This is a genomic window from Halobacillus seohaensis, assembly GCF_042663045.1.
GTDB lineage: Bacteria > Bacillota > Bacilli > Bacillales > Halobacillaceae > Halobacillus_A > Halobacillus_A seohaensis.
In genome coordinates this window covers 57,672-152,275 of the sequence record NZ_JBHSZV010000027.1, presented here as the reverse complement: position 1 = coordinate 152,275, position 94,604 = coordinate 57,672, and the positions used below count along the sequence as shown (strand labels likewise).

The window sequence follows — 94,604 nt, the reverse complement described above, 5'->3', positions numbered from 1 at the left end:
GGTCATGCTTTTTCTAACATCCACCTTCAACAACTCCCCATTTTATCTGGTTACTTTTTATATCTGTTTACAAATTGAATTGTTAAGGTAACCTAGCTAGTCATGCAAATAATTTTTATTGGAGTTTCGCTCGTTCATCTATTATGTACCATACAAAAAAACAGTTACATTCTATCTTAATGGATAATAGAATGTAACTGTTTTTCTAAGGAGTTTACGATCTCTTGTAAATCATTTAATTGACGATTCATCACTTCAATTTCTGCTTTCGTGAGATCATGATCTACTCGGTATTCAGCAATTGCTTTCATTTCATAAAGGCTTTCTTCTATTTTACTTAAAATATGATCTTGCTGATGAGTCCACTCTAGCTGTTGCTCTAAGAACTTCTTTTTTTCAAGTTGATCGTTATCCATTTTGTTCCTCCCCAATCTCTTATATATAAGAGTAACAAAAAAGAACAACTAATGGTGCTGTATAAAAAATATTTTCCTTGTACCCTAAGGTCTCTGACCTAAGCGGTGTTTTTCTGACTTGCGTGAGTCTGACTCTTGTTTTGGAACTGGCTACCAAATAGGATTTCCTTTACTTTGTGCAGAGCTGAGAGCGTCAGATGGATGTGGTAGTCTGGACGAGAAGTGGGGTCAGGGCCTTCTGCAATATTGGTGGTCAATGGCTGTTGAGGTAGAGAGACCTGACCCCAGATGTGTTGTTCTTACGGTAGAGGCTTTTGGTAGAGGTTCTGCTTCTTCTCTATGCAAATTCAAAAAACATCACCCAAATAATTAACTACTTTAAAGTGATGAATTTTAGATGAGTGAGGACAGACCAGATCACTAATTATTTAACGATTTAACGCTTTAACGCTCGTTCCTTCAACGGGTAAAGTAAGTGACTTTGAGACATTTGAAATTCACAAAGATTTGGAGCACAAAGCCTCAAGGGATTTGGAATCAGATGTTTTTAGCCTTAATTGCGTACAACCGAAAAAAGAAAAAATCAAAGGGGCGACAAAAGGTCCCTATACCTCCTACCAAAAAGGAACCGGTATATGGAGATGTTGCTTTAGTGAAAAAGACAAAGAAGAAAAAATAAAGGACAATTTTAATATGTAAAAAAAGGGAATGAGTTTGCATTAGCACCTCTTTCCCTTTTTTTATTTTCAGCCAAAAAACAAATGTAATATTTTTCTATAAATAGGATACTTTTACTTACGTGCAAGGCTAGTGGGTCAGACCCCAAGATTCTTGGAAGCCCAGATGATAATTTCTCCATTGAACTTTGTTGTGCGTCGTTTGCTTGCCCCAACTGACGATGTGTGTTAAGTGCCGCAATATAATGATCAATTCTCATTTTAATAATTCCTCCTTGAATATAAGTAATTTCACGTCCTTGTGAAATTCTTTTTACAAAACAATAGCCGGCCGACTTTTGTAATGCGTTACATTACTTATATCGGACGGCTTGTAAAAGTGTTTAATCTTTTTTTGTTTTTTTCAGCAAATTTAGTATGTTTTCCGAGAAGGTTGCCGCTTCGGCATTCTCTTCTTGAATAGCGACATAGACTTCTTGGCGGTGAATATCAACATGCTTAGGTGCATCAATGCCTAACTTTACTTGGCCGCCTTCTAAGGCAACGATTTTAATCTCGATATCGTCACCTATTCGGACAGACTCTCCTTCTTTTCGGTTAAGGACGAGCATGGGCTTCACCGCCTTTGGGTTCAAACAATGGATGCTTTGTGCGATATGTAGGAGAATTTAATATTATCTGTTTTCCTTTGTTCTTTTCTAAGTTCACGATAATAGGTCCTTGTAAGTTTAGCGTTGATTTGCTGAAAGGTTCTTTTACTGTAACGACACCATAGACAGCGACGTCTTCCGGTTTAGCGATATCCAGGTCATTTTGAGATTTTTCGTCTAAATCAAACGCGTAGTCTTTATAGAACAAATAAGGGTTTGTCACGATTAGCGCTACACCTGCTTCATCAACAGACTGTAAGGCTAAGTACAATCCTGCATCGTCAACTGGTAATAAGGCATACTTGTGATAGCTTTCAAATCCAGGAATACCATTTTCAAAGTGGATAAAGTCTTCCTCTTTCACTTCCAGCTCACCAAAATACTTTGTCTCAATCTTCATTTAATAACACCTTTCCTTACACTTTCCAGTCGATTTGTAAATCAGGGTTCTGTTGTATATAAGTGCTCACTTTTCCTCGTTGGAAAGAGATTTCCGGGTCTCGTTTAGTCGTGTTAATGATAGGCTCATTTCGTTGAACTGAAATATCAGCACCGCTTGGTTGAAAACTAATGTCCACTAAATCATAAGCAGGACGGCCACCTGGTTGAATATCAAATTCGAAGCCAGCATTCCTCTTAGCTTGCATAGCTATTGGATTGCCACCATGTTCAATTTTCATCAGTTCATCACCTTCCGACGCAACACGGGCCACGCCTTCCATCCACTTTTGTTCAGCTACCTGTGCTGTTTCTCCTGTACGCACGGAAGCACTTTTCAAATCAATATTGTGCCAGGCTTTGGTTTGATCAATGGTTAGCTTCCCTGGTCGTTGCTCTATCGATAGGTCGGCTTTCGGTTGCTGGATGGATTGCTCGGCCTTTGGTTGACGAATGGTCTGCTGACCACGATTGATATTTAGCCCTATCTTAGCAGGTGTTGATTGAATTTGTATTTGAGGTACAGCCATAACAATCCCCCTAAAAAAACGAGGCTACCTCCTATAGAGACAGCCTTATCTTAGAAAATCCATCAGCGACGGTTGAATGATTCGAGAGCCTACACCCATCGCCGCCCTGTGCACGCTTTCCTGTGTTTTCAAATCTGTAATGACTTTTTCAATATTGGCATCTTCATTATCAGACATCATTTTCGTTGCACTCACTTCTTGAGAACCTAGACGATTTTCAATAAGTTCCACACGGTTCATCCGTGCACCTAAATCAGCACGTTGGCCTACAAAGCTATCCACGTGATCGTCGAACTGACTCAAACTAGCACTCAGTTCATCTTCATTCGCACCACTTTCTAAGTCATTAGCAAATTTGTGAATATCGGCAAATAGATCTTCATTGAAAACCGTACTTGGTGTCACGTTTGCTTGTATTTTCACACCAGATGATACTTCAATCTCAACAGGGCTATCACTTGTATTTACACCAAACGGTTCTTCATCATCGATCAGTTCTTCATCGATTGGTTTCTCTGTCGTGTTTTCTCCGTTAAAAATATACTTACCATTGACTTCTGTATTGGCAACATTAGCTATGTGTTCACCCAATTGGCGGACTTCTTTGGCAATATTCTCACGTTCACCGTCAGAATACGTTCCATTACTAGCCTGAACATTCAGTTCACGAATCCGTTGAAGCGCCTGAGTCCCCTCATCTAACGCCGCATCACTATTATCCATCCAATTGTGAACCTCTCCGATATTACGTTGGAACTGCTCCACTTCGCCAAGCTGGGATCGGTAGTTCATTCCTTTCATAGCAACAACGGGATCTTGAGATGGTCGACTAATTTTCTTCCCCGTAGAAAGCTGTTCTTGAAGGTCTCCCATCTTTCCGTAGCTATTACTCAAATTAGTGAGCATGTTGTTAGTAAGCATTCCTTGAGTTACGCGCATCTGCTATTCACCTACCTTCCTATCGTCCCATTTGATTAATGATACGATCGAGCATTTCATCTACTACTGTAATATTCCGAGCCGAAGCATTATAGGCATGTTGAAACTTGATCATATTGGTCATTTCTTCATCTAGTGATACAGAACTAACAGACTGTCGTTGCTGTTGAACAGAATCCGTTAACGTCCCCGCATTGCTTTTCATCCGCTGCGCTTCCTGAGCTTCAACCGCCATCGAGCCAATCATAGACTCATAATAGCTAACAACTGATGTTTCTGAACCGAATATTTCGGTATTTTGAACTTTTGCTAAGTCGGAGGCATTCCCTCCATCACCAGCTAGTGCTTCATTGGCAGCTGCAATGTGGTCGGTATCATTTTTAATTTCATTAGTAATATCTAAGCTTCCTGCTAAACCTTCAATGACATCATCATCATTTATAGCTCCATTAACTTCAAAAAAGTTAGGTGCGTTGTCATCATCTGAGATACTATTCAAGGATTCGCCCTCTTGATGTACTTTATTGAAAGTTTCAGCAAATCCTGTAGCCATTTTATCTAAATCAGCTATTACATTTTGATACGTGCCTTCCGCTTCACCATCAGCCTTCAAGTATCCGCCTGAATCCATTAAGGCTTTAAGCTTCCCGCTAGAAGTGAAATTTTCAACATCTATTTCCTTATTGCCAAGCTCCACGGAAGTCGCTAGTGATTCGTCGTTATAATTTACGTTCAGCGCGTTCGCTGTATTATCCGCTCCGTTCACCAAATTCGGCTCCATTGCATCTCCATTCTCATCCAATAGGGTAATATTCGCTTTCCCCATCGCCATAGCATCCGCTGAAGAAGGAGTATCCTCATAACTAACCTCAACATTCACCTGCTCAGACAGCTTATCAACTAAAAGATCACGCTTGTCATATAAGTCGTTAGGTACCATCCCATGAGGTTCAACTTCAGCAATTTGTTCATTTAAGTCATTAATTTGAGTAGCCATCGAATTAATATCCTTCGTTGTTACATCGACTTCCGCGGCAACATCCTTCTGCATATCACTAATCGTATTCGACAAATAATTATAATTCTCAGCTACCGCCTGTCCACGCTGACGCACCACCGAACGCGCGCCTGAATCTTCCGGATTGACTGATAAATCCTGCAAAGAATTCCAGAAACGATCCATCGTTTTTGAAAGTCCGTCTTCAGAAGGTTCGTTCATAACCTCCTCAAGTCGGCCGTAAGAATCCGCTCGTGCCTCGTAATATCCCGTTTTATTATTTTCCCCACGATACTGATCGTCCAAATAGCCATCACGAATACGCTCAATCGCACCCGATTGCACACCACTCCCAATCTGCCCAGCAATCTCCGGACGATTACGAGAAGCCGGTGGAAACGGACTCGTTTGTTCAAAATTAACACGCTGCCTCGTATAGCCTTCCGTGTTCGCATTCGAAATGTTATGCCCCGTTGTATGTAAAGCAGACTGTTGGGCAAACAGTCCGCGCTTGGCGACTTCTAATCCACTAAAAGTTGAAACCATCAGACCTCTCCTCTTCCGTTACGCTTTTGAATCAAAAACCGACCGCTTTTCCTCACTAGGTTTAGAAGACTCCCCGTAGTTTAAATTTTGCAAAGACGGTTGAAGCAATTCTAAAGACATGTTTACAAACTGCAGCGACTGCTTAATGAGCTCACTATTCAATACTTCCTGCTGCTTCAAATCCGCTAATACTAAAATAAACGAATCATACACCTCTTGAAGCTTTTGTCTCTCTGGCCAGTTCGCCCAGTTTAAAATGTCAGAGATCGTAGGCGACTCGATATCATAGTCCGGTTCACTCGCCGCCCACTCTTCAACCGCAGCCATACGCTTTTTTTCCAACGTATTAATCGCCGACACATGTTTACGCTCACGTGTTAAATAAGCTTTTAAAGACTCCGTATCATTCGTCTTTAATGCTTCGGTCTTTTTCTTCGATAACTCAAAAAGGCTTTCATGCAACTGCATCAATCGCTCCAGATGGTCAATAATACGCTTTGCCGTCACAATTATTCTCCTTTATTTATCAGCAAAGAAATCCACTAAATTCTTAGCTGTTCGTTGATGATCAACCTTATATGTGCCATCTTCTACCTGACTTTTAATTTCATTAATATGCTTCTGGCGAGCCTCACTCGTCTTACCAGAATCTTGAAGAGCCTTCCCTTGATCAGAAATTTCGACCTTGTCCTGTTGCTGCTTCGCATTATTTTTTAAATCAGTTGGCTGATTCACCTGTTTTTGATAAGGATTAAAATTTGCATGATTCGGACCATTGATCTTCATTTCCTTCACCTCACTTACACAATCTATCTTTACTCCTTATATCGGCATGTAACTTGAACAGTTTAGCGTTTATCCCGCTTCATCGAATAATAAGTCGCGTTACCTAAGTCTTTTTTCTTATTTCGTTCCTGTATATCATTCAGTTGGTCCTGCTGTTGTATCCCATTCTGAATTTCCTCCGTACAATTGCTACACAAACGCCCTTCCCGAATATCCGCACCACACTTCTCACAACCATAAGATAACGATGGGAACTGTGCAGGATGCAGCCGCTTCGACCTCACAAACTCACGGATCTTATGTTCCTCAACACCTGTTCCCCGAACAATATCCTCCACCGTTGCTGTACGATTCTGACGTTGCCTCACAAACGCATATACCGTCTGAAATTCCTCTTCTTCCCGCTTCACACAATCCTTACACACCGTCGCAGGACCCCTCATAAACAATGCATTACACTTCGGACAATTCGCTAACTCAGCCATCTTTCCAGCCTCCAATAATCTCTTTTTCTATTATATCGGCAAAACTTCAAAAATCCAAAGAGATCTTAACGAAAAAGTGTCAACGAATAAACAGAAGGACACCCCGAATCCCTAAGCAAACGCGCCAACAACCTCACCGTCATCCCCGTCGTATAAATATCATCCACCAACACCACCGGCCGAACAACATTCTCCTCAAGCACAAACGGATTCACCACAGCCATTCGCGCAGAACGCCCACGCTTCGACTGCTTTTCACTATCCTTCCTTTTAAAAAGGTTAAGGTGAGACTCACCCAGCTGTGCTACGATCGCCTCCGATTGATTAAAACCCCGCTCCCATAACCGCTCCTCACTTAACGGAATCGCAACCAAATCCATTTCCATTCCATGAAAGTGCTGGTTATACTTCGTCTGTAAAGCCTCAGTAAACGCCTCAACGAGCGTAAAGTCCCCCCGATACTTCCAGCGAGCGACAAGCTCTCTAGCAAAATCGTTGTACGCAAACACCGAAACATTTTTCGCAAGCACTCCACTGTAACTGTCCGATTGTTCCCAGCGCTTGCAGTCATAACAAATCCCATCACTATCAATGCGACCACAGCTTGTGCAGCCGGGCTCATCAATCACTAGCAACTTATCCAAGCAAGAAGTACAAACTTTCCGTTCCTTTTGTACTTTCCAAAAGTTACCCCAATTCACCTGTGGCAGAATGTCTGAAAAACAAATCACACATCTCATGATTTCTTCGCCAAGCGATTCATTTTACTAATCGCTTCTTGTGCATCAAGCATCGCATTCGTTTTGCCAATATGATAAAACACCACTTCACCGGTAGGATCAGCCGGACTCCTGCCCGCTCGTCCGGCAATTTGCACAAGAGCCGCTTCATCATAAACATGATGACCAGCATCAATGACAAACACGTCAACGGAAGGAAACGTAACCCCTCGTTCTAATATTGTCGTCGTAACGATAATTTGAATTTTTTGATCACGAAACGCTTGAACCTTCTCCGCTCGCTCAGGGTCTTCAGCATGGACGGAGGCAACAGAGTAATCGTCTTTTAGTAACTGTTCAATAATTTGCGCATAGGAAATGGTAGATACGAATAATAGCAACTGCCGCCTACCTTTTTGTTGGATGGCAATCTTCCTGGTGATCGATGAGGGCAATTGATCTTTGGCTAACTGATACCGCAGGGTAGGAGATAATTTTAAATGAGGGATAGGCAATGGATGGCCATGAAAGCGTGCAGGGATAAACACAGCAGGAAGCTGCTTTTTCTTAATCTGCCTTTTAACTTTTTTACGAGGGGTGGCGGTTAAATAAATGTGTGCCGCTTCAAGCTTAGCCGCTCTCTTTGCTGCCGACTGTAAGGATGGATCATTATGATATGGAAATGCATCAATTTCATCAATAATCATTACATCAAAGGCATGCGCAAAACGATATAACTGGTGGGTTGTTGAAACTAAAAGCTGGGCTTGGCCATCTTTTTCTTCACTATCGCCGTATAAACCTTCGATAAGCACTCTAGGAAAAGCCTGTTTTAAACGCGGCAACAGCTCACGGACGACATCTGTTCTTGGTGTAGCAATACAAATACGCAAACCTAGCCGTAAACCGATGGTCAGACCAGGAAACAGCATTTCCGTTTTCCCCGCCCCACAGACTGCCCAGACGAGCAACTCCTCCTTGTTTTGAATCGCAGAAGAAATTCGACTAGCGGCAAGTTGTTGACCAGCCGTTAACTCCCCTTCCCACGTACAAGGATCAGAATGTTTTTCCCACGCTAGCATGGGACTGCCTGCATATAAAGGTTCACATATCGTCACCCTTCCCATCATGATACAGTTTCTACAATAGAGGCAGTCTTGTTTGTGGCAAGTTGCATGAGGAAATCTAGCAAACAAATAAGGCTTTTCGTTGCCACATCGCTGACAGATGTTTTTTCCTTTAGTTGATAGAATAGAGGGGTTTTTGTGAAGAAGAGATTGTTCGATGAGGAGGTCAACTTCCTCTTTATCAAAAGGTAGTTCATCTCTCGTTAATAGTTTTCCTGAGAGAATTTTGTAAGGAGAATCTTCGGGGAATGTATGAAACAATACGATCACCTGCTTTTCTAATAGTAGTGCACCTAATTGAGTCTCACAACCAGGTGCACTACATTAGGAATCACGGTACCAACCTAGTCCCATCGCCCCTTCTCCAAGGTGGGTGCCAATAACCGGTCCAAAGTAACTTACCGTGACTTCAACATTCGTAAATTCTGTTTCGATCGCTGCTTTAATCTGCTCCGCCTCGCTTGAACGATTCGCATGGATTACGCTCGCTTTATAATGTCCTTCTGCCGAAATCGACTCTTCAAATAACGTTAAAATCCGTTTCAACGCTTTTTTGCGTGTGCGAATTTTTTCAAAAGGAACGATCTTTGTATCTTCAAAATGTAAAACGGGCTTCACTTGCAGAAGACTGCCAACAAACGCTTGCGCCCCATTTAACCGGCCACCACGCTGCAGGTGCGAAAGATCATCGGCCATAAAATAGGCTTGCATGGATTGCTTCATTTCGTTAAGGCGCGAGATAATTTGCTCAGGAAACATCCCTTCACCTGCTAACTGAGCAGCCTCTAGTGCATAATATCCTTGCATAAAGCAGCTGACTTCCGAATCAAATACATATACGTCTATATCTTCAACCATGTTTCCGGCGGTGACCATTCCTTGATACGTTCCGCTAATCCCACTTGATAAATGAATGGACACTACCGCATCAAAGTCCTTGGCGAGCTCCGATAATTTTTCTGTCATTAATCCGATCGAAGGCTGAGATGTTTTAGGAAGATCTGCATTTTCCTTCACCATATCGTAAAAGTCGTCCACAGAAATGTCGACTTCTTCTTGGTAAGATTCATGACCAAAGACGACATTAAGCGGAACCATATGTATATCCTTTAGCTGGCGTACATGTTTAGGAATGTAGGCTGTACTATCCGTAATGATTGCTGTTTTCATAGGATATATCTCCTTGTATTCTGTCTTTCTCACTATCTATTATTTTACATGAAGGGGGACGAGTTTGCACATGAAGATTGCAGAAGGGTTCGGATTTTATTTTGACATTTTCTGCAGTTACCATCACCTTTTCCGACAATTCACCCTCAAAAAAGCTCCTGAGCCAATCCATCCGACTCAGGAGCTTCCTTCATTCAATTAATTATATCACTTCTACCCAGCCATTTTTAATTGCCGTTACAACAGCCTGAGTTCGATCATTTACGTTCATCTTTTGCAAAATATTACTCACATGATTTTTTACCGTTTTTTCACTAATAAACAAAGCTTCAGCTACGCCACGGTTACTTTGTCCATCAGCTAATAGCTGTAATACTTCACACTCACGTCGCGTTAGTAAATGAAGAGGTTTGCGATATTCAACCGCACGAAACGCTTCATTTGAACTAGCGTCAGAAAGGCGGCGATATTCCGCTACTAAATTGTGGGTAACTTTAGGGTGTAAATAAGATCCACCGCTCCCTACCACTTTAATAGCTTCAATCAATGATTCGGAATCCATTTCCTTCAATAAATACCCTTGTGCCCCCGTTTTAAGTGCGTGGGTCACATAATTCTCATCGTCGTGAATGGATAGTATGATAATTTTTATATTGGGAAAACGTTGGTTAAGTTCTGCTGTTGCTTCTACACCATTCACACTTGGCATATTAATATCCATTAAAACAACATCGGGATTATGCTTATCAACAAGGTCGATTGCAACTGAACCGTCGTCTCCTTCAGCCACAACTTCAAAGCTAGATTCAAAATCTAGGATCCGTTTAACACCTTCACGAAATAATTTGTGGTCATCAATTAAAACGATTCTGGTCATTTTGAGTCTACCTCCTATTTTTTCACCATTCGATGTTTTTGTCTGTTTTATCGAATGCAACTCTTTCTTATTTACTATTTCTCTAATTTAAGTCGATCGTCCCTAATCCTACTTCCTATTATAAACGATTTCCGCCTTTTTACATAGTTATTCATGAAATTAACAATTTAAAGGCAATTGAATCGTGACAATGGTCCCTTTTCCTGGAGTGGAATTGATATGTAACTCACCGTTCACCATATCAACACGTTCTCGCATGCCCATTAGGCCAAAGGATTTTTCTTTCTTAATAGAAGGATCAAAGCCCTTCCCGTCGTCTTTAATAACAATATTTGTCGTATTTTCACTCAATTCATACTTAACTTCAATGGACTTTGCCTCTGCATGTTTCACTGCATTTTGAACAGCTTCTTGAATGAGTCTAAAAATAGCAACTTCATATTTGCTTTCCATCCTCCGCTCACTACCTAAAGAAGTAAAACGAATGGCGATTCCATTGTAGTCTTCGACAGTAGGTAAGTATTTTTTTAATGTTGGCACTAGGCCCAAGTCATCTAATGCCATCGGGCGGAGGTCGTAAATGATCCGTCTTACATCATATAATGCAGATCGTACTAGCTTTCGCACATTACGAATTTCTTCTAATGCTTCATCAACCCCGCGTTCATTAAAGGTTCGTTCAACGAGATCAGAACGCAGCATCACATTAGCTAACGCTTGTGCTGGACCATCATGAATATCTCGAGAAAGGCGTCTGCGCTCTTCCTCTTGAGCTTCAATGATTTGCAAGCCGAACTCTTGTTTTTCCTTGGCGGATTCTAGCGTTTCCGCTACCTCTTGAAAATCTTCTGTTAAATAATTTAAAACAACAGAGATTTTACCAGCAAGAGCTTCAGCTTTTTCGATCGTCCCATCCAAATTACGCAGCCTTAATTCAATTTCATTACGTCTTTCTCTTAATTGCTTCTCTTTTTCTCGAGTAATCGATAAGTCCATTTGCAAACTGTGAGTATATTCGTAAACTTCACGAATTTGTTTCTCAGAATATTGCTGGAATTGTTTGCTGACTTCAGCCAATCGAATCCGTGACAAACGTACTTTTTTATCTAGTTCGTCTCCTTCATCAATTAAAGTAGTCACTTGTTTTTTTATAGATTCAAGTTCTCTATTTAATTTTTCAAACTCTATTCGGGAGTTTTCACCAATCTGGAATATTTCATCTTTACTATTAGATACAGTGGAAACCATATCATTAATAATGTAATCAAGTTCTTTATTCCCAGACTTCGAATCCGTCATAACAAGTCCCTCCATCAACATTCACAATATCATTCGTTGGACCTAAGTCCATTTATGGGGGTCTTTTACCGTTAATTATATTTATTTAAACTCTTAACAAGTTGCCCCTATCGCACCAACCATTATATAATAAAAGTTCAGGGGGTTAAATCACGATGTTAGAAAGCTATCAAACAGTAAAAGAAGAGGGACACCTTGAAATAACTGTACAAAAATCAAGATTTATTGGTTATATTAAACGGTGTGAAACGGAAGAGGAAGCGAAATCATTTATTCAATCGATTAAAAAGAAACATCAAGACGCAACTCATAATTGTTCTGCCTACATGATTGGAGAACATGACTTAATCCAAAAAGCGAATGATGATGGAGAACCTAGCGGGACAGCTGGGGTTCCTATGCTAGAAGTACTTAAAAAAATGGAACTAAAAGATACAGCCGTTGTTGTAACCAGATACTTTGGTGGTATTAAATTGGGAGCAGGGGGGTTAATCCGTGCTTATTCGAGTACGACATCAGAAGCGATACGTTCCATTGGTGTTGTGAATAGAGAACTTATGCAAACAATGAAAGTTAAGGCTGATTATTCTTTACTTGGGAAATTAGAAAACGAACTAAGAAATTCTAAATACCAAATACAAAGGATTGAGTACCTTGATAATGTGGAAGTATATATATATGTGAATTCTCAGGAAATAGAGGAGTTCTGCACCTGGGTTACCAATCTCACTAATGGAAAATCAATTATTTCTTACGGAGAGCATTCGTACCTAGAAACCCTTGTCGAATGAATAAACTATTAAACACGCCCTTAAAGGAACAATCAGATTCGAATAATATATAAGTTGACTTACGTTTAAAAGGAGCACATTCGAATGAAAAGAAAGAAAACTAAGATTTTTTTGTGGGTTATAGCATCACTTATTTTATTAACAATCGGGGCAACAGTCGGATATGCTGCGTTTTTAACTGATAAAGCTAGGGACGCTGCTAGCGATTCAAATGAATCTCTTGACCGTGGAGACAAATCAGAACTTCGTGAAGATAAAGTCACCCCTAGAATGGATCACACCTCTGTGCTTTTTATGGGAATTGATGATAGTGAAGCACGCGATAGTAGTGACAATGGAGAGGGACCTAGTTTGTCTGATGCTTTAATTTTAGCAACATTCAATAACGATGATCAATCCGTTAAGTTAGTTAGTATTCCACGTGATTCTTACGCTTATATCCCGGAAGTTGGATATAATGATAAAATTACACATGCTCATTCCTTTGGTGGCACCGATGCTACGATTGAAACGGTAGAAAATTTATTGGACGTGCCGGTCGACTATTATGTCCGTCTGAATTTCAATTCATTTGTAGATGTAATTAATTCATTAGGCGGTGTTGAATATGATGTACCTTTTGATCTCGCCGAGCAAAATAGTAAAGACCAAAAAGGTGCCATTGAACTATCAGAAGGACAACAAGTTGTAAATGGTGAAGAAGCATTAGCACTCGTTCGTTCGCGTCAATATGATAGTGATCTAGCACGTGGGGAACGTCAATTATCAATGATTCAGGCCATCATTGATAAAGTAGCGAGCGCGGGCTCGATTACAAACTATGGAAGTGTTATTGATTCCATAGGAAATAATATGAAAACAAATTTATCTTTTAGTGAAATGACTTCTTACAAGGACTATGTAATTAACGAAGAAGGATTACATTTCGATGAAATGCAATTAAAGGGTGAAGGTGGATATATTGATGATGTCTGGTATTTCCATATTGATGATACGAGTTTAGCGAACACGAAAAACTCTCTTAGATCCCATTTGAATTTAGAAGATACCCCTACTAACAATTCTTTTGCTGGCGAGGATTCTCAAGATGATGACGAAGATTATCAATATTAAACGATATTTCCTAGGAAATAACTCCTTAAATAAATAGGTTTGTCGACATTTGTAAGACGCCGTTGTAATAAACGGCGTCTTTTTTGTTGTTATCAATAGATAAGGATGTGTTCCGTTTCGGTGGAGAAACACACGAAATAGCATATAATTTAGTCTCTTGTTTTCCCTTATATATCAATGGTTGTTGGAAACGCCTTAATTACTATGTTAATTGGGATGCTACTTGCGAAGACTTGATTCCGAGGTTGTGCGGCTGTTCCGTCATCGGTAGGAAGAGAAGTGGTACGGAACATCAACGAATCTTAGAAATCGGCACGCAACCATTGATATAACAGCATGTTCATCATCTGTTTTCCCTGCCCTCTCAAACTCCATACGGCAAACGGAGCTTCTTGTTAGTACTTATGCCTTATCGAAGGCTAAATCTTTCATCAATCATATCGGCTTTATCCAGCGCCTAGCGAGACCTTATTGCTTTCTTGAGAAGAACGGAAGCATCCGAAAAGCTACATCACTTGAGCAGAACGCCTTGTGCGTGAGAATCGTATTGGGTGAGGCTTTACTCTATTCTATAACATAGGTAAGACGCATTCTCCTATGCCGTGGGGTCGTTCATCTCCATATCGAATGGGGTGGCTTTGAAACGACGAGACTCCCGCGGGAGAAGGAACTAGGCGAGACCCCACAGGGAGTGTCAACGACCGAGGAGTCTTGCCAGTTCCCCCGCAGGAAAGCGAGTTGTTTCAAAGCCACCCCCCATCCCTTATAGAGGCCACTGAAAAAGTCCGATGAATTTTAAGAAAAGCAAATCCCTGAAAATCCCATCCCCACTTTCGGCTTATAAATTAGGGGGAAATTGGACTTAATACTCCACTTTTACAGGAAAAACAACGTGATTTTGGGATAGTGTTTTTCAAAAAAGTTCATTATTAATAGAAAAAGACTTTTTCAGTGGCCTCTCCCTTATACGGTAACGAACCCCCATGATTTCGGAAATGAGTCTCTAACATACGAGTAATGCTAAGGAAGAGTTATTAATAATGGTTTCAATATTTTCACAGTAATGAACGTACTTTCACCATTCGGAGTCAATAGTTCCAAAAAACAATACCACTTTTAAGATCATATTGATAGGATATAGAGCTACATAAATGGTGTAAGCTATTCTTTCCAACAGAGCGTTTTAACAGTGTACAGAGACTCAAGAACGTTTCAGGCTTGAATTTAATGAAGCGTTTCAAAAAGCCCGTTTCGTTAGTGTTTGTCTTACATAATTCCGACCAAATGTTTCATAAATTCACTTTTTCCGTGGCCACAGTCTTTTCCCATCCCCCATTCTCCGATGAAAAGCAACGGAATCGCCATTCTTTTATTGAATAAGAAGGCTTAAAGCGATATAGAAGAAAGCACCCTCCAGCACAATTCTCATCCAACAGGAATGCTTTTTACTTGGCACCAAATCTGATGCTTCCGTTCTCCTCACGAAAGCAAGAAGGTCCAGGAAATTATGAGACTCCTGTGGGATGAACATGATCGGTGAGATCCCGTAAGGCGTAGCCTGAGGAAGCTCACCACATGCCCACGGAAAGCGAGTGATTTCCCGGACCTTCAAACGCCATCTTTTGTAACGGAAACCACCAGAATGTCTCGAAGCTGAGTACGAATAAATACGGTGCAATTTGTGATAAGTTTAATATTTTTTGATCTTTTACATAATTACTTTCATTTCGTCACATATTTAAACAGAAAGGTTTATACTCCCTCCTATATGGCTACATAATCTAAAGGGTTGTCGAAAGTTGACGAAAAAAATTCGTAATTGAGTTTATATCGATTGTGCATAAACAGAACAAAAAGTAGAATGGTTCTGTTGCAATTATAACTAGGAGGCATTATTCATTTATGGCGAATCTTGAAAGAAGACAATTAAAACGCTCCCTTAAGCCCCACTGGGTATGGGCCATTGCTTTTGGATCAGCAATCGGTTGGGGTGCATTTGTACTACCTACGGATTGGATTGGACAAGCCGGGCCAATTGGTGTAGTTATCGGAATCCTATTAGGCGCCATTCTTATGATGGTGATTGGGGTCAGCTATGGATTCCTCATTGATAAATTTCCAGTAACAGGCGGAGAATTTTCCTATGCTTATATAGGATTTGGAAGAGGATTAGCCTTTATAGCTGGTTGGTTTCTTACGCTCGGATACATGTGTATCGTTGCCTTAAACGCGTCAGCTCTAGCTTTATTAGCCAAATTTTTATTCCCGGACTTCGCTTCGATCGGAACGATGTATTCCGTAGCAGGATATGACGTTTCCATTATTCAAATATTGATAGCGAGTATCGCATTAATATTATTTGCATTTCTAAATATTCGTGGGACCAGTTTTTCTGGCCAGACACAATTTGTCTTTAGTATTATTTTGATTTTAGGGATCTTATTTCTTGCTGCCGGAGCCATTTTCACGGAAGGGCCGAGTTTCTCTAATATAACTCCCGCTTTTGAACCTTCTCAATCAGCAATAGCTTCGATTCTTGCGATCTTGGCGATTGCTCCGTTTGCTTATGTAGGTTTCGACAATATCCCACAAGCCGCTGAGGAGTTCGAGTTTGAACCTAAGCGAGCCTTTAGCCTGATTATATGGTCCTTAGTAGCTGCGGGTCTTGCCTATTCGTTTATGATTATTATTACGGCAAGTACGATGCCTTGGCCAGATCTTCTCACTCAAATTGATCAAGAGAATTCAGTTTGGGGAACCGGAGATGCTATTGAAAGTTACATGGGGCGTACCGGCGTCTTTATTATTGCCGGAGCCATATGTATGGGGATCTTCACGGGATTAAACGGGTTCTTCCTGTCGTCCAGTCGTTTAACTTTTGCCATGGGGCGTGCACGAATTTTGCCAAACGTTTTTCGTTCATTACACAGCAAGTACCATACACCTTATGTAGGAATTTTGTTCACTATGGGGGTTTGTTTAATTGCTCCGTGGTTTGGACGCGAGGCTCTCCTATGGGTTGTTGATATGTCTTCAACAGGTGTGGCCATTGCATACTTCTTCTGTACAGCCACTGCTTATAAAATCTTCAAATGGTCAGACAAGCAGTCCGATTATCACAAAGCAAGCGTTGTCGCACCTGGTAAGAAACTCTTATCGCTACTAGGTATGCTTAGTTCGATCACGTTTCTCCTGCTGTTATTAGTTCCCGCATCACCAGCAGCACTTGGAAACGAATCACTCATTGCGCTCGGTGTCTGGGTATTATTGGGGATCCTATTCTACTTGTTTAATTCTGGACGCTACAACAAATTAACTGAAGAAGAATTAAATTACCTGATCTTAGGTAAAGAAAAATTATAGTAATCAAAAGGTTCGCCTACAAAAGTTTGGAGCGAGTCTTTTGATTAAAATTATTGGATGTCAAGCTTAGCTATTTCTAAATTAGCCATTGAAGTGTCTGATTCAATAAACCATTGCCCATGGTCAAAGAAAATGAGTTGAGCTAATCACTTTGCGTCATTTTCTTTGACTGTTCTTTCAAATTCTTGAACAATGTTTTAACAAGATGACAAAAATTTTAATGAGCCGTCAGGTAAAGTGGATATTCTTAAAAAAGGAAGGGGATCACCAATTTATAATAGGTATCCCCTTCCTTTATTTTGTGAAGGCTTTTTTAGTGGCTTCAAACGTTCCCTTAAGCCCCTTTATCTGTTTCTTGCGAGGGAACCTTGATTCTGTCCTAAATATTTACGATTATACAATAGTAAACTTGGTTAATTGTTCTACCAAGTTAGTAAGAATTCCGGCAAACGCCCTGTACACTTAAAGTCAAGATAAGATTCGATAGTTCTCATGAGCCACAACGGTACGATCATACTCAAAATCAATTTCATCAAGGTTATCCATTACTTTTAAATCAACAATGACAGAGCGTTGGCACTGATTAGGGATAACTTCCCCTTTAAACAATATGTCATCTCGTACAAACTCAACAACATTTCCGGGTTGTGCTACTTTATCGTCTGGATAAAACACTATAAAGCCCCCTTTTACAAAACAAATTAAACTATAAAAATAACAAACTTATAGGAATTAACCATCTGAGCCTGTTATTGTATTTATATTATAATAAAAGAAATTTATTATTACAAATAATTTGAAAACAACTCAATAGTTCCTGTATTGGTTTGATTTAACATATAACTCTCTAATGAATATTTTTATAAGGCTATGTAATTTAACGTAATAAGATAAAGGATTTCCATAAGTTGAAGTAGCTAGCAAGAGGGATATTGTTCAGATAACTGTTAGAGCCTAAGATGAAAAAAAGAACAGAGGCCAAAGCCTCTGTTCTTAACTACCGTAATAATAATAATAATTACTACTCTTTTTCTCACGATCATTCAATACAACACCTAGCAAATTAGCTTTCGATTGTTGTAAAAGTTCCTTTGCACGTTGAGTAGCGGAAATTTCTGTTAAACCGCTTCTTACAACAAGCATAACTCCATCAACTTCATTAGCTAAGACTTGTGAGTCAGAAACAGCTAAAACTGGTGGTGTATCAAAGATAACATGATCATAGGTTTGGCGTGAATCGAGTAATAGTTTATTCATGGCCTTCGAACCTAATAACTCAGAAGGATTAGGAGGTATAGGCCCGCTTGTCAATACATCTAAATTATCAACCATTGTTTCTTGCGCTGCATCTTTTAGAACTTCTTTCCCAACTAAGAAATTACTTAACCCCTTCGTATTGTTTAAACGAAATGAGTGATGTACGGTAGGCTTCCTTAAATCAGCATCAACTAATAGAACGCTTTTTCCTTGTTGTGCGAAAACTGCGGCTATGTTTGCAGCCGTTATGGACTTTCCTTCCGATGGGCCTGGGGAAGTAATAAGCAACGAGTGCAAATCTTCGTCTACAGATGCGAATTGTAAATTTGCTCTGATTGTTCGATATTGCTCTGCAATTGGTGATTTAGGGTTATCATTGGCAATTACTTTCCTTGCCTTCATCATTATTTGTTTCTTTTTTCTTGATTTACGTGCCAACAGACTCACCCCTTACCTTACTTGTACGGTTATGTTGCCTGCTTCTTGATTCCGGTACAAGGTCCTCTTCAGAAACTGTTGAGATAACACCCATTAACGGTAATCCTAATGTTTTTTCCACATCTTGTTCCGTTTTTACTGTATTATCAAGGTATTCTAATAAGAAAGCCAATCCAACACCAACCATAAGACCAACAACTATAGCTATGGCAATATTCAATAAAGGTTGAGGGCTAACGGGAGATGAGTTTGCTCTCTCAACGGCAGGCGATAAAATATTAACGTTATCTACATTCATTAACGTAGGGATGGTTTCTTGAAACGTCTCCACTGTTTCGTTAGCTATATTAGTGGCCATAGAGGAACTTTCATCTGTAACAGTCACATTCAAAACCTGGGATTCCTCTGCACTTGACACTGAAATTTTACTACTCAGTTGTTCTGGTGACATATTAAGGTCCATGGATTCAACCACTTGATCCAATATAGCAGGACTTTTAATAATTACATTATAAGTACTAATCAGTTGGACGTTAGTTCTAATATCATTCACATCATATGGAGTTTCCTGACCCTTGCTTTCTGATTGACTAACAATTAGTTCAGATGAAGCTTCATATGTTGGCGTTAAAATAAAGAAAGTAACTATTGCACTTATCATTGCAGCACCTATTGTTATAGCGAAAATCATCCAAAATCTTTTTTTTAATACTTCAAATATTTCTTTCAAAGAAATAGTTTCCTCCATTAGTGTACCTCCAAATATTGTATAATAGCAATCTTTCAAAAAACACAATATAACTTTTATTATACCACATCACCCTATTTTATAAAGGGTAGATTAATATGAAAATATCCCCAAATCTTTGTAAAATTAATAAATACAGCACTTTTTACATAGAGATTTTGTAAAAAGTACTGTATTTTTATTTTCTAGTTTTATACCCTTTCACCATATTTAAAATGGGGCGATATTCCACACCTACTAATCCAGTGAATTCAACAATAAGCTCAATCATAAGAATTAACAGGCCAAGTACTGCTAATGCACCAAATAAAGTGGCTTGAGAGAAGATCACTGCGCCAATGCTAAATAGGGCGCTGACTGCATAGATAATCAACACCGTTTGTCTATGTGAATACCCGAGATTTAATAAGCAATGATGCAAGTGAGATTTATCGGGTGATGATAAAGATTTATTTTGTAATTTCCTTCTAACAATAGCAAATAACGTATCAGAAATAGGTACACCCAAAATAATAATCGGAATGATAAAAGAAAATAAGGTAACGTTTTTGAAACCAAGTAAGGATAACACGGCAATCATGAAGCCCAAAAACAGAGCACCCGTATCTCCCATAAATATTTTCGCAGGGTGGAAGTTATATAAAAGGAAACCTAATGTACTGCCTAGCATCATTAATCCAACAAGTACGACAAATGTATTCCCCATAGTTAAGGCCATACCAGTGATGGTTAATAAAGCAATTGATGATACTCCAGCTGCTAAACCATCCAACCCATCGATTAGATTAATCGCATTGGTTATTCCTACTATCCATAGAATCGTAATTGGAATACTGAAGTATCCGAATTCTAACTGTCCACCAAATGGTAGATTAATAAATTCGACTTGTACTCCACCAATAATAACAACAGAAGTTGCTAATAACTGACCAAGTATTTTCAGCTTAGGTGAAATATCAAACAGATCATCAGCTAATCCCGTAACAATAATGATGATACCCCCAATTAACACCGGAATCGTATAGGTGCTATTCGGAAAAAAAATAAGCATCCCCAATAAAAAGCTCATAAATATAGCCATACCACCTAAACGAGGCATTACCTTTTTATGTACTTTACGATCATTAGGTTGGTCAGTAGCTCCTATTTTGATGGCAAATCTTTTGACCAATGGTGTGATCAAGATAGTAGCAATTAAGCAAGATATAAAAACCATGTATTCCATATGGTACCTCCTAAGATTCACTAACCTGCGCTATTTGTCCAATCTTCCCAAAACAATATAAGGGATCACTTTTATTATTAGTGTTTTTAAACTTAAATTAGAATTTTATTATCGTCACGTTAATAATATCTTCTACAAGAATACATTATTTTCAAAAAAAATTCTATACTTAATTCTGCTATTTTTCTTATAAATCGACATATCAATAGAGTTTAATGTACAGTTGCATTTATATAAATATGGAATATCAAACACATCCAAAGTCTATAAAATAACTACTGGACATGATAAACTAGAAGAAGTGACTATTAACATCAAGGAGAGTTTAAGACCAATGATAGATTCTATTAAGAAAATCTTTCCCGAAAAAAGTGAGCGTCAATTAAAAAAATATTATAAAACAGTAACTTCTATTAATACAATTGAAACTTCCCTAAGTGAACTTTCGGATGAGCAACTACAGTTAAAGACGGAAGAATTTAAAAATGCTCTAACAAATGGTAAATCTGTTTACGATATACGGAACGAAGCTTTTGCTGTTGTACGTGAAGCTGCTAAGCGTGTTCTTGGCATGCGTCATTTTGATGTTCAACTGATCGGCGGACTCGTTTTAACAGATGGTGACATTTCTGAAATGGCGACAGGTGAAGGAAAAACATTAGTAGCTACACTTGCCAGTTACCTAATTGCCCTTGAAGGTAAAGGCGTACATGTGATCACAGTAAATGAATATTTAGCCAAACGTGATTTTGAAACGATGGGTCCTCTTCACCAATTCCTCGGTTTAGCAGTAGGTTTAAATATCCCTAACATATCAAATGCGCAAAAAAAACAAGCTTACCAAGCGGACATCACCTATGGTATTGGCACTGAATTCGGCTTCGACTTTTTAAGAGATAATATGGTAAGAGATCTTTCTCAAATAGTGCAACGCCCTTATCATTATGCCATTATTGATGAAGTAGATAGCGTCCTAATTGATGAGGCAAAAACACCCTTGATTATCGCAGGAAAGATGATGGCTAGTGCGAATTTACATAAAGTGGGTGCAACGGTTGCTAAATCTTTCAAAGAAGATAGTGATTTTCAGTTTGACCGCGAGTCTAAAACCGTGAGTCTTACGGATGATGGGGTAACGAAAATTGAAAGAGCTTTTGGTATTGATAATTTATTCGATTTAGAACACCAAACTCTCTATCATTACATGATTCAATCCGTTCGGGCTCACGTTTTATTTGAGCGTGACGTTGATTATATTATTGATGAAAACGAGATCAAACTCATTGATATGTTTACAGGTCGATTGATGGAAGGCCGAACAATGTCCGATGGTTTACATCAAGCGATCGAAGCTAAAGAAGGACTAGAGATTACCGAAGAAAATAAATCCCAAGCCTCGGTTACGATCCAAAACTATTTCAGAATGTATCCTAAACTTTCCGGTATGACGGGTACCGCAAAAACCGAAGAGAAGGAATTTCAGTCGGTCTATGGGATGGATGTTATCCAAGTTCCAACGAACAAACCTATTGCACGCGAAGATCGGCCTGATAAAGTATTTATGACGAAAGAAAATAAATATGCCGAAGTTGTGCGTGAAACTAAGGAAACACATGCAACAGGACAACCTGTGCTAATTGGAACAACATCTATTCTTCAATCAGACAAAATCGCGCAGTACCTGGATGAAGCAGGGCTTACCTATGAATTATTAAATGCCAAAAGCGTTGAACAAGAAATCAAACTCATTTCTCTTGCCGGTCAAAAAGACAACATTACAATCGCCACCAATATGGCTGGACGCGGCACTGATATTGTGCTTGGCGAAGGTGTAGCAGAACTTGGCGGGTTACATGTGGTTGGTACGGAGAGACATGAAGCACGACGAATTGACAACCAATTAAAAGGGCGTTCAGGTCGTCAAGGAGATCCAGGCTCTTCACAGTTCATTATTTCTATTGAAGACGATATGATTGATCGATTCGCTAAATCAGAACGAGAACGAAAAATGAAGTCACTCAAAACGAATTCTAGCGGAAAAATATTAAACACTGATATTCATAAATTTATCGATACCGTTCAGAAGATTAGTGAAGGAAGCAATTACAACATTCGGGAATTTACTTTGAAATTAGATGATGTGGTCAATGATCAGCGTCAAGTCGTTTATGAATTACGCGACCTCCTACTGAAGGAGCAAGATGTTATTAGCATTCTTTCTCCGATGATCGATGGCTACTTTGATCAACTCATTGAAAAGCATTGCACTGAAACAATTGTTCCTGAAAATTGGCCACTTGATATCATTCAATCAGAGCTACGCCGCGTTGCCCCTCATATAGAGGTTAATGTAGCAGAGAAGAAATTTGAAACAACCGAAGAATTAAGAACATACGTACAAGCAGTAGCAAAAGCCTATCAAGAAGAACTGAAACATTGGACAAACCACAACCTTTTACAAAAACTGATAACTGAAGGAAGTCTTTCTGTTCTTGATTCCCTATGGATCAAACATTTAGAGGCAATGACGAGACTAAAAGAAGGTGTCGGCATTCGTCAATATCAACAAGAAGACCCTCTAAGACTTTATCAAAATGATGGCTATAGCATTTTTGAACATACATTCTTTCAAATAAAAAAAGAAATGCTCTACCAAATGGCCAAACAGCTTAAGCCATTAATGGATCGAGAACTTGAAAAAGAAAAGCAAGCCGCAGAGGAGAATTCCCATGTTTAATTTCAAGAAAAAAAAGAAGTCACAGACAACTAATGAATATGATAAAAGTGCTATAGATGCTTCTGAATTAATTGATGATAAAACACCATCAGAAGATAAGGCCGTGTATCCAAGTCTATCCCTTCACCCCGATTGGAAACTCGCTGAGGAAGATAAGTATGTTTATAATTTTCTAAATAACGATTTACCTCCCTTGAAATCCAATCAAATAAGTTTACACGGCACGGATTTAGAAAAAGATAAAGAGAGAATTATTGTCAAAGCCTTTGTTCGTAGTTCTTTGTCTAAAAGTATTAAATTAAAAGACACTCCTATCTTATTACTTGATAAACAAGGTACGAAAGTGGCACGAAAAGAATTTAATCTAGATAAAGTCGGGAGCATTCCGCCACTTTCTAGTCGTCCTTGGGTTTTTATATTTGAAAAAGAAGACATGTTGGGAAGCAATGAAGCCATTCCTGCAAATGACTGGAAGTTGGCCTTTGAGTTGAAAAAAACTCAAAAAAAACATGCGTTAGACCTTGCAGAGAGCTGGGAGAAGTCACTGGCTAGCAAGGATCTGTACAAACTTGAAGAATATGTAGAGAATATAAATCCACCTAAACCGGGGGAGGTGAACTTTCTAGGATTAAAAGCACAACAAGTAGAAAACGGCAACCTCCACGTAACCCTCTTAATTAGAAATGGTAGTGATAAGAACGTCACGCTCGAGAATTTACCACTTAGAGTCGAGGATGCAACCGAACAAGTTGTAGCTCAAGGAAGCTTCAAACTCGATAACTTTCAAATAAAGTCGAATACGAGTAAGCCATGGTCTTTTATTTTCCCAGAGTCGATGATTAATTCCAATGAGATCGACTTATCTACGTGGAAAGCATATCCTATACAAAAATAAAAGGAGAGCCACTACCTCAAGTGGCTCTCCTTTTATTTTGAATTATATTGGTTTTCTAGATTTGCTTTTATCAATTCATACACGTTTAAGTCTCGTGAATTAGGAGAACTTTCCGCATGGTTAAGCTGGTGAAGGAAGAACTGTGTAGAAAATGAAACAAGTGCACTCTTACTTATGCCTAACTCTTGAACCCTTTGATCTAACTCATTATTTATACTTTCATCTATCCTAACACTTACTTGTTTTTTCATATGTAATAAAACCTCCCTATCCAAGGATAAAATTTATAGTTTCATTCTAATGGTGTTCCTTAGAATTGGCTAATAATAGACTATCATAATTGGATAACTCATTCCAGTTAAATTTATGTTTTCCATAATTTGATAGATTAATAAAATTATTGTTCATTAGAAGGATTGGTTCAAAAGACTCTTACCCAAAACCCATCTAAATATAATTATATCAACCAGAAGATATTCTTTAAAGTGTAATTGATTTAGATCAGAAGGAAGATGACCCCAGAACTCTGGGGTCATCTTCGACTACCAAAGGATTTTTTAATCGCTTTTTCGGCGTTTTAATTCAATCCCTTAATTTTTGTATTTTACTCTTCGTTTGCTACATCTACGATTCTATCTTCAATCTCAGGATCAACCTCACCTAATTCTGCAACGTAATCACGCAAGTTCTCCCAGTCAGAGGAACCTAAGTCCGTCACGCGACCATCCTCATAAGCTGCAGCGAAAACATCAAATCCATCTCCACCTTTAGCAGTGAAAGCATTAGTAGCAATTGTATATTCTTTGTTTTCTTCGAGAGAAACCAATTGACCATCTTGTTCAAATTCTACGTTCTCAACACGATTACCAGATTCCATAGAGCTATCATAAGTAAAGTTCATTCCAGATACGTGTAAAAATCCACCATTTTCACCTGGAGCCTCACGTACGCTATGTTCAAGAGCTTCTAGAATTTCAGTACCGGATAAGTTCATTGTCGCAAGGGTGTTTCCGAATGGAAGTACCTCTAGAATCTCACCCATAGTGATTATTCCTTCATCAATGGATGTACGAATACCTCCCCCATTTTGGAAAGCAGCGATCACATTGTTATCGTACTCAATTGCTTTATCAAGCATACCATCGGTTATTAAGTTTCCTAGTTTTGTTTCGCTATTTCTAACACTGATCTTGCCGCCATCTCCTGTGCGAGGGTTAGGAAGTTCATCTAAAGCTACTCCTCCACTTTCCTCATTTTTCACTTCTGCTACTTGTTCAGAGTACTTCTTAAGCACCTCGGCGGCTTCTGGATCTTCTTCTTGTTCGGATACGTCAATTAGTTCACCTGCATACCCTACTACCGTTCCCTTCGCATCAAATTCAACATCAAGAGTTCCAAGATCATTTCCGTATTCAGACGCCTGAACGATTATTGTTGGCTCTTTCTCTATCCCGTCTTCAGTTTCCGAAATTTCCGTAGGTTTTTCTAAGGAAGTATGACTGTGAGCACCAACAATTACATCAATACCTTCAACATGTTCAGCTAAAAGAAGGTCATTGTCATAATTAGGGTTATCATTATAACCAATATGTGTTAATGCAATAATTTTATCAATACCCTGTTTTTCAAATGCTGCTACTTGCTCTTGTGCTGATGAGATATAGTCTTCAAATTCGACATCCCCAGGACTAGAAATATCAGCTGTTTCCGCAGTAGTCAGACCAAAAACCCCTACTTTTTCACCTTCTACTTCTTGAACAACACTTTTATAAATCTCTCCATCTTCAGGATTGCTAGACATTTCATCATTAAAAAGTCCTGACATATTTTCATCATTAGAGAAGTCGACATTCGAACTAACATATGGAAATTGGGAAGCAGATACAAATTCTGCTAGCGATTTATGACCATCAGGACTTGAACCTAGGTCAAATTCGTGGTTACCAAATGTCATTAAATCATAGTCCATCATATTCATAAATTCTAGATCAGCTTTGCCTTGAAATTCATTAAAATAAAGTGTCCCAGAGAAAACGTCACCTGCATCAAGAAGCAAAGCATTAGGTTTTTCAGCACGAACGTTCTCAACAGCAGTCACTCGTTTAGCAACATCATCTAAATGAGCATGAGTGTCATTTGTGTGCATAACTGACAACTTAAAATCAGTAGGTTTTGGAAGTTTATCACCAAACTTGTAATCGGTATTAGCTAGTAACCAAGCGAAGTCACCACGCTTCACGTCTTCCTGCGGACCAAAAGTAATAGGTGTTAAACCATTGATTAAACCATTTGCATATAATGTTTCAATTGCAGGTTCATACCAACCACCTTCGCCTAGATCACCGAAAGGAAGTTCAGTTTTTTTTTCAGGGATTTCATAAGCATTAACGATAAGCTGTGCAAATTCTGCACGTGTCATTTCACTGTTAGGTTTAAAGGTTCCATCTCCCATCCCTGAAATATACCCAGCATCATAAAGGGTATTTACATATTCAGCATACCACGCGTCGTTTGGCACATCAGAAAACGGATCATTTGAAGATGATACTGAGTCCATGTCAAGAATTTTTACAATCATCTTAGAAGCTTCTGCCCTAGTCATAGAGGCGTTCATCTTAAATTCGCCATCTTCATAACCATTGGTAACGTTAGCATCTGCTAACTCGTGAATGACATCATAATACTGATGTTCTTCAGAAACATCCGAGAAACTAAAATTCGCTGCTACAGCAGCTGGTACAACAGAAGAAGCGGCCACAGCCATACCTAAAGATGAAATTAAAACTTTACCATTTTTCTTTTTCTGACTCGCCATTAATAAATTTCCTCCCCAAAATTTTTTTGAAACTATGTACTTCTCTAATAGTTTCAATTGCACACAATGTCTTACCCAAAAAAGTCAAATATTCATGCTATTGTTCGAAAAATCTTACAATTCTGATATTACACTAATTAGTCTATTGTTGAAAGAAATAAGACGATTTTCATACAGAAATTTCAGCACATTATTTCATTGATCTATTCTTAATCAGTTAATTTCTTACACAAGAAAGACCAAGCATCTAAGGCTTGGTCCATGAATGGAAACTATTAAATTAGTAAAGAGCTCTATAAACAAATACTGCAAACTCTGTACGGCTTGCATTCTTTTTCGGTGCAAAATTGTTTTCATCATATCCAGTAGTGATAGAATGAGCTACCATAGCTTCAATATTCTCATATGCCCAACTATCTGTGGAAACATCTGTAAAAGTTGCTTCCCCTTTTTCGACACTTAAACCAAATGACCGACTTAGAATAGCAGCAATCTCTTCTCTACTAATACTATCATCAGGACGGAAGCTTCCATTTCCATCTCCTTCAATAATTCCTGCTTCTGCAGCTGCATTAATATATCCTTCTGCCCAGTGAGATGAGGAATCATTAAATGAACTCTTAGTAGATTCTTTTAGTCCTATAGCTTCACCCAACATTTTCGCAGCTTCCGCTCTTGTAACCTTATTATTAGGATTAAAATTTTGAGCATTGTCTCCATTAATAATCCCTGCTTCACTCAACTTTTTAATATGCTTGTGCGCCCAGAAATCACTATTTACATCATGATACTGTCCTGTAGGAAGTTTTTCGTCATTTTGACTGGAAGCAGTAGAAGTTGACTCTTCAACTATTCTTTTAGCTCCAATATATCGATCTCCCCAGTAATAAGGGTCATTAACAGATCTTTCATCAACGCCTTTACTAGAAGTTGCTGAAATAAAGTTTCCGTTACTAGTATAAATACCAACGTGCGAAACTGAACTAGATCCAGGTGAACTACCGAAGAACACTAGATCTCCAGACTTTAGGTTTGATTTAGAAACATAATCCCCTATTCCATATTGACTCGATGATGTACGAGGAAGGTCAATCCCTGCTTGCTTAAAGACATAGGAAGTATATCCAGAGCAATCAAAGCCTGATGGTGTTGTTCCGCCATAATTATAAGGAGTACCAGAGTACTTATTTGCAATCTTTGTAATTTGACTACCCGAAACAGAAGATGCCATTGCCTGTGGTGTAAATACAGAAAGAACTAATAAACCAGTCAAAATTGTAACTAAAAACTTTCTAATCATTATGTAGACCCCCACGTTTTATTAATCTAAGTTCAGGGTATCATATAATGTTAGATTTTTATTTTACAGTTGTATAACAATATCTGAAAATCTGTAACAAATATTTAAAATTCGACATTTAATAGTTAACCAAAAAACATATATTCACTTATTAAACAGACGTCCTTCCTAAAAGATTATCTGGATAAAACCAGGCCCTATTTTCGATCCATTTTAAAAGAAGATTGGAAAAACACCCGAATGGGCTACTACTGAAAATCACCTTTTAAGTTATGAAATTACCATTAGAAAAAATTTGACTATTAAATATGACCTTGTTTCTTTCTATAAAGAGCAACACCTATTCCCTTCTCGTTTAAATTACATATTCTCCTTTTATATCCTGTAATAAATTCCGCTTTTTCAAAACAACTAGACAGAATGCATAATTATTCTTAACTTCTATCAAAACCTAAGGGTCATTTGAGTGTGGGACTGACTAAACTTTATATCTCCTACTTCTTGAAAAAATGCCTTCTATAAAAAGAAAAGTCGGTTATGATTCCCGACTCTTCTTTTAAACTTCTATTTTTTTGTAAACAGCTGTGTCCAATAACGATTTTCATATCCAACACCAATATGCGTAATCCCATCTCTTAAAATATTCTTCTTGTGCCCAGGGCTATTCATCCAACCTTCAACAACTTCTTCTGGAGAAGTATGCCCCTTGGCGATGTTTTCGGCTGCCAACGAGTAATTCACTCCAAACTCGTCCATCATATCAAACGGTGATCCATATGTTGGGGATTGGTGAGAAAAGTAATTATTCACATTCATATCTTCTGATTTGTGCCAGGCAACCTTTGATAACTTAGGATCAATAGAAAGAGTATTCAATCCTCGCTTTTCTCTTTCTTCATTTGTAAGATTTACAACTTCTTCTTCAAATGCTTGGAGTTCATGGTTTTCAGAAGGACTATCTTCACTACTGTCATTATTCAAATCAGGATTTAAAGTCGATGCTAGTACAACAGCAAACTCCGCACGTGTAATAGACTCATTAGGTCTAAATGAGCCATCATGGTATCCTTTAATAATCTGCTGAGATGATAAATCCAGAATGCTATGTAAGGCCCAAGGAACAGAATATGTATCATCAAAACTTAGTGCATCTTCACCACGCTCGATTTCATATGCTGTATCAATTAATACCGCTGTTTCCGCCCTTGTAATCGGGTCCCCTGGTTGAAAAGAACCATCCAAATAACCTTCCATCAACTCTTTTTCAGATGCAACTGTAATAGCATTATAATACGGATTGCTCTGTGGAACATCAGGAAATGCCGAAGATTGAGACGCCTGTTCTTCTGGATAAAGCTCATTAACAAGCATTAAAGAAGCTTGAGAACGAGTTATTTCATCATTCGGTCCAAAAGTACGAGAATCGTAGCCGTTAATAATACCTCGTTCACTTAAATAGTCTATAGAATTGACTGCCCAAGGTACAGAATCCACATCTTGAAAGGACTGGGCCCACAAGGAAGAATGAGGGGCAAGAAAGGTTAAAAATATAGCAAATGCAAAACTCCACACTATTTTTTTCATAGAAAATCTCCTTTTCATATTTTAATAAAGTATATCATATGAAAAAGAGGGTTTAGTGGAGGGCATTTTTATGGAAATAGTTGAATTATTAACAAATATGGTTGAATTAGGAAGTGACCCCTTTTTTTGGCTCTTCACTAAAAAAGAGATTTCACGGTTACTCTTATAAGGTGGAAGCAAAGGAGAGGTATACAAAATATTATCAATATCATTAAGGAGAAACTTTTCAGCAACTAATCACAACTCATATAAAAATCCCTAGTACTAGCTGTTGAACACGCAACATTAGAACTAGGGGGACATAATCCATTGACCTAATAAATCACAGGCGAATAAAAATCATTGGCAATCTTAGTGGTAATATCACCGTATTTATCTTGTTTACTGGCAGGATATGTGATCGTAAAGGTGTTGAACTCGCTGTCATTAAAAAAGAACTTTTTATAAGTAACCGTTCCCTGTTCTTGATAAGACAACACATACCATTGATCAGTCAATTTTTGATAGTGGACTTCGCCGAGATTATCTAAATTTTCTTGATAGTACGTTTCAATTGTTTCATTATCACTTAAAACATTAGTATGTCCTCCATAGGCCACCATTTCAAAATCTTCATGGGTTAAAGTAATCCCATCTCCATTGGTTGGGGGTGGGTTCATCTCTAAAAAAGTGGGATACGAAAAGGAAAAACCAAAACGTTCATTTGAATATGTGGTATAGGCGAGTTCTTCGTCGGTTTCATTTGATGATTGTTGCTCTTTCGGTGGATCCTGATCATCTTCTTGAATTTCTTCTATCACCTGATTTTGAGTTTCTTCCTCTTCTCCTTTGACAAGAGTTTCATTCCATTGATCTTGTAAACTCAGCACTTCCGAATAGAAATGTGATAATTGAGGATTGTTTTCTATATCGCTTTGAAGATGATACAAGCCATTTTGAGCCGAATCTAAGTCTTTTTCTTTTATGTCATCACTTACTTGCTCCATTTTTCCCTCAAACGAATCGATAAGGTCCCTCGCTGATTCCACCTTTTGTTTTAATTGCTTGGCATCAAGCTTGACTGTCTCTAGACCATTTTCTGTATCCAACACGTTTTCTATAGACGTCATCGCAGCTGGATAATTTTTATTTTCATATGCTTGAATGGCTTTTTCCATTTCCATTGTTTGGTTGAAATAGGAAACTGCTTCTGGCTTTTCTTGCTCCTGAAGAGCGTTCTCAAAATATGCAGCCGCGAGATGATAGTCTTTTTCTCCCGAACTTTTAATTCCCTCGTCCATAGCCTTTTGATAATCTTGATTTGAACAAGATACGAGCAACACAATTACCATGGTTATAAGGGTTCCTTTAATCATAAAGTCTTTCATACGCAATACATCTCTCCTGATTTCTTCACTGTAATCATAGTAACAGATAATTAATTGTGAATGGATTGCAATATTTGGTAGTTGTAAGATTGATCAAAAATGATGGAAGCTTTTTCACTAGGTTTACTCTTATGGATTCGGGAACGGATTAGAATATAAACTGTTCCCATGTAGATTTTTGTTTCATAGTGTTTGAACTTGTGAGTTTTCTGTCGCTTTCTACTAGTAACATTTTTTAAGAAACAGGGTAAAACACTCGCTATTTCTTTCCTTTCGTTGATTGTTATCTCTGAGAAGGATTGCAAAGAAATAGCGAGTATTTTCATGGGTTTACTAGATTTCTCAAAAAAATCATGATGAATCCAAATGATGAACTTTACACTCTATCAATTTCATCAATAATTCTACCAACTAAATCGTCCCACTCTTGAGTGCGATGCCTGAAAGGAAATTACATAAAAATGTTTAAAATCTCTAAATAGTCTTGCCATAGGTGTTTATTTCGGTATCCATATATGATTGCCTCTTCAAGGGATCCAGGTGTGTAACGCTCGGGCAATCTATCTGGAAGCTCTATTTCCCCAACTAGCACGGAAATGAAATATGAATTCGTGAGGTGAGCATCAAACAACTTATCAGAAAAGAACTCTTCTGAAACATTTCTTTTGAGTAACAATAGGACCTCTGAAAATTTCCAATCAGCTGTTTTACCAGGAAATTCTGCAAGTAATTCATCCGCCTCATTTAATTTATTCTCCTCTATATACAACCGAAATAAAACAAAACGAACGCCCTGATTATCATTCACATTATATTGGAGTAACTCCTCATATAGAGTGATTGCTTTTTCTTTTTCGCCAATTTCCACAAAATGTTCGGCTAAGGCTTCCTGTGCCCGTAAGAATGGGCGTGCATTTATATTCATCCATAGCTCATCAGACTTCAAATCTAAGGATCGCAAGCCTATATTGATTGCCTTGAGTAACAGGTTTTCCTTTTTTAATGGGGAAGAAACAAACGTTGACTTTACTAATCGGGCGTCGATGCTATTCGGATCTAAAGCTAACGCCTCTTCCGCAAGAGATGCACGTTTCTCAAGGTCGTCTGTTTCATAAGCATCGTATGCTAAAATTTGCGCTTTTTCTTCATCGGTTTCAGGAGTGAATGGTTCATCTTTCATCGCATTCATATATTCATTTAGTTGTTCAAAACTTTCAAAATCTATTTCCCCTGCTTTTTTAGTACTTTCAAACATCAAACGCTCCGTTATAATCTGACTGCTAGAATTAACCGAAAAGGAGTGGTCAAGCATTTCACTATTTTCACTGACTTCATCCACCATTCAAATAGTTGATCTTCCAATTCATACTTGCGTTTTGAAATACTATTTGGACTAACTCCATACTTTTTTGCGACATACTTTTGGGTAACCGGAGGGAGATTTGTCCCAAAGTAAGGTGTCGTTTTGTACATATATTCAAGCGTTGCAGCAAACACAGCGGGCTTACGAATGATCGGTGACTCCTGCTCACAATAGTATATCCAAAAGCCTTTCACTCGGTCATAAAAATACTCATCTTTCACATGAGTCTCAAGCTTCTGATCTAATAACTCTAAAACTGCTTTTTGTTGTGGTTTGCCGTTCCACATATCAATAGGATTACTCATTCCCTCTCGATTGATAAATGCTTGAAATTGCTGGACTAAAGTAGAAGCCAGATATTCTCCTACAGTCTGTTGCCCTCCTGACTCTTTATGCTGTTCCTTAAGATAGTTCAGAAAAGCATAAAAAGGGGCTTCATGCTCTGGAATACCAACCGGCATGAATCGATGGTTTTTCCCCCACTTCATTAAAACGCCAAACGAGTAAGGTGTTTCCTCCAAATTTTCAGCCGCAATCGACGAGCGATCCACCTGGTAGTCCGCTTCGTTGAGTTCATTTTTTAATTGGACCTCTTGCTCAGAAATGATCGTTTTCACTGAAAATAAACCAGCTTACTGAGTTGGGCCACGACTCTAGGGACTCTTTCGTCGCTGGTCGAATCACTGAATCTTTTACGCGATTTACGTATTCTTCCATTATTGTTTTATTTTCTTTATGACTATTAAAAACGGTCTTTTGCAAAATCGAAAAAAATTCATGAAGTTTTTCCGTATCTGATTTTGCTGGAATCGCAGGCATTACGTGAGGATAATGATCAACTATATATTCTTGAAGGCTTCTGAAGTATTGATCTAATTCGTTATTTACAATTTGAGTAGGAAATTCAATAACCTTACTATTCCCACAACACTTTTTATACTTTTTTCCACTGCCACATGGACATGGGTCATTTCTTCCCACTTTCATAATATAGCTTACTCCTTTCCTGGTGTTTATCTTATTATATAGAAGAGTTATACTTATCCTTATAATTATAGATTTTAACAACTATGTATATAGAACATTTGTTATAAATTAGGTTTTACCTATGAACAATTCTAATAATATCACAGAACAACGCAGTCTTTCACACTTTCCCCTAATGGGGTCTAGTACTACTAGCATTTTCTAATATAACGCAACGAAAGCCAGACCTCACTAAGACTTTTCAATTGTGAGTAACATCAACAGGATAAAAAACAAAATCCCCCGATAACTAAGCATTTATCGCTCGGTTATCGGGCTTGTGGTTTACTTAATAATTAAATCCTTTAATTATACAGAATGGATCAGGCCCACTAGCCCAGACGTTACTGCTGAAAGAGATTTTTCTCCATAAGACTTCCTTTTTGCTTGCCGTTTACTTTTACATCACCTATTTTCTTCCACACCAGGGATCATACCTTGATCAAAATCATGATTACTGACATATGCATTGAACTCTTCATCGTCCATACCAAATAGTTCCGCTACCTCAGTTCTAGCTTCACTCTTAAAAATATTTTCTTGCCTAGAACTTAATTCTTCCAATACTATAATATTCTTTTTCATTAACATTTCCTTCAGAGCTTTATTTTCAGATTGCAATTCTAAAAGTGACAACGCTATATTCACCATAATTTGCTGTTCGCTTAGTTCTTTCATTAAATTCCCTCCATTTAGTAAAATGTGCATCAACGAAACAGACGAAAGCGTTACTTTACGGCCATTATTAATTTATCCTATTCTTTCAAATTTAGCCCTATATTGCTAAGTAGCTCTATACCAATATGATTACTAAAATTAGAGTAACCTTGATACCTGAACATCAATAGTTCAGGTATCAAGGTTTTGGAGGTTACTTATTCAAGGTTAAATTTTTATATCGTCCACTTGTCGTTAACAAGGGCAACTACCTTCCACACTTCATTCTCGTCTTGCTCAAATACAACGTATAGACTTCCCCAATTCATATCTGCAGACTCCCCTGAACCAGCTACGTAAAATTCTACTACTCTTGATTGAGGAAAGGCTTCGTCTATATTGTTTTTTGTAGTGCCGCGTTGTTCTAATTGATCCACATTGATTTCATCAGGATTTTGAAAAGGTTTTTCAAATAGAATTTGGTCAAAATATTCGCTCGGTGTAAGTTCAATATCTCTACCGTTGCCGTCCTGTTGTCCCCATACATACGGCTGCTCCTCATCTAATAAGGAGCTTATTTCATTTTTTTGAAAAACGAGTGAATCGTCCTCTACATTTACGTAAGGTGAAAATAAGAGGCCTTTTTCAGGATGAACATGTTGTGCTAATCCTTTCATATTCCCTTGATCAATGGTGTGCAGGATGGTTTGCGCTTGTTGCTCAATCGAAACTTGTTGTTCAAGCTGCGTTGATTCAATTTCGCTAAGGATCCATTTTCCTTCCTGCCATTCTGAGTGAAAGATCATTTCTACATGACCGAGCAATTCATTATCTCGCTCTTGGATGATTTTATAGTGGTCATTGCTCACTTCCTCAATTTGAAAGTCAGTGTCTTCCGCTAACCAGGTCGGGCTATCTTTTGCAACTACATATAAGTTTCCATCTTCCTCGTTCACATAAGAATCAACCATCCATGAGGCTAAATCCTCTGACATCACTTCGGTAAAATGACTTTTCACCTCTTCTTTCGATTCAAAAGTTGTAATTAAACCATCATCATTTCCTGCCTCAACTAGCGTAGCAAAGGATTCTCTGTATTTTTCCATAACTTCCCTAGCGGTTTCCTTGTTAAATTCATCAATCTCTTGTTGTTCGGTTACTTGATCTTGTTGATTCGGATCTGGATTAATTGTCGTTACACCTAAAAACACAAACAGACCAGCAACCGCTACACTTGCTATTCCGACCGTAAACTTTTTCATTTTTTCTCCTCTCCTTTCCTTTTCTTCATGTTTTCCAACGGTCTCCATCAATTGATGATGCATTTCTTTTTTATTTGACTGACTTAGTTTATGGGCTGGTAATTTCTTGAGTTCACGTTCCACATGATTTGAATCTTTGTTATCCATTTAGAATTGATCCCTCCCGCCGTGCCTCTTTCTAAGTGATTGTAAAGCCCGGTAATAATTGGTTCTTACTTTAGACTCTTTCCAGTTCAAAACTTCGGCTGTTTCTGTCACTGAGAATTCTTTGATTCCCCTTAATATAAGAACATCTCGATAGTTCTTTTTTAATGTTTGAATAGCCGTGTATAGTTCCTGGTGTTCTTCATTTTGAAGCAAAGTTTTTTCTGGAGTTTCCTCCCCACCGTGTGGTCCAAGGCTTTCATCAAAAGACAAGGCGTTATTCCATACTTTGTTTTTCTTTTTCCTTGATTCATCAATAGCAGCATTACGGGCGATACTAAATAGCCATGTTTTAGGACTTGCTTTTCCATTATAGGAATGTAGTCCTTTGCTAGCCTTAATAAACGCCTCTTGAACAAGATCTTCAACATCCGTTCTCCCTGTGTAATAGACTAGATAACTATATACATCATCACTATATTGATGAAACCAATCGGAAATAATTGCTTTTTTATTAGACATGAGTAAGTCCTCCGTTTTTGATTTCACTTATTAGACGGTTAGAAATTTCACGTATGACACTTTTTTAAAAAATTCTTGGTTACTTTTATGTACTAGGGTAAATGAAGGTCTTCTTTATTAGTTTGTTTATATGTAGGCTTTTTATCGCAAGTGGCAAAAAAGCCTTGTAGAGATTAACTCCACAAGACTCATTTTGGACAGATTATAAGTTGATTCGGCTTAATTTTATTAACGATGCCTAGACGTTTGGCTGTTCCGTCATCGGTAGGGCGGGGAAATAGATCGCAAAGCCTCCTCAGGGTTCGCCTTTCGTGGTTAAGTTACAAATGGTAAAACTTTTTAAGAATAGCATATTATTCGTAAATATGATTTAACGGCTTCCGCACGATCATAAGTTTTATGAAAGATTATAAGTGTTTAAAACGGCTCTATACAAAATATTCACTCCATTCATTAAAGCCGACTCATTGAACGTCATATTCGGGTGATGCAATCCTGGTTTCAAATCACAGCCTAGGCCGATCATAGTTGCTTTAAGGGAAGGTTTCTCTATCGTATAAAAGTGAAAATCATCCCCTCCAGGTGTGACTAACTCAGGATGTAAGTGTTCTTTTCCGAGAGTTTGCGTAATGGCGTCACTCATTATACTGATCGCTTCATTATTCATTTTTGCTGCAGCTATTCCGTCTATATTTATGATATCTATATCAATGTCATGGAGGTTTTTCATCGCTTTGAATATACTTTGTACTTTTCCCTCCATTTCTTCCATCACTTTGTTCGTCTGAGCTCTTAAATCTAATGAAAAAGAGGCGTTACCTGGAATAATGTTCGCGTTCTTACTACCCGCATTAAATTTTGTCATTTTTGCGGAATGTGGGACTGTTGGGTCGACATGAATGCTATTGAGCAGATGAACCATTTCCGCTCCAACTTCGATAGCATTATGATTGAGATGGGGTCTTGCTCCATGAGCATCTGGCCCTTTGATCTCCGCGTTATACATTTTCACAGCACCATGTCCGATCACTGGGGAAGCATCTCCCATTGCAACTTCCTGATTAGGTCTTAAATGAATTCCAAATAAGTAATCAACGTCGTCTGCGACATGCTCCTCCACCATTTTTAGCGCACCAGAAGCTTTTTCCTCGGCGGGTTGAAATATAAATTTAATCGCCACTTGATGAGCTAAGTCAGGTTCTTGCTCCAGCTTCCACAATAATCCTAATACCATAGACATATGAGCATCATGACCACAGGAATGGTTGGCTTGAAATTCACCATTCACTTCCTGCCATAGGGCATCTATATCTGCACGCACACCTATAACTGGAAGACTTTTTTCAAAATTTCCAAACTCACCAATTACCCCGGTAAAATCCTCAAACGTGCTGACTCTACATCCACTTTCCCGTAACAATCGCTCGATATATTTAGTCGTTTCTTTCTCTTCCCAACTGATTTCAGCGTGGTTATGTAAATAATGAAAAGTTTCAGTTACTCTCTCTTCCATCGTTTCCTTCACCGTCCTATCCGTTTGATATTAAACCTTATTTCGTATCATATCCTTTTATATATACCTATCTTACAAAAGGGGTTTTCATGATGAAAGGAATTCAAAGGAAAAAACTTTTAATTTTCGTAATCATAACAGTCTTCTCCCTTTCTGTATGGTTAATTAGCTATATTAGTTATTTACTTTCACCTGGTCATCAGTCCTATAACGTAGTGGAAGAATTTTATACACATGAACAGGCCGGTGACTTTGCCGATTCATGGGAATTGCTTCATCCTTTAATGAAAGAGAGATGGAGTAAAGGCGTGTATCTGCAAGACCGCCCTCATGTGTTCATTAATCATTTTGGTGCAAATACTTTTACATTCACAATAGAAAAAGACGGTAAGGTGAATGATTGGAGGATGGAAAAGGAGTCTTCAGCTTTTGATGTAACTTACAAGTTTAATGTCACACAATCTTATAATGGTAAGTATGGAAAATTTGGTTTCTTTCAAGAGGTATATGTTGCGAAAGATAAAGGGGAATGGAGGATTCTCTGGGATTATAACTAAAGGTTTTCAGCCTATTTCAGGTTTTGTCTTCAACTAAAGCCCTCGATTATGTCATAACAGGAAGTTCCGTTTGCCGTATGGAGTTTGGGAGGGCACGGAAAATAGTTCGCTTTCCGCGGGCAGATGCCGAGCCTCCTCGAGCTCCGAACGGGGAGAACCCGAATAGGATGCCTTTACAATGCTAATTTAAGCATGTACAAAAATGATTACATAATAATGTACATTTTTGAGACTCAACTTTATTACAACTATACTTGGAATGGCGGGCATGATAGCCTAGATTGACTAACCAGCCCTTGATACGGTTGTAATTGTGTGGTACCTGGTACCACACAATTGGGTAATAAAATTAAATATGTACATCCTTATACGAGCAAAAACAACATACATTATTTAGTGCCTTCCTCCATAATGAAAACAGAGGATCAACATGCTGTTATGTCTATGGCTACGCGATGATTTCTAGATTCTTGATGTTCCGTACCTCTTCTTCATCGCAAGGGGGGCGGGGAAATGACGAGACTCCTGTGGGATGAGAGGAGAGGCCACTGAAAAAGTCCTTTTCTATTAATAATGAACTTTTTGGAAAAACACTATCCCAAAATCACGTTGTTTTTCTAGTAATAGTGGAGTATTAAGTCCAATTTACCCCTAATTTATAAACCGAAAGTGGGGATGGAATTTTTAGGGATTTGCTTTTCTTAAAATTTACCGGAGTTTTTCAGTGGCCTCGATGAGAGGACATGGTGAGACCCCGCAGCGAAGCGAGGAGGCTCACCGTACTCCCACGGAAAGCGAATTATTTCCCCGACCACCTTCTCCTCCTACCGATGACGGAACAGCCACACAATCTCTATATTAATTTTCAACATAAATATTCAGAATATCTTAGAAATCAAGCAAAAATTAATCAACTTCCACTTTATTCGTAAATATTTGTGGGTCAAAATGAATACTTACAACGGCTATTGTTACCTAACAAATTGGTGTGCAAATTACACTACATTTCTAATGATTTTGAAAAACCGAAAACCCTATTATACCAATGAAAAATGACCATCAATTTAGCATACAAATTGATGGTCATTTCTCATTAAATTTTAATGTTTTTGATAGTAAAGGAACCCGCTACACTGTTCAACCCTACTATTAAGATCTAATCAATATTATATTAAAGACTTCACCTGTCTCCAACCGCCAAGAGCTGTAATGTCTTCTGAAACAGTCTCTGCGTAACCTTCGCAAATAAATCCTGGCACCTCAGTTCCGTCCTCCAGCTCTACTTTTCCTATTCCCAAAGGGGCAGGAATGGAGGTCGTGAAAGAACCTAATGATTTTAGAGGCATTTCCCATATTTCTAATTGGATAGCCGCTCCGCCTTGATGTTGTTTGATCATTCCTGGTTTGGCAGGGTTGCTTGGTATTTGTATCAGCTGATACTTTGGTGCAGTAACTGCTTCTTTAATGAATTCAGCTCCACATTCCTGCATTTGCGTTTCTAGTGGATACCCTCTCATATGCAGGCCACAAACAGCTAAGTAGGTTGTGTCTTCTTTGAATTCACCTTGAGATTCAAAGCTTTTCCCAATAAACCAATCAGCTGTTCCAGTAATTAGACCTTCCTGATCAGATAGACTGAATAAGGTGATACCAAACGGTGTATCTGGGGCAGCTTCTCCTGCTGGAATAGCAACTGCGCTCAAATCAAGTAGATTACAGTGGTTAGTGTAACGACCCATATCACTATTTGTTGAGATTGGATTTTCCCGAACCTCTTCTCTCGTCCATGTTCCACCACAAGTTGGCATGACTAGCACTGCGTTTTGCAGTAGGTTTTTCGCTTCCTTTTTTAGTGCTTGTAGTTTATGCATAGCCTTGAACAACGTCGATGCATCATATTTTTCTTCGGATCCTGAACGTAGTACTTTTTCAGTAGCAGGAAAGGCCGTGTCAGGATGGGATTCGATAAACTCACCGAGTGCGGCCCAACGCTCTGCAATCCAGGGTCCTCCATAAAGAATTTCTGCTGCTTCAGAAAATAATGTTGTATCTATATATTCTACTGGTAGATTTAATTGCTTTATTTTTTCTAACGCTGCATCCCATGCCTCTTGGTACTCTTCAGCATATGTCCCATAAAATCCAAGTGGGTCTTTAGGTAGATAGATTTTTTCTGGGGTTTCGTACACTGGAGCAGGTATTTTTTTCGACCATGGATCAGATAGTTCTTCTCCGCGAGCACTTCCATCGACAGTGAGGGCATCGGTCAAGCTGTGAGAAAATACAGTGACACAATCAAGACTTTCACAGGCCGGGATCACCCCTTTTGTCGACCACGCACCTAAGCTCGGCTTATAACCTACAAGGTTGTTCAGTGCAGCAGGAACGCGACCTGACCCTGCGGTATCTGTACCAAGAGAAAAAACAGCTTGTCCTTTGGCCACGGCTACGGCTGAACCAGCACTTGATCCTCCACTTATTAATTCTTCTCGCAAGGCATTGTGTACTTCACCATATGGACTTCGAGTGCCGACGAGTCCTGTAGCAAACTGGTCAAGATTAGCTTTACCTACGGGAATTGCGCCGGCAGATATTAAACGCTCGACGACTATTGCGTGCTCATTCGGTGTATATCCATATTCCACGCATCCTGCTGTTGTTAGTACACCTGCAAGATCGATATTATCTTTGATCGCAAATGGAATCCCCCAAAGCGGGGCATCAGCTGGATTTAATGCCTCCAGCCGATCAATATATGGTTTAATCCATTTCATGTCAGGAGGGGTGACCCATATATTCATATCTTTATTCTTTTGAGCTCGATGAATGATTTCCTCAACAACTTCAAGAGGATTAGTGCTGCCATTTTGATAATTTTCTCGCAGCCAACCCATCGTCAACTTCTCTGGTATTATACTCACGTAACAGACACCACGCTTTCTTCCTTTTCCTTAATGCAGGCATAAAGCTGCCCTGCCTGTACTTCATCTCCAGGAGTTACATTAATAGAAGAGATATATCCGTCACATGGGGATTCTTGAGGAAACTCCATTTTCATACTTTCTTCTATTATAATAGTGTCACCTTTGTTAACGAAATCACCAGGTGAAACGAGTACTTTCCAAACACTACCTGGCATTTGACAACGTGCTGCTGATTCTCCTTCTGGGACTTCTTCTTCAGCTATTGCTTCTCCTGAATCTCCCTCAGATACATGTTCAGCTATTCCGAGTTCCTTCCATCTTTCTCTTTCAGCTTTAAAGGAAGCTTGCTGGTGATCTCGGAATTCCTTCGCACTTTCTTTAATAGATTCCTGGAATTCTAGATAGTCTCCAAGGTTGAAGGTCGTTTCCGTAATATCCGCTTCAAATCTACCGCGTAAAAAGTCTTCACGCATCTCCATCAGTTCGTCTGGTTCTACTGGATAGTATTGAATCTGATCAAAGAAGCGCAAGAGCCAAGGTTTACCTGGTTCAAAACTTTCTGTTGAGCGTAGACGGTTCCACATTTGAATAGTACGACCGACAAATTGGTATCCACCTGGGCCTTCCATTCCATACACACACATATAGGAACCGCCAATTCCTACTGCATTTTCCGGTGTCCATGTTCTAGCCGGGTTGTACTTGGTTGTAACTAATCGGTGACGAGGATCGGTAGGTGTGGCTAATGGTGCACCTAAATAAACATCCCCAAGTCCCAACACAAGGTAATTGGCATCAAATACAACTTTTCTTACGTCCTCAATGCTCTCCAGACCGTTAATACGTCTAATAAATTCTAGGTTATCTGGACACCAAGGGGCATCTGGCCGAACATTTTGTTGATAGCGATCAGTTGCTAGTTGGGTAGATGGATCATTCCATGATAATGGTAGTTTTACAATTCTTGACGGTACCTCAATCGATTCTAGCGGAGGTAATTGTCCATCTAACTCTAGAACCTTTTGACACGCTTCTTTCACAGTCATTTGTAACGGGTCAATGTGAATTTGCAGGGAACGCACTCCTGGCGTCATTTCAATCACTGGCAGAGTGCCTTTAGATCTAATCTCTTCCATTAATACTTGTACTTGGAAGCGAAGTAGTAAATCAAGTTCCATTTCCCCATATTCTACAAGTAGGTATTCATCACCGCTGCAACGAATGGTAATAGGGAACCTACGATTAGTTTCTTCATATATAAATATAGGATAGTTGGAAGTCAATGTTGTATTCGGTACAGGGAGGTCAGCTTGCGAAAGATTGTCGCGTTCTCCATGACCAATTTCCTCTAGTTTTAATTCCTGAACTTGGCGTAGCTCATTCGCTTCTTCTATGGTAAGCAGTTGAAAACGAATTGTATCTCCTGGGTGGAGCTGGCCTATTTTCCAAAATTCTGCCGAAGCTGTTGTAACTGGACAAACAAATCCTCCAAGACTTGGACCGTCTGGACCGAGTAAGATCGGCATATCTCCTGTTAAATCCAGTGTACCAATGGCATAAGCGTTATCGTGAATATTGGACGGATGGAGTCCTGCTTCTCCACCATCTTCACGAGTCCAATTGGGCGCAGGTCCTTTTAAGCGGACACCAGTACGAGAGCTGTTAAAGTGTACTTCCCACTCAGTTTCCGTTAACTGATTAAGATAGTCCTCTTGCAAATATTCTTCTGTACAATGCGGACCTGGAATGACTCCGATCGTCCAATTATTTGTCATCGCTGGGCGGTCTGATTTATCTAACTCATTTATTGTTTTTGGTTCGTTTCCTTTGTTTACCCCAAGGACATCTCCAGGACGAAGAGCTCTACCGCCGTGTCCTCCGAATCCTCCAAGAGTAAAAGTGGACGAACTGCCTAGAATCTGTGGCATGTCAAAGCCACCTTCAATAAGGAAATACGTGCGCATTCCTTTTTTCGCTTCCTTGAAAATTAACTCCTGACCTTTTTTGGCAAGAATCGGTTGATACATCGATATTTCTGTGCCATTCAATTCAGCCTCCATATCAGCACCTGTTATACAGAACCACATTTCGTTTCGGAAACGATAAGAACCTCCGCGCAGTGTTAGTTCCAGACCAGGGGACTGTTCATCATTTCCAAGCAATTGATTTCCGATTCGTAAAGAATAAGGATCCATTGCTCCGCATGGCGGAACCCCAACGTCCCAGTGCCCCGTCCGTCCGGGATAATCTTGAATAGTTGTTTGAACGCCGCCATCTAGAACTTCCAGCGCATTTTCAGCTGGAGAGAAGTTGGTCAGCAGCTGTGTGAAGATGTCTCCTTTATTAAAGCTCTCTTCTTGCAGGAAAGCCTCAAGATATTGAAGGTTTGAAGTAACCCCGTACATCTTAGTTTCAGAAAGCGCATTTCCTAGCTTTTGGATAGCATCTTGACGATCTTTACCGTGGACGATAACTTTCGCAAGCATTGGATCATAGAGCGTTGTAATCGTAATCCCGTCTTTCACCCATGTTTCATTTCTTGCTTGTTCTGAAAAAACAGCACGATCCAAGTAACCGGCACTTGGACGGAAGTCATGAAGACAGTCTTCAGCGTAAATACGCGCTTGAATACTATGTCCTTGAGACGCTGGCAGCATCGAATCCAATCCAACTAACTGATCAGCAGCTTCTTTCACCATCCATTCAACCAAATCAACACCTAATACTTCCTCAGTTACTCCGTGTTCGACTTGGAGTCTTGTATTCACTTCTAAAAAGTAGTACTGATAAGTTTCTGGGTCATATAAAAACTCAACCGTACCTGCACTACGATAACCAGCCTCTGCAGCTAGTCGCTTCGCAGCATCCAGCATGCTTTGACGAACATCAGCCGATAGGTTCGGTGCTGGGCTTTCTTCTATAACCTTCTGGTTACGTCGCTGAATCGAGCAGTCACGTTCACCGAGTGCGACTACTTCACCATGAAGATTACCAAATATTTGGACTTCCACATGGCGAGACTTTGCAATGAATTTTTCTAGAAACATTCCTCCATCTTTAAAATTAGTTTCCGCAAGATGGCGAACTCCGTCAAATGCAGTACGAAGAGCTTCTTCATCTGCACAAACACGCATGCCAATTCCACCACCTCCAGCGGTACTTTTTAAGATTACTGGATATCCAATCGTTTCAGCCTTAGTTATTGCTTCTTCAAGATCTTCAATTAAATCCGTTCCAGGCAATAATGGTACATCAGCTTGTTTGGCCATATCCCTTGCTGAGTGTTTTAAACCGAATAATTCCATCTGTTCAGCTGTTGGGCCGATAAAGGCAATCCCTTTATCGGCGCAGTCTCGTGCGAAATCTGCATTTTCACTTAGAAAACCATAGCCCGGATGAATAGCCTGTGCCCCAGTCTCAATAGCAGTTTGAAGAATAAGATCTGCATTTAAATAACTTTCCTTGGCCGGCCCCTCCCCGATGCAAATAGCTTCGTCTGCATAATCAACATGGAGACTGTCCTGATCAGCCTTTGTATAAACAACTACTGAAGAAATGCCTAGCTTTTTCAACGTTCGTTCGATACGTACAGCGATAGGACCACGGTTTGCAATAAGCACTTTAGTAAAAATATGAATTACCCCTTTCTTCTGTCTCTTTTATATAACCGAATATTCCAACTATTTAAGAAAAAAAACATCCTTTTCACATCATCTATTGGTCCCAGATTAAAAGCCTAATTGGTGTCGGTTTAAAACCACTGCATGGATTATTTAACTGTGGACAGTTACTGATTAATACTTTCGTTCGGCATCTAGCTTTCATTTCAACATAATGACCTGGACCAGATATTCCATCCTCAAAGGATAGTCCACCTTCAGGAGTGAGTGGTACATTCATAAAAAAGTTGATGTTTGGAGCTAAATCCCTTTTCGTATAGTTTTCCCCCTGCTTTGAGAGTTGCAGCATAAAGTTATCACGGCAATTGTGCATCGGTAGTCGGTCATGAGCGTAACGTACGGTGTTACTTTGTGCAGAACAAGCACCTCCAAGTGTGTCGTGACGCCCCACCGTATCTGCCACAATATCTAAAAGTTCCTTGCCTGACTCAGCTCGCAGAATAGAACCTGTGGTTAAATAGACATTGCTTTGACCTGAAATGGTCGCAATCGCACTGAAATGATCTTCAGGATTTTCTGCATCGTAAAACAAGGTATCAGCTGCCTGATTTCCTTCTTCATCTTCAATACGGAGTACCTGGCCTGGAAGCAATTCATCCATCCATCCATCTCCTGCTGGAAGTGATTTATTATAAACTGCATCTTCTATTTTGCGAGAACTCGTTATTTTAGTTGAAACTGTCATAATGTAGCTCCTCCTTTTATTTTTTCTACTTATTGACCTACCAATGTGGTATAGTCCCATGTATTTTCAAATGCCCGTTTATTTTCTGGAAGATGATTAACACAATGATCATCTTCTTTGACTGGTTCTGCAGGTAGTACCTCTATTTTTAATGGAACTGAAGGATAAAAAGTTTTCGGATCATGCGGATTCGGCGTATTAGAAAGCAATAACAAAACATCCATCTCTGTACGAAGAGTTACTTCGTCCCCTTTTTTGCTATGTCCTTCCTGGAAATGCATATCACCTGTGCGATCAACCACGATCTTCGAGAATAGGTTAAATACAGGTACCAAATCTCGAATCTCTAATCCATTTCTCACTAATTCCATTGCAAAATTCTCTTGACCACTTCGATACCATTCGTTCTGGTTTTCTTGATAGCTCGTTTTTCCATACTTTGCGTCCGTTAACTGACGCGTCGTATAACCTCCAATTGGATCATGCCAATCAAGGTCATCCTCCACAATACTTGCCATCGCCCGGCCATTATCACTCATCAGCACATTCCCTTTAGTTAAACGTGAAGTATGTTGTGCCTTTAATGTGTCTGGCATGTTATATCTTTCTGCTAAGTTTCCTGCATTAAATAGTAAACCTGAAAGATTGGCCCCATCTTCAAGTGCTGTAATTCGAATAAGATTTCCTTTTGCTATATTTCCAGACCACTTTGCACCAGAACGAAGATCTAAACTCCAAATAGTATCCATTTCAAATTCCTCCTTAAATTAAATAAAAACCAATAACTTACGGGGATCATCACGTCAAAATCTCTCAAAATTACTTCCTGGTGATAATAAAAAAAGCCTGGGAGATTTAGAATCTCCCAGGCTTTTGTCCCTCCGTGTATATAGAAAATGCACAATGCATCTCTATACGCTTTCTCTTGGACCTGACTTGATCATTTATCAACGGAACCCTAGAAAGCTTTTTTGTTCTCGTCATTGAGAACCTTATTTATTTGATTTGCTATAGTTCGTAGTATAACCACTGTAATCACTTACTTGCAACATGTATGTTAGATTTTCTGACATACTTTTTTTCTGATCATTTTGGAATAAATCTGTTGATATTCCCCCGAGTCAAGGGGCTAAGTTTACTCAACCCTCGATCCATATTGTTGATGAATAGTCGCTGACAGAGGAATGAGGTCGAGGAAACGACTCGCTTTCCCCACCCCCATTCCACATGGAGGACACGTAACTACTTTATGTTGAGAGAACGAGACTGCCACGTCGCTTCCAACAGATTCCCCTTGATTAAGTGTCACAAATTCGTGCAAAGTCTCATTTCACCAAACTTCTAAAAAAGCCGTGCTGACTCAGTGGAAGACATGATCGTGGCCAACTTGAAGGAATGGTTGCTGTTAAATACTAATTGAATCTAGGTCCATGTCTTTTTGAAGTTGGTCATCAAATAAAGAGTCGTTCATCGATGGTTATCACCGTTTGTTAACGGTAATGATGACCTGCTTATTTTGGCGTTCCTATGGATCACCCCATTCTATTCGTTCGGATTTTTGAGTATTTCTGAAAAATTGATAGTTTAAGAGAATAAATGAACAAATCAATCAAAGTATAGAAAAAGTAAAGGAAGAGGACCACCCGTATGTAGTAGGTGATCCTCTTCCTTTATTTTTTGTAATAAAAATCGTTAATAAATGGAATACAACTCTTTCATAAAATATATTTTATTTTCGATAAGGCTATAACCCTTTTGTTACGGGGTTTCATCCGGTTATTCACCCTATAAATATCCCAAGAAAGTATGTCAGATTTCCTTACATAAGTGTTGCATTTTATTGTTTTACTATTAAGAATTAGGCACATGAACAGATCATCTGAAAATAATTAATATTTTGATTATTCGGTAGAAATTTCTATAAAGTTTTCTACTAATAACAAGCAAAAAGAGAGGGGTTCCCATGAGTAATCAAATGGAATTAAAAAGAACATTAACTTTATGGCAGGTCATCTTTTTAGGACTTGCTTGGAACACGCCAATGATTTATTTTTCCGTTTTTGGTGTCGCATACGAAGGATCTAGTGGATTACTTACTGCTGCATATTTTGTTGCTGTACTAGCTGTTTTATTTACAGGTGCAAGTTACGCTATTATGGCAAAAAAAATTCCGGTTGCAGGATCAGCCTATACCTTTGCTAAAAAAGCTATTCACCCAAATGCAGGGTTTCTCGTAGGATGGGTGCTTTTACTCAATTACCTTTTCGCTCCCATTATTGCTGCCATTACATTTGGCATTTTCCTTCACGCAGAATTCCCATCTGTCCCTCCGTTTGTTTGGATCATTGGATTAATCATACTACTCGCTGCTATAGCTACCCGAGGGGTTAGCTCATCCGCTAATATCAGCAGACTTTTTGTTATTCTCCAAATCATTTTCATGATGATTTTCTGCGCCTATTTGATTTATGGTTTAGTTAGTACGGGTGGAGCTGCCAGCTTAACGTCCACTGAACCTTTTATTAACGTAGACATGTCCCTTCCTGTAGTCTTAGCAGGAGCTTCCATTGTAGTCTTTTCCTTTTTAGGATTTGATACGATGACTACCTTGTCAGAGGAAACCATTAATCCTAAGAAAACAATTCCGAGAGCCATTTTTATTATGATCGGTATCGTTGGAGTTCTACATGTGGGTACATCTTATTTTGTCCAACTGTCTCATCCTAATTTGACGATTGTTGACCCTGACTCTGCGGCGCTTGAATTGATGGGGATTGTAGGCGGGAGTTTACTTCGTTCCGTTTTCATCACGGTTTTAATCGCTGCAATCTTTACGCAGGGACTGGCTTCGATCACTAGTGTTTCTCGACTGTTATATGTGATGGGACGCGATTCTATCCTGCCAAAGAAATTGTTTGGTTATGTGCACCCGAAACTTAAAACACCTGTTCCTAACATCATCATTGCATCTATCATTTCATTATTGGCTATTTTTATTAGTATTGATAACGCTATTCGCTTCGTGAACTTCGGGGCTCTCAGCGCCTTCTTCTTCGTAAATCTATGTGTCATCAGTCTATTTTTCAAAAATAAAACTCGGCGCTCTGTTTCTCAAGTTGTGACCAATCTTGTCTGTCCGCTGATCGGAGCCGTCTTTATTGCCTGGCTGTTGGCTTTGCTTGAACTTCCTACCATTTTTGGAGGATTGCTATGGGTTGCTGCCGGCTTTATTTACTTAATCTACTTAACTAAAGCATTTAAGCAACCTTTACCAGATGCTGAATCAACGGAAAAAACAGAGGAAATACCGGAAAAACAAGCTATATAATCTAACTAGTCTTAATAGAATGTTATACGTAATATTGAATGGTGTGGTTGATTGTGCGGGAAAAAGAGTGACGCCCATTCCCCGCAATCAACTTCATATTTAACTAAACTGAAAAACGGTTCAACCGCTCACCTTATTCTGTTGAAGCCCAGATTATGGAAGACTCATCTTCTTGAATTGTGTGGTACCACACAATTCAACTCAAGCCCCCGATTATGTAATAACAAGAAAGTCCGTTTGCCGTATGGAGTTTGGGAGGGCAGGGAAAACAGTTCGCTTTCCGCGGGCAGACGCCGAGCCTCCTCGAGCTTCGCTCTACGGGGTCTCGACTAGTCTGTTTTTCCCGCAGGAGTCTACCTGTTTTCCCTGCCCTCCCTGCTTTATTTTTCACGAACGAAACCGAATAGGATGCCTTTACAATGCTAATTTAAGCATGTACAAAATCATCACATAATAATGTACACTTTTGAGACTCGATTTTATTACAACTATACTTGGAGTGCGGGCATGATAGCCTAGATTGGCTAACCATCCCTAATTGTGTGGTACCTGGTACCACATAATTGCGAGCAAAAACATACATTATTTAGTGCCTTCCTCCCTAATGAAAACAGAGGATCAACATGCTGTTATATCTATGGCTACGTGATGACTTCTAAGATTCTTGATGTTCCGTACCTCTTATTCATAGCAAGGTGGTCGGGGAAATGACGAGACCCCTGTGGGATTAGAGGACATGGTGAGACCCCGCAGTGAAGCGAGGAGGCTCACCGTACTCCCACGGAAAGCGAGTTATTTCCTCGACCACCCTCTCCTCATACCGATGACGAATTGTGTGGTACCTGGTACCACACAATTTAGTTCCGTATTTTCAAGAATGCGAATGAACCATTTTATGAAATTCGGGTCCCGTGTGAATAGTGCCATGAAATTGACCCATCTCTGCCATTAATAGACCTAGTACTATTGACCTGTTCCGGCGAAGCTAATTTCAATTGGCTCTTTATAACAGATACCTCATATTTTAACAGTAACGGTAAAACGGCTCCGATTTCGATGGAAATATACGGCAAGGGGCGGTGGGGAAGGGGGAGACTCCTGTGGGATACGCGGGTTAGGTGAGACCCCGGAAGGCGCCAGCCTGAGGAGGCTCAGCGCACGCCCACGGAAAGCGACTCCTTCCCCACCAACCCTTTCTCCACACACAATTATTACAGAATCGAATCTTCAACAATCCTGACCTATAACGGTATAAGCTCGACTCTTCATTTGGTGAATTTTAACCGTGAAAACCTAAATAAGACAATAAAGATGGAGCATCAAATTGCTATGCAATTCAATGCTCCATCTTAGTATTGCCTTTAACCTACGTAGCCACATTCCTTATTACTCAGTTCATTTTGGTATTAAACTTTCATAAACAGATAACGTGAAATCCATCTTGTTATGTAGAAGTGTCAAGTCAAAAAGGTATACCAAAAAAACATCCAAGGATATGAAAGAAAACTAGTATTTATTTTCGCATTCTAAAATGTGCATTTAACTGGCCTCGAAGCATATCCTCCCGAACATCCTTATATTTCTTTTTATTCTTCATATCCTTTTTAATTTCGTATGTCTGCACACCTTCTTCGCGCATATCAGCAATTTCTGTAAGACGTTCAACATCTGAAAAAGAATATTTTCTCGTACCATTTTTCGTTCGATCAGGAAAGATTAACTCACGCTGTTCATAATAACGAATCTTACGCTCTGATATCCCTGTTAATTCGTGAACAATACCAATTGTAATTACTTTTTTATCTTTATATGAAGACAAAACATACTCACCCTCTACATCCCCGTCTTGTATGAGGAATTAATATTATGCTTCAAAAGTTCTTTTAGCAGTCGCAACTAGGGGAAATCACTCCTCTAGTAGTTGTTTTTCAATATAAGTCTGGATTTTACTTTCTACTCCCCCCTCTTCAGCTATTACATTTGTTTTATAGTAATCTTATAATATATTTTGAATTTTGTCACTATTTATGTCAGAAAACTTAACATCATATATCAACAAAACCAATCACAGACATTTGTTCCACTCCTTAAAAAGATTTTTCACTTCACATCCCTAACCATCATAAGAACATCTCATTTACAATTGTTGAAGACCATCATGAAAGGTAGTAGTTGTAGATTTATATTCTAGAAAGATCCCATTGAAAGTATAATTTCACTACTTTTGTTTAGGTGAATGGGATGGGAGAACCGGCTCGATTCCGATGGAAACATACGGCAAAGGGCGGTGGGGAAGGGGGAGACTCCTGTGGGATACGCGGGTTAGATGAGACCCCGGAAGGCGCCAGGAGGCCACTGAAAAAGTCCTTTTCTATTAATAATGAACTTTTTGGAAAAACACTATCCCAAAATCACGTTGTTTTTCTAGTAATAGTGGAGTATTAAGTCCAATTTACCCCTAATTTATAAACCGAAAGTGGGGATGGAATTTTTAGGGATTTGCTTTTCTTAAAATTTACCGGAGTTTTTCAGTGGCCTCGGCGCCAGCCTGAGGAGGCTCAGCGCACGCCCACGGAAAGCGACTCCTTCCCCACCGCCCCTTTCTCCACACAATATATCGGAATCGAGTATTTAAAAATACTGCTCCCTAACGTAATAACAATTATTTCAAATCCACACCATTTAGTCTAAATGCCCAATACATTTTACCCCATTAAAATAACAAAACCTTAAACATCCGTTTTTAAATAATTAAAATTCACTATTGGCATTAACACATAAATTATTTAAAATAAAATACGAACATTATAATTAATAAAACCCAATAATGTTCGTAAATTATAAAAGGAGGACAAACATAATGGCTCGTACACTAGCGAAAAATATTCTTGGATTGTTGATGATTGCCCTTATCATTACAGGTTGTGGTCAGCAAGCTAAAGAAACATCAGCAGCGAATGAACAAGAAAAAGACACAGTCGGTATCATTGGACCAATGGAGGTAGAGATAGATCTATTACGCTCTCATATGGATGTTGAAAATACTAAAGAAAAAGGTAAATTAACTTTTTATGAAGGTGAACTGAAAGGACAACCTATTGTACTCGTTCAATCAGGAATTGGAAAAGTCAACGCAAGCGTAGCCGCACAAATTCTCGTTAGTGAATTTGATGTAGATCTACTAGTCAATTCAGGAGTCGCTGGAGGAATTCATCCAGACTTAGGTCTTGGAGATATTGTTATTTCTACAGAAACCGTCCATCACGATATGGATGAAACGGCAAAAGGATACGAACCTGGTCAGATTCCTTACATGGATACAAAATTCTTTAAAGCTGATGAAGAGCTTATCAATTTAGCTAGAAAAGGAACAAAGGGATTACCTGATTATGTCGATGTATTTGAAGGTCGCATTGCAACAGGGGATCAGTTTATCGCTGAAAAAGAGAAAACCGAGTGGATTTATGATACGTTTAATGCTTATGTAGTTGAAATGGAAGGTGCAGCTGTGGGACAAGTTGCCTACTTGAATAATATTCCATATGTTGTTATTCGCTCGGCTTCTGACGATGCAGGAGAAGAAGCTGCTGAAATTCAGGAAAACTTTGTGGAAGAGGCGGCTCAAAACTCCAGCCAAGTGATTGAGAAAATTCTTGAAGAAATGTAGATATATAGTTTTCAATTCTACTCTTAATTAAAAAAACACCCCTTAAAAGTAACGTTTTAAGGGGTGGTTTTCATTCATTGATGGCTTCAAATAAAGTAGCAAGACCCAATCCTCCACCAATCCCTAGAGTGGCAATTCCTCTACTAGCATTTCCTCTGCCTAATTCTGTCATAAGCCGAGTTACTAGAATAGCACCTGAGGCTCCATATGGGTGACCTAACGCTAGGGCACCGCCGGATCGGTTTACTTTTTCAAAAGGAATACCCAGACTGTTCAATGAAGCGATCACTTGAGAGGCAAAGGCTTCATTAAATTCCATCAAGTCAATATCTTTTTCACTTAGATTCTGACGTTTCCATAACTTTTCTATCGCCGGGATGGGGCCAATACCAAGCAGATTTGGGTCTACCCCTGCGGATGTACTGTCAACAAATCGAGCTAGCGGCTTCAATCCCAGTGACCGACACTTTTCCAAAGACATGATCAAGACAGCAGCCGCTCCGTCATTCATCGGACAGGCATTCCCTGCTGTCACCGTCCCGCCTTGTCTAAATACCGGCTTTAGTCGGGCCAATTTCTTCAGTGACATATTTGGGCGAGGACATTCGTCGGTATCGATCCCCTCTACTGGAAGGATTTCTTCGTCAAATTCCCCATTTCGCTGGGCCATTACTGCTTTTTGTTGACTGTGAAAGGCAAAATCATCTTGTTCTTCTCGTGTGATGTTATAATGTTCTGCCACATTCTCAGCCGCTTCTCCCATCTCTGGATCCCCGATTGAGTCTGGAGAAAATCTTGCTCTCGTATAAAATTCCGGCCCGTTCGGATTGTGGATCGATGCGGGCTTCTTTATTTTCCAAGGGGCTAAACTAGTACTTTCAACTCCTCCAGCAATGTAGATTTCTCCGGCACCTGCTTGGACAAGTCGGGCCGCCATATTGATTGCTTCTAAACCAGAACCGCACTGCCTATCTATGGTTACTCCTGGCACAGTCATCGGTAATCCCGCGGTCAACAGAGACAGCCGAGCCATATTACCTCCTGGACCAACTACGTTCCCTAGAATGACATCATCAATTTCGGCTGGATTTATGTCTTTAGTTAAGCTTTTTAAAATGGGTTGCATCAATTGCTCAGGAGGAACTCGAGATAATACACCTCCTAGCTTCCCTATGGGTGTGCGTTTTGCTTTTACAATAACGACGTCCTGCATCTAACTCCTCCTTGCCGGCACTCGTAATTCATTTCTCGCTACTTTTCCGCTGCTCGTATATGGAAAATTGTCGACCTGGATCCATTCTTTCGGACATTTATATTTAGGTAAAACGTTATAAAGATACTTTTGCATATCCTCTATAGTGAACACCGCTTTTTCCGTACAGGTGACAAAAGCAACGACCTTTTCTCCCCAATAGTCATCTTCTACTCCGATGACTGCTGCTTCATCAATGGAGGGATGATCTCGAATCACTTGTTCCACTTCTTCTGGATAGATATTAAGACCGCCACTAATAATCATGTTTTGTTTCCGCCCTTTAAGGATGACATAACCTTCCTCATCCACAAAAGCTAGATCACCTACCGTCGCCCAATTACCGTGAAATACTTGATTCGTCTCCTTTGGCCGATTCAAATAACCATCAAATACCCAAGGGCTCTTCACACACAAATTACCGACTTCTCCTTGCCTAGCCTGCTTTCCATTATCTGAAAGAATCGAAATATCCACTTTAGGAAAAGGAAATCCAATCGTTCCTTCAGGGAGACTTTCTTCATTCACGACACGATAGCTGACAAAACTCAATTCAGATGCCCCGTAAAACTCATAAATAGTCGCCTTAGGAAAAACTTGAATGGCTGCCTGCTTCGATGGTTCCTGCCATTTCGCTCCCGAGGAAATCAATGCCTTTAGGCTCTTGGAGGATTGTTTAACCCTTATTCTATTCAACGCTTCAAACATCGTAGGAACAATGTACATGACCGAGATGTCTTCTGTTTGGAGCAACTCCCACGTTTCATCCGCATCAAAAGCAGATGGCAAATGTAAGGTAGCACCAATATGTAAACACTGGACCGCAGCATATAAGAAATGGGAATGCACAAGAGGTCCTGGACATAGCATTCGATCGGTCTCATCCAAAGAAAACACTTCGCGCCCCAACGAAAAACAATCCGCCCAAGAGGCATGGCTTCTTATAAAACCTTTTGGCTGACCCGTCGTACCTGACGTATAGCCAATATAGAAAGGATCGTGATCAGAAACTTGTTCAGGATTCTCATCCGTGTTCAGTAATCCTTCCAATTCATCTATCCATACAGAATCGCTACAGAAAATATCCTCCACTCGATCATCAAAAACCTGATCATAAATAACGAGATCAGGCTGAGCATCTCCAATCACATCTTTCAACTGAGCCGCACTCCATTTTGGGTCAAACGGAATGGCAATCCCTCCACTTGAGCTGATAGCTATAAATAACTCTAACCATTTCCGCTGATTGGGTAATAAGAAGCCAACCTTTTTCCCTTTTATACTCGAAAATATAGAAGCTAATTTCTGCTGATAAAATTTACTAGATTGGTAGAACTCCTCGTAACTTATGGTGACGTTATCCGTTTTAATCGCTACCCGTTCAGGATATTGATTCGCAGTTTCTCTTATTTTTTCTCCAATACAAGCCACACTTTTTCACCTCATTCTATTAACTTATGTTGAAAAAAGGTTTGCCATAATTAAGGCAAACCCTCACTTTAGGCAGCGTTCGTACGTTCATTAGAACGCCTATCCTCTTTTCCGATTATTGGATAAACTCTATTAAGTTGTCGAGCGAGCAATGAAGCTACAACTACTTTCACCAAATCACCAGGAATAAAAATAAGTGCTGCCCACATCGCTTTCGTCCATGGGGTTTCCGTTATCCAAGATAAGTAGGTCACTCCAAAAGCATAAACTAAAAGAATCCCACCAACCACATTGAACACAATATAAAGACCGATATTGAGCTTTTTCCAGAAACGTTCAACAAAGAAACCTATGAAAAAAGCAGCAAATGGCCATGCCATAATGTAACCACCAGAAGGTCCAAATAACACCCCAAGGCCACCTCTTCCTCCTGAGAGCAGCGGAGCTCCAAATGTAACAAGTAAAACAAAGAGTAATAGACTTAATCCGCCTCGCTTAGCACCCAAGATCGAACCAGCTAGCATCACCCCTAGAGTTTGGGCCGTGATCGGTACAGGAGTAAACGGAGTCACAATTGGCGGTAATAAGCCAAGTGCTCCTATAATAGCAGCAAATAAAGAGGCATAAACCATTGTTCTTATTTTCATAATCAGCACCCACTTTTCATGTTATGTATGAGTGAAGAATACAGTATTGCAATTAACTTTGTCAACTATATTTTTCGATGGTTAACGTAGGTTAATTGGTAAAAATCTGACTATGAGGTGTCTTGGCTTAAATATCAATATATATAAACACCCCGGCAACTAATACACGCTCAGCTACCGGGGTGTTTTTTATTTACAACGTTTACACTAAATGTTTCAACTCTTTCACTACATTTTCAGGTTTTCCACCCGTCACACCTGCGACTAAATTTTCCGCGGCTTTCATTGCCATTGCTTCACGAGCGTTTGCGGTGGCTGAACCGATATGAGGAGTTGTGACGACGTTCTCCATTTGCAGTAGAGGGTTGGTCGCTTCTACTGGTTCTGTTTCATACACGTCTAAACCTGCTCCTCCAATTTCTCCATCGTGTAATGCTTGTATGAGCGCTTGTTCATTTACCACTTTTCCTCGGGACGCATTGATTAAAATGGCGTCCTTTTTCATGAGCTTCAACTCTTCTTTACCAATTAAGTGATGAGTTTCGTCCGTGAGAGGGACCATGGTCAGAACAAAGTCTGATTCTTGTAAAACCTGTTCTAATTCTTTCTTCTCGAGACCGTACTTTTCTTCTGCTTCTGGACGAGCACTGCGATTATAATAAATAACGTCCATATCAAATCCCAGGCTGGCCCGTTTCGCAACTTGTTCTCCTATTCTACCCATGCCAATAATGCCTAACGTTGCATGGTGGACATCTTTTGACAAAAAGAAAGGATCATCTAGTTTGTTCCATTCTCCATTTTTCACATAACGATCAAGCTGACTTAACCTTCTTGAACTGGATAAAATCAAGCCAAATATAAGGTCTGCGACGGTATCATCAAGAACATAAGGTGTATGTGTGCCGACGATTCCGTTCTGTTCCATAAGGTCTGTGTCTAACGTTTCGTAACCGACAGATATGTGGCTGACTACTTTTAATTGTGGTGCATTTTTTATGAAATCTTCATTTACTTTAGCCTTTGGGATCATTAAGCCTTGGACATCTTGAATTTCCTTATATAAAATTTCTTTCGGAATATCTTCTTTTTCCCGCCAAATTTTATAATCACAATGTTCGGCTATATAGTTTTCTACTTGTTGTGAGACTGGTTTAGCGATGTAAACTTTCGGCTTCATTGCTTCCACTCCTTTTTTACCATTCTGCAATACTTTGGTCTTTATGTCTCCAAACTGGATTTCGCCAATTATGCCCTTCTTCAGCACGCTTACGAACGTAATCTTCGTCAATTTCGATGCCCAGTCCAGGTCCCTCTGGGAATTTAACATGACCATCATTATAATCAAAAACACTGCGATCCTTCACGTAGTCCAGCAGGTCATTCTCTTTATTATAATGAATTCCTAAGCTTTGTTCTTGGATGAAGGCATTATGAGAGGTAGCATCTACGTGTAGGCATGAAGCTAATGCAATTGGGCCTAACGGACAGTGAGGAGCAACTGCAACATCGTAAGCTTCAGCCATCGAAGCGATTTTTTTCGTTTCTGTAATCCCTCCTGCATGAGATAAATCTGGTTGAATAATATCAACAAAACCTTCAGCTAGTATGGTTTTAAAGTCCCATCTTGAATACATTCTTTCTCCAGTGGCAATTGGAATATGAGTGTGTGCGGCAATGTCCCTTAATGCTTCGTTATTCTCCGATAAGACAGGTTCCTCTATAAACATCGGACGATATGGCTCTAGTTCTTTAGCTAGCATTTTCGCCATCGGTTTATGTACTCTTCCATGGAAGTCGATTCCAATTCCTACATCCTTACCGACACTCTCCCGAACGCTCGCCACTCGTTCTACTGCTTGATCTATTTTGCTATAGGTATCAATATATTGAAGTTCCTCTGTACCGTTCATTTTAACAGCTGAGAATCCTGTAGAGACTGCTTCTTTAGCAGCTTTTCCAACATCTGAAGGTCGATCTCCACCAATCCAAGAGTATACTTTTATCGAATCGCGACATGCGCCACCCAACAGTTGATAAATCGGGGCATCGTAATATTTCCCTTTAATATCCCACAATGCTTGATCAATTCCTGCAATAGCACTCATGAGAATGGGCCCACCACGGTAAAATCCTGATCTGTACATCATATTCCAGTGATCTTCGATGCGGAGTGGATCTTTCCCGATCAAATTTTCCATTAGTTCTTCTACTGCTGCTTTTACGGTATGAGCTCTTCCTTCGATAACAGGTTCTCCCCATCCAGTAATGCCTTCACTCGTCTCGATCTTTAAAAATAACCATCTTGGAGGAACTTGAAAAAGTTCATAGCTTACTATTTTCATAATATAACGCTCCTTTTTAATTATCTTCTTTCAACTTAGTTACTTTCTTCTTCAGTAATGGGGCAAACAATGTTAAGACAGCAAGCGAGAGCAGTACTATAGTAATCGGTCTCGTGTAAAAGATACTGTAATCTCCTTGTGACATGACTAGGGAACGACTGAGATTGCTCTCTAGCATTGGCCCTAAAATAAAACCTAAAATCACAGGTGATACTGGATAATCATAACGTTTCATAAAGTAGCCAACGACTCCAGCTATCAGCATAACGATAACATCAAAAAAGTTATTGTTAATCGCGTAAGCTCCCACTGTACACAAGACTAAAATAATAGGCATTAGAACAGACTTAGGAATCAGTAGAATTTTGGTGAATAATCGAATGCCTAGTAAACCTAAGATTAAAATAAAGATATTCGCAATTAGCATCCCTACAAATAATGTATAAACAATTGATCCATTCGTTTCAAAAAGCATAGGCCCTGGCTGTATACCTTGTACCATTAAAGCACCTAATAATACAGCAGTAACCGCGTCTCCTGGAATACCTAAAGTCAATAGTGGAATCATCGCTCCACCTGTAACACTATTATTTGCCGCTTCGGGTGCGGCAACGCCTTTTAATGCACCCTTACCAAATTCGCTTTTATCTTTTGAAAATCTCTTCGCTTCATTATAAGCAACAAAAGCTGTAATATCTCCACCAGCTCCTGGAATCATTCCTATAAATGTCCCAATTCCAGCTGACCTTAAAATCGTTATTATTAAAATCCTAAATTCTTCCCATTTCAATTTAGTTTTCTCAATAACAACTTTTGTACGCTTTGCTGAAAATAGATCCCCAATAGAAGTAAAGGCTTCAGCAGCAGCAAAAAGTCCGATCATTACAGGTACTAAGTCTACTCCATTAATTAAATTCTCATTGCCTCCGGTAAACCGGGCAAATCCTCCAATCGGGTCCAGTCCAATCGTTGCCACCATTAAACCAAGCATTCCTGCTATTAATCCTTTAATTAATGAATTTCCCGCGATACTTGATATAATTGATAGCCCGAACACTGCTAAGGCAAAGGATTCTGGCGCACTAAATTTCAAGGCAAATGCGGCCATTTGGGGCGCAATAAATATGAGTACGATAACACTTAATATTCCACCAATTGTAGAGGACAGTGTAGAAACGGTTAAAGCTTTATGGGCGTCCCCTTTTTTTGTAAGTGCATATCCATCTATTGCAGTTGCAGCTGAGGAAGGTGTACCGGGTGTATTAATAAGAATAGCCGTTAAAGAACCACCGTAAACAGCCCCAAAATAAACACCAATCAACAGAAGAATTCCTGCAACAGGATCCATTCCAAATGTTACGGGTAAAATCAGGGCCACACCCATTACTGCTGTCAAACCTGGTAAAGAACCAATAGATATCCCTATAGCTGAACCTACCAGTATCATAAGAATGACTTGCCATTGCAGGGCATTCATTAATCCTTCTATTAACATATAACCTCACCCCCCTTTCTATTGGAATACGATCCCAACAGGTAGACTTACATTTAATATTTTCACAAAGAAAATATAAATGAAGGCTAGTGTGCCTATAGGAACGCTCGATAAAATGATATAACTCTTAACTTTTGCAAAGACTAGTAAACTGACAATAAATAATAAAGTGGTAATAAAAAAACCTATAAACGGAATAAGAGCGACATAAATAACAGTCAATCCAATAGCAATAAAGGAGTAGAGGAAAGAGGGTTTACTCTCTCCCTCTTCTTCTCCTTTAAAACTGCTGGCAATGAGAAATGCGCTTAGGATAAGCATTATTATGCAATATACTCGGGGAATAAACGCAGCACTCGTCATTTGAAGCTCTGATGATGGAAAACTAATCGTTTCATAGAAATAAATGGAGCAACCTATAATTAAAATTACTCCAATAAATAGATTTGGACGATTCATAAGTAAACTCCTTTTTTATAACTCTCACAATTAATTACTACCTAAATCTAAATCAGAGATAATATCTCCATAAAATTGACTTTCCTTATTCATAAATTCTTCAAATTCTTCAGAGTTTTTAACTTCTAGACCAAGGCCATTATTCTTCATAAATTCAGTAAATTCTTCCTCTTCTGCTCCCTTAAGGAATGCTTCTTCAAGCTTTCCTGCTATTTCATCTGGTGTATCTTCAGGAACAACTAATCCTCTCCATGTTCCAACTGGAGTTACGTCTACTTCTTCTTCTTCAAAAGTTGGAACATCTGGCATCATATCTGAACGCTTATCCGACATCACACCTAGTGTTTTCAAATCTCCAGATTCCACCTGTGGCAATACTTCTGCTGGACTCACTGTTACAGCGTCAATATGGCCGCCCATTAAAGAAGTAACAGCAGGTGCCGCTCCGTCAAAAGGTACATGGTTTAACTCTAATTCTGTTTCTTTAGCAAAACTTTCAGCTGCAATATGCCAAATAGATCCTGTACCCGCATTTCCAACTTTTACTTCACCCGGATTTTCTTTTGAATACTCGATAAACTCATCAATTGTGTCATAGGGAGCATCTGCTGGAACTGTAAGAGCAGCAGGATCAAGATTCACAAGTCCTAAAGGCTTAAATTGATCACTTGTTAAGTCAGATAAACCTAAGTGATTTAGCATCGTTAGCTCAACAAACACCATGCTTACTGTATACCCATCAGGATCTGCATTCGCCCCTTCTGTCATACCGGTAGCTCCACTTCCACCTTCTTTATTCTCTACACCAATAGATTCGCCTAAATGATCTTCAGTTGCATTGGCAAGAGCTCTAGCTGTTGAATCTGTTCCTCCACCAGCTGCTGAAGGTACAATTAAAGTAATCGGTTTCTCTGGGAAAGAGGAAGCATCAGTATCTTCATTATCAGCTGATGAACTTTCATCCCCACTACAACCCGCGACTAGCAACAATAACCCTAAACATAAAACGGATAAATACTTACTAAAATTTTTCATAAATTACCCTCCTATTTTTTAAACGCTTTCATTTTTCTTGCAAAATTTTCAAAATATGACTGACCTACTTCTAAAGTTCCATAAACCGTGGCCATTTCCACCTGCTCATCCGTCGCCATCATAATGTTGGCCGATTCATTAACATAGATTAGTAGATGATAGAATAAACTCCTTAATGGCTCAGACCCGCCAATCATTATCCACTCTACTTGTTCTGCTTCTAGCATTTGCTCTAATGCTTCCATATCATAATGAAGAATTGCACCTGCATAGTAATTGGCTCGCTCATTTTCATTTAGCTTTGAAAAAAGTTGCAGTAATCTAATATGATACATACTTCTCGTCACGCCGACTTTACGAGCTGCCGAATACCCTTGCACAAGATATTCAGGGACTACTTCTTCGACTAGCTTTTCATTTAATGCATCAGAGATAATCGTTTGATCCCTTACTGCCCTTAGCATCTCACCCCCTAACGTTGATCGACAGCTCAGTAGTTCCTGGTTTTCGCCTACTAAAACGTATTTTGTGTGAGATCCTGGCAATACCATTAACCCTTTGCCTTTAGTCTTTACCTGCTTTAGTAGTCCATAGGTTTCAACCTCTTCCCCCCTCATGACATCATATTGATTAATGACACTTAACTCTTCTTCCAAAGAATCCGTCACATAGTTTTTCATTCCCGGGACATAAAGACATGGAATATTTAAAAATTCTTCTGTTTCAACGACTTGAACGGCATTGGTGAAATCCTCGAATCGGGCTGGCGATTCAATATGAGGGACTTCATAAAGACCAAGGTTTGAAGTAATCATTCCAGCTGCGACTATGTATTTGATGTCATGTTCAGTTAGGGAATGTTGGTCGAGTAATTTTTGAATACCTTCTGCTAAATCTTGTTTTAATTTTTCGTTATGACCATGAATGGCTGTATTTCTGACACCCACCTCCAATTTCAAGACATCTACAATTGTCACGCTGCTCTCTTCAACTAACCGGATTCGTGAATTTGTTGTTCCTGAATCGATTAATATAATCATCTTCTCACCACCTTTCATTATTGATTGTCCACTTGATCCCTGATCTCAATAAATTGTTTTGCTCTCGATGTTATTTCTTGAAAATTTCCATCCTCGATCAGCTGGCTACTTACTAAAGAGCTCCCAACTCCTACGGAATGCCATCCTTTGTTAAAGTAATCAGCGGTATTATCCAGTGATACGCCTCCAACTGCCATAACTTTTATAAATGGCAATGGACCATTTAAATCCTTTGCAAAACTATCACCAACAGATCTAGCCGGGAAAACCTTGACTGCCTTTGCTCCAAATTCGTATGCGGTTAATGCCTCTGTCGGCGTCATAACGCCAGGAATCACTGGAACGCCATAGCGATTTCCCATTTGAATTGTTTCTTTACTTAAGGTGGGGGCTAAAAGAAAATCAGCACCCGCTTGAATTGCCGATTGAGCACTCACGCTATCGAGCACCGTACCAGCTCCGACTATCAAATCCCGATAGTTTTCTTTTATTTTCTTAATGCTCTCCAAAGCTCCAGGTGTATTAAGGGTCACTTCAATCACTCGAATGCCGCCTTCAACTAAACTTTGGACAATATTCTCAACATGATTTGTACTACTCAACCTTACAATCGCAATGATCTTCTCCTCATTTATTCGATTTATTGTCTGATCCATTTGAGAACCTCCTAGTTCCTTAATAAGGAACACCGTTCCGTTATTGGTCCAAAAAAATTAAGAACAGCTTTTTCTAGTATTTTAAGGAAAGTATAACCCTAAGTGAAAACGCTGTCAACATCTGTTTTTTTATAACCCTAGTAACTCTGATATTTGGTTTGACGTTTTATGGATCTCTTGAGAGAAAAACTTCAGTTTCTCTTCATCCACTCTCATAATTGGCCCAGCTACGCTAATCCCGCCTACTACTTCTCCTTTGTAATTAAAAATCGGCGCGGCAGCACATTTTATTCCCTCTTCATGCTCTTCTAGGTCAAAGGAAACGCCTCGATCTCTAATCTCCTTTAAATGCATGTTCATTTCGTCCTTATCTGTAATTGTATAATCAGTAAATTTAGTCATGGGTCGATCTGTTAAAACCTCTTCAATTTTATCAGGGGGTAAAAATGCTAAAATTGCTTTTCCTACACCCGTACAGTGCATGGGCGCTCGCTTTCCGATTCTGGAAAACATTCGAATGGTCGCTTCCGATTCAGTTTTATCTATATATACAATTTCTAAGTTATCCATCATGACAAGGTGAACCGTTTCCCCAGTTAATTCTGCAAGTTGGTTAAGATAAGGTGCGGCAATTTTTCGGATATCTAAGTGACTAGAAACGACTTCCCCAAGTTCAATCAACTTTAACCCAAGTACATATCTTTCATTTTCGATATCTTGTTTTACAAATCCTTGCTGCAATAGTGAACTGAGCAACCTATGAATTGTACTTTTCGACACGTCTAAACGGTAAGATAATTCCGTCACTCCTAATCCCTTTGGATATTCTTTTAATATGTCTAAAATGTGTAAAGCTCTGTCTACCGATTGGACGGTAGTTGCTTCTTTTTTTGTCATTCTATGCCCTCCGAACTTTTATTGATTCACTCGGATTATACCATAATTTATGGATTTAAAAGGAAAAAAAGCCGCCAAGGGACGACTTTCTCTAAAATTGATTACCATCTCATCAAAACGTTACCTTTTTCAAATGTTTGACGTAGAGCATGTGTATCTAAAGGAATACTAGCAAAAGCTCATGATTCAAGAATTTCTAAACTTAGTCAGTATTCGTCATGAGTTACTGTTAGATAATACACTTCAATTCACCTTACTTATCATTAAAGTCCAGACAGCATCTCAACCACTAAAAGCCAATTCCGCAACTCCAATTTCACCGTTTTCTCCATCTGCAGATCACTTGAATCATTTGAAGATCTAGCTACTAAAAGGAAAAATGCAAATGTATTCATGTCTATCATTGTAAATGATTCAACAACTCTCCCAAAAACAAATAATAAGCAAAAATAAGAGCCCCTCCATAGCCATCAGCGATTTATGGAAAGGGACTCTTATCATTTTAATGTGGTAGGTCACTGACGATATCCTATATCGCCCAATAGTACTATCCTTTTAAAAATACAGTTTTATATGTGGTAAAGAACTCTTTTGCTGCCTCTCCTTGCTCTCTTGAGTAAGAACTTGAAGCTTTCATTCCGCCGAATGGAGCTTGTAATTCAACACCGGCAGTTTCTGAATTTATACGTACTAAACCAGCTTCAATGTCGTCAATGAAAGAAAGGATGTGATCAATATTTTTTGAAAAGATTGAAGCACTTAAGCCAAATTCAACATCATTAGCTAATTCAATCGCTTCCTCAACCGTTCTTACTTTCATTAAAGCGAGAACTGGACCAAAAATTTCTTCTTGAGCTATAGCCATAGAAGTTTCCACTTGATCAAAGATCGTTGGCTCTAAGTAATAACCATTCGTATCATTATCAACAGGGCTTCCTCCATATATTAATTTAGCGCCTTCTTTTTGCCCAATTTCTATATATTTCTGTACATTTTCATACTGGCTTTTTGTTGCACAAGGCCCCATCCATGATTGCTCTTTTAGTCCATCTCCGACTGTTATTTCATTTACTTTTTCAAGTAGCTTTTGCTTGAATTGATCATAGATACCTTCTTGGACGATAACCCGACTGCTGCACGTGCATTTTTGTCCGGTTGACTTTAATCCACCGCTTATTGCAGCATCAACAGCTAAGTCTAAATCACAATCGTCCGCTACGATGAGAGGATTTTTTCCACCCATTTCTAATTGATATTTACCGCCTCTAGCAGCCACGGTTTGTCCGATATGATTTCCAGTGGCGTTTGAGCCTGTAAAAGTTACAGCGGTTACATCTTTATGTTCGGCTAAGCCTTGTCCAATAACAGAACCTTTGCCTGTTACAAAATTGACTACTCCCTCAGGTAAGCCAGCCTTCTCGAAACATTCAATGACTTTTGCAGCGGTTACAGCTGCCTCTGAAGCCGGTTTCAAAATTACCGCATTTCCATAAATAAGTGCCGGAGCCATCTTCCAAAGAGGAATTGCCACTGGGAAATTCCAAGGTGTGATTACGCCTACAACTCCAAGTGGAACTCTTTTACTAAACATTAACGCAGAACTATCCGTTGAAGGAATCACATCCCCTTCACTCCTCATACCTTCTCCTGCATAATATCGAAGAATTGCTACGCCCCTGTTTGTTTCTCCTTTAGCTTCAGGGAGAGTTTTTCCCATTTCTCGGGTCATGGTTTCTGCTATATCTTCAATATTATTTTCTAAAACTTCAGCAGCTTTAAATAACAGATTGCCTCTTTCAGCACCGGAAAGTTTCTTCCATTTCTTTTGAGCATTTTTCGAGGATTCCACCGCTTGTTCTAAGTCTTGTTTCGTAGAGCTTTGCACGTACCCTACTGTTTCAGCTGGATTGGCTGGATTTGTGCTTTCAATAACTTCACTGGAATCTGACTGACTCCATTTCCCGTTAATAAAGTTTAAAAAGTTTTGTGTTTGTGTTGTTGGTTGCATAAAAATACCTCCTACATAGTTTTAAGATATGGTTATTTTATTTGGTACAGCCAGCTCTTTAACTGGATTACTCAAAGTTCCTACTTCTGGTATCGTAATTTCAATCAGATCACCTTTTTCTAAAGTGAAATCATTATCTGGAATAATACAGGTACCGGTAAAAAGAACCGTACCATCAAACAGTTCATTATCACGCATCAAATATTCTACTAATTCGGTATATTTTCTTTTTAATTGTGATGTACTGGCACTTTCCTCAAATACTGTTGTTCCATTTCTAATAATCTTACAAGTGATCATTAAATCATATGGATTTTCTACAGTTTCAGAAAGGCGAATGGAAGGACCGAATGAACAGGAATGCTTCCAAATTTTAGCTTGTGGCAAATATAATGGGTTTTCTCCTTCTATGTCACGGCTACTCATGTCATTTCCCACTGTATAGCCAACGATCTCACCTTGTCTGTTTAATACAAGCCCTAACTCAGGTTCAGGTATTTGCCACTTTGAATCATTACGTAGGTAAACCGGTTGTTGAGGGCCTATGTTTCTTCTCCCTGTTGACTTCAGAAAGATTTCTGGACGATCGGCATCGTAAACCTTGTCGTAATAGGAATCTTTAGCTTCTTCGTCTTCATATGCCTCGTAATTTCGTGCCCGCTTACTTTTCAAATATGTTACTCCTGACGCCCACACTTCATAAGCATCTAGAGGAAGCATTAATGACAATTCTTCCAACTCTTGTATAAGGGGTTGGTACGTCTTGAATTGCCTTGTTCACTAATGATAGGCACGAGACTTCTTGCTCTTCCGATTTTTCAATGATATTTAGGAAGTCCTTATAGGGTAAGGGATAAATTACTCCTTACCCATTTACAACTGCTAATTGCGACGTTTCATCCTCTTTTTTAAATTTAATAATATTCATTGAACCACCCTTTGTTTTATATTATAAAACTCCGTTTTGATATAAAGTTAAAAAATATCTACTTTATGCTTGAGCTAAAGTAGAAGAATAGCCTAACTTCTTAGAAATGGCTACACCTGTTTGTTTCAACTTTGATATAACAGGGTGAATGTGATCACCTGCAAATTGCGCAGATGGGGCTGATATACTGACCGCTGCTGTTACTTTACTTGCATGATCGTAAATCGGAATAGCTAGACAAGTAATTCCTGGCTCGTTTTCTTCGTCGTCAATTGCGTAACCGTTTTCTAAAACCTTGGTGAGCTCTTCTTGAAAAGCCTGATAGGTCGAAATTGTTTTTTCCGTATGTTTTTGGTAGTGATAATTCTCAAGAATTTCATTTCTTGCTTCTTCTGATTGGTAAGCTAACAACACCTTTCCAACTGCACTCGAATGAACAGGGACTCGCCTTCCTAAACGTGAATACCCGATGACAGCAGTAGGGCTGTCAACTTTATCAATATACACACCCGTATGACCATCTAATATCACTAAATGAACCGCAAGACCTGTATCCATTGAAAGTTCAACTAATGGTTGTTTGGCTATGGATCTGATGTCCATGCTATTCATTAAGAAGTTGGAGCGCTCTACTAATTTCATCCCCAGGCTATACTTTCCCGTCTCCACATTTTGACTAATATAGTCATGTTCCTTCAGTGTCTTGAGCAGAGAGTGGACGGTACTTTTATTTAACCCAAGCTTTAAACTGATTTCTGAAATTTTCAGTTCAGGAGTAAACTCATTAAACAAGTCTAAGATTTTAAATGCTCTATCTACGGATTGAATGATTGGCATCCTAAGGCTCCTTACATTAAAGATAATGCTATGAATTTGTTTATTACATTACATACAATATCACTAGTGTTGCGTTAATATAATCGAATATTCTATATAGTTGGAATATTAAAAAAATAGTTTATGCTATAAAAAAATCCTTTATAATGAAAAGGCAGGTGGTTTTCCTGTCCAAATCCAAAAATAAAGGACTCACATATGGACATGAATACACTATTTTAATCATTTGGTAAATGGGTCTCTCCCATTAATTTTAATCTTTTATATAAGCAAGTCGACGCGTTGAAACTTGACTATTACACAAAAAAACTATCCACAGAATCCTATTTGAAGCTTTTACTTTTAGCTCACTTAGACGAATGGGATAGTCTAAGTGAGATGAGTGATGCATTGGTCGACGTAAAACGAAAGCTGGCTTGAAAGTGCACTTACGGTTAGTCGTGATGGATAAGCATATGACATATCCTGATCAACTCACAATGACAGGGGCGAAGGAACACGACCGCGGACAGTTGGAAGTCCTATTGGATCATCCGAATGCGATGTATGTATGTATGTATGTATGTATGTATGTATGTATGTGTTTGATCGCGGGTACCTCGATTTTGAACGCTTTGATCGGATGACCGATGATGGATACTTTTTTGTGTCTCGCGTGAAAAAAATACGGTGACTCGAGCCATTGATTCCTTTGACACGGGAGAAGATGAAAACATTCTCTCTGACAAAATGGTATGGCTCGGCACGCCACAAACACGGGCTGAAAACGCCTTTCGAATCGTTGAAGTAAAAGATGACAATGAAAAAACGCTAAGCCTTATTACGAATCGATTTGACATTAGTCCTAAGGAAGTCAGTGAGATTTATCGTTCACGGTGGGCCATTGAGCTCTTTTTCAAAAGGTTGAAACAACACGTGAAAATCAAAACGTTTTATTGCTTAAGTGAAACAGCAGTCCAGAATCAAGTATATGTGGCTCTGATCGTCTACTGTCTTCATGTCTTCATTCAATTGGAAACAGGAAGCAAAAGAAAAGTACTCCAGATTATTCGCTGGCTGAAACGCCTGATTTGGAAACCTTCCTACCAATGGATAAGACGACTAGAAAATCGTGCGGTGCCGTAAAACATAACCTGTCGTTGTCACTTCGGCTTAATTGTATAATATTACTAAATGGGCAGAACCACCTTTCGTTCAGGTTTCCTTTTTGGCTCTTATGAGAGAAAATTAATAAACTGAATTTTCAGAACCTATTCATGCAACACTAGTGATACAATATATAACTAGAGCAATATACAGTCAAGTCTAATTATTCTGATAACGATAGATGCACCATTGAATCGTTTGCGGTTATAACGATCTTCTTCCGTATCAACTGCCACTTCAGACGGAAATTTAACAGCTGCTTTAAATCTGAATTTTCATCCATTTTTTATTGAGAGCTGATTGTTCAACTGCTTCCATAACCTTTTGATTTATAACTCCATCCTGAAAATCAGGTGCAGTCGCCTCGTTATTAGAAATCCCGGTAATAAACGAATGGATTAAATTAATAAACGTATGTTCATATCCAATGATGTGTCCCGGAGGCCAGTATGCACCGGCATAAGGGTGTTCCTCTTCTGTACAATTAATGGTACGAAAACCCTGAAGTCCTGGCGGTGAGTCCGTAAAATAGACATCTAAGTTATTCATGTTTTCCATATCCCACCGTATTGAACCGTTTTCCCCGTTGATCTCGAATTTATTTTTGTTTCTATTTCCTCCAGCAAACCTCGTTGCTTCAAAAGTTCCCATAGCCCCATTATCAAATCTAGCAAGAAAGGCGACAGCATCATCCACCGTGACCTCACCATACTCTTTAAGATCTGTGGTTGCCGATAATCCTCCCGTTAAATCGGCGATAGGCCTTTCTTTAATAAAGGTTTCCATCATGCCACTGACTTCACCAATTTCCCCAACCAAAAATCTCGCTAAATCTATACTATGGGCTCCAATATCCCCTAGAGTTCCAGACCCTGAAACCTCTTTCTTCAAACGCCAAATAAGAGGGAATGAAGGGTCCATAATAAAGTCTTGAAGATAGTTGGCACGAATATGATAGATTTTCCCAATCCTTCCTTCTTCAATTAACTTTTTAGCATATTGTACAGCCGGGGCAAAACGATAGTTATGACAAATCATGTGGACCACGTTATTCCTTTGTACAGCATCATACATCTGCTTCGCTTCTTCTACATTTAATGCCAGTGGCTTCTCTGAAAGAATATGCTTACCTGCTTCAGCAGCTGCAATAGCGATTTCTGCATGGGTATGATTTGGAGTTACAATATCAATGACATCTATATCTTCGCGTTCTATCATTTTACGCCAATCCGTTTCATAGCTTTCCCAGCCAAATTCTTCAGCAGCCTGTCTCACAGCTTCTTCTTTTCTTCCTGAAATAGCTTTTAGTACAGGTTTCACTGATGTTTTAAAAAAGAACGGCATATCACGGTAAGCATGGCTATGCATTTTACCCATAAATTGGTATCCGATCATCCCAATATTAATTTCCTTCTTGTTAGTTTTCTTCACCCTTATCACCCTCCCATTACTATCATATCATTATAATTAATCAAGTTGGATTCCTCAGGTGATAATCCTATTGTTTTTCCTAAAACGTTTTTTCAAGATTAAGCAACTGATCAAAATTTCCTTCGTTTATTTTTTCAGGTAAGGGTTTAGGCTGTTCACAAATGCTCGTAATCTTATAATGTTGCTGCTGATCAGAAGCAGTATGGATCCCCTGCATAATATCAAGCACATGATTAGCTAAAGAGCCACTTGCTCTTGGATTTTGGCCGTTTATGATAGAATGAGCAAACTCTGCTGTTCCAAGGCCACGGCTATTTTTTGTAAACCCATGAGATAAAGGATATTCTGTCCATTCCTTTTCGTCGAATCTTTTAATGAAAACAGGACCACTGAATTGGTTCGGGTCTGGTACTGACATGCTTCCTTCGGTTCCGTAGATTTCCATGTGTGGAAGCTGGTGATGTAACGTGTCAAAGCTAGTAATAATAGATGCTACTGCCCCGTTCTTAAAATCAAGTACCCCATTAATTTGAGTGGGTGTTGCTACTTTTATTTTTTGGCCATATTTTTGTTGGCTGGTAATGGTTCGTTCCGGATGGGTTATTTTCGTAGATCCAGTAACCCGTTCGACCGGTCCCATTAGTGCTACAAGTGCCGTCAGATAGTAAGGGCCCATATCAAACATCGGACCTCCCCCTTCTTGGTAAAAAAATTCAGGGTTTGGATGCCAATGTTCATGTCCAGGATTCATCATAAATGCTGTGGCAGAAACTGGTCTTCCAATTAAGCCCTCATCAATAATTTTTCGGCAAGTTTGCAAGCCCCCTCCTAAAAACGTATCTGGAGCATTCCCGACCATCAAGCCTCTAGACTCGGCGGTATCCAAGATGGTGATTGCATCCTCTTTAGAAACTGAAAGAGGTTTTTCATTATAGACATGTTTTCCTGCATACAATGCTTCCAAAGCCACTTCGGCATGGGAAGATGGAGGAGTTAAATTAATGATCAAATCTATGTTTGGATCACTGATGAGTTCATCTTTCTTACATACGTTGGCGATTCCATATTTGTTTGCTTTTTGCTTAGCGACATCTAAGTTCAAATCCGTACAAGCAACAATATCAAACGTGTTAAATTGAGCAGCATTTTTAATATAAATATCGCTAATGTTCCCGCAACCAATTAGACCTGCTTTTAGTTTACTCATCTACATCCCTCTTCTGCTTAGATATTCTCATTTCTCCTGGCTGCCCATGTAAAACCATTTCTCATCAGAGAAACAACTTCAGGCATACGAACAATTTCCGCAACGTGCCCTAACGAACAATAATAAACATTCCCCTGCCCCCACTTTTTACTCCATACTACAGGCATCTCCACTTCTCCATTCGTTTGATGTGGTCCATAAGTTACTGGAAATTTGGTGGAAGCATGTACTCGGATAGCAGGATCAATATGCATATAGTATTGTTCAGATTTTACAATGAAGTCTTTTAAACCTTCCGTTAACGGGTGGTTTTCATCCTTGATATTTACGGTATACGTCACACCATCGTTACCAGGGTGTGCTACCCACTGTCCACCAACCATAAATTGGTAGTCTGTCTCCATTCTAAATGAATCACCAAGGCCTCCATGTAAGCCTGCTAGTCCCGTACCAGCAGCAACTGCTTGCATTAAGGGAGTTAGTTGTTGTTCAGAAATTGTGCCTTGTGTCCAATTCGGAACAATTAAATCATAAGATGTTAAATCTTCATTTTCTAAAGTGGTTAATGTATCTGAAACCGTAACTTCAAAATTCTCTTCTTCCAATATTCTCGCTAGAATACTTGCAACCTCTTCAGGTTCATGACCTTGCCACCCACCTTGAAAAATCAGAGCATGCTTCATGTTCCCTCTACTCCTTTCGTTTTTTACTTACGAATCTAGTTCATTATACGTAAAGTAATCAAAGTCAGCATGCTTCAGTTGTCCACTTAAATCTTGTGCACACATCCCCACAAATGTACCTGTAAAGCGAATTAAATCAGCATCGTCGTCAGATAAATGGCTACTATCTATCTCGCTTACGACCGTGTTCCATGTTTCACCATCTAAAGAATAATAGAATGTCAACCATTCTTTCGTTAAGCGAGCTTTCAAGTAATAATACGCCTGGTTTGGCAAGGAGATTTCCTTTTGTAAAAGCTCATCATACTCCCCATGCTTCGATTGGATAACACCTAAAATGATCCCCTCGGTTTCGTCATGGGTGATTCTTAAGTAAACATAGTCAGTTGTATCATAATAAAAAATTAATCCAGCCATTTGTTGGAAATGATCCGGTTGATAATCAATACTCGTCTCCACTTCCACATTCATACTCTCTAGTCTTCTAGCAATCATACTTTGCTTATGGAGAGAGCTCATTGATTCCTGACCTTTCAGTCGAAGATGTTCTATTCGTTCCTCAACTGACATCCACTCCTTAGTAAAAGGTCTTCTTAAAGAATTCCAATGCATTTTTAATTGAGGTTCAGTAAAGTCATCTCTACTTTGTTCAGTGCTAAACGGTTCAGACTCCAAATCTGGTGCAGGAATGACCGTTTGCGGTCGAGGTCCACCTTCTACACGGAGCCAGTTATCGTCGGTCCAATAACACTTTTGAAGCGCGGTTTCTCTACCTAGCATACATTTATTTTCTTTAACAGGACGAGCGCATAAATGTGCCATATACCACTCTCCCGTTTGGGTTTCTACTAAGCTAGCATGCCCGGCCTTTTGTAATTCATCGTTTTTATCAGATGTAAGAATTGGATTTGCAGGATCCACTTCATAAGGGCCAAAAAGACTAGTAGAACGCGCAACTGTCACAGCATGGTTGTATCCCGTTCCGCCTTCAGCAGTAATTAAATAATAATACCCGTGTTGTTTATAGATGTGTGGTGCTTCTGTTAAACCTAATTCAGTACCCTTGAATATATTTTTCACCGGTCCAACTAATTGGTTTTTATCAACTGAAAACTCCTGAAGCGCTATCCCTGCAAAAGAATTCGTTCCTTTACGATGGTCCCAGATCATATTAACGAGCCACTTTGATCCATCTTCTTCATGGAAAAGGGAGGGATCAAAACCACTGCTATTTAAATAGACAGGATCGGACCAGGGACCATTAATATCCTCGGATGTTACGAGATAGTTATGCGTATCTTTAAACGCTCCTCTTCTACTTTTCACATCTGTGAAAATTAAATAGAATCTTCCATCCGAATAACTCAAACATGGGGCCCATACTCCTCCAGAGTCGATATTCCCTATCATATCCAACTGTGACGATCTAGTAAGTGGGGGTGTTTGCAGTTTCCAATTCTTTAAGTCTTGTGATTGATGAATTTGGACTCCCGGAAACCATTCGAAAGTAGATGTTGCAATATAGTAATTTTCTCCGACTCTCACTATAGAGGGGTCAGGTTGATAGCCTGGTAACACAGGATTAACGATGGTCTTCATAAAGCTTCCCTTCCTTTCTATTGCTGTTAACCTTTAACTGATCCCGCAGCAATTCCTTTCACGATTTTCTCTTGTGCGACTAGATAGATTAACAATAATGGAAGACTGCCGAGCGTCAATGCTGCCATAATTCCAGGTATGTTTACGGAAAATTGCCCATAGAATTCTCTTAAGCCAAGTGGTAAGGTGGCGTTTTCTTCAGAATTCGTCAAGACAAGAGCGAATATAAACTCATTCCAAATTTGAATAAAGTTATAAATCGCTACTGTGGCAACGGCAGGTGTTAATAATGGAAATAAGATTTTCCAAAACAAACGGAATTGACCACAACCGTCCATTTTAGCTGACTCTTCCAATTCTTTTGGCAACTCCTTGAGAAATTGAGTGAAGATTATAATTGAAACAGGAAGCGCAAAAGCAATGTAAGGTCCAGGCAAAGCCCAAATTGAATCATAGAGACCAAGATTTTTTGTTAATAGAAAGATCGGAATTAAAGTCGTATGAATCGGTATCATCATACCGACCAAAAACAAAATAAATAAAGGTCTATTCAATTTAAACCGCATTCTTGCCAATGGATAACTAGCCATCGCACCTAGAATGATAACGGCAACTACAGAAATTACTGAAACAAGCACACTATTAAAAAAGAAACGAAAAAATTCTGACTCGAACAATAACCTGTAATTTTCAAATGAAAAGTTTTCTGGTAAGGACCAAGGAGAACTCATAAACTCTATCTGGCTTTTAAATGATGTATTCACCATGATGAAAAATGGAACACCGGTGAACAATAATAGTAAAATCGCTAGTAGATAAAGAGGCATCTGTTTTAACTTTTTAAACATTTAGTTCTCCCCCTTCCTTTTTTGATCAAATATAATGATGAAAATCGTAACAATTAAAGCAATAATGAACATAGTGAAGGAGATACTACTTCCATACCCCATATTAAAGTTAGTAAATGTTTGTTCATACATATAGGTCGCCATTAGCTCTGTTGAATTGTTAGGACCTCCATCAGTCATGACATAGATTAAGTCAAAATACTTTAAAGCTCCTATTATAGAAAGAATTGACGAAGTAATAATAGTTGGTACTAATAAAGGCAACGTAATTTTTAAAAACTTCTTTCTCGGATTCGCTCCATCAATCTCTGCGGCTTCGTACAATTCTTCAGGTATGCCCACAATTGCCGCTCTAAATAAAATCATGTAAAAGGGAGCAAATTGCCAACAAACAGTTGCTATTACTGCCCAAATTGCAGTTTCTTCATTACCAAGCCAGCCTTTTTGCCATGATTCCAACCCTATTTGTCCTAAGACTTGGTTAATGATACCGAAGTTCCCATCGTAGATATAAATAAATAATATCCCGATTGCAACCGTTGACATCAAAAAAGGCATAAAGTAAATTGACCTAAAAAACTTCATTCCTTTCACTGGACTGAACAAAAGCAGAGCCATAATTAACCCTAAAGGCAATTGGGTCAATAAAGATGCTCCAACTAATAAAAAATTATTTTGTAATGATGTCCAAAATACTCCATCACTCATTAATGTTATATAATTTTGAAGGCCCGTGAATAACATGTTGTTATCGATACCAGACCATTCAAAAAGGCTATAGTAAAAGGTCATTGCAATGGAATAAATCACATATAAACCATAAATCAGTAATGCAGGAGCCAAGAATCCAATAATAACCCAGCGATCTTCTTTCTTTTTTGATTTCTTAGGCTTTGCTAACTTTACAGGCTTAGGTGGATCATAGACCTGCTTGTCTTCTACCCTTTGTTCATTGTCATCATTTAATTTCTCCAAATTATTTTGCAAGCATGTCACCTCACTTATAGATGAGAAAACCACACCATGCATTCATACACATGATGTAGTTTTCAAGTTTTATTCTAGAGTTTCTTTAGCCTTTTCTTCTACTTCTTTTGCTGCCTCCTCTGGTGTAGTTGATAATCCAAATAGAGATTGAGTTGTATCTAGATGAACTTCTGCTAATTCTGGTGGTAATGTTTGGTCATAGAAGGTTTGCATATATTCTGCTTCTTCTAATACCTCACTAATCTCTTGGACATACTCATCATCGTACTCTACATCCTTAACTGCAGAAATTGCACCATCTGAATTAGCAAGTTGCTGAGCTGTTTCTTTACTCGTTAGTTCATTAACAAGTTCTGTTGCAAGATCCTTGTTTTCACTTTTTTCTGAAACAGAGAACACTGGACTAACGCCACCTACAATATCTTTATTGGAACCCTCTCCACCTTCAATAGATGGGAATAGAAAGAACCCTAGTTTCTCTTCGAATTCCGGCATATCGTCTCTAGTTGTTCCAAGCATCCAATTCCCTTGAACAATCATACCGGCTTGTTCAGCATAAATGAGTTGTCTAGATTGACCTGTGTCAAAGTTCATTCCATTAAAACCATCTGGAAATGCTCCCATTTCTACTAACTCTTGAAGGTGTTCTCCGGCTTTTACATAGGCCTCATCATCAAAACCACGTCCATCTCGATTGTATGCTTCGTTAAATAACTCTGGACCTCCGATTCTTTCAGCTAAATACATATAATAGAAAGAACCTGGCCATTTTGATTGGTTAGCAAGAGAGAAAGGAAGAATATCATTTGATTTTAGTGTTTCGATAATATCTTTTAGTTCTTCATAAGTTTCTGGCTCTTCTAGACCAAAATTTTCAAACATTTCTTTGTTGTACCATACAGGGACAATATCCATTGCTAAAGGTGCTCCATAATTCTTGTCATCAAACGTAGCTGGAGTCAGAGCTGCTGGCAGATAATTTGACGTATCTATATCTTCCGTTAGATCTTTCACCTGGCCTGCGTCAACAAATTTCTCGAGCCAGCCGCCACCCCAGGAATGAAATACATCAGGTGGTGTTCCGCCGCCCATGGCTACTGTTAACTTGGTTTTGTAAGGATCATTCTCTTGCCTAACCATTTCAACAGTCACTCCATCATGGGAATTTTCAAATCGTTCCACTGAATCTTGTAATGCTTTTTCTGATTCACCTGTTTCAATGTGCCAAAGTGTAATCGTTTCTGAATCTCCTGACTCTCCTGAATCTCCACTAGAAGAACTTTCGCTATCCTGACACCCCACTACAAAAAGCAAAATCACGATTGCGATGATCCACATTTTGTGTTTAATCATAAATCCCCCTCTTTTTTTGTTAACGCTTCCATAATTGTATTAGCACAACTCTACTTGTGAACTTTTTCCAAATTCACCTCCTTAAAAAACTAAGTTCGTTCATCGAATTAACTGCTTAATGTTATAGTAACCGATGAATTTTGTAATATCAAGAATATTTTTAAAATTAATAACTCTAGTAAACATTTCATAATATAAAACGTCGTTCTGCATAGTTGACAAAATTGTATAGAAAATTCATAATATTTTATAATAAGACTTATTCAAAACAAAGAAGTGTTTTTCTTGAGTTATCATATTGAGGACTTAATGCATTTAACAGAAACAGATATTGATCAAATACATACTAGGGCATCAGGCCCTGGAGGTTCACTCCCCCTAACAGATCAGATGCTTCGTCAATCTCCAAGTGGTGATTTATTTGGTTTATCTCAGAATGTATGTTGGAATGGGATGGCAACCAAATAAGCTAAATGGAAAACAAGTCTTACTCTTAAGTACACAAGGTGGGATGAAGGATAGTAATGGAGATCCTATTACTCTCGGCTATCATACAGGTCATTGGGAAGTCGATATGCTTATGAAGGAAGCGGCTATGGAAGTATCCAAATCTCAAGGAGTACCTTTTGCTACTTATGTAAGTGATCCATGTGACGGCAGGTCTCAAGGCACAACAGGTATGTTCGACTCTTTTCCATACAGAAATGAGGCGTCACCCTTCCACCTTCTATTGGAGAAGATGCAGGTAAAATTCAAACCATTGGTGCACGTTACTCTAATGACGAGCTTTCCCTTAAGGAAGCAGCTGAACTAGGTTGTCGCGCTTGCGCTACACCTGGTGGAGGATGCTAATTCTTAGGTACGGCAGCCTCTGCTCAAGTAGTTGGTGAGGCACTCGGTCTTTCTATTCCGCATTCAGCTTTAGCTCCCTCTGGTCAAGATATTTGGAAGGAAATGGCCAAACATTCATCACAACCAGCAGCGTAAGCGATTGCAGGAATATGAAGTAGAAGGTTAGTAGATACCAAAAGCAGCATGGACTACCATCGCGTTATGGATTGATTCATTTGTAATGATATACTTTGTTGTTATCTTTTGATTAATCATTTCAATAACGGCTCGGGAGGAAAACTAAGGGATGGAGATATTGTAGAAATTCACATTGATACTCTTAACTTAAATGGCCACCTTCACTTTCTAGGGACAGAAGAGTACGAACTGAACCCAGAAGAAGGCGGTAAAGTCCTTGCTGAAAGAGAACAAAATAAAGACATACGCCCTTCTGAATATCTACCTGACGATACTCGCTTATGGGCTGAACTACAAAAAGTCAGTGGTGGTACTTGGCGTGGAAGTGTCTATGATGTCGACCGAATTATAAAAGTATTGAAAGCTGGAGAAAAGGCGTTAGAACATAAAGAATACGATTATTCCGAAAATCTTCCAACATACTAGAAAATTAATTCACCTTCAATTTTATTGGAGGTGTTTTTCTTTTTCATTGGCTAAATTGTGTGGTACCTGGTACCACACAATTTAGCCAATGAAAAAGCCACCTCCCATAATCAGAGGCGACTCTTCACAAACACTACTTAATAGCATCGTTTGGCAGTGAAAAAAAGTCTTTACTCTCACTATAACTTGCCGCTAACCTGCCTAGAGGACGCAATTTTTCAAAATTAACTTTATAGTTACCATTATAATAGTCTTCTTGAATATGGTAGAGATTCATTTCTCCGATAATTAAATGATCACTACCCAACTGAATAATTTGGTGCAGTTTGCATTCCATTTGTATAGGAGCTTCTTTAATTCTCATCGGTTTTACTTTTTCACTTGGAATGGGGGTAAGTCCGGCTTCCTCGAACTCGTCCATCTCTTCAGCAAAATTTTCGGAGCTTTTTTGAACTTCATTCCCAAGCGGTGTTGATGCGATGTTTATGACAAATTCTTTCTGTGAGCGTATGTTTTCCAGTGTATCTTTAATCGTTCCACTTCTGGCTCCGACTCCTGGTCCAATGGATATACAAAGCATTGGCGGTTGCCTTGATGCTACAGTAAAGAAGCTAAATGGTGCCAGGTTTCGAATCCCTTCCTCAGATATCGAAGAAACCCAAGCAATTGGACGCGGAACAACTGATCCTGACAATAGTTTATATACATTTTTCGTTTCTAATTCTGAAGGATCAAATTTCATTCTATATCCCTCCTTTTAATGTTTCCTGTTAGGCAGAAGAAATGCTCTTATCTTTTATAGAAGATAACCTGGCTAAAATGAATAAAACGACGATCATGATTACAGAAATGAATAACCAACTGAATGTGTAACTTTGATTTTGGTCAACGAAAAATCCGAAGACAGGTGGAATGATGATCACTCCGGCTGAGCCAAGTGTAATACTGAATCCACTGGATAAACCTGCTTGCTCCTTAGGAACGAGTTCTGAAGCCAAGTTCATCCAAATGCCATTAAATCCTGACACGGAAAATCCAAATACGGTGAAAATAGGAACCAACAACCAAAAAGGTGTTCCATCAGGGATAAAAGCAACAATGACGCTTACACATAAGGTGATACTAGCTATGAAGACGAGAATAATCAGTCGTTTTCCATCAAATAGATGATCACTAATCATACCCCAACCTACTCTTCCAAGTGAGCCACTGACCTCTGAAATCACTAGCAGCATTCCAGCCAATATTAGACTAATGCTAAGCTGTTCATAAGCAAACAAAACAAGATATGTATTCAAACACATCTGCGATCCATTGACTCCCATCGCACTCAGGCTGACAAGAAATAATGGTTTATTATTTACCATTTTCATAATCGAAGAGTAAATGGATTTGAATGAAGACTTCTCCTTACTTATCTCCGTTTCTTGAGGAGGGTCCCGGTAGAACAAAAAGGCAACTACTCCCGTAACAACTAAACATAAACAAGCAATCAGAACTACAATTCTCCAGCCATAGGAAGCAGCAAGTGGTAATAATAATATAGCCGATAGAGCTGAACCAAATGTAATCCCCATTTGTTTAATTCCCATAGCAGTTCCTCGCTGCCTTTGGGAAAACCAATAAATTATTCCCTTATTGGTTGTTGGGTGCATTCCTCCATACCCGAGTCCACCAATCATTATGAGGAAAAGCACGAGCCAAAATGCTGATTGGAACGTCATAAGTAAGAAGCTTATTCCTATCAACAGGGATGAAACCAATAACATACGTTTTGATCCGATTCGATCGACGGCTAGACCAATAGGGATTGATGCCATCGCCTGTCCTAAGAATAACGCCGAAGGTAATAATCCTACTTGAACTTTTGACAGGGATAAATCCTCTTCAATAAGCACACCAAGCGGAGCAAGACTTCTTCCAATAAAGGCAACCATAATTTGAGCAGTAAGAAGCCAGATTAACATTTTCCAAGGGTGACCCGTGATTGCCGGTTTCTTATCTCTTGCAGCTACTTTCATTTTCAAGACATCTCTTTTCTTACTAATAATCTTATGCCTGGAACATAAACGAACTCAACTGTCTAGTTCGTTTATGTTCAGGTCATTACATACCAATAACTTGATCAGCTTCTTCCTCTTCATAAGCCGATCTCTCCATGAGGAAACTACCAATCACGCAAATCAAGAGATTAATAAGTAATCCCCATAGACCACTGAATACTCCTAAAGGCATTATGCTGGCAAAAGTCATAAACGAGGCCATTATAGTACCGACGAGCATCCCTATGAATACCGCTTTTGCCTTAAGGCGAGTCCAATAGAGTCCTAGAATTAAGGCAGGAGCCACTTGAATTAATAGCTCAAATTTCAAAACAAAAATTTGGTAGAGCGTTCCTGGTGGAAACCATGCAATCATTACAAGGACAATAACAGCAGCCACTCCAACCAGTTTTCCAACAATTATTTTTTTATTTTCTGATGCTTCAGGATTTATATATCTTCCATATAAGTCTTTAGAAACAATTGATGAAAACGTCAATAATATCGAATCGGCCGTTGAAACAATAGCAGCAATTACACCGCCAAACAGTAGAACCATTGCCCAATAAAAGAGAGCATTTTGATTGGCAACTGCACTAGCCATCTTTCCGACCAATAGTTCAGATTCAGCCGTTGTTAAATCGGGAAATGTCGCGATTCCGATAATTCCAACTAAAAACACTACCCCTGCTGTGATGAACGGCATCCAAGCCATACGAGTAAATGAACGTTTTAGTGTTTTTTCACTTTTTGCTGAAAAAATTCTTTGTACAGCATGGGGATAAACGGCGGCACCAATTCCTACAAGGAGTAATAAACTGAACCAGTTGACGACACCAGGCCCTTCAGGAACTCCTAGCTTTTCTGGCGCATAGGCTTGCATATAATCTGCAGAGGTTGGAAGTCCGCCAAAGTAGATAATGGAACCAATTAAAAGCATGAAGACACCAAATAATAAAGCGATCCCCTGCATCGTATCCGTATATGCGACGGAACGCATTCCGCCAAGCCACCCGTAAATCAGCATAATGGTAATAAAGAACACTACGCCTAATTGATAGGGTATCGTTCCCCCCGTTAAACCAGAAACACCTTGTCCAATTGCAACAAACTGTTCTAATAAATAATTACCTAAAGCATAAAGCATTAAAATAGCAGCTAAAATGGAAACTGCTTTCGATTTGAATCGTTTATCAATCCAATCGACTGGTGTGAGGAGATTATATTTTTTCCCCATCAGATATAACCTGGGCGCGAATGTCAAGTACATCACAATGATCATAATAAAGAAAGGGACAGATACTAGATATTCATATCCGATTCTATAGGCTGTCGGTGGATATCCAACTACTGTATTACCGCTGTATTGTGTCGCAAAAAAAGTAAAAAACAAAACCATAACGCCGAGTCCGCGTCCTCCGAGATAATACTCATCAAGACTTTCATGAACATTTCTATTTTTTAAATACGTAATGATTCCGACGCCAAGCATAAGAGCGCCATACATCAATAAAATTAAGACCCCCGACCAACCTGCAAATGCCAGTTCCATGGATTATTTCTCCCCCTTCTTTTCTTCAGCTTCTTCGTTTTCTTCTTCAAGCTGCCACTCGTATTTTAAAATGTATGTTAAATAGGCCGACAACAATATAGAAGCACCGATGATAATAAATGCCCAGTATGGAATTCCCCAGAATAAAGGCTTATACGATCCAGCAGGAAAGTACCATGGGGTAATCAGAGCAAAAATAATCCCCAAAATGATCCACAACTTCCCATTTTTAATGGGTTCTTTTTTTGTTTTATTCATACTTATCCCTCCCGATATTTCATAATATTCAGATACATAATAATAAAGAAAATTAATTTGGACTCATATATGAAGGTCTTTGTTTTTCAAAATTTTTAATACTCTTTTCCGATTGCAAGGTCAATGCAATGTCATCCAAACCATTCAAAAATTTATGGCGAGTATGTTCGTCAACCGTAAAAGGGATTGACCATCCTTGTTCATCCTTAATCATCCCTTCCTCGAGATCGACTTCCATTGTGTAGCCAGGGAAGCTTTTTTCTTTTTCAAATAGGTCATTTATTAACGATTGCTCCAGTTCAATTAATAACAAACCGTTTTTAGAACAGTTAATTCGGAAAATGTCCGCAAAAGACGGAGCAATAATGACCTGGAATCCATAGTCTTGGAGGGCCCACACCGCATTTTCCCTTGAGGAACCTGATCCAAAGTTATTACCTGTAAGTAAAATCGAAGCTTGTTTATATTTTTTAAAGTTTAAAACAAAGTCTTCGCGTGGCTCCCCACTTTCATCAAAACGCCAGTCATACATGAGATACTGTCCAAACCCTGTTCTCTCAATCCGCTTGAGGAATTCTTTAGGAATAATAATGTCCGTATCTATGTTCGGTCTGTTTAGAGGGACAACCGATCCCTCATGCTTACGAAACGGTTTCATTCATGACCGCCTCCTTTGTGAAATCCCATTCTCTAATGTCTGTTAATTGACCGGTTATAGCCGCAGCGGCAGCCATCATAGGACTTACGAGATGCGTTCGGCCACCTTTCCCCTGTCGTCCTTCGAAATTTCGATTGGACGTTGAAGCACAGCGTTCGCCGTCTTTTAAAAAGTCAGGATTCATACCGAGACACATGCTGCACCCTGGTTCTCTCCATTCAAATCCAGCCTTAATAAAAATTTGATCCAGTCCTTCTTTCTCAGCTTTTCTTTTCACATGATATGATCCTGGTACGACTAGGGCTTCAATGTTACCATCCACCTTGTTATCGCTTACAATCCCAGCTGCTAAACGTAAGTCTTCAATTCTTGCATTTGTACAGGAACCTATAAACACCTTATCCAGTTGGATGTCTTCCATTTTTGTCTCTGACTCTAATCCCATATAACTTAAGGACGCTTCGGCAGCTGTCTGCTCGGAAGAATCTGCAAGCTCTTCCGTTACTGGAATACTCCGATCAATTGAAGTAACCTGGCCTGGGTTCGTTCCCCATGTGACCTGTGGAGCCAGATCATTTACATTAATGGTAAGAGTATGGTCATAAACGGCATCCAAGTCCGTGTACAGTTTCTGCCACTCCTTGACTGCATCTTCCCATTGCTGTCCTTTTGGCGAAAAATGCCTCTGCTTCAAAAATTCAAACGTTTTCTCGTCTGGAGCTATCATGCCAGAACGAGCTCCTGCTTCAATCGCCATATTACAAATCGTCATCCGCTCTTCCATCGACATGTTCCTAACCGTACTTCCGGTAAATTCAATGATATAGCCTGTTCCGCCTTGCGTGCCCATTTGGCCAATGATGTTCAAGATGATATCCTTACTGCTAACTCCGCGAGGCATATCGCCTTCAATTTGGACATTCATCGTTTTAGGTTTTTCCTGTGGGAGGGTCTGCGTCGCTAATACATGAGTAATCTCGCTTGAGCCAATACCAAAAGCAAGAGAACCGAAAGCTCCGTGAGTCGATGTATGACTATCGCCGCAAACGATGGTTTTTCCAGGTGTTGTTAGTCCAAGTTCAGGACCAATGATATGAACAATTCCGTTATCTGGATGGTTGAGATCATAGACATCAATACCGAATTCCTTACAATTTTCCGTTAAGAACTGTACTTGTTTTTTTGCTAAAACATCTGCAATTCCTTCACTTCTATCTGTAGTTGGCACGTTATGATCCGTTGTTGCGAATGTTAAGTCAGGGCGACGCACAGTACGTCCCTGCTCCCTTAATAATGAAAAAGCCTGTGGTGACGTTACCTCATGAATCAAATGCAAATCAATAAAAAGTAATGGCTGTTCCATCGATGGATCAATTAGATGGTTTTCCCATACTTTTTCAAAAAGCGTTTTTGGAGCCAATGGGTATTCCCCTTTCTGTGATTAGGATATGGCGTGTAAATCTGTAATTTTTCCAGCTTTAATGATTTGTCCGGGTACTTCACGTTGTAGTATCGTTTGCAAGTGCTTCGATGTATCAATTAATTGATCCAAATCTGCTCTCATTTCATAATCCATAAAGCTAAGCATATGAACGAGATCCTCTGTACATATATTTCCGGTAGCTCCCGGGGCAAATGGACAGCCGCCCAACCCTCCTAAAGAAGCATCGAACTGTGATACACCTGCACGAATTCCTTCTATAACATTGGCAAATCCCATCCCCCTTGTATTATGAAAATGCAAGGTAACCGGTAGATCTGGCCAACGCTTCAGCACCTTTTCACACAATTGATATACTTGTTTAGGCGTTGCCATCCCCGTCGTATCTGCAAGCGTTATCCCCTTCGCTCCTAACTCTAGGTACTCGTTAATCAAGTTCATTACTCTATCTTCATCAATACTGCCTTCGAAAGGACAACCAAAGGTAGTAGCCAACGTACCGTTAATTTGTATATTCGTACCGGATAAAAAGCCTGAAATATCTTTAAAATCGGCAAAGGATTGTTCAACCGTCCGACGAACATTTTTTTGATTGTGCGTCTCACTGACGGATGCTACAAGATTGACTTCGTCTGCCTCACAGGATGCAGCGCGTTCTGCCCCCTTAACATTTGGAATTAGCGTCGTATAAGTGACATCGGGCTTACGATCAATGCCATCCATGACTTCCTTGGCATCTCTCAAATTAGGAACAGCCTTTGGAGACACAAATGATGTCACTTCAATTTTATCGAGTCCTGAATCACTCATCCTGTTAATTAAATCAATCTTCTTATCAGTCGGAACAAACTGATCTTCAATTTGAAGTCCATCTCTAGTCGCGACTTCTTGAATATAAATTCTTTTCAAGGCAACTCACTCTCCTCTAGTATTGTTATATAACCCCTTTATCTTTTAGTTCCTGAATCTTCTCATCGTCAAAGGTCAACAAGCTTTTCATAATTTCATCCGTATGTTGGCCAAGTTCCGGACCTAACCATTTTGTTTCTCCAGGTGTCTCACTCATTTTTGGAACAACCCCCGGGATCTTCAAAGACTCTTCTTCATTCATTTTAAAATTCTGCACCATTTCCCGACTCAGGTAATGAGGGTCATTTACAATATCCTCAATACTGTAAATAGGGCCTGCAGGAACTCTAGCTTCATCAAGCGTTTCTAAAGCGTTTTCAAGATCGACTGTTTTTGTCCAATTTTCAATCACTTCATCAAGGTAGTCAGCTTGTGCAGCTCGTCCACTATTACTTTGAAAACGTTCATCTTCGGCTAACTCTGGTTGTTGAATAGAATTCATTAACCTTTTGAAAATGGCGTCCCCGTTTCCACCAATCACAATATACTTCCCATCCTTGCATTGATACGTATTGGAAGGAGCAATCCCTGGCAAGGAAGATCCTGTCCTTTCTCGAACGGCACCTAATTTATCAAACTCAGGAAGTGATCCTTCCATTAAACTAAAGACAGCCTCGTAAAGAGCCACATCAATAACTTGTCCTTTCCCTGTACCATTTACATCTCTATGATAAATCGCCATCATTGCACCAATAACCGAATACATAGCTGCAAGAGAGTCGCCAAGGCTAACCCCTACCCTAGTTGGTGGTAGTTCCGGATTCCCTGTTACGTGACGTAGTCCTCCCATTGACTCACCAATACTGCCAAATCCAGGTTTATCTCGATAAGGACCTGTTTGACCATAACCAGATACCCTAACCATAATTAAACCCGGATTAATGGCCGACAGTTGATCATATCCTAAATTCCATTTCTCCAATGTCCCTGGTTTGAAGTTTTCAATGACAATATCGCACTCTTCGACCAGTGATTTAACTATGTCTTGTCCTTCTTCACTTTTTAAATCAACTGTAATTGACTTCTTATTCCTTGATTGCAGTCTCCACCAGAGTGATGTCCCTTCATAAATATGCCGCCAATCTCTGAGCGGATCCCCTTTCTCTGGCGGCTCAATTTTGATTACGTCCGCTCCGAAGTCCGCCATTAATCTGCCGGCGAACGGTCCGGCTATTAAACTTCCTAACTCTAAGACTTTAACTCCTTCTAAGGTTTGACCCATAAAAACACATCCTTTTTAATTTTTGGTTTTTGTTAATTGTTTCTTTATTAGATAAGTCGCATTTTCCGTTAAAGCCCCCAGATTGTTTAATAAAAGAATGGCGGTTCCGTTGCTTTTCATCGGAGCATGGGGGATGGGAAACCACTCGCTTTCCGCGGGGAAGACGGCAAGCCTCCTCGAGCTAAAGCTCTGCGGGGTCTCGCCAGTCTATCCTTTCCCGCAGGAGTCTCATGGTTTCCCATCCCCCATGACTATGAAGAGTGGAACGGAACCCTTTTTATGAAAATCGGGGGTGCTGTCTGAATATTGCCATTGAAATCATCTGCTTGTGCCATTAATAGATCCTGTACTATTGATCTGTACTATAAATTCAGAAACGGTCTCTTCATAAGGAGAGGTGGTGATGGTAGGCATACACACCAGGTAAGCTCCTAGCTGTTGTTTATGGACTGAAATTATTGCCACAGAATTTTTTGTCAAGGTCCCATAATAGGTACACTTCATATAAACAAGTGGTCACACCCGATTTTTAACAACTTATCTAATGGCTCAATAGATCTGTGTGATGGCAATATTCACTGGTGTGTATACAGGCTTTAATTGGCGTTATATCAGATATCTCATGCTTTAACAGGGACGGTAGAACGGCGCGATTCCGATAGAAACATACGGCAAAGGGCGGTGGGGAAGGGGGAGACTCCTGTGGGATAAGCGGGTTAGATGAGACCCCGGAAGGCGCCAGCCTGAGGAGACTCAGCGCACGCCCACGGAAAGCGACTCCTTCCCCACCGCCCTTTTTTCCACACCATCATCTCGGAATCGAGTCCTCAACAATACTGCTCGATTGTTGAATAAATTTCTTCCTCAACTCGGTCAACGATCAACATGAATGTTTAACATAGCCCTATTTTTAAATCTAACCGCTATAAATGATAGCGCTTTCCATACATTCAAAAAAATATAGGTTTTCTTCACCAGCAACAAAATCTGATATAATTTTCTGAATGTTGTGTACAATGTTAGCAACTTGTATACAATAAATCAACACTAATAACATAAAAATATTTTCCATCTTATAAAACACCTATAAAACAACACTTACAAAGGAAAAGTTATTGAAATTATTGAAGCATTACGAAGTATTGTATACAATAAAAAAGAGGTGTTAACTAATGAATGCATACGAATATATAAAAAAAGCCATATTACATGGTGAATTTCCACCAAAAATGCGACTTACCGAAGAGTTTCTAGCAAAAAAATTACAAATAAGCCGCACTCCTATTAGAGAAGCTCTCAAACAGTTGGAATCAGAAGGGCTGACTGTGTCTATAAAGAGAGGTGTGAGAGTCCGCGATTTTACGAAACAAGACATTCAACAAATTTATGATCTTCGGACACTTTTAGAAGGCTACGCAGCTGCTCAAGCCGCTACCCACCGAACCGAACTTGATATACAAGAAATGAAGACAGCTAACGATATGTATGAACAAGCGATTAATAGCTATTTCGAATCTGGAGAAGCAACCATTGAATACATTTTAGAAATCAACCATAAATTTCACGACACGGTAATCAAAGCTTCCCAAAACCAACATATTCATTCTCATATATCTAAAGTTGTTGTCGTCCCTTTAATTTTCCGATCTTTTTATTGGTTTAACGAAAACCAACTAAGACATTCTCTTGATGTTCACGAAACTATTCTTAAAGCCATTGAAGATAGAGATATTGACCGTGCTCGTATTGCTATGCATGAGCATATTTACCATGGAAGGGATCAAGTATTAATGCATATCAATGACATTGATGATAATTATTCAAATAATGGAGGTTAAATCTGTGTTTGGACAGAATACAGAGGATTTTGGCTTGATTCATGCTTGTTTTGACTCAATTATTAAAATTCCGGTTTATTTATGATCGGTTCCCGCTTAAATATTAGGCTATGTGTTACATGGTGTTGATGAAAAAAGAGTTGTAAAAAAAGAATGGTTTCGTTAGTAAAGACAGAGGAAGAGAGTCGGAGGAAACGGCTCGCTTTCCGTGGGTGTACGTTGAGCCTCCTTGCTCGCCATATGGAGGGCACGTAACCACTTAGGACCACGTTCTTCCGCAGTTTTGATACGAGAAATAATAACCTTCATCTGTTAGGTAAGCAAAATGTTCGAAATAAGAGTAGGTGTAGAATTGAATTGTGTGGTACCTAGTACCACGAAGATTCTGTTTCAAGATCATGAGAGAATGCGTCTTACCTATGCTATAGAATAAAGCCTCACCCGATGCTTCCGTTTTCCTCACGAAAGCAAGAAGGTCCGGGAAATTGCGAGACTCCACCTTTAAAAGCGGAGGCGCCTTGGTCAGCGGCGTATGGACTGGACTGAGCTGTCGGAGATAAAGGAAACACGAAGAACATCGTGATTCGATGTTGACTTATCGTACAGAAGCGAGGGAAGTCTCACTAGCCGATAGGCGCTGGAGCTGGATAACGCCGATGTGATTGATGAACTAGATTTAGCCTTCTTCCTTATAAAACGTAAGAGCTGGGATGAACATGATCGGTGAGATCCCGCAAGGCGTAGCCTGAGGAAGCTCACCACATGCCCACGGAAAGCGAGTGATTTCCCGGACCTTCTAACACCATCCTTTGTAACGGAAACCACCGGAATGTCTCGAAGCTGAGTTTTCCATAATCTGAGGCTTTAATTTAATAAGAAAACATAAAACAGAACGCTTGGATTTAAAAAAACCAAGCGTTCTGTTTTATATGCTATTTGTACTGTAATTTGTGTTGCTAAAATTATTACGATTTAGAATAAAAATCCGTCTCGCCCCGCGGAAAGCGAATTTTCACACGACTCTCTCTCATCAAAGCGCCTTAACCAACCCACCATCGATCACGAGTGATTGACCTGTCAAATAGGTATTGGCACCAGATGAAAGAAAAACAACAGCTTTAGCAAACTCTTCCGGCTCCCCATATCGACCCATAGGAATGGACTGTTCGCTCTTTTTCCTCAACTCTTCCGAAGATACCCCTAGCTTATCCGCTTTTTTTTCATCTAAGTTAGCCACTCGATCGGTAGCGATTCGACCAGGTCCCACAGTGTTGATCAAAATGTTATCTGGGGCTAGTTCTTGAGACAAGCTTTTAGATAAACCAACGATTCCTGCGCGAAAAGTATTGGATAAAATGAGGTTATCCAGTGTTTGTTTAATGGAAGAGGAAGCGATATTTATGATTTTCCCTTCTTGCTGTTTACGCATGGAAGGAAGGACTTCCCGAATGGTTCGTGTGAAACTAAGCAAATTTAATTCAAACGCGTTTTGCCAATCATCATCTGAAAAGTGATCAAACGTTCCCGCGGGAGGCCCCCCTGCATTATTAATCAAAATATCAACGGTACCGTGGAGATCAATTGCTTTTTCAATCAATTGTTTAATGTGATCAGCCTGCGTGACGTCGCACACTTGATAATCGATATTTGGATTACCACTAACTTCTTGTATTTCAGCTTTTGTTTTCTCCAACTCTTCTTGATTACGACTGGAGATGAGAACTTTGGATCCTTCCTTTGCAAATTCCGTGCTAACCGCTTTTCCTAAACCTTTGCTAGAAGCTAACACGACTACAGATTTACCTTTTAATTGTAGATCCATTTTAATTCAATCCTTTCCTTTTTAAATCTTTAACAGGATTACGTAATGGTGCAAAGCCTTCAATCTGACATTCGATCACGTCGCCATCTCTAATAATACTAGCGCCTGGTGTTCCAGTTGATATAATATCTCCAGGAAGTAAGGTCATTACTTGTGAATGAAAAGAGAGGAGATGATAGGGATCGAATGTCATATTTTTCACTTCATTTGTTCGGTATTCCTGCCCATTGATAGCTGTGGTCACTTTCAGATGAAAAATATCGGAAATTTCATCAGGAGTTACGAGTTGAGGACCAAAACTAAAAAATGTATCAAAGCTCTTAGAACGAGTTAAGTAACGTGGATTTCGCTTTAATATATCCTCCGCTGTCATATCGATAATGGTTGTGTAGCCCGCAATGACTTGGCTAACTTCGTTTTCAGGAACATTTCTACACTGCTGTCCTATGATGATACCTAATTCAGCTTCCCCGGTCGTTTGCTCGGATTGATGTGGCAGGCAAATCGTATCCTCGTGTCCGATTATTGTCGTGTCTGGTTTCATAAAACTTGCCGGTTCCCCTTGTGGCGCCTGTTCATCTAAATCAGAAGCATGATCGACATAATTCAGTCCAATCCCCCATATTTTCCTTGGGTGATGATAGAGAGGGCCATACTTAGTGGGCTCGACACGTTGGATATCATTGATATCTTGCTTGGATTGTTCATTCCACCACTTTTTAAAAGGATCAAAATATTCAGGTTGAATCAATTCAAACAAATCGCTAGGCCAAGATTTGTTGAAAAATTGGTTGATATCAGGGATAGTGAGATATTTTTGTTTCTCAGCCAAGACGGCTGCTGCTTCCTTTCCCTTATGCTCAATTGTTGCAAAACGCATGATTATCCTCCTTCCTTCATTAAAGTGCGGGACGTTGTTGCTGAAACTCATTTGTATCTCTTAGATTCGTGACGAGTACCAGAACTAATACGGCCAAACCGATTAAATCAGTCACGAGTCCTGGGTAGATTAGTAACACTGCGCCTACCCCAGATAGGGCTCTCAACCAACCTGGTACACCTTTTTTTAGATATCCTTCCGCCATTATGGATAACAAGAAGACTCCAATGATAGAAGTAATAGTAATCACTAATACGTTAATAAAAGTTGCTTCAATCATAAGCATTTCATGTGAAAAGACAAACATGAATGGGACAATAAAACCTGCGATAGCTAGCTTCATCGCCTGAAACCCGGTTTTATTCGGATTCCCACCAGCTACTCCTGCCCCCGCAAAGGCTGCTAAGGCGATTGGTGGTGTTATGTTCGCGAAGATTCCAAAATAAAATACAAACATATGGGCAACAAATGTTGCTGTTTCCGTGGACCCAGCAATTTCCCGATAAAGAGGAAGCTGCAATAGAATGGGTGCCGCCATCGTACTTGTAATAATGTAGGTCGGGATACTTGGTAAACCCATTCCTAGTATTATGGAAGTAATCATCGTCAAGACTAATGTGATCAATAATTGGATAAGAGGACTATTGACCGCACTTCCAATACTTACAATACTATTGGCAATTTCCAATGCAACGCCTGTTAAGGAAGCAATCCCAACAACGATTCCAACAGCACCACAGGCGATGGCAACGGGAACGGTTGTTTTAGCTCCATCTTCAAGCGCTTGCAAGCAATCTTTGACACCCATTTCTTCTCCCTTGATTTTCAACCTCTTTCTCCATACATTAATGAGGAGAGGAACAATTAGAATAATTAAAAGCTCCCACCAATCGCTTCTAATTCTAGGAAGACTACTTCCTGTTAGAATCGCAGAAAACTGAGGTTGAAAAATCAAGAAAAGGGAGATAGCTACAATGATAGGCAACATCCGCTTAGTTCCTGAGATAACAACCGTTGCAATGATTGACCAGAAAGCTGCATAAAAGGGCGTTTTACCTGAGAAAAGCAAATACAGCAAAGTCAACATTGGAATAATCAAGTGACCTCGTTCGATAATGACTCCCTTCAAAGAAGGCAGATCACTCTTCGGCATTCCTGTCAAACCTCGCTTGGCAGCACGAAAATGAACTTGTAGGAGAATCCCTATATAAAATAATAAAGCAGGGATAATTCCAGCCAAAATAATCTTTGTATAAGCTACATTAAGATTCTCAGCCATGATAAAGGCCGCAGCTCCCATGATAGGCGGAAGTATTTGACCACCTACACTTGCAGCCGATTCAACCGCTCCTGCAAAATTTTTATTGTAACCAATTTTTTTCATTAGAGGAATGGTAAACGTACCTGTGGTAACAACGTTAGCAATCGCGGAACCATTGATGGAACCTAAGAAACCACTAGCAATGACCGCTACTTTTGCAGGTCCACCCTTGGTATGACCAGCTACGGCTAATGCAAGATCATTAAATAACTGTCCCATCCCAGATCGTCCAAGAAAAGCTCCGAATAAGATGAATAAAATAATGTAACTAGCCGAAACGCCTATGGCTGTCCCTAGCACCCCTTCGGTAATAAATACTAATTGCGAAATGATTTGTTTAGCTACGCTAGTAACTGTAGCTACGTTCATTTCTGGATAGATAGAAAGTTTGACATAAAATCCGTAGATGAGAAATCCAAGTCCTAATAGAGATAAGCCCCATCCTGTTACTCTTCGGGTAATATCAAACAATAGAACAATAACAAGTATACCTACATAAAAATCGGTATCATTGATTTGTCCACCAGACTGTATAATCCGCTCTGCCGTGAAAAGCATATAAACAGCAACGCAAAAAGATAGGGCTGCTGTTATGTAATCATAAATAGGAATTCCTTTATTCCCTGTTTTCCTTACAAAAGGATACAATAAGAAACCTAACGTCATTAATGTATAAAGGTGGATGCTACGTTGTTTGATATCAACTAGAGATCCAGCGTAAGATGTGTACAAATGAAATAATGATAATGCAATGGCCAATATGGATATGGTTAAAGCAATTGGCTTCGCAACATTCACTCGTGTTGTGCTCTCACTATCATGTTTTTCTTCCTTACTTACTTTTTCCTTCACGATTCTCTCACCTCAACTTTGCAGAAATATAATGCTTGATCGAATTCAATATAGAGTGGCTGGCAATGGTAATTTCATAGGCTTGACTTCGATTCAATTGATGGACGGTGTCTTCCTCATAAGTTAATTGATGCTCGGTATGTTCTCCTGTCCGTAAGACAAGACTTTTCCCAATCGTGTGAGTAATCCCTGTCATGTAGACCCAACCATCTTTAATGAAGGTATGATCACCAGCATTACTTGGAACACCCGCCCCAAAGGTTTTAAAACGAGTCCCCGTCAGTTCAATTAGCCCATCCTGTAAAACAAACATTTCTTCCCAAGACTCTTTTTCAACGGAATGTTGCCATCTTACTCTGAATTCTGCTTCTTCTTTATAGTGATAAACATACTGTGGATGGCCTTCTGAAGTAATCATAAGCGTAGGAACTTTTATGGTCATCAGCGAAACTACTATACATAAGAAGACTATTGCGTACACCGTCGCTCGTTTTCGATTCATCGTATAAAAAGGGCACCATATCGATGCCCCCCTTTCCTTTACTCTAAAATGCCTTGTTCTTCATAGAATTTCTTAGCACCTGGATGTAGAGGTGCGATTAAACCTTTTGCAATTTCATCACGCTCAAGTTGTTTCAATGCTCCTACAGAAACGCCTTCGGTGCCAAGGTATTCATAGTATCGCTTCGTCATATCATAGACGACATCCTCACTCATTTCTTTTGAAACGATGATCATGTTTTGAATTCCTATCGTTTCTACCGGTTCCTCAAGATCGTATCTAGCTTCGTCTCCTGCTTCGATTGTATTAGCTTTATAGAATGGATATTTTTCCATCAGATTTTCAGCAGTTTCCCCTTTAATTTCAACAAAACTTATATCCGTTTGCTGCATCAAATCTGTGATGTTGCTGTTCGGAACACCTGATGTAAAGAAGGCCGCATCCAAATTTCCATTCTTCATTTCTTGAACACTATCTGCATAGCCCGTATGGGTCACTTTAGATAAATCATCGTAAGTTAGATCTACTGATCCCAAGACTTTCTTCGCACTTTGTTCTACACCAGAACCTACTTTCCCTACTCCTACTTTCTTTCCTTCTAAATCCTCAATCGATGTGATCTCGCTATCATTAAGGGCTACTACTTGCACCACATTTTGATACATGCCTGCCATGGCTTGAACATCTACTGCATTTCCTTCGAATTGTCCATTACCTTCAATGGCATCAAATCCAACATCACTCATAATGATGGCCATTTGATTTAATTGGTCTTGGATATTTTGGATATTAGCAACAGAGGCACCTGTAGATTCAACCGTTACATTATCAATACTGTCACTTTCTTCAAGAATCGGCTTAAGTGCACCACCAATCGGGTAATAAGTTCCCGATGTTCCACCCGTACCAAAGACAATAGATTCTGAGCTAGAATCTCCTGATCCAGAGGCT

82 protein-coding genes, 5 pseudogenes and 1 riboswitch (1 of these 88 only partly in view) are annotated in these 94,604 nt (G+C 39.4%); of the genes and pseudogenes, 14 read left to right on the top strand and 73 right to left on the bottom strand.

All coding sequences use genetic code 11. The annotated features are described in order from the left end of the window. Positions 1 to 176: 176 nt before the first annotated feature. The 15 genes and pseudogenes from ACFQIC_RS11515 to ACFQIC_RS11445 form a co-directional block, all read right to left on the bottom strand. Entirely contained in the window at positions 177 to 416 is a 240-nt protein-coding gene (locus ACFQIC_RS11515) for a hypothetical protein (protein WP_204709463.1), read from the bottom strand. Positions 417 to 1,221: 805 nt separating this feature from the next. Then, positions 1,222 to 1,353: pseudogene (locus ACFQIC_RS21080) on the bottom strand (flagellin); the annotation flags it as partial. A 123-nt stretch (positions 1,354 to 1,476) separates the two neighbouring features. Beyond that, entirely contained in the window at positions 1,477 to 1,704 is a 228-nt protein-coding gene (csrA, locus tag ACFQIC_RS11505) for a carbon storage regulator CsrA (RefSeq protein ID WP_204709461.1), read from the bottom strand. Then, complete coding sequence (gene fliW / locus ACFQIC_RS11500) at positions 1,691 to 2,143, bottom strand: flagellar assembly protein FliW (protein WP_204709459.1); 453 nt, start codon at positions 2,141 to 2,143, stop codon at positions 1,691 to 1,693. The genes csrA and fliW overlap by 14 nt, the downstream gene beginning before the upstream one ends. Before the next feature lie 16 nt (positions 2,144 to 2,159). Further along, entirely contained in the window at positions 2,160 to 2,711 is a 552-nt protein-coding gene (locus ACFQIC_RS11495; RefSeq protein WP_204709457.1) for a DUF6470 family protein, read from the bottom strand. Positions 2,712 to 2,756: 45 nt separating this feature from the next. Next, on the bottom strand, positions 2,757 to 3,650 hold the full coding sequence (gene flgL, locus ACFQIC_RS11490; protein WP_204709455.1) for a flagellar hook-associated protein FlgL: 894 nt from the start codon (positions 3,648 to 3,650) through the stop codon (positions 2,757 to 2,759). 19 nt (positions 3,651 to 3,669) lie between these two features. Further along, positions 3,670 to 5,193 (bottom strand): flagellar hook-associated protein FlgK, encoded by a 1,524-nt coding sequence (gene flgK / locus ACFQIC_RS11485; RefSeq protein WP_204709453.1) that lies wholly within the window; start codon positions 5,191 to 5,193, stop codon positions 3,670 to 3,672. Positions 5,194 to 5,211: 18 nt separating this feature from the next. Continuing rightward, on the bottom strand, positions 5,212 to 5,700 hold the full coding sequence (locus tag ACFQIC_RS11480) for a flagellar protein FlgN (RefSeq protein WP_204709451.1): 489 nt from the start codon (positions 5,698 to 5,700) through the stop codon (positions 5,212 to 5,214). 12 nt (positions 5,701 to 5,712) lie between these two features. Further along, positions 5,713 to 5,979, bottom strand: a complete 267-nt coding sequence (gene flgM / locus ACFQIC_RS11475; RefSeq protein WP_204709449.1) for a flagellar biosynthesis anti-sigma factor FlgM — start codon at positions 5,977 to 5,979, stop codon at positions 5,713 to 5,715. A gap of 62 nt (positions 5,980 to 6,041) precedes the next feature. Continuing rightward, the gene (locus ACFQIC_RS11470) at positions 6,042 to 6,464 is read right to left on the bottom strand and encodes a TIGR03826 family flagellar region protein (RefSeq protein ID WP_204709441.1); all 423 of its coding nucleotides are present in this window, start codon (positions 6,462 to 6,464) and stop codon (positions 6,042 to 6,044) included. 65 nt (positions 6,465 to 6,529) lie between these two features. Then, a complete protein-coding gene (locus ACFQIC_RS11465) occupies positions 6,530 to 7,204 on the bottom strand; it encodes a ComF family protein (protein WP_204709439.1) in 675 nt (224 codons plus the stop codon). Continuing rightward, entirely contained in the window at positions 7,201 to 8,580 is a 1,380-nt protein-coding gene (locus ACFQIC_RS11460) for an ATP-dependent helicase ComFA (protein ID WP_465260867.1), read from the bottom strand. The genes ACFQIC_RS11465 and ACFQIC_RS11460 overlap by 4 nt, the downstream gene beginning before the upstream one ends. 54 nt (positions 8,581 to 8,634) lie before the next feature. Continuing rightward, entirely contained in the window at positions 8,635 to 9,480 is an 846-nt protein-coding gene (locus tag ACFQIC_RS11455; RefSeq protein WP_204709437.1) for a DegV family protein, read from the bottom strand. A gap of 202 nt (positions 9,481 to 9,682) precedes the next feature. Next, positions 9,683 to 10,357, bottom strand: coding sequence for a response regulator (locus tag ACFQIC_RS11450; RefSeq protein ID WP_204709436.1), 675 nt, complete (start codon positions 10,355 to 10,357; stop codon positions 9,683 to 9,685). 159 nt (positions 10,358 to 10,516) lie between these two features. Beyond that, on the bottom strand, positions 10,517 to 11,656 hold the full coding sequence (locus ACFQIC_RS11445) for a sensor histidine kinase (RefSeq protein WP_204709435.1): 1,140 nt from the start codon (positions 11,654 to 11,656) through the stop codon (positions 10,517 to 10,519). A 155-nt stretch (positions 11,657 to 11,811) separates the two neighbouring features. Here ACFQIC_RS11445 and ACFQIC_RS11440 point away from each other — a divergent pair, with 155 nt between their 5' ends. Together ACFQIC_RS11440 and ACFQIC_RS11435 are read left to right on the top strand one after the other, a co-directional pair. Further along, positions 11,812 to 12,447 (top strand): YigZ family protein, encoded by a 636-nt coding sequence (locus ACFQIC_RS11440; RefSeq protein WP_204709434.1) that lies wholly within the window; start codon positions 11,812 to 11,814, stop codon positions 12,445 to 12,447. Between the two features lie 84 nt (positions 12,448 to 12,531). Next, positions 12,532 to 13,560, top strand: a complete 1,029-nt coding sequence (locus ACFQIC_RS11435; RefSeq protein WP_204709433.1) for an LCP family protein — start codon at positions 12,532 to 12,534, stop codon at positions 13,558 to 13,560. A gap of 1,124 nt (positions 13,561 to 14,684) precedes the next feature. On the opposite strand, the pseudogene ACFQIC_RS11430 reads toward ACFQIC_RS11435, so the two are convergent. After that, positions 14,685 to 14,857: pseudogene (locus tag ACFQIC_RS11430) on the bottom strand (IS4-like element ISHaha1 family transposase); the annotation flags it as partial. 605 nt (positions 14,858 to 15,462) lie between these two features. Here ACFQIC_RS11430 and ACFQIC_RS11425 point away from each other — a divergent pair. Next, positions 15,463 to 16,923 (top strand): APC family permease, encoded by a 1,461-nt coding sequence (locus ACFQIC_RS11425; protein ID WP_204709432.1) that lies wholly within the window; start codon positions 15,463 to 15,465, stop codon positions 16,921 to 16,923. Between the two features lie 468 nt (positions 16,924 to 17,391). Here ACFQIC_RS11425 and ACFQIC_RS11420 read toward each other — a convergent pair whose 3' ends face one another. The 4 genes from ACFQIC_RS11420 to ACFQIC_RS11405 all read right to left on the bottom strand — a co-directional run bounded on the left by ACFQIC_RS11420 (position 17,392) and on the right by ACFQIC_RS11405 (position 20,591). After that, positions 17,392 to 17,598, bottom strand: a complete 207-nt coding sequence (locus ACFQIC_RS11420; RefSeq protein ID WP_204709431.1) for a YkvS family protein — start codon at positions 17,596 to 17,598, stop codon at positions 17,392 to 17,394. 318 nt (positions 17,599 to 17,916) lie between these two features. Beyond that, on the bottom strand, positions 17,917 to 18,618 hold the full coding sequence (locus ACFQIC_RS11415; RefSeq protein ID WP_390217108.1) for a CpsD/CapB family tyrosine-protein kinase: 702 nt from the start codon (positions 18,616 to 18,618) through the stop codon (positions 17,917 to 17,919). Next, positions 18,608 to 19,366, bottom strand: a complete 759-nt coding sequence (locus tag ACFQIC_RS11410; RefSeq protein WP_204709429.1) for a YveK family protein — start codon at positions 19,364 to 19,366, stop codon at positions 18,608 to 18,610. The genes ACFQIC_RS11415 and ACFQIC_RS11410 overlap by 11 nt, the downstream gene beginning before the upstream one ends. 178 nt (positions 19,367 to 19,544) lie before the next feature. Further along, positions 19,545 to 20,591, bottom strand: coding sequence for a glycosyltransferase family 4 protein (locus tag ACFQIC_RS11405; RefSeq protein ID WP_204709427.1), 1,047 nt, complete (start codon positions 20,589 to 20,591; stop codon positions 19,545 to 19,547). 334 nt (positions 20,592 to 20,925) lie between these two features. On the opposite strand from ACFQIC_RS11405, the gene secA2 reads away from it, so the two are divergent. Both secA2 and ACFQIC_RS11395 read left to right on the top strand, forming a co-directional pair. After that, a complete protein-coding gene (gene secA2, locus ACFQIC_RS11400) occupies positions 20,926 to 23,328 on the top strand; it encodes an accessory Sec system translocase SecA2 (protein WP_204709425.1) in 2,403 nt (800 codons plus the stop codon). After that, a complete protein-coding gene (locus ACFQIC_RS11395; RefSeq protein ID WP_204709420.1) occupies positions 23,321 to 24,223 on the top strand; it encodes an accessory Sec system S-layer assembly protein in 903 nt (300 codons plus the stop codon). The genes secA2 and ACFQIC_RS11395 overlap by 8 nt, the downstream gene beginning before the upstream one ends. A 32-nt stretch (positions 24,224 to 24,255) precedes the next feature. Here the strand turns inward: ACFQIC_RS11395 and ACFQIC_RS11390 are convergent, their stop codons facing one another. From ACFQIC_RS11390 to ACFQIC_RS11335, 12 genes are all read right to left on the bottom strand, one after another. Next, positions 24,256 to 24,474, bottom strand: coding sequence for a hypothetical protein (locus tag ACFQIC_RS11390; protein ID WP_204709416.1), 219 nt, complete (start codon positions 24,472 to 24,474; stop codon positions 24,256 to 24,258). Between the two features lie 353 nt (positions 24,475 to 24,827). Then, positions 24,828 to 27,038 carry a 5'-nucleotidase C-terminal domain-containing protein gene (locus ACFQIC_RS11385; protein WP_390217107.1) on the bottom strand — a complete coding sequence of 737 codons (2,211 nt, stop codon included), beginning with the start codon at positions 27,036 to 27,038 and terminating at the stop codon, positions 24,828 to 24,830. A 280-nt stretch (positions 27,039 to 27,318) separates the two neighbouring features. Then, positions 27,319 to 28,338: a C40 family peptidase gene (locus ACFQIC_RS11380; RefSeq protein WP_390217106.1), complete on the bottom strand. Its 1,020-nt coding sequence runs from the start codon at positions 28,336 to 28,338 to the stop codon at positions 27,319 to 27,321. Between the two features lie 564 nt (positions 28,339 to 28,902). After that, entirely contained in the window at positions 28,903 to 29,922 is a 1,020-nt protein-coding gene (locus tag ACFQIC_RS11375) for an S-layer homology domain-containing protein (RefSeq protein ID WP_204709415.1), read from the bottom strand. A gap of 314 nt (positions 29,923 to 30,236) precedes the next feature. Beyond that, positions 30,237 to 31,289, bottom strand: coding sequence for a hypothetical protein (locus tag ACFQIC_RS11370; RefSeq protein WP_204709410.1), 1,053 nt, complete (start codon positions 31,287 to 31,289; stop codon positions 30,237 to 30,239). Positions 31,290 to 31,740: 451 nt separating this feature from the next. Continuing rightward, complete coding sequence (locus ACFQIC_RS11365; protein ID WP_204709408.1) at positions 31,741 to 32,631, bottom strand: tetratricopeptide repeat protein; 891 nt, start codon at positions 32,629 to 32,631, stop codon at positions 31,741 to 31,743. Beyond that, the gene (locus ACFQIC_RS11360) at positions 32,556 to 33,269 is read right to left on the bottom strand and encodes a hypothetical protein (RefSeq protein ID WP_204709407.1); all 714 of its coding nucleotides are present in this window, start codon (positions 33,267 to 33,269) and stop codon (positions 32,556 to 32,558) included. The genes ACFQIC_RS11365 and ACFQIC_RS11360 overlap by 76 nt, the downstream gene beginning before the upstream one ends. Next, complete coding sequence (locus ACFQIC_RS11355) at positions 33,250 to 33,639, bottom strand: SEC-C metal-binding domain-containing protein (protein ID WP_204709406.1); 390 nt, start codon at positions 33,637 to 33,639, stop codon at positions 33,250 to 33,252. Before ACFQIC_RS11355 ends, ACFQIC_RS11360 begins: the two co-directional genes overlap by 20 nt. 444 nt (positions 33,640 to 34,083) lie before the next feature. Next, on the bottom strand, positions 34,084 to 34,356 hold the full coding sequence (locus ACFQIC_RS11350; RefSeq protein WP_204709405.1) for a hypothetical protein: 273 nt from the start codon (positions 34,354 to 34,356) through the stop codon (positions 34,084 to 34,086). A gap of 215 nt (positions 34,357 to 34,571) precedes the next feature. Further along, positions 34,572 to 35,744 carry a YSIRK-type signal peptide-containing protein gene (locus ACFQIC_RS11345; RefSeq protein WP_204709404.1) on the bottom strand — a complete coding sequence of 391 codons (1,173 nt, stop codon included), beginning with the start codon at positions 35,742 to 35,744 and terminating at the stop codon, positions 34,572 to 34,574. After that, positions 35,745 to 36,263: an RNA polymerase sigma factor gene (locus tag ACFQIC_RS11340; protein WP_204709398.1), complete on the bottom strand. Its 519-nt coding sequence runs from the start codon at positions 36,261 to 36,263 to the stop codon at positions 35,745 to 35,747. 397 nt (positions 36,264 to 36,660) lie between these two features. Further along, positions 36,661 to 37,776, bottom strand: a complete 1,116-nt coding sequence (locus tag ACFQIC_RS11335; RefSeq protein ID WP_204709397.1) for a M20 peptidase aminoacylase family protein — start codon at positions 37,774 to 37,776, stop codon at positions 36,661 to 36,663. Positions 37,777 to 37,868: 92 nt separating this feature from the next. Here ACFQIC_RS11335 and ACFQIC_RS11330 point away from each other — a divergent pair, with 92 nt between their 5' ends. Beyond that, a complete protein-coding gene (locus ACFQIC_RS11330) occupies positions 37,869 to 38,333 on the top strand; it encodes a hypothetical protein (RefSeq protein ID WP_390217105.1) in 465 nt (154 codons plus the stop codon). Positions 38,334 to 39,499: 1,166 nt separating this feature from the next. On the opposite strand, the gene atzF is transcribed toward ACFQIC_RS11330, so the two are convergent. The 4 genes from atzF to ACFQIC_RS11310 all read right to left on the bottom strand — a co-directional run bounded on the left by atzF (position 39,500) and on the right by ACFQIC_RS11310 (position 46,371). After that, the gene (gene atzF / locus ACFQIC_RS11325; protein ID WP_204709485.1) at positions 39,500 to 41,227 is read right to left on the bottom strand and encodes an allophanate hydrolase; all 1,728 of its coding nucleotides are present in this window, start codon (positions 41,225 to 41,227) and stop codon (positions 39,500 to 39,502) included. 23 nt (positions 41,228 to 41,250) lie between these two features. After that, complete coding sequence (gene uca / locus ACFQIC_RS11320) at positions 41,251 to 44,889, bottom strand: urea carboxylase (RefSeq protein ID WP_204709480.1); 3,639 nt, start codon at positions 44,887 to 44,889, stop codon at positions 41,251 to 41,253. Between the two features lie 82 nt (positions 44,890 to 44,971). Then, positions 44,972 to 45,622, bottom strand: a complete 651-nt coding sequence (locus ACFQIC_RS11315) for an urea amidolyase associated protein UAAP2 (protein WP_204709396.1) — start codon at positions 45,620 to 45,622, stop codon at positions 44,972 to 44,974. A gap of 29 nt (positions 45,623 to 45,651) precedes the next feature. Then, positions 45,652 to 46,371 (bottom strand): urea amidolyase associated protein UAAP1, encoded by a 720-nt coding sequence (locus tag ACFQIC_RS11310; RefSeq protein WP_204709395.1) that lies wholly within the window; start codon positions 46,369 to 46,371, stop codon positions 45,652 to 45,654. A 111-nt stretch (positions 46,372 to 46,482) separates the two neighbouring features. Continuing rightward, a riboswitch (guanidine-I (ykkC/yxkD leader) is annotated at positions 46,483 to 46,595 on the bottom strand. Between the two features lie 990 nt (positions 46,596 to 47,585). Between ACFQIC_RS11310 and ACFQIC_RS11305 the strand changes: the two genes are divergently transcribed. Further along, on the top strand, positions 47,586 to 48,950 hold the full coding sequence (locus ACFQIC_RS11305) for an APC family permease (protein ID WP_204709393.1): 1,365 nt from the start codon (positions 47,586 to 47,588) through the stop codon (positions 48,948 to 48,950). 1,513 nt (positions 48,951 to 50,463) lie between these two features. Here ACFQIC_RS11305 and ACFQIC_RS11300 read toward each other — a convergent pair. Beyond that, positions 50,464 to 50,769 carry a MerR family transcriptional regulator gene (locus ACFQIC_RS11300; protein WP_204709392.1) on the bottom strand — a complete coding sequence of 102 codons (306 nt, stop codon included), beginning with the start codon at positions 50,767 to 50,769 and terminating at the stop codon, positions 50,464 to 50,466. Between the two features lie 1,041 nt (positions 50,770 to 51,810). Here ACFQIC_RS11300 and ACFQIC_RS11295 point away from each other — a divergent pair. Continuing rightward, positions 51,811 to 52,617 carry a 5'-methylthioadenosine/adenosylhomocysteine nucleosidase gene (locus ACFQIC_RS11295; RefSeq protein WP_204709391.1) on the top strand — a complete coding sequence of 269 codons (807 nt, stop codon included), beginning with the start codon at positions 51,811 to 51,813 and terminating at the stop codon, positions 52,615 to 52,617. A 70-nt stretch (positions 52,618 to 52,687) separates the two neighbouring features. Here ACFQIC_RS11295 and ACFQIC_RS11290 read toward each other — a convergent pair whose 3' ends face one another. From ACFQIC_RS11290 to ACFQIC_RS11220, 15 genes are all read right to left on the bottom strand, one after another. Further along, on the bottom strand, positions 52,688 to 53,830 hold the full coding sequence (locus ACFQIC_RS11290) for a thiolase family protein (RefSeq protein WP_204709390.1): 1,143 nt from the start codon (positions 53,828 to 53,830) through the stop codon (positions 52,688 to 52,690). After that, complete coding sequence (locus tag ACFQIC_RS11285) at positions 53,831 to 55,300, bottom strand: AMP-binding protein (RefSeq protein WP_204709389.1); 1,470 nt, start codon at positions 55,298 to 55,300, stop codon at positions 53,831 to 53,833. It lies immediately after the preceding gene. Between the two features lie 68 nt (positions 55,301 to 55,368). After that, the gene (locus ACFQIC_RS11280; protein ID WP_204709388.1) at positions 55,369 to 55,947 is read right to left on the bottom strand and encodes a biotin transporter BioY; all 579 of its coding nucleotides are present in this window, start codon (positions 55,945 to 55,947) and stop codon (positions 55,369 to 55,371) included. Positions 55,948 to 56,149: 202 nt separating this feature from the next. After that, complete coding sequence (locus ACFQIC_RS11275) at positions 56,150 to 57,127, bottom strand: 2-hydroxyacid dehydrogenase (RefSeq protein WP_204709387.1); 978 nt, start codon at positions 57,125 to 57,127, stop codon at positions 56,150 to 56,152. Between the two features lie 16 nt (positions 57,128 to 57,143). Beyond that, positions 57,144 to 58,292, bottom strand: coding sequence for a galactonate dehydratase (gene dgoD, locus ACFQIC_RS11270; protein WP_204709385.1), 1,149 nt, complete (start codon positions 58,290 to 58,292; stop codon positions 57,144 to 57,146). A 16-nt stretch (positions 58,293 to 58,308) separates the two neighbouring features. Beyond that, positions 58,309 to 59,787: a tripartite tricarboxylate transporter permease gene (locus tag ACFQIC_RS11265; protein ID WP_204709384.1), complete on the bottom strand. Its 1,479-nt coding sequence runs from the start codon at positions 59,785 to 59,787 to the stop codon at positions 58,309 to 58,311. 18 nt (positions 59,788 to 59,805) lie between these two features. Beyond that, the gene (locus tag ACFQIC_RS11260; RefSeq protein WP_204709380.1) at positions 59,806 to 60,246 is read right to left on the bottom strand and encodes a tripartite tricarboxylate transporter TctB family protein; all 441 of its coding nucleotides are present in this window, start codon (positions 60,244 to 60,246) and stop codon (positions 59,806 to 59,808) included. Between the two features lie 30 nt (positions 60,247 to 60,276). Next, complete coding sequence (locus ACFQIC_RS11255) at positions 60,277 to 61,281, bottom strand: tripartite tricarboxylate transporter substrate binding protein (protein WP_204709378.1); 1,005 nt, start codon at positions 61,279 to 61,281, stop codon at positions 60,277 to 60,279. Between the two features lie 11 nt (positions 61,282 to 61,292). Next, complete coding sequence (locus ACFQIC_RS11250) at positions 61,293 to 62,321, bottom strand: 2-dehydro-3-deoxygalactonokinase (RefSeq protein ID WP_204709376.1); 1,029 nt, start codon at positions 62,319 to 62,321, stop codon at positions 61,293 to 61,295. A 17-nt stretch (positions 62,322 to 62,338) separates the two neighbouring features. Continuing rightward, a complete protein-coding gene (locus ACFQIC_RS11245) occupies positions 62,339 to 62,977 on the bottom strand; it encodes a bifunctional 4-hydroxy-2-oxoglutarate aldolase/2-dehydro-3-deoxy-phosphogluconate aldolase (RefSeq protein WP_204709374.1) in 639 nt (212 codons plus the stop codon). 129 nt (positions 62,978 to 63,106) lie between these two features. Further along, positions 63,107 to 63,874, bottom strand: a complete 768-nt coding sequence (locus ACFQIC_RS11240) for an IclR family transcriptional regulator (protein ID WP_204709372.1) — start codon at positions 63,872 to 63,874, stop codon at positions 63,107 to 63,109. Positions 63,875 to 64,137: 263 nt separating this feature from the next. After that, a complete protein-coding gene (locus tag ACFQIC_RS11235) occupies positions 64,138 to 64,269 on the bottom strand; it encodes a hypothetical protein (RefSeq protein WP_390217104.1) in 132 nt (43 codons plus the stop codon). A gap of 152 nt (positions 64,270 to 64,421) precedes the next feature. Continuing rightward, positions 64,422 to 65,882 (bottom strand): alpha-ketoglutaric semialdehyde dehydrogenase GucD, encoded by a 1,461-nt coding sequence (gene gucD / locus ACFQIC_RS11230; RefSeq protein WP_204709371.1) that lies wholly within the window; start codon positions 65,880 to 65,882, stop codon positions 64,422 to 64,424. A 21-nt stretch (positions 65,883 to 65,903) separates the two neighbouring features. After that, a complete protein-coding gene (locus ACFQIC_RS11225) occupies positions 65,904 to 66,554 on the bottom strand; it encodes a fumarylacetoacetate hydrolase family protein (protein WP_390217103.1) in 651 nt (216 codons plus the stop codon). Between the two features lie 319 nt (positions 66,555 to 66,873). Further along, positions 66,874 to 67,647 carry an IclR family transcriptional regulator gene (locus ACFQIC_RS11220; protein WP_204709370.1) on the bottom strand — a complete coding sequence of 258 codons (774 nt, stop codon included), beginning with the start codon at positions 67,645 to 67,647 and terminating at the stop codon, positions 66,874 to 66,876. A 234-nt stretch (positions 67,648 to 67,881) separates the two neighbouring features. Here ACFQIC_RS11220 and ACFQIC_RS11215 point away from each other — a divergent pair. The 3 genes and pseudogenes from ACFQIC_RS11215 to ACFQIC_RS11205 form a co-directional block, all read left to right on the top strand. Then, positions 67,882 to 68,067 (top strand): annotated as a pseudogene (locus ACFQIC_RS11215) (DUF4372 domain-containing protein); the annotation flags it as partial. Positions 68,068 to 68,069: 2 nt separating this feature from the next. After that, positions 68,070 to 68,273, top strand: coding sequence for a hypothetical protein (locus tag ACFQIC_RS11210; protein ID WP_390217102.1), 204 nt, complete (start codon positions 68,070 to 68,072; stop codon positions 68,271 to 68,273). Between the two features lie 43 nt (positions 68,274 to 68,316). After that, entirely contained in the window at positions 68,317 to 68,772 is a 456-nt protein-coding gene (locus ACFQIC_RS11205; RefSeq protein WP_390217101.1) for a transposase, read from the top strand. Between the two features lie 282 nt (positions 68,773 to 69,054). On the opposite strand, the gene ACFQIC_RS11200 is transcribed toward ACFQIC_RS11205, so the two are convergent. From ACFQIC_RS11200 to ACFQIC_RS11170, 7 genes are all read right to left on the bottom strand, one after another. Next, entirely contained in the window at positions 69,055 to 70,188 is a 1,134-nt protein-coding gene (locus ACFQIC_RS11200) for a Gfo/Idh/MocA family protein (RefSeq protein WP_204709478.1), read from the bottom strand. A 115-nt stretch (positions 70,189 to 70,303) separates the two neighbouring features. Continuing rightward, entirely contained in the window at positions 70,304 to 71,431 is a 1,128-nt protein-coding gene (locus ACFQIC_RS11195; RefSeq protein WP_204709369.1) for a Gfo/Idh/MocA family protein, read from the bottom strand. A gap of 17 nt (positions 71,432 to 71,448) precedes the next feature. Beyond that, a complete protein-coding gene (locus tag ACFQIC_RS11190; RefSeq protein ID WP_204709368.1) occupies positions 71,449 to 72,114 on the bottom strand; it encodes a ThuA domain-containing protein in 666 nt (221 codons plus the stop codon). 27 nt (positions 72,115 to 72,141) lie between these two features. Beyond that, positions 72,142 to 73,713 carry a glycoside hydrolase family 43 protein gene (locus tag ACFQIC_RS11185; protein WP_204709367.1) on the bottom strand — a complete coding sequence of 524 codons (1,572 nt, stop codon included), beginning with the start codon at positions 73,711 to 73,713 and terminating at the stop codon, positions 72,142 to 72,144. A 26-nt stretch (positions 73,714 to 73,739) separates the two neighbouring features. Beyond that, entirely contained in the window at positions 73,740 to 74,561 is an 822-nt protein-coding gene (locus tag ACFQIC_RS11180; RefSeq protein WP_204709365.1) for a carbohydrate ABC transporter permease, read from the bottom strand. Then, on the bottom strand, positions 74,562 to 75,548 hold the full coding sequence (locus tag ACFQIC_RS11175) for a carbohydrate ABC transporter permease (protein WP_390217100.1): 987 nt from the start codon (positions 75,546 to 75,548) through the stop codon (positions 74,562 to 74,564). 69 nt (positions 75,549 to 75,617) lie between these two features. Then, positions 75,618 to 76,901, bottom strand: a complete 1,284-nt coding sequence (locus ACFQIC_RS11170; RefSeq protein ID WP_204709357.1) for an extracellular solute-binding protein — start codon at positions 76,899 to 76,901, stop codon at positions 75,618 to 75,620. A 309-nt stretch (positions 76,902 to 77,210) separates the two neighbouring features. On the opposite strand from ACFQIC_RS11170, the pseudogene ACFQIC_RS11165 reads away from it, so the two are divergent. Continuing rightward, positions 77,211 to 77,876, top strand: a pseudogene (locus tag ACFQIC_RS11165) (dihydroxy-acid dehydratase domain-containing protein); the annotation flags it as partial. On the opposite strand, the pseudogene ACFQIC_RS11160 reads toward ACFQIC_RS11165, so the two are convergent. Then, positions 77,876 to 77,963 (bottom strand): annotated as a pseudogene (locus ACFQIC_RS11160) (dihydroxy-acid dehydratase domain-containing protein); the annotation flags it as partial. The pseudogenes ACFQIC_RS11165 and ACFQIC_RS11160 overlap by 1 nt on opposite strands. A gap of 33 nt (positions 77,964 to 77,996) precedes the next feature. On the opposite strand from ACFQIC_RS11160, the gene ACFQIC_RS11155 reads away from it, so the two are divergent. Beyond that, on the top strand, positions 77,997 to 78,356 hold the full coding sequence (locus tag ACFQIC_RS11155) for a hypothetical protein (RefSeq protein ID WP_204709355.1): 360 nt from the start codon (positions 77,997 to 77,999) through the stop codon (positions 78,354 to 78,356). A 133-nt stretch (positions 78,357 to 78,489) separates the two neighbouring features. Here ACFQIC_RS11155 and ACFQIC_RS11150 read toward each other — a convergent pair whose 3' ends face one another. The 8 genes from ACFQIC_RS11150 to ACFQIC_RS11115 all read right to left on the bottom strand — a co-directional run bounded on the left by ACFQIC_RS11150 (position 78,490) and on the right by ACFQIC_RS11115 (position 86,438). Continuing rightward, positions 78,490 to 79,098: a flavin reductase family protein gene (locus ACFQIC_RS11150; protein WP_204709353.1), complete on the bottom strand. Its 609-nt coding sequence runs from the start codon at positions 79,096 to 79,098 to the stop codon at positions 78,490 to 78,492. A gap of 28 nt (positions 79,099 to 79,126) precedes the next feature. Continuing rightward, positions 79,127 to 80,377 (bottom strand): MFS transporter, encoded by a 1,251-nt coding sequence (locus tag ACFQIC_RS11145; protein ID WP_204709352.1) that lies wholly within the window; start codon positions 80,375 to 80,377, stop codon positions 79,127 to 79,129. 85 nt (positions 80,378 to 80,462) lie between these two features. Next, a complete protein-coding gene (locus ACFQIC_RS11140) occupies positions 80,463 to 81,950 on the bottom strand; it encodes a sodium:solute symporter family protein (protein ID WP_204709350.1) in 1,488 nt (495 codons plus the stop codon). A gap of 3 nt (positions 81,951 to 81,953) precedes the next feature. After that, positions 81,954 to 82,208, bottom strand: a complete 255-nt coding sequence (locus ACFQIC_RS11135) for a hypothetical protein (RefSeq protein ID WP_204709349.1) — start codon at positions 82,206 to 82,208, stop codon at positions 81,954 to 81,956. A gap of 52 nt (positions 82,209 to 82,260) precedes the next feature. After that, complete coding sequence (gene leuD / locus ACFQIC_RS11130) at positions 82,261 to 82,866, bottom strand: 3-isopropylmalate dehydratase small subunit (protein ID WP_204709348.1); 606 nt, start codon at positions 82,864 to 82,866, stop codon at positions 82,261 to 82,263. Then, positions 82,850 to 84,286, bottom strand: a complete 1,437-nt coding sequence (gene leuC / locus ACFQIC_RS11125; protein WP_204709347.1) for a 3-isopropylmalate dehydratase large subunit — start codon at positions 84,284 to 84,286, stop codon at positions 82,850 to 82,852. Before leuC ends, leuD begins: the two co-directional genes overlap by 17 nt. 21 nt (positions 84,287 to 84,307) lie before the next feature. Then, complete coding sequence (locus ACFQIC_RS11120) at positions 84,308 to 85,216, bottom strand: hydroxymethylglutaryl-CoA lyase (protein WP_204709346.1); 909 nt, start codon at positions 85,214 to 85,216, stop codon at positions 84,308 to 84,310. 25 nt (positions 85,217 to 85,241) lie between these two features. Then, entirely contained in the window at positions 85,242 to 86,438 is a 1,197-nt protein-coding gene (locus ACFQIC_RS11115) for a CaiB/BaiF CoA transferase family protein (protein WP_204709344.1), read from the bottom strand. 1,172 nt (positions 86,439 to 87,610) lie between these two features. Here ACFQIC_RS11115 and ACFQIC_RS11110 point away from each other — a divergent pair. Continuing rightward, positions 87,611 to 88,276, top strand: coding sequence for a GntR family transcriptional regulator (locus tag ACFQIC_RS11110; protein WP_204709343.1), 666 nt, complete (start codon positions 87,611 to 87,613; stop codon positions 88,274 to 88,276). A gap of 1,030 nt (positions 88,277 to 89,306) precedes the next feature. Here the strand turns inward: ACFQIC_RS11110 and ACFQIC_RS11105 are convergent. The 5 genes in view from ACFQIC_RS11105 to ACFQIC_RS11085 are tightly spaced (at most 38 nt apart) and all read right to left on the bottom strand, a layout consistent with a single transcriptional unit that may run on beyond the window. After that, positions 89,307 to 90,098 (bottom strand): SDR family oxidoreductase, encoded by a 792-nt coding sequence (locus ACFQIC_RS11105; protein WP_204709342.1) that lies wholly within the window; start codon positions 90,096 to 90,098, stop codon positions 89,307 to 89,309. 1 nt (position 90,099) lies between these two features. Continuing rightward, positions 90,100 to 90,978, bottom strand: coding sequence for a fumarylacetoacetate hydrolase family protein (locus ACFQIC_RS11100; protein WP_204709340.1), 879 nt, complete (start codon positions 90,976 to 90,978; stop codon positions 90,100 to 90,102). 19 nt (positions 90,979 to 90,997) lie between these two features. Then, positions 90,998 to 93,151 (bottom strand): TRAP transporter permease, encoded by a 2,154-nt coding sequence (locus tag ACFQIC_RS11095; protein ID WP_204709338.1) that lies wholly within the window; start codon positions 93,149 to 93,151, stop codon positions 90,998 to 91,000. Between the two features lie 7 nt (positions 93,152 to 93,158). Then, entirely contained in the window at positions 93,159 to 93,653 is a 495-nt protein-coding gene (locus ACFQIC_RS11090; RefSeq protein ID WP_390217099.1) for a DUF1850 domain-containing protein, read from the bottom strand. Positions 93,654 to 93,691: 38 nt separating this feature from the next. Then, a protein-coding gene (locus ACFQIC_RS11085; protein WP_204709335.1) for a TAXI family TRAP transporter solute-binding subunit crosses the window boundary here: on the bottom strand, positions 93,692 to 94,604 show its 3' portion. Its footprint extends 83 nt past the window's final position; 913 of the gene's 996 nt are visible here — the last part of the coding sequence; the start codon falls outside the window, past its right edge; its stop codon occupies positions 93,692 to 93,694.

Bases quoted from the DNA above. Each gene is read 5' to 3' on its own strand.
- ACFQIC_RS11275 (WP_204709387.1), bottom strand. From the start codon at position 57,127: ATGAAGCCGAAAGTTTACATCGCTAAACCAGTCTCACAACAAGTAGAA.
- flgM (WP_204709449.1), bottom strand. From the start codon at position 5,979: ATGAAGATCAATGGTCCGAATCATGCAAATTTTAATCCTTATCAAAAA.
- ACFQIC_RS11385 (WP_390217107.1), bottom strand. From the start codon at position 27,038: ATGGCGAGTCAGAAAAAGAAAAATGGTAAAGTTTTAATTTCATCTTTA.
- ACFQIC_RS11315 (WP_204709396.1), bottom strand. From the start codon at position 45,622: ATGACAGTTTCAACTAAAATAACGAGTTCTCGCAAAATAGAAGATGCA.
- ACFQIC_RS11310 (WP_204709395.1), bottom strand. From the start codon at position 46,371: ATGGATACTATTTGGAGTTTAGATCTTCGTTCTGGTGCAAAGTGGTCT.
- ACFQIC_RS11445 (WP_204709435.1), bottom strand. From the start codon at position 11,656: ATGACGGATTCGAAGTCTGGGAATAAAGAACTTGATTACATTATTAAT.
- ACFQIC_RS11355 (WP_204709406.1), bottom strand. From the start codon at position 33,639: ATGAAAGTGGGAAGAAATGACCCATGTCCATGTGGCAGTGGAAAAAAG.
- ACFQIC_RS11255 (WP_204709378.1), bottom strand. From the start codon at position 61,281: ATGAAAAATTTTAGTAAGTATTTATCCGTTTTATGTTTAGGGTTATTG.
- ACFQIC_RS11455 (WP_204709437.1), bottom strand. From the start codon at position 9,480: ATGAAAACAGCAATCATTACGGATAGTACAGCCTACATTCCTAAACAT.
- ACFQIC_RS11335 (WP_204709397.1), bottom strand. From the start codon at position 37,776: ATGGAAGAGAGAGTAACTGAAACTTTTCATTATTTACATAACCACGCT.
- ACFQIC_RS11365 (WP_204709408.1), bottom strand. From the start codon at position 32,631: ATGGTGGATGAAGTCAGTGAAAATAGTGAAATGCTTGACCACTCCTTT.
- ACFQIC_RS11465 (WP_204709439.1), bottom strand. From the start codon at position 7,204: ATGAGATGTGTGATTTGTTTTTCAGACATTCTGCCACAGGTGAATTGG.
- ACFQIC_RS11140 (WP_204709350.1), bottom strand. From the start codon at position 81,950: ATGGAACTGGCATTTGCAGGTTGGTCGGGGGTCTTAATTTTATTGATG.
- ACFQIC_RS11105 (WP_204709342.1), bottom strand. From the start codon at position 90,098: ATGGATCTACAATTAAAAGGTAAATCTGTAGTCGTGTTAGCTTCTAGC.
- ACFQIC_RS11380 (WP_390217106.1), bottom strand. From the start codon at position 28,338: ATGATTAGAAAGTTTTTAGTTACAATTTTGACTGGTTTATTAGTTCTT.
- ACFQIC_RS11170 (WP_204709357.1), bottom strand. From the start codon at position 76,901: ATGATTAAACACAAAATGTGGATCATCGCAATCGTGATTTTGCTTTTT.
- flgK (WP_204709453.1), bottom strand. From the start codon at position 5,193: ATGGTTTCAACTTTTAGTGGATTAGAAGTCGCCAAGCGCGGACTGTTT.
- ACFQIC_RS11185 (WP_204709367.1), bottom strand. From the start codon at position 73,713: ATGAAGACCATCGTTAATCCTGTGTTACCAGGCTATCAACCTGACCCC.
- ACFQIC_RS11240 (WP_204709372.1), bottom strand. From the start codon at position 63,874: ATGACAAAAAAAGAAGCAACTACCGTCCAATCGGTAGACAGAGCTTTA.
- ACFQIC_RS11245 (WP_204709374.1), bottom strand. From the start codon at position 62,977: ATGGATCAGACAATAAATCGAATAAATGAGGAGAAGATCATTGCGATT.
- fliW (WP_204709459.1), bottom strand. From the start codon at position 2,143: ATGAAGATTGAGACAAAGTATTTTGGTGAGCTGGAAGTGAAAGAGGAA.
- ACFQIC_RS11235 (WP_390217104.1), bottom strand. From the start codon at position 64,269: ATGAATACATTTGCATTTTTCCTTTTAGTAGCTAGATCTTCAAATGAT.
- ACFQIC_RS11395 (WP_204709420.1), top strand. From the start codon at position 23,321: ATGTTTAATTTCAAGAAAAAAAAGAAGTCACAGACAACTAATGAATAT.
- ACFQIC_RS11265 (WP_204709384.1), bottom strand. From the start codon at position 59,787: ATGTTAATAGAAGGATTAATGAATGCCCTGCAATGGCAAGTCATTCTT.
- leuD (WP_204709348.1), bottom strand. From the start codon at position 82,866: ATGAAACCGTTTCGTAAGCATGAGGGATCGGTTGTCCCTCTAAACAGA.
- ACFQIC_RS11290 (WP_204709390.1), bottom strand. From the start codon at position 53,830: ATGCAGGACGTCGTTATTGTAAAAGCAAAACGCACACCCATAGGGAAG.
- ACFQIC_RS11150 (WP_204709353.1), bottom strand. From the start codon at position 79,098: ATGAAATTTGATCCTTCAGAATTAGAAACGAAAAATGTATATAAACTA.
- ACFQIC_RS11115 (WP_204709344.1), bottom strand. From the start codon at position 86,438: ATGGGTCAAACCTTAGAAGGAGTTAAAGTCTTAGAGTTAGGAAGTTTA.
- ACFQIC_RS11470 (WP_204709441.1), bottom strand. From the start codon at position 6,464: ATGGCTGAGTTAGCGAATTGTCCGAAGTGTAATGCATTGTTTATGAGG.
- ACFQIC_RS11190 (WP_204709368.1), bottom strand. From the start codon at position 72,114: ATGAAGCATGCTCTGATTTTTCAAGGTGGGTGGCAAGGTCATGAACCT.
- flgL (WP_204709455.1), bottom strand. From the start codon at position 3,650: ATGCGCGTAACTCAAGGAATGCTTACTAACAACATGCTCACTAATTTG.
- ACFQIC_RS11370 (WP_204709410.1), bottom strand. From the start codon at position 31,289: ATGAAAGACTTTATGATTAAAGGAACCCTTATAACCATGGTAATTGTG.
- ACFQIC_RS11145 (WP_204709352.1), bottom strand. From the start codon at position 80,377: ATGAAAGTAGCTGCAAGAGATAAGAAACCGGCAATCACGGGTCACCCT.
- ACFQIC_RS11375 (WP_204709415.1), bottom strand. From the start codon at position 29,922: ATGAAAAAAATAGTGTGGAGTTTTGCATTTGCTATATTTTTAACCTTT.
- ACFQIC_RS11180 (WP_204709365.1), bottom strand. From the start codon at position 74,561: ATGTTTAAAAAGTTAAAACAGATGCCTCTTTATCTACTAGCGATTTTA.
- ACFQIC_RS11350 (WP_204709405.1), bottom strand. From the start codon at position 34,356: ATGAAAGAACTAAGCGAACAGCAAATTATGGTGAATATAGCGTTGTCA.
- ACFQIC_RS11280 (WP_204709388.1), bottom strand. From the start codon at position 55,947: ATGAAAATAAGAACAATGGTTTATGCCTCTTTATTTGCTGCTATTATA.
- ACFQIC_RS11200 (WP_204709478.1), bottom strand. From the start codon at position 70,188: ATGATCGGATACCAATTTATGGGTAAAATGCATAGCCATGCTTACCGT.
- ACFQIC_RS11440 (WP_204709434.1), top strand. From the start codon at position 11,812: ATGTTAGAAAGCTATCAAACAGTAAAAGAAGAGGGACACCTTGAAATA.
- ACFQIC_RS11345 (WP_204709404.1), bottom strand. From the start codon at position 35,744: ATGGATAACAAAGATTCAAATCATGTGGAACGTGAACTCAAGAAATTA.
- ACFQIC_RS11220 (WP_204709370.1), bottom strand. From the start codon at position 67,647: ATGCCAATCATTCAATCCGTAGATAGAGCATTTAAAATCTTAGACTTG.
- ACFQIC_RS11250 (WP_204709376.1), bottom strand. From the start codon at position 62,321: ATGATTATATTAATCGATTCAGGAACAACAAATTCACGAATCCGGTTA.
- ACFQIC_RS11390 (WP_204709416.1), bottom strand. From the start codon at position 24,474: ATGAAAAAACAAGTAAGTGTTAGGATAGATGAAAGTATAAATAATGAG.
- secA2 (WP_204709425.1), top strand. From the start codon at position 20,926: ATGATAGATTCTATTAAGAAAATCTTTCCCGAAAAAAGTGAGCGTCAA.
- ACFQIC_RS11260 (WP_204709380.1), bottom strand. From the start codon at position 60,246: ATGAATCGTCCAAATCTATTTATTGGAGTAATTTTAATTATAGGTTGC.
- ACFQIC_RS11425 (WP_204709432.1), top strand. From the start codon at position 15,463: ATGGCGAATCTTGAAAGAAGACAATTAAAACGCTCCCTTAAGCCCCAC.
- ACFQIC_RS11110 (WP_204709343.1), top strand. From the start codon at position 87,611: ATGAATGCATACGAATATATAAAAAAAGCCATATTACATGGTGAATTT.
- ACFQIC_RS11100 (WP_204709340.1), bottom strand. From the start codon at position 90,978: ATGCGTTTTGCAACAATTGAGCATAAGGGAAAGGAAGCAGCAGCCGTC.
- ACFQIC_RS11340 (WP_204709398.1), bottom strand. From the start codon at position 36,263: ATGTCTAATAAAAAAGCAATTATTTCCGATTGGTTTCATCAATATAGT.
- ACFQIC_RS11410 (WP_204709429.1), bottom strand. From the start codon at position 19,366: ATGGAGGAAACTATTTCTTTGAAAGAAATATTTGAAGTATTAAAAAAA.
- gucD (WP_204709371.1), bottom strand. From the start codon at position 65,882: ATGCAACCAACAACACAAACACAAAACTTTTTAAACTTTATTAACGGG.
- ACFQIC_RS11515 (WP_204709463.1), bottom strand. From the start codon at position 416: ATGGATAACGATCAACTTGAAAAAAAGAAGTTCTTAGAGCAACAGCTA.
- dgoD (WP_204709385.1), bottom strand. From the start codon at position 58,292: ATGAAAATAGTAAGCTATGAACTTTTTCAAGTTCCTCCAAGATGGTTA.
- atzF (WP_204709485.1), bottom strand. From the start codon at position 41,227: ATGGGTTGGCTGCGAGAAAATTATCAAAATGGCAGCACTAATCCTCTT.
- ACFQIC_RS11305 (WP_204709393.1), top strand. From the start codon at position 47,586: ATGAGTAATCAAATGGAATTAAAAAGAACATTAACTTTATGGCAGGTC.
- ACFQIC_RS11435 (WP_204709433.1), top strand. From the start codon at position 12,532: ATGAAAAGAAAGAAAACTAAGATTTTTTTGTGGGTTATAGCATCACTT.
- ACFQIC_RS11195 (WP_204709369.1), bottom strand. From the start codon at position 71,431: ATGAGTAAACTAAAAGCAGGTCTAATTGGTTGCGGGAACATTAGCGAT.
- ACFQIC_RS11295 (WP_204709391.1), top strand. From the start codon at position 51,811: ATGGCTCGTACACTAGCGAAAAATATTCTTGGATTGTTGATGATTGCC.
- ACFQIC_RS11450 (WP_204709436.1), bottom strand. From the start codon at position 10,357: ATGACCAGAATCGTTTTAATTGATGACCACAAATTATTTCGTGAAGGT.
- ACFQIC_RS11405 (WP_204709427.1), bottom strand. From the start codon at position 20,591: ATGGAATACATGGTTTTTATATCTTGCTTAATTGCTACTATCTTGATC.
- ACFQIC_RS11495 (WP_204709457.1), bottom strand. From the start codon at position 2,711: ATGGCTGTACCTCAAATACAAATTCAATCAACACCTGCTAAGATAGGG.
- ACFQIC_RS11090 (WP_390217099.1), bottom strand. From the start codon at position 93,653: ATGAATCGAAAACGAGCGACGGTGTACGCAATAGTCTTCTTATGTATA.
- ACFQIC_RS11135 (WP_204709349.1), bottom strand. From the start codon at position 82,208: ATGAATAAAACAAAAAAAGAACCCATTAAAAATGGGAAGTTGTGGATC.
- ACFQIC_RS11330 (WP_390217105.1), top strand. From the start codon at position 37,869: ATGAAAGGAATTCAAAGGAAAAAACTTTTAATTTTCGTAATCATAACA.
- csrA (WP_204709461.1), bottom strand. From the start codon at position 1,704: ATGCTCGTCCTTAACCGAAAAGAAGGAGAGTCTGTCCGAATAGGTGAC.